The sequence below is a fragment of the Saprospiraceae bacterium genome, from assembly GCA_026129545.1.
In the GTDB taxonomy this organism is placed as follows: domain Bacteria; phylum Bacteroidota; class Bacteroidia; order Chitinophagales; family Saprospiraceae; genus M3007.
Genome location: JAHCHX010000001.1, coordinates 824,213 through 939,555, shown reverse-complemented (window position 1 = coordinate 939,555; position 115,343 = coordinate 824,213). Strand labels below are relative to the sequence as shown.

The window sequence follows — 115,343 nt, the reverse complement described above, 5'->3', positions numbered from 1 at the left end:
TTGCTCAGCGCCCTTTTCATGGGCATCCTCCTCTTCAACGCTTGCGAAAAATCAGACAATGCCAAAGTCAACGACGCGGACATCACGACTTCCGAAGACATAGCCACCCTAGAAGATTTTTCGGAAGAAATAGATTTCGCCGTTGATGTCGCCATAGAAGAACGCGGCGGAGGTGGCACTTGCCCGGTCGTGACGCTCTCCCAGCCTTGGGGAACTTGGCCGAACACCATCACCATTGACTACGGCACGGATGGTTGCGCCGGCCCCAACGGTCAGCACCTCTTGAAGGGCAAAATTGTCATCACCCAAACAGGCGACCGCTTCACCGCCGGCGCCCAACGCACCAAAACGTTTGAAAACTTCTATGTGGACGACGTGAAAGTGGAAGGCACCAAGTCATGGACCAACAACGGCAAGGATGCCAACGGCCTTTGGTCGTTCACCAAACAGGCCACCAACATGGTGCTGACTTACTCCGATGGCACCACCACCACTTGGAACCATCAGCACACCAGCACCCTCGCTCAGGGCGGCAATACCCCCACGCATTTGGACAACGTGTGGAGCACCACAGGAAGCACTTCGGGTGTCAATCGCAACGGGGTAGTCTTTTCGTCCACCATCACACAGCCGCTCATCAAAAAAGCCACTTGCCGCTGGGTGTCGGAAGGCGTTATCCAGTTTACCCGCGATGACAAGAACTCGACGCTCGACTTTGGCAACGGCACCTGCGACCGCTTCGCCACGCTCACCACTTCCAACGGCGACACCTTCACGATTCGGCTGCGCCGATAGATTGATACTGAGATAATCCGGGACGATGAAACCGCCATGTTTGAGGACAAATGTGGTGGCTTCATTTTTTTTGAAGAACACTACCTTTGATTCACAAAGAATTGCTGATTTGAGCGAATAACCACAGCTGACAACCATGCTTTCTGCCGACTTCCTCCAATTCCTCTACGACCTCTCGCAGAACAACAACCGCGACTGGTTTGAAAAAAACAAAAAACGCTACGAGGCAACGGTGAAAAAACCATTCGAGGCAACGGTGGCAGCTATCATCGAGCGTGTTTTGCCGTTTGAGCCGGGTTACGGCCCCATCGTGCCAAAGGATTGTATTTTTCGCATCTACCGCGACACCCGTTTTTCCAAAGACAAAAGCCCTTACAAGACGAATGTGGCGGCTTCATTCAATCCCAAAGGCATCAAGTCCACCGCCGATGCCATGTCGTATCCGGGATACTATATGCACATTGAGTTTGGCGCATTGTGGCTCGGTGGTGGCGCGTATTTCCTTGACAAAGAGCCGCTTCGCAAAGTGCGCACGGCTATCATGCAGGCACCGGAGACCTTTCGCACCTTGATTTTGGAGAAAAATTTCGTGGAAAAATACGGCAACATCAGGGGAGAGCGCAACAAGGTGTTGCCACCCGAATTCAAGGAGGCTGCTAAGTCTGAACCACTCTTGGCCAACAAACAATTCTACTTCATGGCGGAGCTTGCTCCCGAACACGCGCTTCAAAGCGACTTCCCCGACTTTGTGGCAGACTACTTCAAGGCGGGGAAAGCGCTCAATGATTTTTTCAGAACGGCGATTTATTAGAACCACCCCGTTTTTTTGCGGCGTGTGCTCGTGCTGCCACCCAGACCCAATACGCCGAGCAAGCCGCGTGTGAGTTCTGCGGCCACGGTGCGGCCTATCTGGCGGGCGGCGGGGCTGCCCAACACCTGCTCCACCGCCGTTTTTTCCTGTCGGCGGCTGGTGGAGGAAGAGGCTGCGGGTTGTTTGACAGGCTGATTTTTGTGCGCCTCGGCGATTTTTTCATTCAATATCTCATAAGCACTCTCGCGGTCAACGACCTGATTGTACTTGCGTGCCAATGCGGACCGAGTGATGAGGTTGTCAATCTCGACAGGGGTGAGCACATCCATGCGGCTTTCGGGCGCGCGCACAAGGGTGTGCGCCAAGGGGGTCGGGATGCCTTTTTCGTTGAGGACGCTCACGATGGCCTCCCCCGTGCCCAGATTGGTGAGCAGGTCTTCCGTCTGATAGTATTTCGTGATGGGGTAGTTCTGCGCGGCCAATTTGATGGCCTTGCGGTCTTTGGCGGTGAAAGCGCGAAGGGAGTGCTGGATTTTCAAGCCCAATTGCGCCAGCACACTATCTGGCACGTCGGCGGGGTTTTGGGTGATGAAGAAAACTCCCACGCCTTTGGAGCGGATGAGTTTGACGATGGTCTCGATTTGCTGGAGCAACACAGCAGAGGCTTCCTGAAACACAAGGTGCGCCTCGTCAATAAAGATGCATAGCTTCGGCTGGTCAGCGTCGCCTTCTTCAGGGAACGAGGAGTAGATTTCGGCCATCATCTGCAACATGAACGTGCTGAAAAGCTTGGGTCTGTCCTGAATGTCGGTCAGGCGAACGATGCTGATGATGCCACGTCCGTTCTCATCCATGCGCACGAGGTCTTGCACGTCGAAGGATAGCTCGCCGAAGAAAACTTCTGCGCCTTGTTGTTCCAGTTCCAACACTTTGCGCAGGATGGTGCCAGCCGTCACGCTACTAAACTGGCCGTACTCGGCCTCTATTTCTGCTTTGCCCTCGTTGCCAAGGTATTGAAGCACTTTTTTGAAATCTTTCAAATCAAGCAGGGGCAAATCCCGGTCGTCGGCGTATTTGAACACGAGCGACACTACCCCACCCTGTGTGTCGTTCAGCCCCAAAATGCGGCTGAACAAGACCGGGCCGAACTCGCTCACTGTCGCCCGGAGCCGTGCGCCGCGTTCGCCGGAAAGCGTGAGAAATTCCACCGTGTTGCCATGAGGATGCCAAGTGACACCGATTTTGCCCGAACGCTCGGTGATTTTGGGGTTGTCGCTGCCCGGCATAGCCACTCCCGAAAGGTCGCCCTTGATGTCCATGACCAGACTCGGCACACCGTTGGCGGCCAACTGCTCCGCCACGACTTGCAGGGTCTTGGTTTTGCCGGTACCCGTAGCGCCCGCGATGAGGCCGTGGCGGTTCATGGTGCGCAGCGGGACTTTGACCTGAAGGTTGGGGATTGCTTCGCCGTTGAGCATGGCACCTCCCAACACGATGGATGGGCCGTTGAAATGGTAGCCAGCCTGGATTTCCGAGATGAATGTTTCTTTGTTAGCCATTTGAAATAAGTGCGCTACGCAGGTGCGTCTGGTTTGTTTTTGTAAATGGGTGAATTGATTTTCGGCTCAAAAATAGCGCAGTCGCTAATTTTTTTGAGAAAAGGGGGTTTGAAAAACGAAGGGAAGTAACTTTGAACCCGAAACGAGCGCACCAAATTTCGCTCAATCCGCCGCCTATGTTAGCTCGCATTCTTGTTGCCCTGCTTGTGGTCGTCGCTTGGCTCATTGTTTTTTGCCTCGGCGCCTTCATAGACACAAACCCGCTGCGCAAAGGGCTTTCCGACAATTTCAACCTGCCTGACTTCTTTCTGATTTTGTTGGCTTGGATTCCGACCAACATCGCTTTTCTCTCCATCCTCGCGGGGCTGATGGGCGCTTTGTGTCGGGGTCTGCTGCGCAAGGTAGAGTTGGAGGCCGCCCTTGAAAAGCCCGTCAGAAAGGAGGACGAGGCACTCGGCGGCTCCATCGCAGGGTTCATGTTCTACATGGCCTTTATGGCTGGCGCGTTTGTGATGATGGACCAACCGTTCACCAATACCACGGAAGCACAGTATTACCGCATCGCGGGGAGCATTTCGTTCATCTCTTTCATCGCGGGTTTCAGACCCGATACGCTGAGGAGAATCTTGGACCGGATTCCGGGATTTTGAGGCTAATGCCTCGGCTCCACCGCACCCACCAAATACACCCGCTTCACCAAAGGGTAGCCGTCCGCGTCCGTATTTTTGAAAACGATATCAATATCCTTGGAAATTTTGCCCGACATGGCGGCTGTGTTGAGGACGATGGCGACAAATCCCCTTTGGCCATTAGGTATTTCCTCTTGTGTCCATTCCATCTCCATGCAATCGCAGGCGCTCACTATTTCTATTTCGAGCAATTGTTGGCCGACATTAGTGAACTCAAAAACGGCTTCCACCATGTCGCCTTCCATCACGTTTCCAAAGACTAATGTTTCGTGGTCGAATCTGACTTCCGTATCTGCGGGGTTGTCCCAATCTGGCATGATGGTGTCGTGCGGCACGACAAGCCGGGCCACAAAAAAAGCAGCACCAAAAGGTTGTCCGCTCCTTTCGATGCTGCTTTGTTGCGACTCGATTTTATTTAATTCCCGAAAAAAAAATCTGGGCGAACAGTTTGCTTGCCGCCGGGGGCTTGCCCTTGCGGCTTTTCGCGTTTCTCGACTTTTTCGATAATGATGCTGGTAGGGCCGGACAGGATTTTGAACTCGGTGCGGCGATTGAGTTGATGCTGCTCCTCGCTGCACTCCACGCCGTTGGAGCAGCCGTTGAGGAGTTGTTTTTCGCCGTATCCTTTTGCCACGATGCGGTCAGGGGTGATGCCTTTTGCCACAATCCAAGCCTTCGCGCTGTCGGCGCGGCGCTGAGAGAGTTGCTCGTTGTAATCATCCCGGCCACGCGAGTCGGTGTGGGAGGAGAGCTCGATTTTCATGTCCGGGTATTTTTTCATCAAGTCCGTCAGGTATTGCAAATCAGGCTCCGCATCGGGGCGAATATCCGCTTTGTCAAAATCGTACAAGATATATTCAAGGCGAATCGGCTCGTTGATGCGGATGGTGTCGTACTCGGGTTCTACGCGCAGCAGGCGCAAGAGTAGTTTTTTCTCGATGCTGGTTGTTTTTTTCACGCCTGTCGTGTTGAAATCCAGCGTGTCGGGCTTGTATCCTTCGCGGGTGGCGATGACGCGGTACGATTTGTCGGGAGCGAGGGTGAAGGGAAATTCGTTGGCGTTGGCGTTGGTTTTTTCATCCACGCGGGCAGGGTCTTTTTCCGTCACGTCATATACCTGAACGGTGGCACCGTTGAGGGGCTGGTTTTCCTTCTCGCCTTTGCGACGCAAGCGCATGGTTTTGGCCAACAGCTCGACTTTGATGCGCTCGATTTCCCAGCTATAAATGTCGTCGCAGCAGGTTTTGCTTTTTAGGTTGTTGGGGCCGGGGCGGTTACTGACCAAGTAGCCGCTCATGCCGTCGGGCATACGGGTATAAAACAGGTCGTCCACGCTGGAATTGATGCCAAGCGGCATCCATTTTGGCTCGCTCCACACGGAGCCGTTCCACTGGCTTTCGAACACATCAAGCCCGCCGATGGTGGGGCGTCCGTTGCTGCTGAACCACAGTTTGCCGTCCTGATAAAAGGGGCTGGCTTCTTCGCCTACGGTATTGACGACTTCGCCCAAGTTGACCGGAAAACCAAATTCGCCGTCTTGTTTTTTGGGCGCGTAGTATATGTCGAAACCGCCTTGCCCGCCGGGCATATTGGCCACGAAGAACAACACTTTTTCGCCGAACAGCTCGCCTTCGCAAGGATGCTTGGCGATATAGTCGCCGTTCACGCCGTTCACTTCCTTGGCCGCGCCCCAACCGTCGGAGCCTTTTAGCGAGTAGTAGATTTTGCTTTCTGCGAGTTGCTGACCATCTTCCTCAAACAGCACGCGGGTGAAATACATGGTGCGCCCGTCGGGAGAGATGCTGACGTTGCCCTGATGCCACTCTTCGCGGTTGATCTGCTGGCCGAGGGCAGTGGGTGCGCCGAACTCGTTGCCGCTTTTGGTGGCAGTGTAAATTTTCGCAAACCAATCGCCTTGCTTTCCGTCGAGCACAATCACTTCTTTTGATTGAAGCGACGAATAGTAGAGCTCGCCACCGCTGTATGAGGGCGAAGCTTCCGTTTGTGGGCTGTTGGCCTTTTTGCCGAGGTTGGCCACTATCAAATTGTCGGGCTGCTTGGCTTTTTTGCCGATTTCGCAACCTGCGATTTCGCGCTGCGCTGCTTGCACGAGTTCGGGCGTGGCCACGGGGTCTTTGATGTACTGATTGAACATTTCGATGGCCTCAGAATACTTCCCATTGTGCTTGAGGCTCATGGCGTACCAGTATTTCAACTCGCCGTACTCGTTTTTGCGGTCGCGCAGCACCAAGCGATTGAACGCGCGCTCGGCTTGCAGGTAGTCGCGCAGTTCGTACTCTAGCATGGCAATCTTGACCGAAAGAGATTTGTCTTTCAAATCGTCTTGTGCTTTTTTGTAGAGTTCGAGCGCCTCATAGGGGTTGCCGTTGGCGGCTGCCTTTTCGGCTGATTTCAAGTTGGCTTCTGGCGTGGAGCGGTTGAGCGGTTGCGCGACAAGCGCCGCCGATGTTGCAAATAAGAGGGTTATGAGGATGATTTGTTTTTTCATCATAGTGTGATTTTAAAAACGTTGTTGAGGGGCGAGGCAAGAGCCTTCCAACGGACGAAAGCCGTCAACCGCAGGCCCCTTTGACAATCTCAGCCATTAGAATCTCGGACACAACACTTTGGGCTTGATGACCGAAGGCTTGTAAATTTTCACGATGTAGTTGGCCGCTATTTCGAAGCCGCCGCGATAATTGCTTGCTGCGTTGAGGTCGGAGGTGTTGATGTCGTAGGCAAGGCCAACGCGGAGGTCTTTATACTTCATCCCCGCAAGCGCCTGAATGGCATCGCGCAGGCGGTAGCCAAGGCCAAAATTGATGGTGAGGTCTTTTTCCGGGTCGAACAAGTATCCCACCAAGCCTTGCACCTGTATCTCGTCGGCACCGCTCATGGTCATGTATTGGAAGGAGGGGCTAAGGCTCCAACGGTCGTCGAGGGCCGCGTTGAGTTGGCCATGGAATATGCTCCGACGCGGGATTCTCGCGTCTCCTGCTGTCGGGTTGGTGGGGGCTGGAGCGTTGGGGTCCGACCTGCCGGCAAGGCTGTATTTGCCTTGATTGATATGGTACATGGCAAATCCGAAATTGACATCCATGCGTTTGTTCAGTTGCGTGGAGAGGTTGATGCCTGCGTCAATATCCGTGAAATTGGCGTTGTCCACTACGTTGGCCTCTTTGCTCAGGCTTGGCACATATTGCCCTGATGGGTCGTAGCCGTCCTCATAAAAACGCTCGTCGCCCAACTTCCGCCCGCCGCGACCATATTGGCCGCCGATGGACAAAATGGTGTTGTTTTTTTTGCTCAACGCGAGGTGATAGGTGGCACCCAGTTTGGCGGCGTTGTGTCGCAGCCCGACAGAGCCGGCCTTGTCGGAGAAGAACATAAGCCCCACGCCAATCCAGTCTTGCTTGCGTATGCCGCGAATGATGGGCGCGTCCGCAAAAACAGCGGGGGTTTTGAAGCTATTCGAGCCGCCGACCACGCTGGCCCATTGGCCGCGATAGATGCCGCCGATGCGGAGCGTGCCTTCGAACTTGCCCGCCATTGAGGGGTTCATCGTCAGGGGCGACATGGCGAATTGGGTAAAGTGGATGTCTTGCGCGAGCAGGCTGTTCAAGCCGAGGAGAGCAACAAAGGAAAAGAGTAGTTTTCTAACGTACATAATCGGAATGTTTAGCGGAAAAATAGGGATGGCGTTTATTGTTTGGGCGCTGGCTTTGAAATCCGCTTTCTTGCAAAAACGACATTTAAAATCACTTGCGCAGAATTGTTCGGCGAAAAGTAGCGCAAAATTGGAAATCCAAACCTAAGCCGTGTCATGCTTTTTGTTAAAAAGGTATTTTTGGTCGTTTCTGGCAAAAGCGTGAAGGGTAGAATGAGCTATATCATCTTCAATCTATCGGATATCGCTGCCGCCGAAATATCGTTCATGCACCTGAAATGTCCTTGGGGGCAACGAGCGAACCCAATCTTGGAGCAAGGGCGACAAGCCAAGCCCGACACTTCCACAGACGTGTTCAAATCCACGCCGGTTGGGTAAAAAGGGTACATCCCGAACGCTGGAACCGTGTTGCCCCACACCGATACGATTTCCTTGCGAAACGCCGCCGCGATGTGCATGAGGCCTGTGTCGTGGGTCAGCACCTTTCCCGCTTGACGCACGACGGAGGCCGATTGGTGGAGATTGAGTTGACCGCAGAGGTTGACAACATTTGGGCCAACAATCCCATTGGCGACGCCTTGCTCGGCCTTCCCTCCAAGCAGTGCGATGGGTTGGTCTATTTGCCGACAAATTTCTGCGATTTTTTCCGTTGGCAGGCGCTTGGTGGCGTGCGTGGCACCCAGCACAAAAGCAACATAGCGCCCTTTTTTGAGCAAAGGCGACCAATCTGCCAGATGCACTTCCTCGTCGGGCGGAATGAAATAGTCGAGCCCTGCGCCGTCGTAGCGCACCCCCAGATGCGCCACCGTTTGCAGGTAGCGATGCACGATGTGCGTTCGGGGCAACCTGTCTATTTTAAAATTGACCAACAGCCACTTTTCCATGTTCAGTTTGTCGAACACGCGCGAAGGGCGCCCCAAGGCGAGTTTGGTTCGGAGGCTGCGAAGGTTGTGGTGCAAATCCACCACGAGGTCGTACCGTTCTTTTTTCAAATCACTTATCACCTCGCTCACTTCTTTTTCAAAGGCAAAAACCCGGGCAATGTGCGGGTTGGGCAGGAGTATGGGGGCAAAGGCGCGTTTGGTGCAAAAATGCACTTCCGCGTCGAGTTGCTTTTTCAAACAACGCGACACCGGGCTGGTGAGCACAATGTCGCCGATGGAAGAGAAACGCAGGAGGAGGATTTTCAAAATACAACTGACAATTGCGCGATGCGCGGGTTTCTCATCGCTTTGAAAAGTTTGAATAGTCGCCCAGATTCAACTCGTCGCGGGAGCCGATGTAGCGGCTCGAATTGCCGACCATTGAGTAGTCGAGCACGGCATTTTTGATTTGAGATTTGTTCTGGATGATGCTGTTGGTGATAACGGTGTTTTCGACCACCGAATGATGCCCGACACTGACGTATGGGCCTATCACGGCGTTTCGTATCACGGCGTGGTCGCCCACGAAACAGGGCTGCACGATGACGCTGTTTTCTATCACCGCATTGGACGACACCAAACCATTGTTGCGGTGAAACTCCAACATTCGCTCGTTGGAATGCAATATGGCTTCCTTGTTGCCGCAGTCGAGCCATTCTTCGATTTCCCCGGTGCGAAAACGCACTCCCTCGTTTTTCAAAATCTCGAGCGCCGTGGTGAGTTGAAATTCGTTTTTTTCTCGAATTTCGTTGGAGATGATGTGATGCAACGCCTTGCGCAAATTTTCGCCCTCGCGGAAATAGTAGATACCGACGATGGCCAAATCAGAGATGAAAGCGGCCGGTTTTTCGGCAAATTCGGTGACGTAGCCTTGTTCGTCCAACTTCACCACTCCGAAGGAAGAGGGGTCTTTCACGCGCTGCACCCAGATGAACCCTTCCTCGCTGGTGTCGAACTTGAAGTTGGCCTTGAAAAGCGTGTCGGCAAAAGCAATCATGCACGGGCCGTTCAGGCTCTCCCACGCACAGTAGATGGCGTGCCCTACTCCTAAGGCTTTTTCTTGCCGATAAAGTTTGCCTTTGGCACCCAGCGAATGAGCGATGCCCATCAACTCCCGCTCCACCTCCGGGCCAAAGTCGCCCACGATGAACGCGATTTCCTCAATTTTTTTGCCGTAGGCCTCGGCCAAATCCTCCACCAACCGTTGGATAATGGGCTTGCCCGCTACCGGGATGAGCGGTTTGGGGACTGTGAGGGTGTGAGGACGCAATCTGGTGCCTCGACCTGCCATGGGGATTATAATCTTCATATTCAGAAGGTTGACTGATATTACAGTGTGGCCAAGAAGGTGTGTCTATGTTTTTCCCGTGCTGCCAAACCCACCAGTACCGCGTTCGGTCTCCGTCAAGGTTTGGGTTTTGAGCCAAGTTATCTGTTCGTATCGCGCAATAACCATTTGAGCCACGCGCTCGCCGGGTTCGATGGTTTGTGGTTCGTTGGAGAGGTTGACGACGATGCACTTGATTTCGCCGCGGTAGTCGCTGTCAATCGTGCCGGGCGAGTTGAGCATCGTGAGGCCGCGTTTGGCGGCAAGCCCGCTCCGGGGTCGAATCTGAGCCTCAAATCCATTGGGCAGTTCGATAAAAAGACCCGTCGGCACCAGCGCCCTTTCGAGCGGTTGGAGCGTGATGGGTTCGACAAGATGTGCCCGCAAATCCATGCCGGCGCTGCCTGCCGTCTCGTACTGAGGCAAAGGGTGTGGCGATTGGTTGATGATTTTGACTTCCAAGGCTTGGCTGATTTTGGCGGCAAAAGTAGTGCGTGATGCTGAATTGGCGCACGATGTCTTTGTGGTGAATAAAATTCGAGCCAAAAACGGCTGGGTTATATCTTGCGGCTCAAAAAAAATGATGCGTTGTCGTTCCTTGTTCGCTCTTGTCGCGGCAACCGCAGGATTAGCGCTTGTGCTTTCATCCTGCGCCACTTCCCGCCACGCCGAGCGCCGTTTTTCCAGAAAAATCCAAAGGGAAGTTGAAAAATCGTCCGTGTTCAGCAGGGCTTTCACCGGCTTCACCTTGCTTGACCCGCAAAGCGGACAAACTTTGGCCGACGTGAACGGCGACAAGTATTTCACTCCCGCCTCGAACACGAAGATTTTCACGCTGGCGACTTGTCTGGAAGTGCTGGGGGATTCGGTGCCTGCTTTGCGCTATTCCCCTGTCCCTGAATCAAGCGACCCTGTTTGGTATCTTGGCTGGCTCATTAGCGGCACGGGGGACCCTACTTTTTTGCACCCTAAATTCGAGGCATGGCAGACACCCTTCGAGTTGCTCAAAAAAAACGGTTTTCTGGGGTTATTTTACAGACATCATAAGATAAACCGCTTCGGCCCGGGCTGGGCATGGGATGACTTCAACGAACGTTATTCCCCCGAGCTGGCCGAAATGCCCCTGTATGGCAATATGGCTCGCCTGACCAAAACCTCCTCCGATTGGGAGGTTAGCCCTCCTTTTTTCAAATCTTTTTTGAAACAACGAGATGACTACGACCAAATAGACGGCAACGCTATTTTTCGGCAAGCGTTTTCCGACACCATATCATTGCCCTATTACAGCGAGTCCAACTTCAAACCGGGCTTTTCAAAGGAGATTCCGATGTGGCAAGCCAATGCGAAAACGCTCTCTTTGTTGTTGGACACATTGCATTACCCCGCTGAATCTTTGCCTACGACAGTGCAGGTCTATAACACGGGGGATGGTTGGCCCACCCTTTACTCCACCCCCCTCGACACCGTCCTGCGCCGAATGATGCACCAAAGCGACAACTTCATCGCCGAGCAAATGCTGCTGGTGTGCGCAGGACAAAAATTCGGTGTCCTCCAACAAGACACCATAATTAGGTGGATGCTCGACAGTGTGCTCATCTCGCTTCCGCAGCGCCCGCGCTGGGTGGACGGGTCCGGGCTTTCGAGGTACAATTTGGCAAGCCCACGCGACTTCGCGCAAGTGCTGTTGAAACTCTGGAAAGAGCAGCCGCACGAGCCGTTGCGTTCGCTTTTTCCGGCAGGCGGGGTGCATGGCACAGTGGCAGGCTGGTACAAGGGCAAGGATGGCAAGCCCTACGTTTTTGCAAAGACCGGCAGCATGAGTGGGGTGCACTGCCTAAGCGGATATGTGACGACCAAGCGCGGCAAAACCCTGATTTTCAGTTTTATGCACAATCATTTTGTGGGCAGCGACGAGCCATGGAAGCAAGAGATGCAGCGGATTTTGGAGATGATTTGGGAACGGTATTGAGCCGTTGCACGACCCTACAACCGCTTTGTGAAGTGCATGCTGCTGATGAAAAAGCCCTTGTTAAGGTAAAGTTTGTGGGCATCTTGGCGATGCGTACCCACGCCGGAATCAAGCGTGACACAAGCGCAGCCGCGTTGTTTGGCAAGGTCAAAAACAAGTTCAAGCAAGCGCCCGGCGTGGCCTTTGCCCCGATGCTCTTCAAGGGTGGTGAGGTCGTCCACATAGATTTGTTTGCCGTCGAAGAGTTTTTGAAGATGACGGTAGCCGATAGCTGCGGCTGCGATGCCATTTTCTTCGATAAAGGCCAGTTCGTAGCCCCCTGACTGCATTTCTTTCACCAAAGGGATGAACCGTTCCTCCTCCAAGTGTGGGCGAAGTAGTTTCATGACTGGCCAACATTTCCGAATGTCGGCATCGGTGCGAGCGAGTTGTATTTGCATGGTGGGTAGTTGTTGGAGGGTTTGAAGGTTTGAGGAATCACAATTTTTGTCCCGTTGTAAACAGGGAATGTGAGAGTGTCCACAAAACTGTGTCATCCCAATTCGGGCAATGAGAAAACACAGAGACACGGAGTCACAGAGTTTTGGCTTTCAATAACTTGCGCTCCTTTGAGTGCAGCGTTCGCCGTGTAAAAAAACATATAGAAAGGTTTGGCACGCTTTTCTGAAAATTCCCGAATTTGCCCAGTAGTGTGGTACTCTGCGCCTCTGCGTTTTTTTATCAAATCAAACCAAATGCTTGGGAAGGTCGCTCACACGCTCGCAACAGATTTGCTCCATCACCTGCTTGAGTTGGATTTTTAAAATCGAAATGGTGTGCTGCCCGCCTTTTTCCCCCAACGCCACCACGCCGTACATGAACGCTCTGCCCAAAAACGCAAACTCCGCACCACTTGCCAAAGCCCGCGCTATGTCGGGGCCACTGCGCAATCCGCTATCCATCATGATTTTAATCCGCCCCGCATACTTGGGTGTAATGTCCGCAAGAGATTTTATGGTTGATTGTCCCGCGTCCAGTTGCCTGCCGCCGTGATTCGACACGATGATGCCGTCGAGTCCTAATTTGATGGCCATTTCGGTGTCCTGCTCGCTCGCCACGCCTTTCAAGACGAGTTTTCCTTTCCAGCGGTCGCGGATGGGGGCGATTTTTTCCTCGTTGAGTCGGCCAGAAAAAGTCTGATTCATATACAGCCCCAATTGTTTGATGTCGAGACCCTTGGGCATATATTTTTTCATGGTGGCAAAATGCGGCTGGCCGTGCAGGAGGGTTCGGATGGCCCAATGCGGTTTTCCCAATATCTGCAACACATTGCGCATAGTCATTTTGGGGGGCATAGCGAGGCCGTTTCGGATGTCGCGTGGGCGGTAGCCAAACGTGGGCACGTCGCAAAGGATGACCAGCACTTGGCAGCCAGCGGATTCGGCGCGAGCGAGGATGTCGTCGCGCATCGTGTTGTCAGCGGGGTGGTAAAGTTGGTACCAGAATTTTCCCTCCGTCAGCTCACCAATGCGCTCGATGCTCGCCGTCGTCACGGTGCTGAGAATGAACGGGATATTGTGTTCAAAAGCGGATTTCGCCAAAATTTCAGGCGCGCCCGGCCACATCAAACCTTGCAAACCGACAGGCGCGATGCCGAACGGCGCATCATACACTTGACCAAACAGTTCGGTCTTCATGTCCGTGACCCCGTGTTTGCTCAAATAAAACGGCTTCAATTCGACCGCTCGTAGTTCGGCGGTGTTTTTGTGCAGGTTCACATCCTCGTTGCAGCCGCCGTCCAGATATTCAAAAGCAAAACGCGGGATGCGCCGTCGCGCACGCTTGCGGAGGTCTTCGATGGATGGAAAATTTGAGTTGTAGGAAGTGTTCATGGTAGAGGGTAGAGGGTGGTCAATATCTTTTCAGGGCAATCAGGTTTTGCGGCGGTGGTTTTTTGTTCCAAAAACGGTGAATCGCCAGCGCCGCGCCGAGCGCCGTCGCCTGGGGCACTTCCGCCGCAAAAACTTCCATTTCGGGAAATGCCCGAGCGAGCAACGACATAAAAATCTCGTTTTTGGAAAAACCTCCGTCCACGAATATCCTTCGGGTATTTTCCGTCAAAATCAATTTTGTGGAAAAGACCTGTTTTTCAACCAATTGCCGCATAAAGGCGATATAGTTTTCCGAAAATTCTTCTTGCTCCTCTGACTTGGAAAATCGAACGCGCTCGTAAAAATCCCCGGCCACCCCGAACTGCGCGGCGATGCGTCTCACCGCCTGTTCGTGCTCGTGGCCGGCAAAAAGCCTCGATGCCTTCACGGGTTTTCCCTGAAAGGTCAGGTAGCAAAGGCAATCCAGTGCCAGTTCCTCGAACGTCAAAGGGTTGTCGTTGAACGGATTCAGCGAGATATTCCAAGTGCCAGTGGAAATCAACACAAACGGTTCCCGAAAACTGGCGAGGTAGGGAATCAGTGCCGCAGAGCTATCGTGAAGACCAACACCTACATAAAAAGCGTGGTACTCCCCGCCGACCGAAATCGGAATTGGCACCCAAGTGGCGCTGTCTGATTCTTTTTGGGGAGGAAATTTCGCATCCAAGCCTTCCCGTCTCACCCACTCGTGGTAATCGTTCTTTTGAAAATCCCAAAGCATCGTGTGGCAACCGATGCTCGTGATGTCTGAAAAATACTCGTTGGAAATCAGCGACGCGACGTATTGAGGAAGGTGCAGGGCATATTTGACTTTTTGAAAGTCATCCGGTTTTTGATGTTTCAAACGGTAGAGTTGAAGGCCGGAATTGAGACTGCCCAGCGTGGGAGAAGCCGTTTCGAGCGATATTTTTTCCTCGCCGCCGTGTTTTTCAAAAAACCGTGTTTTCAAGTTTTCGGGAAAAGGTTTCAAATAATTGTAGAGCGGCAACTCTATCCCAGTGTGACGTTCCAACGGCCCCTGTGCGGCTTTATGAGACAAATAGACGAGGCTCGCGCCATAGGTCGTGACATTCACGCCCGAAACCACGAAACGCTCGTCTTCGAGGAGAGTCAAAAACGTGTTCCAGACCCAGTCGGAGAGCAACACCACGTCCTCGCAAGGAACGCCATCCTCGTCAACTGTTTCGGGCAATTGCTCGCTCTTTTCAAAGACAATGCGATAGTCCTCGTCGAACACGAAGCATTTTTTGTTGGTCTTGCCTATGTCGAAAATAACGATGTGCATACCTCCGTCAAACTGCTTGCACCGTGCCTGCCGCCTGTACCTCCGCCACGTTTTTGCAGCCAGCCAGCCCCATAGTGAGTTCAAAATCCGAAAACCAATTGTCGAGCAACTCCTCCACGCCTGCCTGACCGTTCACCGCCAGCGCATAGCAATAAGGACGACCAATGCCCACCGCCGTCGCGCCGAGCGCCAGCGCCTTGAAAGCATCCGCACCGCCGCGTATACCGCTGTCGAACAGCACCGGCACCTTGCCACGCACGGCTTCCAATACATTGGGCAATGCCTCGATGGCCCCAATCGAGCCATCCACCTGCCGCCCGCCGTGGTTGGACACATAGATGCCATCCGCGCCATAGTCCAATGCCTTTTTGGCATCATCGGGGTGGAGGATGCCTTTTAGCACAATGGGCAGTTGAGTGTGTTCGCGCAGGAAAGGCAGGTCGCTCCAAGTGATGTTGGGGCGCGAATAAATCTGCGTGAACTTGCGCACCGCCGCCAACCCGCGCCCGCTGCGCAGGTTGTCCCAAAAACCGCCCGGATAGCGGCGAGAAGAGGCCAGCAGTGTCCGAATCGCGTCCCAAGTCACCTTCGTTTTGGGGCGCGGCGTGGGGTCAGGCTCGTCGAGCAGGCGTTGGAACACCGGGTCGGAAGTGTACTGCGCGATGCCCATGCCTTTCAAAAAAGGCAAGGTGGCCAAGTCGAGGTCGCGAGTTCGCCAACCGAGCATGGTCGTGTCGAGCGTGACCACAACGGCAGAGCAACCACAAGCCTCCGCACGACGCAAAAAACTGGCTACCAAATCATTGGAGCGGCTCCAATAAAGTTGGAAAAGATGCGGCGCATCGCCCATAGCAGCCGCGCACTGTTCCATCGACACGGAGGCTTGATTGGAAAAAATGTAAGGAACACCGAACGCGCCGGCAGCTTTCGCCACCGCCAAATCAGCCTCAGGATGAGCCATTTCGAGCACGCCTATCGGTGCGAGGAAAAACGGGGCGGGGATTTTTTTCCCAAAAAAATCAGTGGAAGCGTCGCGTTCTTCCACATTGCGCAACATCCGAGGCACGATGCGCCAACGGTCGAAGCCGCTCAAATTGGCAGCCATCGTCCGCTCCAACCCTGCGCCGCCCGCGATATAAGCAAAGGCTTCGGCGCTCATTTTCTCCTTGGCACGGAGCTCCAGCGCGGCACCATCGAACGGAATCACCTGCCGCACACCTGCCGCCCCACCGATGTACACAGCGCGTTGGCGTTCGAGCGCATTTGTTTTTTTCATAAAAAGGAAGTTGCTTTGGGCTGATTTTCAGTATGTTTGAAAAATGTCGGCATCAATTTGACAAAAAATCAAGAAGTCGGCGTTCTAACGAGCATCAACAGACAACAACGAATAACATTTTAAACTTCAGAATTATGATGCGCCAAACCTTATTTGCCATCTCCTGCCTCTGTGTCCTCGCCTTGATTGCAGCCCCTCTCCCCTCTCTCGCTCAGAAAAACAAAACCGAAATCGGGAAATGCGGCTATTACGCTGACTCATTTCAAGGGCGGCCCACTGCTAGTGGCGAAAAGTACAACAAAGACGCGCTCACCTGTTCGCACAAAACTATGGCCTTTGGCACAAAAATTCGCGTCACCCGACTCGACAACAAAAAATCCGTCGTGGTGCGCGTCAACGACCGGGGGCCATTTGTGGAAGGCTACATCGTGGATGTGTCAATGGCCGCTGCCAAAGAACTCGACATGATAAAAGCAGGCTCCGTCCGCGTGAAAATCGAGGTGGTAGAGACCGCCCAATCTGCCCTCACCAACGATGCCCAATTGGAAGCAGAAGCGTTCCGCACCCTAGAACCCAACCAAATAGCAAAAGGGGTAAATGCCAATACGGCTTCTCGCGCACAATTCGCCAACACTCAAACAAATGACACACCCGTCACTCATTCCAACTCAGTGGCGACTAAGACGAACGCCGCGCCGACCGCGAAGGTGGCACCAAGTTCCAACCTTTTCAAGGTGGACATTGCGGAGTCGCAAAAAAAGGGCTTCGGTGTCCAAATCGTATCCCTCAGCGATGCCAACGGCGTGTTGCCTTTCGTCAGAGAATTGCAAGCAAAATACCCCGGCAAGGTGTTAGTGAATGTGAAGCGCGACGAGATGAATAACCCAACCTACAAAGCCATCGTAGGGCCTTTCGCTGATAAAAAATCCGCCGATGCCGCGCAAAAAACCATCAGTCAAAAGTACAAAAAGACAATCGTGGTGGATTTGAGCTTGCTATAGAAAGCCAGCGATTTCTACCCAGATTAAAGAGGATTTGAACCTGCCCGTTGGCAAGGCAGGGGTTTCCTTGATTGATTTGTGTGATTTTCGAAGGATTGCGAGCGCCGTCCGTTCAAAACCACTTTGCGTTGACTATCAAAAGTGGTTTGGCGAGTGATGACACCCTTCGCCAAAACCAATTACCACGAGCCACTCCAAACTGCGGAGTGGCTCGTTTTTTTTATGTGCCTTCCGCCCACCCAAGCGGCGCATTCACCCTGATCGGGCAGTACTCCGCACACCCGAACTATTTTTCGGAAAATATACCTCGCGCCGTCAAGTTCTGAGCATGGCCAAAAGCGCAATCTGTTCAAAATCGGGGGCATCAATCATGGTCATCTCACAAATCCTAACAAATCAAGGGGTAATTTGTGCAATTTTATTCTCGGCTCGCATCTGACCTGAAAAATCTTCCTCTTTATGCTACACCCAATCACGATGCTACTTTTGGCGCTGCTTTCAGCAAGCCTATCCCCTGCGGACTACCGCACCCAGCCAAATCTTCCGCTCACATTATTCGCCATTTCTGACGCACAGCGCCAACCCTTCGTCTTTGGCGACTCGCTCGTTTTCAAAGACTTGAAAGCCAACCTTGAGCGCCGCCAGAAAGAAACCGCCCCCGAAAAACTCTACCTCCACCTCGACCGCACCCTGTATCAACCCGGAGAAACCATCTGGTTCGGCGCCTACATCCGCAACGCAGGCGACCTCATGCCCTCCTTGCAAAGTCAGATTCTGCACGTCGAACTGCTCGACCCACGCGGCGCCGTTTTGCAGAAAAAAACCTACCTCGCCTTCGACGGCACGACGGCAGGCGATTTTGAATTTTCAAAAGACCTGCCCGGTGGCCTCTACAAAATCAAGGCCTACACCCGTTGGATGCAAAACACGAGCGAGGTGTTCGAGCGCAGCGTCACCCTCCAAAAAGTGGTGCTGCCCAACCTAAACCTCAAACTCGAATTCGAGCGAAAAGCCTTCGGCCCCGGCGACGTGGCGATTGCCCGATTCGACGCGCACAGCCTTGACAATAAGCCACTTGCCAACCAGAAGTTGCGTTTCACCGCCGCTGTCGGCGGGCAACAATTCACCGACGGAGATGCCCTGACCGACGCGAATGGCCGTGCCTACGTCCGTTTTCAGTTGCCGTCCAACATAGAAACTGCCGACGGTTTGCTCAATATCCAAATCGAACACGGCGGCCAAACGGAGGCCATCTCACGGGCGATTCCGCTCGTGCTGAACAAAATTGACCTCCAATTTTTCCCCGAAGGCGGCGACGCCATCGCCAGCCTGCCGTGCCGCATGGCATTCAAGGCCACCAACGAATTTGGCAAACCCGCCGACGTGGAAGGCGCGGTGCTGAACAGCCGGGGCGAGCAAGTTGCCGCGTTTAGCAGTTACCACGACGGCATGGGCGCGTTCGACTTCGTGCCGCAGCCCGGCGAGCATTACGAAGCACGACTGACCAAACCTTTTTCTTCGGAAAAAACTTTTGCATTGCCCGAAATTCAAACCACGGGATACGCCCTGCGCCTTCAGGAGCGCAACGCCCAGAGCCTGACCTTTGAAGTCGCCGCCAACCAGCCCGGCAAGGTCTATTTGGTCGGCCAAAGTCAGGACAAATTGTTCTTTTTCAAAGAAATAAACCTCGCAAAGGCGACGGCTGGAAAGGTCGTCGTACCCACAAAAGACCTGCCCGTCGGCATCGCGCGTTTTACTTTGTTTGACCAAAACAAAACCGAACAAGCCGAACGCCTCGCTTTTGTGAACCGCGACCGGGGGCTGAAAATCGAACTCCGACCCGACAAGGAAAAATACCTCCCCCGCGAACAGGTAAAGATGAAAATCCGCGTGGCAGACCATGCCGGGCGACCCGTGCAGGGCAAATTCTCCCTCGCCGTCGCCGACGAAAACCAACTCACTTTCGCCAACGATAAACAGGGCCATCTGCTCGCCAGCCTCCTACTCGAACAAGACGTGAAAGGCAACATCGAGGAGCCGAATTTCTATTTCGACCCCGCCGAACCCAAGTCCGAACAGGCGCTCGATTACCTGCTGATGACACAGGGCTGGCGACGTTTTGATTGGAAGGAAATTCAGGAGGCCCAGCCCGTTGCATACCAACAGCCGGGCGAGCGCACGGTGGTAGAAGGTCAGTTGTTTCGCAAAAATGGCAAGCCGCTCGCGCAGGCAAAAATCTCCCTTTATCCCAAAGGCCCCAGCGCGACGACCGACTTGGAGGGCCGTTTTTCGTTCAAAAATGTGGACATCGAAAAACATACGCACCTGCTCTACGGGCGCGATGTGTATTATCCACTCTATGAGTACGGCTCGAATTATGCGTTGTCCGAAAAAGGTGGCCGCCACGTCGCCCCTCCCACAATACGCCATTTGCCAAACACCTCCGCGAACGCTTTTTTGCAAGGCAAAATACTGGACGACACAGGCGAACCGCTCATCGGCGCGACGGTGAAAGTATTGAAAGGCAATGAGTTGGTACGCGGCACTATCACCGACTACGACGGCAATTACCGCGTGAAACCGCTCGACCCCGGCATCTATGATGTGGAGATTTCATTCACGGGTTACGCAACAAGAAAAGCCACTGGCGTGAAAATTTTGAAAGGCACATTCACCGTGTTGGATGACGTAATGAGCAATGGCTCCCTGCTCAGCGAGGTAAATGTTGTTTCTTACAGCGTACCCCTTATAGAACAAGACAAAACCATGCCCGCCAGCGCACTCACTTCCGAGCAAATCCGAAATCTGCCCACTCAAAAAACGAACGCCATCGTCGCCACCAGCGCCGGAGCAAAGCCTAAAGCCCGCGATGACATAAAAATCAAAAGCTCGCGCTCTGATGCGACGGAGTATTACATAGACGGCGTTCGGGTGACAGGAGCGCCGCCGCCAGCATTGGATGACGAAATGAAAATCATGAGGGGCGGCACACCAGCGGACATGGCTGGGGAAGCGCCAATGAATGAAGTTACCGTCACCAACTTTAAAATCCCGCTCACCGAGCCTGACAAAACAGCAAGCGGCCAAGCCTTTAGCAGCAGCCAATTGCAACCGCGCTCCTACGCCAGCAGAAGCACATGGGCAAAAGAAGAAAAACCCAGTTCCATGGGGCGCTATCGCAATCAAACTTTCAGCCGTGCGCGTACTTTCTACGCGCCCAAATACGAATCGCAAAAACAGCCCGCACAGCGCAGCGATTTCCGTAGCACCCTTTACTGGAATCCGAATATCCAGACCGACAAAAAAGGCGAGGCCGAGGTCGAATTCTTTACCTCCGATGCCATCACGAACTTCCGCGCCACGCTGGAAGGCATCGGTGAAATGGGGCAACCCGGCCGCACGGAGCAAAAGTTTTTTGTCCAAAAACCCCTCAGCATCGCCGTGAAAGTCCCCGCCTCTGTCATCTCAGGGGATATTTTGAAATTGCAAATCGCCATTTCAAACAAGACAAATTATGCGGCAGGCGGGCATTTGAATATCGCCGTTCCCGAACATTTTTCTCCCAAAAACGAAATTCAAGCAAACGCCCAACTCGCTCCCGGCGAAACAAAAACCATCACCGCTGAGTATGTGATTGGTTTGCAAAAAACGGAAAATCAAAGTGTTAGCATAAAATTCTCTGCGGACGAAAACGTGCTGGACGCCTTCGAGACCACCGTCCGCACCCTCGACCGAGGTTTCCCGGTCAAGCAAATCGCTTCTGGCAACGCCGCCCAAAATGCTTTCAACATCCGATTGCACGAGCCAGTGGAAGGCACCGTGTCGGCCACGCTCACGGCCTATCCCAACGCCCTCGAAGACGTGCTGAAAGGTATGGAGCGGATGCTGCGCCAGCCGTCAGGATGTTTCGAGCAGGTGAGCAGCAGCAACTACCCCAACCTGCTCGTACTCGACCTCCTGCGCCAAACCGGCACCGCCAAACCCGAGGTGGAAAGCCGCGCCATGACCCTGCTCGAAGACGGCTACAAAAAACTGACGGCCTACGAGTGCAAATCCGGCGGCTTCGATTGGTATGGCCGCGACCCAGCGCACGAGGGACTGACCGCCTACGGCATTCTCGAATTCACCGACATGGCAAAGGTGTTTGCGGTGGACAAAAAGATGATAGACAGGACGGTAACTTGGCTTGCAAGTCGCCGCGACGGGAAGGGCAGTTGGCAAGTAAACCCCCAAAGCCTGCACGGCTGGAAAAAAGACGGCGTGCTGGATGCCTACATCGCTTGGGCTGTGGCCGAGGCTGGTTACGGAACACAATTCGCCGCCGAAATCGAACACGCCCGCCAGCAAACGGAAAAAAGTGGCGACCCCTACCAATTGGCTCTGCTTGCCAACGCTTTGCTCGCGGCAAAAGACAAACAGGGCAAGGTGCTTTTGACACAACTACTTGACAAACAAGCCGCCGACGGCTCTTGGGCCGGCACTTCACATTCCGTGTTCCATGCCTACGGCAATTGTTTTCAAATCGAAACGACCGCACTCGCCACGCTCGCTTTGATGAAATCCGGCGAAAAAAACACCGCCCTGCAAAAGGCGATAGACTATCTCATAAAGTCCAAAACCGAGTACGGCTACGGCAGCACCCAAAGCACGGTGCTGGCACTGAAAGCCCTCGTCGAGTATGCCAAAATCGGCAACCAGTCGGCGGCAGACGGCACCATCGTCGTGCAGGTGGATGGCCGTCGCGTGGCAGAGCAACCCTATTCGACCCGCGATGCGAAACGTCTGGAAATCAAAAACTTGGAGCAGTTTTTCACATCCAGCAATCCGCGCGTGGAAGTGTTTTTTGAAAATTCAAAAGCCGCGATTCCGTTTGATTTGGAAATAAAATACGCCTCGCGGCAGCCACGCAACGCGAAAGATTGCCCCATCTCCTTCCAAACAAATTTGGGGCAAAACATTGCCAAAATCGGCGAAACGGTGCGCCTTACTGCCTCGCTCAAAAACGAATCTGCACAACCCCAAGCCTCGCCGATGCTCGTGTTGGGCATCCCCGCCGGCCTCACGCTCCAGCCTTGGCAGTTGAAAAAAATCGTGGACGAAAAGCAGTGCGATTTCTATGAGCTGTGGGACGGCTTCGCGGTGTTCCATTTTGAAAAAATCGGCGCGAACGAAACCCGCACCCTGCACCTCGACCTCCGAGCGGATGTGGCAGGCACTTTCGAGGCGCCAGCAAGTCAGGCATTTTTGTACTACACGAACGACCAGCGGGTGTGGAGCAAGCCGGAGAGGGTGGTGGTGAACGCTCAATGATGGCATTCGGTTGATTCGATTTTCGATTGAGGGGCAACCTCAGGGCAAACGCATCAAAATACAACCGACCTCGGAGAGGTCAAATGTTGGTAGAAATGGTGTGTTTTTGTGATAATTATCACGACCTCGGAGAGGTCAAATGTCTATCGCAGCAAACAGGTCACCAACATTCGACCCCGCTGGGGTCGTAAACACCGCGGAAATGGGGCGTTTCTACCAACATTTGACCTCTCCGAGGTTTGTGCCATTTTGATGCGTTTGCCCTGAGGGGCAACCTCGGCACCGGCGCCCGCGATGGGAGCCACCACTTTTTTCATTTTGCCGAAAGACCGTTTTCTCGCAAAACCCTACCGTTCACCCTGAAAAAGGGCGTACTCACACATTTAACAAAAAATCACTGGGGACTTTGCCGACCGAACGGATAACTTTGATGCACTCCTCTTGACCTTATTGTTCACAATCTAAACACCTTTTTAAGATGCAACGATTAGTTATCTTCGCCTCTCGCCTCTCGCCTCTCGCCTATTCAGCTGTTGGTTTTATGGCTCTTGTTTCCCCCCACAACAAACTGGGGCCAATGTTACATAAAAAACGAGCAGGGACAAACTCTTATTAGAGATTCATACTGCAACATAGTAGTGGTGATGGACGATACCTACATAGATTACTTCGGCGGGAATATCCATGCCGCTAAAGCGGCCTCATCGCCAAACGTGTTTGATGCGATTAATGAACTCAATGACTTATTCAACAATTATTTTTTGTATTTCAACGTGGTTTTTTTCCCGATAAACTATGTGGCCCCCAGCTATAAAGGGAATGTCTCAAATTGGGCTAAGGACATCAACAGTGACTTCAGGAAACAATTTCCCTGCATCAATAAAGATTTGATAGTTGTACTTTCAAGGGCTTTGGGAGCAAACGGACATGGCAACAATGGCGTAGCGATTTGTTCTAGACCTATACCAACTTCGCCTCCATACATCATCGCGCATGAGATAGGTCATGTAATTGGCTTAAAACACGCGACATCTTCTTGTTACAGTTGTTCGCCCGCAACATTTATGTGCCCAAACGGTGGCAATCTTTTCCAATTCAACCCTTGCGATTACCTGACACTAGCAGATTCTAAAAATGGTGTATTCTCACAAGGCCTAGGGTGCACTTTGTGCAGATGCGCTCTGTGGGCAGACTTTGTTTCGGGAGTGCCAGAAGACTTCATTTGCCCGCCACCAGACAATGTTGAGTTCATTTTGGACTTGGACAACCCCAATCCCGTCAGAAATTGTCAAGCATTTAGTGATGAGGTAACGGTCACTGTGACGATGAGGAATAACAGTCAAGCAGATCATCGAAACATCAGGGCATTTATCAATAATTTCAGCGGTTTTTCGGAATTTGTCATAGACCCAGACTTGGATTTCAACTGCATCAAAAATTTAGACACAGGGGTTGAGCTCCGCATCGTAAATCCCTTTACCAATGATTGTGAAGACAACGAGACGTTGCACTTCTTCGAGGCAAACGAGACAAAAGAGTTTCGATTCAAAATCAGATATCTGGGAGGTGTCAATGCTTCCACTCAACTTTTTCAGTTTCGTGTTTACACGGGGAACAGCGTTGGCACCCCTGTAAGCAGCGTCACCCAAAACGTATATCCATTTATAGAAGTAAGCGACAAAAACCAATGGTCACTGACCAATCCCATGATTTTTTTGTCCGACATAGAGCTGGACGGCGAAGAAACATTTGGGAGTACCTATGATTTCGGCACCAATGAAAAGCTGCTTTTTGCCTCCGGTGTGGGTTTAACCGTTTCCAATCACAGGACAGATATGACAAATGTGGATGTCAGGGGTTGTGACAATATGTGGAAGGGCATCACCGTCGAATACAGTTCCGAACTCATATGCGACATGACCACCATCGAAGATGCCCAATCCGCCATCCTCGCCAAAAGAGGCTCCAAACTCATAGTTCAGTACAGCAACCTGCTCAACAACAACTTCGCCATCCGCACCGACCCCGCCGGCACGGGCAATTTCAACCTTACCCTCAATGGCAACCGATACGGCACCACCACCGGCCTAAAAACAGCCTACGGCGGCCAAAGCCCCGCCCCCACCGGCAAAGGCTTCACGGGCATCTACCTCGAAAACGCCGGCAACGTCTCGCTCGGCACTTCCTTTGAGCAAGCCAACGAGTTTTTCAACCTGCACTATGGCATCATCTCCAACAACACCGACCTGACCGTGCGCAACGCCTCTTTCCAAGACATCGAAAAAACCGCGCAGGCCAGCGGCTACGGCGCCTTTGCCAACGCTCCCTTCACGGGCAAAGCCATCCAAGCCGCCGGCGGCTCGCTGGATGTGCGCGGAAACGTTATTTCCGCGGGGCACCCGGTACTTTTCAACAATTGCCACACCGGTATCCAGACCACCAACACGGGGGTGCAGCTCTGGGAATGTGTCATGCTCGGGGTCGCCAACGGCATCATCGCCAACGGCGGCATTTCCAAGCCTTACTATATCGCCTGGAACAACATCACCGCTTCCGACAGGGGCATCTCCACGTTCTACCAGTCGGGGCTTTCGGGACAGTCGAACATAGAGTACAACACCGTGCGCATGATGGGCAGCGCCAAAGGCATCGGCATCGGGGTGGGCGGCCAAGAGATGTTCCCGCAGTATGAGGGCTTCCTGCTTGGCAACACCGTCACGATGGACGACGGCGGGGCGGGCATCCACGTCGGCGTGGCCAACCGCCTCCGAGCCACCCGCAACTACGTGCACCTCAACGGGGCCGCCGTCCCCTACGGCATCCGCATGGAAGGCGGCGACCGCAACACCCTCAACTGCAACATCGTCACCAACCCCGGCAGCGGCGACAACTCAGGCATCTACGCCATCCACCCCGCCCGCGCCAGCATCCTGTGCAACACTGCCGACGGCACCGCGCGCGGGCTGCATTTCGAGGGCATGCTGGCTGGAAAGGCGAAGGCCGACGTGGCCGGCAACACCATGAAAAACAACGCCGCCGCCGGGCTGCTGCTCGGCACGGATGCGGTGCTGGGGCCGCAGGCACACCGGGGGAATAAGTTTGAAGAGGTAGGGGCTATGGCAGGTGCTGGGGCAGACGACCATTCATTGTTTACCGTGGATGCCAATGAAAATCCTGATTTTTTACCGAATGTATGGTTGCCGCAGTTGTGGTTTTCAGATGTTGCCGACCCCGCCCTATCATATCAATGCCTGCCTCCGACAGCTTGCCCCCTGCCCACCATCGCGTCCGATTATGCTCTGGACATCAAAATTGTGAAGGGGGAACTTGGCGGCACGACCTATCAGGCTGCCAACCAATGGCTGGCACAGCGCAGGTTTTATGAACTGGTGTTGGAGGAGGGCAATCCCTATCCCGGTAATTCGGACGTTTCCAGCTTCCTTTCACAGGCCCAGACCAACGGTATCGCGGGCTATGCCAATGTGCAGGTCGGCATTCGCTCGCTGGGCGCGATGACGGAACTCCACCGTGCGGCGACCGCTGCGAACCTCTTGGCACTCAACGGCATTTTGGCTGATAGTGCCGTCTATCAGGCCAACGAAAAATCGGTCAACCAGATATTCTTGCAGACCCTGGCCCTTGGCAATACGGACTTTTCCGAATCACAAATCACGGTATTGCAAGGCATTGCAGAGAGCTGCCCCCTCTCCGACGGCGAAGCGGTGCTGCGGGCGCGGGCCATGCTTGAGGTGCTGCAAAATTCCGCTGTTTTCTACGATGACGTTTCAATTTGTGGGATCGGGGAGAGGACTGACAACAACAAGATGATAGTAAAAAGTGCATTGAGCGTGTATCCGAACCCGGCTAATGACCTCTTGAACATTGAATACTCGAACGCTGAAAATGCTGACATGCAATTCGTGATATTCAATGCTCAGGGCCAAATCGTGCGGGAAGTGGCACTGAGAGGAGGAGTTGGGACGGTACGGGTGTCTTTGCAGGGCATCCCCAGTGGTGTTTACTGGTATGTGGCACCCGGAGCAGGTGCCGGCAAATTCCTGATTCAACATTGATTTTCACCTTTTTATGCCAGCCCCGTGACCTGCGTTGCGGGGCTGGCATAATCATCAATATGCCGAGCATGAAGATTTTTTTACTTATCGGGTTCTGTCTGGCGCCCTTCCTGACGACAGCCCAAAAAGAGGATTATATTTGGGTGATGGGTGATGACAACCAAACTACGGACACAACCCATGGCGGCGGGCTGCTGGATTTCAACTTCAGTCCTCCCAAGGCGAGTTACCGGTACCGTGAACACAATTTACGCACCACGAATTCCAGCATTTGTGACACTGCCGGGAATCTGCTTTTTTACACGAATGGTTGTGTTATCGCAGGGGCGGATGATGAAATTATGGAAAATGGTGAGGGCATCAATCCGGGTAATGCGCACTCGTTGTGGTGTGAGCAATACGGCACTGGTTATGCGGGTGGCCCAGCAAATTCACTCATACTTCCCGTTCCTGATTCAAACGGACTTTATTACCTTTTCCACAAGCGCTTTACGCTTTATTCTAATCCAACAACTGCTATTCGTGATAAATTTTACTACACGGTCGTTGACATGAACCAGAATCTTGGTAAAGGGAAGGTGGTAGCCAAGAACGTGGAAATGATGTCCGATACCTTGGCACGAGGCGAAATAGCCGCCGTCAAACACGCCAACGGCAAGGACTGGTGGCTCGTCACGCCCCGGCGGAACAGCAACCAGTTTTACGTCTTCAAGTTTACAAGCCAAGGTATAGTGGATACTTTCCAACAGACCCTCGGCATCCTCCCGGACCCGCAGGGAGAAGGGCTTGGCCAAATGGCATTTTCGCCGGATGGCAGCAAACTGTACCGTACCTATCGCTACAATCCTGTCATGGTCTATTCCTTCGACCGAGAGGCGGGTGTATTTACGCAGTTTGACACCATCCCTTTTGATTATGGCAACCAGTTGGTCGGAGAAATTGGCTGCGCGGTCTCATCCGATAGCCGTTTCTTATACTTAGGATGTCGAAAGTTCTTATATCAATTGGATACATGGGCCAGTGATATCAGCGCGTCACAGACCACGGTGGCTGAATGGGATGGTTTTACTACTCCATTTCCAACTTTGTTTTATCAGTTACAATTGGCCCCTGATTGTAAAATATATGGTCTTGCTGGTGGTGACACCCGTTATTACCACGTCGTCCACGACCCCGACGAGCCGGGTCTGGCCTGCAACGTGGAGCAGCGCGGAGTAAAGTTTCAAACCCCAACTGGTGCTTCCATGCCTTCTTTCCCAAATTACCGGCTTGGACCGCTCGACAACCCCGGCGTGCCTTGCACGGCCACGGTGAGCGTGAACAACCCGCTGCCCGCCACCGAAAAAAACACGGTGCAGGTGTGGCCCAACCCGGCCACCGATGAGTTCACCCTCTCGTACAGCCTGCCGCAAGCAAGGGGCGAGAGCCGGCTCATCCTCACCGACCCGTACGGGCGCGTCGTCCACGAGACGCGCTTGCAGGGCGCGGCAGGGCGCGTGGCGGTGCGGACGGAGGGCTGGGCGGCGGGTGTGTATTTTTTCAGCATCGCAAGCAATGAAGTAGGCCTATCTTCGGGAAAAATAATCGTGCAACGCTAAAACATGACAGCACCGTGAACACTTTTTTTTCGCCCTACGGCTCTGCCTGCCTATCCCAAGCACAATCCAACGGCCTCGCGGGCTATGCCAATGTCCAAGTGGGCATTCGACAATTGGGGGATATGAGCGAGGAAGCCCGCCCTTCAGCCGCAGCGAGTCTTTTGTCGCAAAACAACGGCCTGACGGGGAGCGCCGCCTATCAAGCCAACGAAAAAGCCGTCAACGAGATATTTTTGCAAACAGTCGCCATTGGCAACTATGACTTCACCGCAGCCCAAATCGCGTCGCTGGAGGCAATCGCCGAACTTTGCCCCCTCTCCGACGGCGAAGCGGTGCTGCGGGCGAGGGCGATGCTGAATTTGTTAGAAAGGAACCCCAACAATTACGACGATTTCGTCAATTGCTACGGCGGGGAACGCTCTGACAACACCCGGAGAAAAACAACGCCCCCGGGCCAATCGCTGAAACTGTTTCCCAATCCCGTCCAAGATGTATTCACGGTCGAATACAACGGGTTGAGCGACTCGGGGCAGCGGTTGGCGCTGTTCAACGTCTTTGGGCAAGCCGTGATGGCAATCAATTTGCCCGAGAGCCACGGTCGCGTCTTGGTAACGACAAGCAACTTGCCGGCAGGTGTTTACTGGTATGCCGTGCCTGGCGAAAACAACTTTTCCGGCAAACTCATCATAAGCCGATAAGCCTATTGTTTCACTCGGGATAGCATACGTTTCCCATGACGTATGCTATCTCTTTTTGTTTTTTTTATGAGAACTCGTGCGATTCTATTCTTGCTGGCGCTATCCCATGTTGTGCAGTCCCAAAAACACGACTACGTATGGATAACGGGCGACGACAACCAGTCATCCGACACTACCTACGGCGGCTCGTTGCTAGACTTCAATTTCAACCCCGTTAAAGCGAAATATAATTACCGCGAGCACAATATGTACACCACCAACTCAAGCATCTGCGACAGCGCGGGCAACCTGCTCTTTTACACCAACGGTTGTGTCGTCGCCGGGGCCGACGACGAAATACTGAAAAACGGCAACGGCATCAACCCCGGAAACGCCCACGATTTGTGGTGCGTGCAATACAACGACGGATATGCTGGGGGGCCGGGCAACTCTGTCATATTGCCCGTGCCAGATTCAGCGGGGCTGTTCTATCTGTTCCACAAACGGTTTGTGTTGTATTCCAACCCAACTAATGCCATTCGTGACAAACTCTACCACACTATCGTTGACATGAACCACAACGGAGGCAAAGGCGGGGTTATTGACAAAAACGTGGTGATGATGTCCGATACCTTGGCTCGCGGCGAAATAGCCGCTGTCAAACACGCCAACGGCAAGGATTGGTGGCTCGTCACGCCCCGGCGCAACAGCAACCAGTTTTACATCTTTAGGTTCACGAGCCAGGGAATTGTGGACACCTTCCAACAGACCATCGGCATACTCCCAGACCCAGACGGAGAAGGGTTTGGTCAGATGGTTTTCTCTCCGGATGGCAGCAAACTGTATCGTACCTATCGCTACAATCCTGTCATGGTCTATTCCTTCGACCGCGAGGCAGGGGTGTTTACGCAGTTTGACACCATATCCTTTGATTATGGCAATCAATTGGTTGGAGAAATCGGGTGCGCGGTGTCGCCCAACAACCGTTTTTTATATTTAGGATGCCGAAAGTTCTTATATCAATTGGATACCTGGGCCAGTGATATCAGCGCATCACAGACAACCGTAGCTGAGTGGGACGAATTCACCACCCCATTTCCAACGTTATTTTACCAGCTACAACTTGCCCCCGATTGCAAGATATATGGTCTTGCAGGTGGAGACACCCAATACTTTCACGTTATTCACAATCCTGATGAAGAGGGGGCAGGATGCAATGTTGAGCAACGAGGCCTTTTGTTACCCGCACGAAGCGGTGCCTCCATGCCTTCTTTCCCCAACTACCGCCTCGGACCGCTCGACAACCCCGGGGTGCCGTGCACGGCCACGGTGAGCGTGAACAACCCGCTGCCCGCAACCGAAAAAAACACGGTGCAGGTGTGGCCCAACCCCGCCACCGATGGGTTCACCCTCTCGTACAGCCTGCCGCAGGCAAGGGGCGAGAGCCGGCTCTTCTTTACCGACCCGTACGGGCGCGTCGTCCACGAGACGCGCTTGCAGGGCGCGGCAGGGCGCGTGGCGGTGCGGACGGAGGGCTGGGCGGCGGGTGTGTATTTTTTCAGCATCGCAAGCAATGATGTAGGCTTATCTTCGGGAAAAATAATCGTGCAACGCTAAAACATGACAGCAAGGTGAACACATTTTTTTCGCCCTGCGGCTCTGCCTCTCGCATGGAAGGCGGCGACCGCAACACCCTCAACTGCAACACCATAACCAACCCCGGCAGCGGCGACAACGCCGCCATCTACGCCATCCACCCCGCCCGCGGCAGCATCCTGTGCAACACCGCCGACGGCACCGCGCGCGGGCTGCATTTCGAGGGCATGCTGGCGGGAAAGGCGAAGGCCGACGTGGCCGGCAACACCATGAAAAACAACGCAGCGACAGGGCTGCTGCTCGGCACGGATGCGGTGCTGGGACCTCAGGTACATCGGGGGAACAAGTTTGAAGGAACCGAGGCGTTGGCTGGGAACAACGCTGCCCAAACCTCGAAGTTCACCGTTGACGCCAATGAAAACCCTGATTTCTTGCCGAACGCTTGGCTTCCTCAATTGTGGTTTGAAGATGTTGAAGACCCTGCCTTGTCTTACCAATGTTTACCGCCATCCGCTTGCCCTTTGCCCGCTGCGGCAACGGATTTTGACTTGGACATACGCATTGTGAAAGGAGAACTGACGGGTATCGAATATCAATCCGAAAATAACTGGCTGGCGCAAAGGCGCTTTTACGAACTTGTTTTGGAAGAAGGCAACCCGTACCCCACGAATGCAGATGTTGCAGCCTTCATAACGCAGGCTCAGTCCAACGGCCTCGCGGGCTATGCCGAGGTGCAGGTGGGCATTCGACAATTGGGGGATATGAGCGAGGAAGCCCGCCCTTCAGCCGCAGCGAGTCTTTTGTCGCAAAACAACGGCCTGACGGGGAGCGCCGCCTATCAAGCCAACGAAAAAGCCGTCAACGAGATATTTTTGCAAACAGTCGCCATTGGCAACTATGACTTTACCGCAGCCCAAATCGCGTCGCTGGAGGCAATCGCCGAACTTTGCCCCCTCTCCGATGGAGAAGCGGTGCTGCGGGCGAGGGCGATGCTGAATTTGTTAGAAAGGAACCCCAACAATTACGACGATTTCGTCAATTGCTACGGCGGGGAACGCTCTGACAACACCCGGAGAAAAACAACGCCCCCGGGCCAATCGCTGAAACTGTTTCCCAATCCCGTCCAAGATGTATTCACGGTCGAATACAACGGGTTGAGCGACTCGGGGCAGCGGTTGGCGCTGTTCAACGTCTTTGGGCAAGCCGTGATGGCAATCAATTTGCCCGAGAGCCACGGTCGCGTCTTGGTAACGACAAGCAACTTGCCGGCAGGTGTTTACTGGTATGCCGTGCCTGGCGAAAACAACTTTTCCGGCAAACTCATCATAAGCCGATAAGCCTATTGTTTCACTCGGGATAGCATACGTTTCCCATGACGTATGCTATCTCTTTTTGTTTTTTTTTATGAGAACTCGTGCGATTCTATTCTTGCTGGCGCTATCCCATGTTGTGCAGTCCCAAAAACACGACTACGTATGGATAACGGGCGACGACAACCAGTCATCCGACACTACCTACGGCGGCTCGTTGCTAGACTTCAATTTCAGCCCCGTGAAGGCAACTTACAATTACCGCAAACAAAATATGTACACCACCAATTCCAGCATTTGCGATAGTGCGGGAAATTTACTTTTTTTCACAAACGGGTGTGAAATTGCCGGAGCTGACAATGAGACTTTGGAAAATGGCGAGAATATTAATCCCGGAAGCACTCACACATTGTGGTGCGTACAATACAACGACGGATATGCTGGGGGGCCACAAAATTCCGTCATTTTGCCGCAACCCGACACATCCGGCCTATACTACCTGTTTCATAAAAGGTATATTATATACTCCAACCCTGTTGATATAGTTTTCGATAAATTATATTATTCAATAGTGGACATGAATCAAAATAACGGCAAAGGAAAAGTAATTGCCAAGAACGTGGAATGTATGTCCGATACGTTATCGCAAGGAGGGATTTGCGCTATAAAACATGGGAATGGAAAAGACTGGTGGCTTATCACCGCCCGGCGGAACAGCAATGTGTTCTACATATTTAAATTTGCTAAAGAGGGAATCGTTGACACTTTCCAGCAGACTATCGGCATCATGGCTAATCCTGCCGGAGAAAGTTTAGGCCAAATTGTGGCTTCGCCAGATGGCGAAAAGATTTATAGAACAAACAGATATGACCCGGTCATGGTCTATTCCTTCGACCGCGAGGCAGGGGTGTTTACGCAGTTTGACACCATATCCTTTGATTATGGCAATCAATTGGTTGGAGAAATTGGATGCGCGGTGTCGCCCAACAATCGCTACTTATATTTATCCTGCCGCAAATTTTTATACCAGTTGGATTTATGGGCACCCGACATCAGCGCATCACAGACGACCGTGGCCGAATGGGACGGCTTTGCAGACCCCTTTCCCACCATGTTTTGGCAGTGTCAACTGGGACCTGACTGCAAGATTTATATTTGTGCTGGCGGCGACACCCGCTACTATCATGTCATCCACAAACCGGACGAGCCGGGCCTGGCCTGCAATGTGGAGCAGCGCGGGGTCAAATTCCAGACGCCAACAGGTGCCTCCATGCCTTCTTTCCCCAACTACCGCCTCGGACCGCTCGACAACCCCGGGGTGCCGTGCACGGCCACGGTGAGCGTGAACAACCCGCTGCCCGCAACCGAAAAAAACACGGTGCAGGTGTGGCCCAACCCCGCCACTGATGGGTTCACCCTCTCGTACAGCCTGCCGCAGGCAAGGGGCGAGAGCCGGCTCTTCTTTACCGACCCGTACGGGCGCGTCGTCCACGAGACGCGCCTGCAGGGCGCGGCAGGGCGCGTGGCGGTGCGGACGGAGGGCTGGGCGGCGGGTGTGTATTTTTGGGTATTACTCGCCGCTGACAGCCGACAGGTAGGCGCAGGGAGGGTCGTGAAACAGTAAATTCATTCCCCCACCTCCACCACCAATTCCACTTCCACTGCCATGCCGCGCGGCAGAGCCGACATACCCACTGCCGAGCGGGCGTGTTTGCCGCGCTCGCCGAACACCTCCACCATGAGGTCGGAAAAACCATTGACCACTTCGGGTTGGTTAGTGAAATCGGGGGTGCATTGCACCATGCCTAGCACTTTCACCACACGCCTGACCTTGCGCAGGTCGCCCAATTCGGCCTTAAGCACAGCCAATTGATTGATGGCCGTCAGACGGGCCGCTTGATATCCCTGTTCGATGCTCAAGTCGGCCCCCAGCCTGCCAGTGATGTATTGGCCATCTTTCATCGGCCCTGCGCCAGCGAGGAAAAGCAGGTTGCCCGTGCGCACACATTTGACGTAGTTCGCCACTGGCGCGGAGGGCGTGGGCAGCGTGATGCCCAAGGCGGCCAATGTTGATTCGGGAGCAACGGTGTCAGTTGGCACGCGCTCGATTTTTTCTTTGTCGGAAGGAGCAGTTTCTTTGCAGGAAAAAAACAGGACTGCGCAAAGGAGAAAAGGAAGGCGTTTCATATCGCGTTATTTTTTTGCAAACCTATGAAAAGTTCGCCTTGACTGATTCGCAAGCCTTCACATACCCATGCAACAATACATCGCCAAAACACTCGCCAACCTCGAACCCGTGCTCGCCGACGAGCTCCGCGCCCTCGGTGCCAATGGCATCAGGCCACTCAAGCGCGGAGTCGCTTTCGACGGCGACCTGCGCACGCTCTATCGCGCCAACTATGAACTCCGCACCGCTTTGCGAATTTTGGTGCCCATACACACTTTCCCGGCCTACAACGAGCGCAATTACTACGAGGCCATTCGTGAAATTGACTGGTCGGACTTCATGCGCGTGGACGACACCTTGGCCGTGGATGCCGTGACACAAGGCGAGGCGTTTCGCCATTCTCAGTACGTCGGGTTGCTCACCAAGGATGCCATTGTGGACCAGTTCAGGGACCGATACAACCGCCGCCCCAACGTGAACACCGTGGCCCCAACCTTGCGTGTCAATGTGCACATACAAGGCACCCATTGCGACATCTCGCTCGATGCCAGCGGCGACTCGCTGCACCGCCGCAACTACCGACGCGACACAGTGGAGGCTCCGCTCAACGAGGTGCTGGCAGCTGGCATGGTATTGCTCTCTGGCTGGGACGGCGTGGGGGCTTTCGTTGACCCCATGTGCGGCAGCGGCACCCTGCCCATCGAGGCGGCCATGATAGCCACCCATACCCCACCCCAGCACAAGCGCGAGGTGTTCGGCTTTTTCAAATGGCCGGATTTCAATCGGAAACTCTGGGAAACAGTCAAGAAAGAGGCCGATGGCCGCGTGCAGGCGTTTGAGTTCCCCATCTGGGCTTCCGACAAGGATGCGCGCGCCCGCAACGCAACAGCCATCAACGTCTTGTCCGCAGGGCTGGAAAGCGTGGTGCGAGTGGAAAAAACGCCATTCGAGAAATTGATGCCCCCCGAGGCGCAAGGCGCCCTTATCACCAATCCGCCTTACGACGAGCGCCTGAAGATGGAAGATGTCGCGGCTTTTTACGCAAGCATCGGCGACCGACTGAAGCGGCACTGGGCAGGCTGGAATGCGTGGTTGATTTCGTCGAACCGCGACGCGCTGAAACACGTCGGGTTGCGGCCCAGTCGCAAAATCACTTTGCTCAACGGCGCGTTGGAGTGCAGTTTTCAAAAATTTGAATTGTATGAAGGCGCCAAAAAAAATTAAAAAGTTGGAAGGCTGGGCGATTGGCGTGTTGCTCTTTTTGAGTCAGACGGGGATGAGCCAATCCTTTTTAGGCGAAAAAAACTTGTTTCCACTGCGAGAAGCAACCTACACACCAATAGTAGCATATCGCCTTAGCGTGGAAAGGCTGCCGTCGAGATATGTAAAGAGCCATCAAACCGAAGGCGTGGGGTCGCCCATATTTCTGCCGCGTTGGTCGGCTGAGCGGCTGCCGTTTTTCTGCCGCATCGAACACGACGTGGCCAAACGGGGGGCAGTCCCCTTCAAGTTTCGATTGGGGTCGGCGGAGTATGTGGATTGGTTGGAGGGCAAGGGAAGCCGGCTTGGGCGGGCCGAGTAAGGCAGTGCCTGTTTTGACAGACTATGCCGTGCCGCCGTTCACAGACAATCTGCACAATTCACTCGCATAAAATCCGTGAGCGACATTATGAGACCAACCTCTTTGAAACCTGACTTTTGGAAAAAAATGGGTTGCACAACGGGCTTCGGGGGGAGGAGTATATTTGGGCAAAAAATCTCCGGTTATGAAAAAAACAATCCTACTCTCGGTTTTTTTGTGTTGGGTATTGTGCAATCTCTTGGCGCAACAAGTCTGGCATAAAAACCTGTGGCCGGCACTACCGCTCGATATCAGTTTTTGCAGGCTGCATATAGAGGATGTCCAATATCTATTGAGCACCAACGATAGAATTTTTCAGATTGATGAGTCAGGTGTGGTCACAGGGTATATGCAAAGACCATCGGGTAGTGGCGCAGCCGTGCATTGGACATCCGTTGTCAAGAAACGCGCAGCCAACAACGGACACCCTTATTTTCTGATTAGCAGGTGCCCTTCCACCCCCTCATCCGACTATTCCATCGTCGAACACCGCCCCGGTGTTGGGGTAACAAACACCTATTCTTATACCGACACTTCCACCGCTCCCACAGGCACACGGCCCATTATGGTTCCAATGAGCGACAGCACATATCTGCTATTTGCAAACAAGTTTTATCGAAAAATAAAACATACCGAGGGGGGCGGGTTTGTCGAGGAATGGAGCAGGCCGTTGGATATGAGCGTCGTTCACGTTTTACCTTACAACGACGGCTTTCTTGTGTCAAATACCAGCCAGCAACTTGTGGCGCTCAATCTGGATGGTGAGGAGGTCTGGAGAAACAAATACGATTATAGAACACACTCGATTGCGGTGGTTTCAGGAGGGTTCATTGTTTGTGGGCAGGTGTCCGATAGCCATGCCGTTGTTGCAAAATTGGATGACAATGGAATAGAGATTTGGAAAAAAGAAACACCAGACAAAAGATTTCTTGATATAGCCGCCACCAACAATGGCGGGAGTGTTTTGACGGGCGAATCGGACAGCTCAAAAGCTGTGCTCATCCGCTTGGATGCCAACGGCGGGGAAGTGTGGAGAACAACATTCATACATGGCGTAGGCGCACAGGTATCTCGGTCAGGCGATGGGGGATTCGTGGTGGCGGTGCGCGGGTATGCGCCCAATGAATTTAGGCTCATCAAAACCGATGGGATGGGATTCACCGCTGCGACAGAGGAGCGCATACTGATTCAAGAACGCAGAATCCAGACGGACAATATTCAGGCTACTTTTCCGCCCAATGCCAGTCTGTTTTACGACCGAAGCAACCATGCCACCCTCTTGTCGTTGAAAGACAATAATACCGCGACGATATTCGCTGCATCACCTTGGATAGCGGCCTTGGATGAAAACGATTCACTGTTTGCGTCCGCAAATGATTATTTTTTCTTCCCCAACTCAGACTTTCGCCCCGGCACGACAAAGACACAGATGCGTGATTTTGAGCGTGTTTGGGCGACCAACCGTGCCGAAATCAACCGCTTGCGTCTCGACTTCGGCACCGACCAGTTTCTCAACCACCCTGTGCCATTCGATGTGCTTACTTGGCCCGCCAAGGGCAACCCGCACCTCCAATACAATCTCGATTTCACTCCCGTGACCACCCCTCCCGATTTGTTTCCCGCCCCATTCGTGGATGCCAACAGCGATGGCATCTACAACGTGTACGACGGCGATTACCCGCTCATCAAGGGCGACCAGATGGCTTGGTGGGTTTTCACCGATAGCACCAAGCACAATAGGTCCGAAAGCAAATCTATGGGATTGGATGTTTTTGCTTCTGTGCATGCTTACGATTGCACAAAGAATGAATTGATTGACAAATCATTGTTGGCGGAATTCGAATTCGTCAACCGTTTTGACAAAAACTATAAAAACGCATTTTTTGGTTTATTCATTGACTTTGACTTGGGCTGCTACCACGACGACCATTTTGGCTCCTTGCCTGAAGCAAACACCCTTTATGTCTATAACCAAAGTGCCAACGACACCCTTTGTTTTCAAGGTATTGTTGGTTTCGGAAGCAACATACCTGTTCAAACAGCGACGTTTATCAATCGCAGCATGGACTACAGTATGTGTTATTTGAGCTCAGGACTGATTAATTTCCCCCCCGTGATTGACCCTCAACTCCCAGCTCATTTCTATCATTATTTGCAAGGGAAATGGAGGGATGGCAATTTCCTCAATTTTGGTGGCATGGGATACGAACCTAATGGTGCCAACCCTACTTCGCATGTATTTCCAGACAATCCTTCAAACCCTACGGGATGGACGATGTGCTCCGCCAATTTGGCTTACGCGGATAGGCGCACCCTCATGTCGCACGGGCCTTTCACCTTCGCCGCTGGCGACGCCTTCCGCGTCTCCACCTTGTTCACGCTGCACCCCGACATCCCCCACCCCTGCCCTGATATTTTTGGCTTGGTGAAACCCAACATCGAACAACTGCAACAATGGCACGACGACGGCTCGCTCTCCGCCTCCGTTGACCTCGGACAAGTCGTCAAACTGCCGCCCGGCCAAAATATCACGCTAAATGCCACCATACCCAATGCCTCCTACATCTGGTCATCAGGCGAGACCTCGCCGACCATCAACGTCGCCCAACCCGGCACTTATAGCGTCACCATCACCCCCACCACAGGCTGCCAAATCGTGGAAACCGTGCTGGTACAACTCGGCACCTCCATCGCGCAGCCCGACCACTCGCCCGCTTGGAGCATTCGCCCCAATCCCGCCCGCGACTTCATCTGGGTGGATTGCCCCGAATGCCTGAGCGCCGAAGGGACGTGGCGCACCGTGTTGCGCAACGCGCAGGGCATTCCCGTGCTTGCCACGCAAGGTCTGCGCGTGCAGGCACGAGACTTGTCGCCGGGCTTCTACTGGCTGGAGCTGTGGCACGACGGGCGCTTTCTGGGCAGCAGGAAGGTAGTGGTGGTTCGGTGAGAGTATGCAGAGCGCATTACGATGCCCCTTTCTCCCCCCCCCTCACTCGCTTCACGAACAACCACATCACCGCCCAACCAATCAGGCCACCCAATGCCGCGCCGCACAATACGTCGCCGGGATAATGCACCCCGACATATACCTGAGAGAAAGCAATCGCGGTTGCCCAACCCAAAGCGACCGGACGCACCCAGCGCCGCACATACCCAAACACGCCAACGATAAAAACCGCCACCGCAAAATGATTGGCCGCGTGAGAGGAAGTGAAACTATAGCCCGAACCGCAGGAAACGCGCAAAACAACGCGCTCCACCATGGCCGGGTCGTTGCACGGACGCAGGCGCTGCACATTTTGCTTCACCAAACGACTGCTCGTCAGGTCAGCCAACCCAGCGGCCAGCACCATGCCCAAGATGATAGCCCATTTTTTATTTCCGCTATTGAGCCAAACAAACACCGCCAGAAAAAGATAGAGCGGTGCCCAAAACCATTTTTCCCGAAAAAAGGGCAGCACCGCGTCAAAGAGCGGATTGCTAAGACTGGCGTTCACGAACTGAAAAGCGGCAGCGTCCCAGTGTTGCAGGGTTTGAAGCATAATCAAGACATCAATGGTTTTTGTGCGATAAGAATCAGGCGCTGCGACGAGCGTGCATCAAACTCGCTCAAGTCGTACCCTCCATAAGTGCGCAGCAATTTCAAGCCAGCCTCCGCGAATAACACCTCAAAATCAGGCAACCGAAACAAGCGCACCTGCTCACGAAACCGGAACAGGCGCCCACCCGTCGCAAACTCCACCGTCTTGAAGACATACCCTCCCCGGAGGTTTCTTTTCAGCAAAAAATCAATGTTATCCACCCGTTTAGTTTCCGTCCGCACGAGATGTTGCCGCACCCAATCGGCATTGAAATAGTCGAGCAAGAACAGTCCCCCCGGCTTCAGCCCGCGCTGCACGTTTTTCAAAGTCAGCAAATGGTCGTGGTCAGTCTGAAAATAACCGAAACTGGTGAACATATTCACGATGGCATCGTAGAAGTTGATTCTGAACGGAAGCCGCATATCGTGCTGGTAAAAGGTCAGGCGTTCGTGCTCAAACTGGCGGGCGAATGTGATGCTTGAATCCGAAATATCCAAACCCGTCACGACAAAACCCTGAGCCGCCAAATAACGACTGTGACGGCCTTTGCCGCAAGCCAAGTCAAGTATCTGCGCCCCCGGTGGCAGGTCGAGTGCCTTGAGCAAATTGTCGAGAGTCTGTTGAGCCTCTTGTTCGTCGCGGCTCTTGTAGAGCATATAGTAGTAGGGAGAGTCGAACCACTCCGCGAACCATTCCTTTTTCATGGAAAGTCGATTAGTCGTGTTGCGCATTCGTCGGACGAATCAAAAGCCCCCGGTGGATAGCGCTGGCAAAAGGGTGTTTTCTCGAAAAAAACAGCCCCGTCCGAGAGGGCGAGGCTGCATTGTTTATTTTGAAATTGAACAGGTTGTTTTGTCACACGGTCACCAGTTCCTTATCCATCGCTAATTCAGTCACGCCCGTGTTTTCGCAGTATTGCAACCAGTTGTACTTGTCCGGCTCCAAGCCAGTGCGCAAGCGATTGATATATTTTTTGAGCTTGGTGCCGACGGGGCGGTGCTCGGCATCCACGGGCGGCAAATCCATCCGGCGGTCGCGCCAAGTGATGTCGCTCACATGGCTCACCACCGCAGCAGTGCCGGCACCGAAGCATTCTTGCAAGGTGCCGCGCCAGTAGGCATCCGCGATTTCAGCAATGCTGATGAGGCGGTCTTCCACTGTGTAGCCCCAATCTTTGAGCAAGGTAATGATGGTATCGCGCGTGACCCCCCGCAGGATGGTGCCCGTGGTGGCAGGTGTGATAACCTTGCCGTCCATCACAAAGAAGAGGTTCATGGTACCCACTTCTTGCACATATTTTTTCTCCACAGCATCCATCCACATCACTTGGTCGTAGCCGTTTTTCTTTGCACGTTGGGCCGGGAGCAGCGAAGCACCGTAGTTGCCTGCGCATTTGGCCTCCCCAACGCCGCCCTGTGCCGCACGGGTGAACACTTCTTCCACCCAGAGTTTGACGGGCTTCGGATAGTATGGGCCAACCGGGCCGGTGAAGATGAGGAAACGATAGGTCTCGGAAGCGTGCACACCAAAGTATTCATCGGTGGCAAACATCAACGGACGTATGTAGAGCGCGTGGTCGTCATCTTCCGGTATCCAGTCTTTGTCAAGTTCGACCAGCATTCTCAGCCCTTGCATGAAGAGGTCTTCCGGCATATTGGGCATGCACATCCGTTCGGCGGATACGTTGAGCCTGCGGGCGTGCATATCGGCTCTGAAAAGCACGGGCACGCCGTTGATTTTGGTGGCCTTCATACCTTCAAAGATGCTCTGGCCGTAGTGGAGCGCCAAGTTGGAAGGCGCGATTTCGAGATTGCGATACGGCTCGATGCGCGGGTTGACCCAGTTCTGACCATCGTAGTCAACGATGAAAACATGGTCGGAAATCACTTTTCCGAAAGGGATGTTGGAAAAATCAACCTCGTGAATCTTTGAACGGGTTGCTGGGGTCACACTGATAGGATACTTTACAGCCATAGTGGTGGGAAATTGACAAAGGTGAAAAGCATTTGATTGGACAGCACAAAGTTAAGTACCTTTGGGGCAAACAAAAAAAATTTTATTTCAAAAAAACAAAAAAAAATGGCTTTTGAAAAATTTTTATTTCCGAAAAGCAACATATTTTTGCAAAAATACTTTTTTTTCTCAAAAAACGAACACGACACCTCTCGCGTTCCCACACCAAAACGAAAGAAATGTTTGCTGAAAACGACTTGATTTTCATCGCGCCGGAGCGCCGCGCAGCAGAATTGTCGAAAGGCCAGTTCGCTTGCCGGATATGGGTGCTTGCCTTGGCCGAACCCCTACACGGCGCTGCCAACCGGGAGTTTCTTGGAAAGGTGCTGGCGGCTGCCAACCTAAATTTGGAGAAAGATACGCTGTTTGCGGAAATCCCCGTCGGCGAGCCAGTCACATTTTCGACGGACATAAAGGACAAACAACCCGAACACATTTTGGTTTTCGGTTTGTCGCCCGCGCAACTCGGCCTTACGCTGAATATGCGCCCCTATACTCCTTTTTCATTCTATGGCGCCACATGGCTTTTTGCCGATGCCTTGTCCGCGCTGGAACCCGACAAAACCCGCAAAGGCCAACTCTGGTCGGCCCTCAAACAACTATTTTTCTAAATCGTAAATCAATTTGTCATTCAATGAGAGCTTATGTTTTTCCCGGTCAGGGAGCACAATTCGAAGGTATGGGCAAGGAACTGTACGAGACCAACGCCCAAGCCAAAGACCTTTTCGAGCAAGCCAATGACCTATTGGGCTGGCGCATCACGGATGTCATGTTTCACGGCACCAAAGAGGATTTGACCCAAACCAAAGTCACCCAACCAGCTGTCTTTTTGGAGAGCATCGTGCGGGCGAAAATAGTAGGGGGCACTTTTCGTCCCGACGCGGTGGCAGGCCACTCTTTGGGCGAGTTCACGGCATTGGCGGCCTCGGGAGCCTTGTCGTTCGAGGATGCCCTGCGCTTGGTGAGCCAACGCGCATTTGCCATGCAAAAAGCCTGTGAGCTGGTGGACAGCACCATGGCAGCGGTGCTTGGCATGGAGGATGCCGAGGTGGAGCGCGTGGTCGGCACCATTCAGGGTGAAGTGGTGGTGGCAGCCAATTACAACTCGCCTGGCCAGTTGGTCATTTCTGGCTCGCGCAAAGGCATTGAGCTCGCAGTGAACAAACTCACGGAGGCGGGGGCCAAACGAGTGCTGGTACTGCCAGTAGGGGGTGCCTTTCACTCACCCCTGATGCAACCCGCGCAGGACGAACTGGAGCAGGCCATCAACGCCACCCAATTTGCCCGCCCTATATGTCCGGTCTATCAGAACGTGCACGCACGACCCGTGACCGACCCGGAGGAAATTCGCAAAAACCTCGTGGCGCAACTTACCGCACCCGTGCGGTGGACACAAACCATCGAGAATATGATAGCCAACGGCATCACGGAATTCGTGGAAGTGGGCGCTGGTGCGGTGCTGCGCGGCTTGATTCGGAAAATCAACAAAGACGTGGCCACCGACGGCCTCTGATGCGCGTGCCAAAATAATTGCGCCCCCTATTGCACCAAAGCTTTCTGCCTACTACTTTCGTCCCCGACGAACGATTAAGTAAGAGACTCCGAACATGGCAGCAAATTCATTGATTAAAAGCGGCCAAATCTTGCTGGCCGAACCCTTCATGCAAGACCCCTATTTCCGCCGCGCGGTCGTGTTGCTCTGCGAACACCACGATGAGGGCACCATAGGGTTTATTTTGAACAAAAGTATTGACATGACGATGAATGAATTGGTGAGCGATTTCCCACCCTTCGAGGCTGATATTTTTTACGGCGGCCCGGTCCAAACTGACACGCTGCACTACGTCCACAACGTCGGCGATTTGCTCGAGGAGAGCGTGAAAGTCGCCGACGGCGTGTGGTGGGGCGGCGACTTCGAAAAGCTCAAGTTTCTGATAACCAACGGTCTCATCACACCTGACAACATCCGCTTTTTTGTCGGCTATTCCGGCTGGACGGGCGGGCAACTGGGCGAGGAGATGGAGTACGGCTCATGGGTGGTGGCGCCGATGGATGCCAATTATATCTTCAAAAGCAAGCCCGGACAGTTGTGGAGCCAAGTGATGTACGACAAAGGCGACCTCTACGAAATCATAGCGGATATGCCGGATATGGTGAGTTGGAATTAGCCCCAATCAGTTCCTCCCCTCTTTTTTCATGTTTGCACATGACAAATGAGGGGAGGCTGCTCACTCAAACCTCCCCCGCACTGTCACTCCTTCCCAATCATCCGTCCGGAACGGGCAGGCCGGGAATCCTTCGGCATTGAACAAGTTGGCATCCTCCGGCGCGTCGGCCCAAGCGTAACGCACGGAGGCGGGTTTCAAACCTTTCGGGTGGCGTGCCACGACTTTATCTCCTTCTATTTCCGCTTTGGCATAGTGAAAAACGCGGTCGGGGCCAGCGATTTCAAAGCCTTTGAGGTAGCCATATTGGTCTTTCACGGTGAGGCCACTGCCGGTATGCCTAAAAGACAAAATCGCCCTGTCGTTTTCAAAACGCACGGACTCGAACATGGGGCCGCTGTGCAGCACGTTTTGCCCGTACACAAATTTCAACGCATTGGCGGCCAATCGTTTGCCCACGTCTTGCTTGTTGCGCGGGTGAATATCGTTCGGGTCGCCGATGTCGGTCGTGACGGCCATGCCCGTGTTCGGGAGGCGGAGGGTCATGGTTTGGGCTTCGCGGAGTTCGGCCCAGGGGCTGCCCTGATTGCTGTTTTGTGAGGCGCCGTAGGAGGAAAGTTGCACGAAATAAAAAGGGAAGTCTTCGCCCCAGCGTTTGCGCCAGTCTTCAATCATGAGCGGGAAGGATTTGCGGTATTCGTAGGCGCGGCCAGCGTTGGTTTCGCCTTGATACCAGAGTGCCCCGCGAATGGCGTAGGGGATGAGCGGCGCGAGCATGGCGTTGTAAATGGCCGTGCCGACGTTGTTGCTCGAACGGGCAAAGGTGTGCGGCTCGGCGAAGGAAGGCATGAGCCGCCAGTCGTCGCCAGCGAGGCTGATTTTTTGGGTGGGTGTGCTGACGTACAAATCGTTTTCAGAGCCCATGAGTCCAAGGCCGAACCACTCAGGCTCAATGGTTTTGTTCATTTTGACCATGAGGCTGTTTGAGCCGGGTTGCCAAGCATTGGCTGGGAGCAAAATCTGGCGTGTGCCTTTCAACAGTCCGGCAGCGGCGAGTTTTCCGTTGATGTAAATTTCGTTGTAACTGAACTGTTCGGCTAGCCCCAATGTGGTGATTTGGCTCGTCATCTCGGCGGGGATTTCTACCGTCCGCGCCATGAATCCGTTGCCGCGCCAAGCCCATATTCCTTTCCAGTCCCATTGCCACATGGGGCTGGCTTTGAGCCAGTGGGAAAAGTCGTAGCCGGGTTGGAGGTATTTCTTTTCGTCGTCGAGCGAGGGATTGGCATAGGGATTCCCCAATAGTTTTTTCTTGATGTTGCGTTCTAAATGCAGGTCGGCCTCTTCCCAGTTTTTTGGCAGGTTTTCACCGTAGGCTTTCAACACGTCGGAGCCGCACATGGCTTCTTTGCTGAGCCAACTTTCCACTTGCGAGCCGCCCCAAGAGGAGTTCAATAGACCAATCGGGACACCCGTTTTTTGAAAAATTTCTCTTGCGAAAAAGAAGCCGACGGCGGTGAAATAGCCGACCTTCTCCGCTGAAGCCACTTCCCAACTGCCTGATGATAAATCTTCTTCGGGCTGCAACGAGACTTCATGCGCCACCTTGAAATGGCGGATTTTCGGATAATCGGCGTTCTTTTTTTCCTCCTCATAATTGGCCGATTGCGACACGGCCCATTCCATGTTCGACTGCCCGGAGCAGAGCCACACGTCGCCGATGAGTAGGTCGGAAAGCATCAACCTGCCGGAAATCGTCTCGGCGGTGAGCGTGTGCGGCCCGCCTGCTTCGAGCGGAGCAAATTTGACCTGCCACTTGCCTGACTTGTCGGCTTTTGCCTGTTGGGTTTGACCAGCGAGAGCGACTGTTACCTGTTCGTTCGGATTGGCCCAGCCCCACACGGGTATCGGTTTTTGGCGCTGCAACACGGCGTGGTCGGTGAAGAGGCGGGCGAGGCGGAGTTGGGCGGTTGACTGGAGGGTCAGAAGGAGGAGTAGGGAGAGAAGGAGTGTTGGCTTTGTCATTGTGTGGTGTTTTAAACCTTGATTCGCTAGGATTTGTCAGATGCTCCTGATTTATATCCCTTATTTTGAGCAGATTGCGCCTTTAGCCATGTCCAAAAAATTTGGAAGCGCGGGGTTTAAGCGTTCATCAGGGCACACCACTACCTTTTCGGCTCGTTCAGTTCGATGAAATAGCCATCCGGGTCGGCGATGTAGATTTGCGAAGCGCCATCGAATCGCTTTTGGCGAAGGTATGGGTAGTTTTTCTCTTTCAAATACCCCTCCACTGGGTCGGCATCGGGTATGGTGAAGGAGAAATGAGCAAGGTTCGGGTCATTGTTCGTCACCGGGAACGTGCGCCCCGCGAGCAGGTGCAATTCCTGTCCCGGTGCGATTTTGAACCACGCCCGTATTGATTTCAAATGCTCTGGCACCTCGACCTTTTCGAGGCCAAGAAACTCACCGTAGAACTTGGCGCTTTCTTGAATATCTTTCACTGCCAACGCGACGTGGTTGTAGCCAGTGATGTTGATTTGGGCGGATAGGGTTTGGAGGGGAAGAAGAAAGAGGAGGGTGTGGAGGATTTTCATGATGTTGTCAAAGTCGTGAAAGTTGCATAGAAAACCTTTTTGCTATCGAACGCTCAACACCACCACAGAAAAAGGTGGCATTTTAAGTGTCGCCACATTCTCTTTCAATGCCGCTTGCATGAAAACCGCTGGTTTCACCTTTTCGGGATGGTCGAATGTATTGTGGTTTTGTAGGCGCTCACCGCTCAATATCCTGCCTGAGATGTCGGAAAACTTGCCACCACGCAGTTCAATTGTTACTTCTTGTGTTTTATGGGCATCTATGTTGACCAAAGAAATGTGTGTCATACCGCCTTTGTCGCGGGAAGCAGAAGCGGAAACGGCTGGTAGGCGTTCGTCGCCCAAGATGTAATCAGATGTGTGAATGCGAAGCGGCAGCAGCAGCGCCTCTTGATGTATGTTATACATTTCCATGACATGGTAGGTTGGTGTGAGCAGCATTTTTTCTCCCTCGGTCAATATGACCGCTTGCAGTACATTGATAGTCTGGGCGAGATTGGCCATGCGCACCCGGTCACAGTGGTTGTTGAAGATATTGAGGGTGACACCCGCTATCATGGCATCTCGGAGGGTGTTTTGCTGGTATAAAAAAGCACCGTTTGTGCCCGGCTCCACCTCATACCAGCCGCCCCACTCGTCCACCACGAGCGCCACTTTTTTGGCAGGGTCGTATTTGTCCATGATGGTGCTGTGTTTTTGCACCAACTCCTCCATGCGCAGGGCGCGTTTCATCGTGGTGAAATACTCCTGCTCACTAAATGTTGTCGCCGAGCTTTTTTTGCCGGGCGACCAATCAATGACCGAATAATGGTGCAGCGCCACGCCTTCGAGCATATTGTGCGGGATATCGCGCATGAGCACTTCTGTCCAGTGATAGTCGTCAGAATTGGCACCCGAGGCGATGCGCAAAATTCCTCCTTTTGACCAGCCAGCCATAAAGGTGGCGTACTGCCGATAAATGTTGGCGTACCATTCTGCTTTCATATTGCCCCCGCAGCCCCACGCTTCGTTGCCGACACCCCAGTATTTGACGTTCCAAGGTTTGTCTCGACCGTTCTGCCTGCGCCATTTTGACATAGGGCTTTCTCCCTCGAAGTTGACGTACTGCACCCATTCGGCGAGTTCCTGCACCGTGCCGCTGCCGACGTTGCCAGCGAGATAAGGTTCCGCGCCAATCAGTTCGCACATGTCGAGGAAGTCGTGGGTGCCGAAACTGTTGTCCTCCGTCACGCCGCCCCACCAAGTGTTGACGATAGTCGGGCGCTGCGCCTTATTGCCCACGCCGTCCTTCCAGTGGTAGGTGTCGGCAAAACAACCACCCGGCCAGCGCAGGTTGGGTACTTTTAGTTTTTTCAAAGCCTCTGCCACGTCTGTGCGCACACCGTGTCGGTTAGGGATTTTGGAGGTGTCACCGACATAAAACCCGCCGTAGATGCAGCGCCCCAAGTGTTCGGAAAAATGCCCATAGATGTGGCGGCTGATGGTGTCTTTGCCTAGGTCTGCATTGAGCACTATGCGTGTTTGCCCCACCAACAAGCCACAGCAAAAAAAGGCAAGGATGAAAAAGCAGAGAGTGTTTTTATGATTCATCTCCAGAAATTTAGAGCTTGAGTGAGGCACATGGTGTTACCGAATAAACTTGAGGGCGCAAAGTATGGAACAACTCTATTCAAAGCATTTTTCCCTCTATCAGCACCACCCGCTCAACGGATGCTTCTTTCAAGTGCAGATAAGATTGACGGTCGGGGTTGTTCGCAAAGTTTTTAAAATCTTCCAGTGACTCAAACGAGACGAGATGAATTTCATAAGGCCGCCCATAGCTCGTCTCGATAAAACTCGCCTTGTCAGGGCGGCAACGCAGTAGCAGTTTTCCGTTGTACCTTTCCAGCAGGGGCAAAGCGATGTCTTCAAACTGATGAAAAGTGGCCTCGTGCCCCGGTTTGATATAAATAAGTTGGGTATAAAACACCATGATTCGTCAAGATTTTTCAGATGAGCAAGATTGATGTCTTTTGAGAATTAGGGGTTGAACTTCTTTAGCGTGCGATGCTCAGGTATTTATTGAGGCGGTGATTTGAAATCGCCGCCTGAGTAGCACACGTTTTCGGCATTTTGCCGGGGACACGAGCCTTTCATTTGAACAAGGTCAAATCGCCTGACAACAGCACTCGGTCGCAAAGGCCGCTTTTTATGAAAATAAAGTAGATGTACACGCCCGGCGCACAGGGTTTGCCTTTGCTTTTCCCGTCCCAGCAGTCGGCGACATTTTCGGTGCGAAACACCAAATTGCCCCATCTGTCAAAAATACTGAGCTCGAAGGTGTCGAAGTTTGTTTCGGAGAAAAAGGGGGAAAAACAGTCATTTTCTCCGTCGTCGTTGGGGCTGAAGGCGTTGGGCACATAACTTTCGACGGGATATGTGACCGTGATGGTGTCCGTGATTTCGCAGCCTTCCGAATCCATGATTTTTGCCCAATAGTCACCCGCACTTGTGACGGTTTTGGTTTTTCCGACTGTGCCGTCGAACCAAATCGTGTGGTCAAATGGGCTTGACAATGTGACTGGTTCACCTGAGCAAGCGACCACGTTTTTGCCCAAAAAATCCTTTGGCGGGGTGTTTCTACGCTTCCCTATGGCCAGCAGCCCGGCAACAGTCGGGCAACTTCTCGTGTGCACGAGCAAGGTATTGGCACCCTCAGTCCAGCCCTTGCAAAGCGCGATGTTTTGCAAATGCAGCACACCATTATAGTTGTATGGATTCGTCGTGTTGTAGTACTGGAAATTGATGACATCGTTCACAGTAACTTGATACACGCTGTTGTCCGCGAAAAAATCCATGTTGAGGCAAAAGCTTTCTTCCACCGGCACCCCGCAGGCATTGGTGGCTGGCAAGATGATTTCCCGCTGAAAATACAGGTCGAGACATCCTTGTGAGACATGGTGGCAGTTGGAGCCAAAATCGTAGGTTATCCAGTCGGCACTAGGTGGCGAACCAACAGGCCAACTCGCATCGCATCTGCCCACCACTTTCGCCGGGACGAACGCGCTTGTCGCTTTCGCCGTGTCGCCATAAGCGACGAGCCAATTGGCATCCAACGAGCCAACCGGAGTGTTGATTCCAGTATTCAATTCCACTGGATTTGGAAACTGGGCGTTCGCCTCTTTCAAGGCTGAAAAACCAAGCGTCACAAACAAGGCAAACCCCACTCGGAATAACACCCCGACCTGAAAAAACATCCTAAAAATGACTGTTAGTGTCATGTAGCTGCCGATGTCATTGTCTCTTATACCTCGCGCCGCCAAGTTTTGGGCATAGCGGCAATCTCAATTTGCTCAAAATCAGGGGTATCAATCATATTCATCTGACAAATCCTAGCGAATCAAGGTATGCAATCAATACCGCACTACCCTACCCGATTCGAGTTTCTCTCCCACGCGCACCCGCCACACATACACGCCTGCCGAAGAGAACGCAGACGCGGGCAAGTCCAACCATTGAGCGCCATCGCTGAGCATCATTTCTTGCTGATACATCAATCTCCCCGATAGGTCGGCCAATTCCACTTGGACCAATTGAGCTTGCGACAAACGCATGGGAATGCGCACGCCTGTCGAAGTGGGGTTTGGCTGTGGCGCAAACACATGGGTTGCCGCGTTGGGGTCGTGCGTCGTTGGCGAAGAGAAGGCCAATTGCAAGGAACGAGTAGGTTGCCCGTCGGCATATCGTTCGGAGCGGAGCCGTTGTTGGGAGAGCGACACGGCCTCGCTCAGCCGACCGGGTGCCAAAGCTCGCAGCTGTATGTTAAGTATGCTCTCTCCGGGCGACAATGCTTGCGGTTGCAAATCGAACCAACTGAGGTGCAGCAAGCCATGTTCGGATTGCGCCCATGCGTGTTCGTCAAAGCTCCTCAGGATTTCGGAGGTCACGTTCTCCACCATGAGCACATCGGGAGCGAATCGCATGGCCAACTGGAAGCCCAACCACGCGACAGATTCTTCTGTGCGCAAAACGATGTCGAACGTTTCGCCGGCGCTGAAAGTACGGTCGTGCAATGTGACAAAAGTGGCCGTGCGGTCGTCGGCGGGTGCTGCGATGGCCGAAGGAATGGCAGTACCGTTCACGTCGCCCAATTTGTAGCCCAAAAAGGTGTGTTCGACAGGTGATGCGCCGTTAAAGTTGCTCACGCTGATAATGGCAGGGACTGCGGCTGCGAATGGGTTGCTCGGCACCGGAAACACGTAATCATCGGGGATGAAACGCCAAGAGGGGGCGTTGGGCAATTTGTCGTAGAGGCCCAAAATCAATTTGCGCAATTCCACCACATCGAAGGTGGTGATGGAGCCACTGTTGTTGACATCGGCGGCAAGCATTTTCCACGGCGCGTCGAAAGGCTCGAGGCCGAGTATGTGTTTGGAAATCAGTACTAAATCAAAAGTGGACACACCGTTCAAGGGCAAATGGTCCTTGGTCGCGCTCACAGTGTATGAGGAGCCGGGTTGCAAATAGCCCAAGGTCGTGACGCATCCATTCGACATGGAGTTCATCAGCAACTGCGTCGCCCCGATTGCTATGTTGAACTCGACATCCGAAATGAGGGAGTTGTCCCAAAAAGTCTTCGCGCAAACGGTCAAGGATTCGCCACAAGGACCGCAACCACCCGCGTTATCTTGCACAGTGATGTAGGTGATGCAAAAGCCTGCATTGCCTGCCTGGTCACGTGCCCACAGTTCGACACCTTGAGTGCCCAAATCACAGCAATTAAAAACAACGTGGTACTCTGGATAGCCTTGTGCGTTCAAGGGAAAACCAGTGCCATCGCCCAATTTGCGAATACCAATTTCGATGCGGTTGCTTGGAGTCACGTTATCCATCGAATAGTTGAGAAAATCCGGTGCCCACAATGTAATCAAACCCGTTGGCATGATGGCCACGCTCAATCCCATCAGACAATGCACTTCTGGCGGTTTGCAGTCGCGTATCACTATATCGCGGACGCAAGTGTCCGTAGTGCCGCCCGATTCGATGAGCCATACGACGCGGTGTTTCCCAATGGGCAAGTCGGGCACAAGAAAGGTATTAGGCTTGTCCTCCGTAAGCCATCGAATGTCGGCAGTCAACGTGTCGCCTTGCAGGGTTTGCCGCAAAGCGAATTGGTACTTTTCTTCGGGTGCCACCGGACGCACGTCGAAGACGCGCGATGTGCCGCCCGTGTATCCCGGGCTGCCCGCATTGTTGAATTGGACGGTGGACGCGGGTGGCGGGTTGTCGCTGTCTATCACTGTTTCCAAAGACCCGTTGCCGTCGAGGTCGAGGAAAAGCAAATAGCGAACGAATGCCCCCCCGCAAGTGTCCAACACCTGAAGGCGCAAATCCGCAGGGCCTTCCGCAAGGTTGTTGGTTTGGTGCACGGGGTCCCACCATTGCGGACCGGACCAGAGTTGAGGGTTGTTGTCCGAGAGGATACAGATGGTGTCGGTGTTTGTGGGGCAACCCAACACGACGGGGCATTGCGCGGCAAGATGTTGGGAGAAAAAAAGAAAAGCGGCGAGTAGGCGAGTAAAATTGCTCATGAGATTGTAGGATGTATTAGACTTGTTGCGGTGGAGGGATTTGAGTGAAGGGGATTGTCATTTTTTCGACTGGCAAACAGTCGAAATCGGGCATATTTGGCGAAAAATTTAACGAAGCCAATCGGAAAAAGGCTTTCCCTTCGCCAAAGGCCTCCACCGCCACAAGTCTATTCGGTTTGAGAATATCGGCATGGCTACAATGAGCAATCGAAACAGGTCTGATCCCCTTCCACTCGCTCGTCGCAACCATGCCGTCGAGAATGGTGCCGCAATATAGATTCTTGCTCAATACTTGACAAGTCTGCCCGCTCGGTAATTTTCGCCAAACCCGACACGCCACCAATAAATACCCTCCGATGGTAAGGAATTTGCCGGAATATCCAGCCAATGAGCGCCGCTTTCGAGCATGGTCTCCTGCCGGAAGACGGTTTGGCCAGCCGCATCAGTTAGAGACAGATAGACCCGTTCAGGTCGTTGCAAGCGCAAGCCAATCGAGGCCCCACCACGAGTTGGGTTGGGCTGTGGCAACAAGATGGCATCACCCTGCTCCGGCGCAGTATTTTCTTTTTCAAAAAACAATTCTATCCGGCGCGGCGCGTCGGCGGCATGATATGCCTCGGCGCTCAATTTTTCTTGCTGGAGCGTGATATGCTCGCTCAAACGCGCTGTTCGCAAAGCCGTCAGTCGAAGCACCAGCACATCGTCGTCGGGAAACACAGGCTGCGGCGTTGGGCTGAACCAACTGCAACGCAAAGTCCCCGGAGAGGGCTGGGCAAAGGCATCTTCATCCAAACCAGTCAACCATCCCGGAACCACCTGCTCCACGAGGAAGGCATCAGGAGCACAAAACAACCCAAACTGGAACCCAGACAACGTGTGCAGCCCCGACAATCGGATAGAGACATCGCGGGTTTCCCCTGCCTCCAATACCCAGTCGGGCAACACCAAACGCGCAGGCTCGTCGCGTGCTTCGGCCAGCCCCGCGGAAGACACGGCATCAGGACTGGCGGAGCCATTCACGTCGCCGGTTTTCACGGCATTGAACGCCAGTTCGGCAGGCAAATCCAAGATGGACAGCGCGTTGTAAGAGTATTGAGGCAAGCACAGCGTGGCGAAGGGATTGGGCGGGAAGTCGCAGTCCGCCGGAAAAAATCGCCAAGAGGTATTGTTCGGCAATTTATCGTAAATGCCGAGAATGAGCTTCCGCAATTCCACCACGTCGAAGGTGGTGACGGAGCCGCTCTTGTTCGCATCGGCAGCCAACCATTGCCAAGGATAAGAGAAGGGTTGAATGCCCAAGATATGCCGCGATATCAGCAACAAATCGAAGGTGCTGAGACCATTGAGCGGATTGGTGTCACATTCGGCGACCAGCGAAAACGCGGTGGCTGGCGGCACAAATGTCAGTACACCACAGCTTGACGAGTTTTGAGGCAATATGTGCGTGACAAGATGTTGCGAGGTATCCACCCACAACATTTTATATTGGACAGGCCACACCATATCGTTTCCCCAAAAGGTGCGCGCGCACAACACGGGTGGAATATCGCACACGCCGCTGGGGTCAGCCACTGTGACGAGGGTTTGGCATTGCGATATATTGGCGAGGCGGTCTCTCACCCACACTTCCACCGACTGTTCGCCTCGCTCCGCGCAGTTGTATGTCAGACTGATGACGCGCTGGCCCGCAGAGTCCAATGGGAATCCCGCACCGTCGCCCGCTTTTCGCATGGATGGCTCCAGCATGAAAGACGGCGTGAGATTGTCTTCCGCGCTTAGCAGCACCTCATCCAAAGAGACAATTTGTTTCCCGGAGGCATCCAGCTCTAAGGTGAGCGCCGCCATGCACTCAATGTCTGGCGGCTGGCAATCTTTTATGCGGAAACTGTGCTCGCAGTATTTCACGATGCCATTCTGCTCCACGCGCCAGAGAAGATGGTGACGGCCTTCCGGCAGTCGGGGCGACACAAAAATATCCCCCGTTTTCATGCGCAAATGAGCAATCAGCGTATCCCACGAGTAGGTGATTTCCAATGCAAACCGAAACTTGAGCGAATCAGGCAGGTTGCGCTTGTCGAACTGGAGCAAGTTGCCGCCAGTGTAGTTGGGATTGAATGCGTTGTCAAAATACACTACGCCCGGCGGGGGGAAATTGTCGCTCGTCACAGCAGTCTCGCGCAGATTGTCGTTGTCGAGGTCGAGCAGCAGCAGGTATGAGACACTCACGTTGCCGCCGCCCGGGCAGGGCCGGACTTTGAGGGCAAAATCAGCGGCACCTTCATACAAATCCGCCGTTTGGAGCGCTGTGCTCCAGGTGTAAGGCGCGTCGTTCCAGAGCGTGGATTCGTTGTTCGACTGGTCGCAAACGATGGGGCTTCCTTGCGGACAATTAAGAACAAACGGACACTGGGCAGGGGCCTCTGCAATTGGCCATGCAGTAAGCAAAAAGGGAATCAATTTTCTCATGAGTAGGTACGTTTTGAACCATCGGGAAATGATTTAACTGATTAAAAAAGAGGAGTTTGCACTCGAAATGACATCTAAGCAACATTGGAATGAGGGTATAAAAATACTTTGTTGGCAGATTTTGCCCCGATAAATGTTTTTTGGGCGGCAACGTCGCACTTTGGCCAACCAATTTTCAGCGACATGACGCATCTTTGCACCAAGCCCTGATTTTAGCCGTTAAAAAGTTGCCGCGACACGCAAGTTCGGCAACTCTTAGACGTTCCAAAGCCGTCGGCATCTCCATGAAAATTTATCGAACAGTGTCAAAAAAACCAAAATTGCCCTGCCCTCATCAATGGAGGCAAGGGCACTCTGCTCAATGAATCAACCCTGCATTTCGGTAAATGCTCTGAAAAAGAATTTTTTAAAAGTTTAGAGGATGAAACACTCATACTACTCCGCCTTACTTCGCACCATCGTTGTTCTCGCCATTGGCCTCGGGCTTGCGCTCCCCAGCACCCTGCTGGCCCAAACACCGGCTGCATCCAAATTCCCGGAAAACCCCAATGAATTCGTGGACAAATTGGGCCAATTCATGACTGCCTCCAAGCGTCCCGACATGGAAGAGGCTTTTTCGGTTTTCAAGAAAAAATTCAAGGCCAACGTGTTCAGCGAGCAGGACATGAGGCGCGTCGTCGCCATGTCGAACCTGTTGGTCGATGGTTTCAAGCTCACTCCTTTCCCCTATTTCAAAAACTATGTGAACGCCGTGTCAGCTGCAAAGAGCGACCCGGACACCACCTTGTTCAATCGTTGGCACACCCTCGCCGAAGAAGCCATCGGAGGCGTGGAAAAAGGACGTACCAAGCCCATCAGCCAGTTCCTCGAATTTTCGGTGGACTTCCTTGAGCAACGCGCCCTCAAAAGTGGCGAGGGCGGCTCCGTGACTTGGAAAATCAGGGGGGGCAAGTTTCATTTTGAATACAACGACAAGCAGCCACAGATGCGCTGCGAAAACGTGGACCTCATTGGGGTGCGCAAACAGGACTCCATCATCATTTTCAACACGTCGGGCAGTTATTCGCCTTTTGAAAACCTGTGGCGCGGAAGCGGGGGAAAGGTCACTTGGGCAGAAGCCGGACTGGACTCGAGCGTGTTCGTGAAACTGACCGAATACAAGGTGGAATCTATCAAGCCCTTGTTCCAATGCGACAGCGCCATGATGTACTACCCGCTGTATTTTCCGGGAGGCAGCATTGCCGGCAAATTTGAGCACAACATCGTGGTGGGCAACAAGGCTGGTGCCACGCAGTTTCCACGTTTTGAGTCTTTTGATAAAAAATTGAAAATCACAAAAATAGGCGAGGGTGTGGAGTACTTCGGGGGTTTCCGCCTGCATGGCAGCTCGCTTTATGGGTATGGTTCGGGCAACGAGCCTGCCCAAGTGACGGTGTATGACAAGAAACGGAAGAAAGTGTTCTTTGGCACCGGGCCGCTATTCATCATCAAGCGCGAGCAGAACATCGTGGCAGAGGGCGTAAACGCCAAACTGTACATGGACGAGGACAGCCTTTTCCACCCTGCCGTGGACTTGCGCTATGACATCCCGGCGCAGGTCATCAGCTTGACTCGCGGCAACAAAGGCTCGGAACGCAACCCGTTCTTTTCCTCCTTCTACAACATGAACCTGAACACCGACCGCATCGCTTGGTATCTCAACCGCGATTCGCTCGAAATCGGTGCTCGTGCCGGCACGGGCAAAGGGGTGGAACAAAAAATCTCCTTCGAGAGCAGCAACCACTTCGACATGGCGGACTACAACAAAATGCAGCACATCGCCAGTCAAAACCCCATCTCGACGCTCTACATCACTTGGCTTGAAAGCGACCAAGACAAGGAGGACAACGGGCGGCTCGTGTCGGACGACGAGTATGCGCGCCGCATCAATCCCAAATTCGACTACTCCAGCATCCAGACCCTATTGGCCGAGCTGGTGCGCGAGGGCTTCATCAACTATTACTTCGACCGGCACCAGATAGAGCTCCGCGACAAACTCATTCACTACGCCCTCGCCAGCCAAGGCAAGCGCGACTACGACGGCATCAACATCGAGTCCACCAGTGCCAACGCCAACGCCCGCCTCGACCTGAAGACAAAAGAAACCCATGTGCGCGACGTGAAAAAAATCGAACTCAGCAACCGGCAAAAAGTGGCGCTCATTCCTTACAACAACGAATTTACCCTGCTGAAAGACAGAGACATGCGTTTTGGCGGGCGACTGTACGCGGGCATGGTGCTCTTCGAAGGGTCGGATATGGAATTCAAATACCAGCAATTCCAAATCAACTTCGACTCGGTGCGCCACATGGACTTCTACCTGCCCACCGGTGATTTGGACAAAAACGGCCAGCCAATTGCCAACGCGATGAACTCAACTGTGGAGCTGGTGTCGGGCGTGCTGCTAGTGGACGCGCCCAACAACAAGTCCGGCAAAGAAGACCTCGCCATGTTCCCTTCCTTGCAGGCTAAAAAGCACTCGTTCGTGTTTTACGACAACCCTCAAATCCAGAAGGGCGTTTACACCCGCGACTCTTTTTATTTCAAGCTCGACCCCTTCTCTTTCAATGGGTTGGATAGCTACACCAAAGAGCAGTTGAAGTTCAAAGGCGAGATGTTTCCGGCCACCATTTTTCCCTCATTTAAAGAAACCATCGTGGTGCGCGACGAGGACAAATCGTTCGGCTTTGTCCACAAAACGCCCCCCACAGGCTACCCCACCTATTCCAAAAAAGGGAATTACACAGGCGAGTTGGACCTCAGCAACAAAGGCTTTTTGGGTCGGGGCAAGCTGGAATACCTCACCGCCAACATCGAATCGGAAGACTTGATTTTTCGCCCAAAACAGACGACCGGCACCGCCAGGAAATTCTTCATGGAGGAAGACCGCGCGGGAGCGGTGAAGGTGCCACAAGCGCAAGGCGAAAACGTGTCGGTGAACTGGCTGCCATTCAAAGACTCCATGTATGTGGAGAGCAAGGCCAAGGACTTCGAGTTGTTCAAAAAACCCAATTATTTCCACAAAGGCACCCTTATCCTCACGCCTTCTGGTCTGAAAGGCACGGGTGTATTCGAGTGGTCGGAAGGTATCCTTACCTCCAAGCTCATTTCTTACGGGCCTTTCCAAGCCAGTGCCGACACAGCCGACCTCCAAATCAAATCGCTGGATGGCGCGGGCTTTGCCTTCGACTCGCGCAACATTGACGGCGAATTGGATTTCGACAAACAAATCGGTCACTTCAAGGCCAACACCGAAAACGCCACCACTACCCTGCCGCTCGACCAGTATCGTACCTCGATGAACGAGTTCACTTGGGATATGCGGCAAAAAACCATCGAATTCAAAGCAGACCCGAAAAAACCGGGTAGTTTCGTCTCGATTGACCCTGACCAAGACACGCTTTCATTTACGGGAAAAACAGCCTTCTACGACCTGAAAACCAACTACTTGACCATAGGCGGCAACGAGGTCATCAAATCCGCCGATGCATACATCTATCCCGATTCGGCGGACATCATCATCGAGCCGGGTGGCAAGATGAAACAGCTCACCAACGCACGCATCGTGGCCGACACGGTGAACCAATATCACACCATCAACCGCGCCACGGTGGACATCCTTGGCAAAAAACTCTACAAGGCATCCGGCTACTACGAATACAACATCTTCGGCTACAACCAAGAAGTGTTCTTCAACGACATCGTGGGCGAACGCCGCGGCCCCGGCAGCAACGCTACCAAAAACGTGCTTACTTCTGCCAGCGGCAACGTGACGGCAGAGGACAGTTTCCGCATGGATGTCAAAACCTTGTTCAAAGGCGAGATTATCCTCAAGGCCAACCAGCGCAACCTGCGCTTCAATGGTTTCGCCAAAATGGAAGCCGACAAGCTGCCGGGCAGAAACTGGTTCAGCATCAATGCGCAGGTGGACCGCACCAACCCCATCATCCGTATCGTGGGCGCAAAGGACGAAGAAGGCAACCCATTGGTGACAGGCTTCTATCTGTCGCGCAACCAAGGCGAGCTATACCCACGCATTTTGCTTCCCGCCTACAACCGCGTTGACCGCGCCATACTCAACTGCACGGGCGTGCTGAAATACGACGCCAAAAACGACCGCTTCACCTACGGCGACTCTGCCAAAGTGGCTGAGACAACCCTCCGCGGGGCCAAGATGATTTTTGACAACCGCACGGGCATCGTGCAGGGCGAAGGACGACTCAGCATCGGCTCCGAGTTGAAATACATGAAACTGACCACTTCCGGGCGCCTCAAGTCGGATTTCAACAAGCCCGATTCCGTGTTCCACACCGTGACTGGAGAATTTATGACAGGCGTGGAAATAACCATCCCGAAGGCGCTGATGGAAATAATGGTCAACGACATCAAGGCCTCCAGCTTCGATGCCCCGGCCGCGATATACAACACGAACCCAACCTTCTACCAGCCTGCGGTGAGCGAATTCATCAGCGACGACAAGGAGCTGCCGGAAATGCTCGCCAACCTGACCAACAACCTCATCATCTTGCCCAAAAAAGACAACAAGTACGCATTTGTGTTGGGACGCCACCCGGTCATTTGGAACGACGAGTACCAATCGTTTCTCAGCCTCGAAGACCGCATACCGCTCGTGGCGCTCAACGGTGAGTTGTTCGGCAAAGTGCTGAACATCTTCGTGGAATACAAAATGCCCGGCGGTTTTGTGATGCCTTCGCCCAGCAGCACCCCCGACGAGGAAGAGGAAGAAACGGAAGGTGAAGAGGAATCCGGCAAAAGCGACAAAAAGGAAAAGAAAACAAAAGAGGAAGAACGCGCCGCCACTGCTGCCGCTCCCTCAAGCAGCAAAGACGACCGTTTCTATCTTTACATCAAGGCCTCTTCCGACTTGTGGTATTTCTTTGGCTACCAAGCGGGTGCGCTCAACGTGGTGTCGAGCAGCACACGCTTCAACGATGCCTTGCTCGGCCTGAAAGCCAAAGAGACCCAAATCAAAATGCCCGATGGGGAAATTTACGAGATAGTGCCCGCCAACCCCTCATTGGCCGATGCGTTCGTCAATCGTGTGAGGGCGGGAAGGAAGAAGGAGTAAAGGGGCGTAGGGGTTGAAAGGCCTGCCCGGCCAAGCGAAGCGGCCAAGTAGGCCTTTCAACCCCTACGCCGCATTGCGGGCCGCATTGATAATGCCAAACATGGCGCGCAGCACTAATTTTCTGTAAGTCTCGGCCTCTTCCATTCCCAGCGCGTCATCCTGCAATTTTTGTAATGCGAACTGTTGAATGGCGATGAGCGGCAACACAATTTCCTCGCGGGCCAGCACGCTGTTGCGCGATTGGGGGTTGTTGGCAAGCAAATGTTTCTGGCCGGAAAGTGCTTGAAGCACTTCGCAGGTCAGCACATATTCAGCTTGCAGCATTTTCCAAAACTCGCCAAATCGCGGGTGGTCTTGCAAATGCCGGGTCACGTTGAAGTTTGATTTCAACAGTGCCTGCATCGAGTTCTCCAACAGCGTTCGGAAAAAGAGGGAGCGTTGATAGAGCTGATGCACCTCGTCTTTTTTCGATTCCATAAGCTGCCGAATAGCAGCCCCCACCCCGTGGTAGCCCGGCACGTTTTGCTTCATTTGCGCCCAAGCGCCCACAAACGGAATGGCTCGCAAATCCTCCAACTTCAAATGCCCTTCTTCCTTTCGCTTGGTGGGGCGACTGGCAATGTTGGTATCGCCGTACCATTTCAGCGGGGTCATATTTTCCAAATAGGCGACAAACTCCGGGTGTTTTTTCAGTTTTAGATAAGCCTTGTAAGCTTCGTCGGCAAGTTCGTCGAGCAGCTGGCGAGCGTCTTCGTCAAGGACTCGCTCCGCATTGGGGAAGAGATGATTTTCCAACCCAGCCGTCAGTAGTCGCTCGATGTTGTAGGCTGCCGATGCCCGCGTACCATAAGTGCTGCTGACCGTTTGGCCCTGTATCGTCACATGGATGGCTTGGTTCTCAATATCGGTGCCTTGCGCGGCATAGTAGCTGGCGTTGTTGCCTCCGCCGCGTCCCGGTGGCCCCCCGCGTCCATCAAAAAATATGGCGGTGATGCCAAACTCCCGGCTTACCTGTGTGAGCGATTTCTTGGCGCGATAGATACTCCAATTGGCTCGAAGGTATCCCCCATCTTTGGTGCCGTCCGAGAAGCCGAGCATGATATGTTGGATGTTGCCCCGCGCCGCCAAATGGCTGGCGTAGTGCTGGTTGCTGTAAAGCGTGCGCATGATTTCGTCACAAACTTTCAGGTCGTCTATCGTCTCGAAAAGCGGGACGACATCGAGGGGAACAGGGTCGTGGACGTGTGGGCGAAGGATGAGTTTGGCCAGAGCAAGCACCTCAATCACGTTCAGGGCACTTTGACAGTTGCTGATGATGTAACGATGGCAGCCTAGCTCGCCATTTCTTGCCTGTATGGTTCCTATGACGCGGAACGAGCGGATTGTTTCCTTCACAAACGAATCTGCAAAATCGTTTTCGTCGAGATGATATTGAGCCGTCAGCAGTCGGTTAATCTTCGTTGGCTCATCACCGCTTTGATATTCGTCGGCATCTCGCGTGTTTTTGGTTTTCATAATCGTATGCCACACTTCGCCGTGTTTGCGGCTATCTTGCCGAATATCGAGACTGGCAAAATGAAAGCCGAACACTCTCACTTTGAGCGTGAAACGGTCGAGGCGGTCTTTGAAATCGCCGAGCTTGTCGCTATCGGGGTCATTCTCCAGCGCCGCGCTAGCTTGAGCCAGCTCGCTCAAAAGCGCATCGCAATTGGGATAAAATGCCCCCTCCTCTGAATTGGGTTTGTAAAGCGTGTTATAGATTTTTCTTTCTGCGGTGGTGATGAAATCCTCCACGCTGCGGAAAGTCAATCGTCGGCGAAGCTGCCGGATGTCGCGGTAGTAGCAGCGGAGCGTGCCCTCTCGCAGGCGTTGAGCCACCAAGTCGGTAATGTCGGCAGTGACGTAGGGGTTGCCATCGCGGTCGCCGCCCGGCCAGAAGCCAAGTGCCAGCAGTTGCGGGTTTTCGAACGTGAGCACATCCTGCCCCAGCCCTTTCAAGAGCCTGAACAAGACATCGGGCAGGGTGCTGTAAAGCACATTTTCGAGGTACCAGCCGAGGCTGATGGCCTCATCGTAGGGGGTGGGTTTTTCGCGATTGAGAAAAGAGGTTTTCCCCAGCTGAATGAGCATCAGGCGGATACGTTCCAAATCCTGGCTTTGTATCTCTTTGCCCAAGTCATTGATGATGCCCAGCACCTTGCCGGGATAAAACTGTGTGGGGTGAGCGGTCAAAACGAATCGAAGGCTGTAGCTGCGAATTTTGTCGAGCAGTTTTTGTTTTGAGTGCACCGAATCCAAGCGCGTGAACAGATGCTTCAACGACCCCACGCCTCCCATGTCGTGTGTTTGAGCAAACAGCGCATCCTCCACGGAGTCGAACAGCACGACTTGGCGTTCGGCGTATTGCACAAAGGAAAGCAGGAGCGCCATCAACCCATTTTCAGCCGACGCCTCTTTGGGGAAACTTTCCCAAAACGACTCCACGATGACGACGGGGCTTTCCCCTGCTTCAAACTTTTCTTTGCAGTGTGCCGCAAAGAGCGCGAGGTGTGTGCCCGTTTGTTGGATGCCTTTGAAGGGTAGGCTCAAGAATAGGCTGTTGTAAGTGTGAAAAAGCAGCCCGGAGGGAGTGTCAACGTTCATAACCTCAAAGTTTGTGCGTCAGGAAATTCAGAACAGGCCGTGCAGCTCGGCTTGCACCATTTCCAATACGTTGGCCGCGTGGGCTTGATTGTTGGAAAAGTCAAATTGGTCCACATTGATGACCAACAAGCGGCCTTCGTGGTAGTTGCCAATCCAGTTGTCGTAGCGTTCGTTGAGGCGTTTGAGGTATTCGATGCTGATGCTGCCTTCGTAGTCGCGGCCCCGGCTTTGAATATGCTCCACCAGTGTGGGAATGCTGGCCTTGAGGTAGATAAGCAGGTCGGGCGCTTTGATTTGCGAGATGATGGATTGAAACAGTGTGGTATAATTTTCAAAATCGCGGCGCTCCATCAGCCCCATGTCGGCGAGATTGGGCGCAAAAATGTAGGCATCCTCATAAATCGTGCGGTCTTGCACCACCGTTCGGTTGCCTTGCTGGATGCGCAGCATTTGTTGGTAGCGGCTGGAGAGGAAGAACACCTGAAGATTGAACGACCAGCGTTTCATGTCCAGATAAAAATCGGAGAGGTAGGGGTTGTTCTCTGTGTCTTCGTAGTGTACATCCCATCCAAAATGACGAGCTAGGATTTCGCAGAGCGTTGTTTTGCCAGCGCCAATGTTACCAGCTAGCGCGACGTGTTTGATAAGTGTTTTGTCAGAGGGCAAACCTGAATTCATCTTTGTACTTTTGTGCGCAGCGAAGGTAAGATGACGGGTTTCGTTGTTTGTCCAACATTGCCCGTTTTTTACCAACATTTTCTTTCAAAAATCAAAAACCAGCGCACAGCGCAATTTCCTTTCAACGAGCCATGCCCCCCTTTCAACGAACAACAAGCAACAAACTTCTATCCTTTTTCCATGCATATTGACGATGCGCTTATTTCGAGGCTCGAAAAACTGGCCCGCTTGCGACTGGATGCCACCGAGCGCCGAAAGCTGACGGGCGACCTCCAGCGCATCCTCGACATGGTGGACACTTTGCGCGCGTTGGATACCGATACGGTGGAGCCGTTGATTTATCTGAACGCCGAAACAACCCGGCTCAGAGAGGACGAAATCGCTCATCAACTGCCCCAAAGCGAATGTTTGCAAAATGCGCCTAAGCACGATGGGGCTTACTTCAGGGTGCCAAAAATGATTGATTCACACGACTAAAACTCTTTTGCGTTATGGCATCTTCAACAGGTAAAGGGCTTTTTTTCTGGTTGGCCATTCTACTCGCAGTCGCGGTAGCAGTGGCTATCATTGTCAAATTTTTGTTTCCCCAATTGGTCACGGAACTCACGGGCATGATAGTAGGCGCTTGCGCCGTGGTGGCAGGCTTGATTTTTAGAAAGAAAAAATAGGCCGCCCAAGCAGACAGGAATTTGCCTACGGCCCACGCTCTCCGTGCCCTATCATCGTTCAAAAAAGCTATCAAACAATTACGCAAATGCTTATTTCAATAAAAGACCTCAACAAAACCTACATCATGGGTGCCGAAAAAGTGGAGGCGCTCAAATCCGTGACCCTCGAAATCGAGAAGAACGAATACGTCGCGCTCATGGGGCCTTCCGGCAGCGGCAAGTCCACGCTGATGAACTTGGTGGGTTGCCTCGACTCTCCCACGGGAGGCGAGTATTGGCTCAACGGCATTGAGGTCAGCACCATGGACGACGGCGAATTGGCCGAAGTGCGAAACAAACAAATCGGCTTCGTTTTTCAAACCTTCAACCTTCTGCCCCGGCTCTCTGCCTTGGAAAATGTGGCGCTTCCGCTTGTGTATGCAGGCTTTGGAAAAGAAGAGCGCCTCGAGAAGGCCCGAAAGACCCTCGAAGCAGTCGGCCTTGGCGACCGCGTGATGCACAAGCCCAACGAATTGTCGGGGGGGCAGCGGCAGCGCGTGGCGGTCGCTCGCGCGTTGGTGAACGACCCGGCTATCATTTTGGCCGACGAGCCGACGGGCAACCTCGACACCAAGACCTCTTACGAAATCATGGGGCTGTTCGAGCAGATTCACAAAGCAGGCAATACGATAATTCTCGTCACACACGAACAAGACATCGCCATGCACGCCCACCGCATCGTGCGCCTTCGCGACGGATTGATTGAAAGCGACCAGCTTAACGAACAGATTGTGAGCATGGCCGATATGCCTTCCGTTTCTGCGGGGTAAAAACGGTTCGGCGCGAGGCATAACAACACTTTCGCTGCTCAATTTCCCTCTACCCAACATCTTTGCCGTTGGTTCAATAAAAAAACACAGGCCATCCCATGATTCGGGATGGCCTGTTTTGCATTGTGTCAATCTGTGCGTAAGGGCGCTACAAGAGCTTAGTTGAAGATGTAGCGGAGGCCCAACTGCATTTGCCAGCGAGAGGTGAGACCCGTGTCCGTCACGAAGGACTGCCGGATGTTCGGGTTGAACGTGAAACGAGGCTTATCGGTGCCCGTCTCGTAGCCTGCGAACTGAATTGGGTTAGCCGTGCGGAGGGTTTTCAACACGCCCCACTCAGGGTTGAGCATATTGCCAAAGTTCAGGATGTCGCAAGTGAACTGCAATTTGTTTTGTTTGCCGCCCACGTTGGTGAACAGGTCAACAGCGCCACGGATGTCCAGTTTGTTGAACCACGGGAACACGCCGCCGTTGCGTTCCATTACTCGACCGCGATTGGCCGACAGGTATTCGTCCTGCTCAATAAAGGCATTGAGGGCAGTCCATTGCTCGTCAGGCGTGAAAGTGACACCGCCTGTGGTGAGGCTCACCAAGTTGATGTCGTTTCTGTCGCGCGGGATGTAAATCAAGTCGTTGCCCTGTATCCCATCGCCATTGAGGTCGCCGCCGTAGGTGAACGAATAACGAGTGTTGGGGGGGCTGATGGCCGCTGCATCAGAGAAGAGCGAGCCGCCGCGCTGAGCGTTCCAGAAGGCAGCCAAAGTGACACCGATGTGGTTGAACAATTCAAAACGATAGGATGCGGAGGCCAAGACACGATGACGAAGGTCATAGTTTGACCAGCTCAACACAGGCTCGTTCGGGCTGTTCGGAATCTGGTTCGTAGTCCAAGATGTCGCTGCGATGGCGCTAAGATTGGAAGTCAAATCCTTTGACTCGCCGTATGTGTATGCAGCGGATGCGAAGAATCCGCGACCGAATTCCTTCTGCAACTGCACAGTAGTGAAGTAGGAATAGCCCTGGTTTGTGTTCGTCAGTTCGATGGCGTTGGTGATGTTGGAATTGATGCGGTTGGCTGCGGCGCTACCGTTGAAAATATCGCGCTTGTCGCCGGGTGAGTCCAACTGGCCTTTTTTAGGCCTGAAGTTCAGGTCGCGGTGATAAATCGCGTTCACGTCTTTGGTATACATACCTTCCACAGTCAGGATATAGCCGCTTTTCAACACGTTCCAGTCAACCGCCAAGTTGGAGCGCCACACTTGTGGGAATTTGAAGTTCGGGTCAGTCGAGTTGATGAGCACGGTAGCGGGCACAGATGCCTGCTGCGGGATATAGGCGGTCACATCAGGGCTGAATGGGAAGTCAACAAAGGGGTTGTTGGCATTGCCCGTTGCCAAACGCGAGCCAAAGAGCAAGCCGTTGTTGCTGGCTTGGTTCGAGAGCCACACGAACGGAATACGACCCGTGAAAACGCCTGTACCACCGCGAATTTGCAGCACGTCGTTGCCCAGCACGTTGTAGTTGAAGCCAAGACGAGGCGACCACAGTGGAGTAGCTTTCGCAAACTTGGATACGTCAATTGTTCTGCCTTCAGCAAAAACCAAAGTATCCAGACGCGGATTGCGTGCCAAATCTTTAGGATAATAAGGCACATCCACGCGAAGACCAGCCGTGAGCTTGAAACGCCGGGTTATTTGGAACTCGTCCTGCAAATAGGCACCAATCTGCCCCACTTCCAATTCGGCCAATGGCACTGCCACGCCTTCCACTGCCGAATAGGTCAGCTCGTAGCGAACAGGACGGCCAGCGCCAGTGCTTTCCCCAATAGGAGTGGCGGTGCCAGCCGGCAGGCTATTGTAAAAATCAGCAAAAGAAGCAAAGCGGAAATCGCCGTAAAAGCGCGGCGTGAAACCGTTGGAGAACTTGAAATACTCGAAGTTGCCGCCCACCGTGACCGTGTGTTTGCCCAAGTACATCGAGAAGTTGTTGGTCAATTGATACACATCTTGGTCGAGTTGGTTATTCGGTGTAAACGGCTCATAGCCAAAAGTGGTGCGCGTGGTGCCGCCTGGGGAGCCGCTCAGAATATCCACCAATGGGAACACACCGCCACCGCTTTCGCGGAAGTCGCGGAAACTGTTCCAACCTGCGATGAAAGTGTTGGAAAACTTCGAACCAAAAATGCTGTTCAACTCCAAGCTGTAGGAGTTGAGGTTGTTGTTCTGAATATAGCTGGCGTTTTTGAAAGGCAAACGGTCGGAGTTGGGCTGACGACCACCAACCGCACCGCTATTACTAATCGGAATTTCGCGGAGCGACCTCAGACGATTGTAACGGAGGCCCAACTTGTGTTGCTCACTCAGGTTGAAGTCGAGCTTAGCCAGTATCTTGTCGCTCTCCGTTTTGAAATTGTATCCCTCATAAGGGCCAGTCTCATAATTGAAATTGCGGCGCAAGAAGTCGCTAAGCTGGTCGAGCGAGTCAGCTGACACGGCAGAGATGTTGTCGCCCGGAGTGCCGCGATTGGCGAAGAATGTGGAGCCGGGGTCAGTACGACGGTCCAATTCAGCGTTGACAAAGAAGAAAATCTTGTCTTTGACAATCGGGCCGCCTAGTCGGAAGCCGAACTGCTTCTGGTCCAAATCAAGATTTTTCACCGTAGTCGTGTCCACTTTCGAGCCAATCATGGCATCCGAACGCAGAAAGCCAAACACCGAGCCTCTGAACTCGTTGTCGCCCGAGCGCGTCACAGCGTTGATGCCGCCGCCCGTGAAACCCGCCTCACGCACATCGTAGGGGGCAAGGCTGACTTGAATTTCAGCCACCGCATCGAGGCTGATAGGCTGAGAGTTCGTCTGTCCGCCGACAGTGCCAGCCAAGCCGAAGCTGTTGTTGAACAGCGAACCGTCAATAGAGATGTTGTTGTAAAGATTGTTGCGACCAGCCAAGTTGTTGCCGTTGCTTTGAGGAGTCAAGCGAGTAAAATCCTGAATGCTACGGCTGATGGTAGGCAATGACTCAAGAACACCCTTTTTGATGTTGGTGCCAGCCCCCGTGCGGTCGAAACTGAATACATCGGAACGGCTGCCCGTAATAGTCACTTCTCCCAATTCAGCACTCGACTCGCGCATGACCAAGTCAACGCTCACGGCAGTGCCAAGCGTGGTGAACACACCCTCACGGCTGACTGGCTCAAAGCCCGTGTAGGATACAGTGACAGTGAACGGCCCACCCACCCGCACAGCAGGAAGCGTGTAGCGACCCAATGCGTTGGTGGCAGTACCATATCGAGTGCCAGAAGGAACGTGCGTCGCCACCACAGTAGCGCCGATAAGCCCTTCGCCATTGCCATCGGTCACAAGACCGACAATGGTCGAGGTGGTCACCTGAGCAAAAGACGTCAGACCGCAAAGAAGCAATGCCAATAGCATCACCGCCTTACCCGAAAACGCCGTCAGGTTACGGAAGGTAAAATGATTCATACAAGTAACGGATTTAGTGAAAAAGAGTAAAAATTCGACGGCGAAAGTACACACGCCATGTTAACTTCCAGCTAAGTTTTCTCCATTTTCAGCAAGTGCAAACACGCTTGAAGCGCATTTGAACAACACCCAAGAGCCGTTTTTCTAAAACAAAATCAGAGGGGATGACGAGTTGGAAAAATTTTGATGGACTAAGCCGCTACAACAGCCAAACGAGAATCGCCGCTCTTCGCCCGCCAACACTCCCGTCATCTGCCTACCTTTGGGGCAAATTTTTTTTCAAAACAACTTAAACATGAAAAAAGCAATCCTGACTTTTGTTTGCTCCGTCTCCTTCCTAATGGCATCCCAAGCCCAAATCGTCATCACCGAAATAATGTACAACCCGCCTGAAAGCGGCACCGATTCGCTGGAGTTTATTGAACTGTACAACAACAGCAACAATCCAGTCAACATGGAAAACTGGTCGCTTTTTGGGGTCAACTTTACATTCCCAGCCATTACTCTGGCACCCAACCAGTACATCGTTACGGCCGTAAACGCTGCTGCATTGCAAAATCAACTTGGCGTGTCGGCCCTTCAATGGGAAGGCGGTGGCCTCAACAACAACGGAGAGACCATTCGCCTCCTCGACGCAAATGCCAATGTGGTGGACGAAGTGACTTACTCAAGCTCGGCACCTTGGCCCACTGGCGCAGCTGGCAACGGCCCTTCCATCGTGCTTTGCGACCCCAACTCCGACAATAGCATCGCTACCAATTGGCAGGCGGCTACCACACCAACCGGAGTCATCATCAACGGAAACCAAATTTTTGCAAACCCGGGCGCCCCTTCCAACTGTGCGACCGTGTTGAAGGTCAACCCCGACAACTTCACGGCACTCCAGTACCAGACCACCAACCTGAATGTCTTGGCCAATGATGCCATTCCCAACCCAGCCAACATCACCGTCAGCATCACGCAAGCCCCTTCGTCGGGTACCGCCACCGTCAATCCCAACAACTCCATCGCATACACACCCAACCTTGATTTTTGCGGAAATGATGTCTTTCGCTACCGAGTGTGCGACGGTAGCGCCTGCGACTCAGCCTTAGTGTCGCTCAAAATACCCTGCTACCCGAACTACACCATCGAACAAGTCACAACCGAGAATGCCAACGGCGTGGCCGACTCCGCGGGCGTGTTCTGCGAACTTACAGGAATCGTATATGGTGTCAACACAAGAGCCAGCGTCACCGGCTCTCAATTCACCATAATTGACGGCACCAACTCCGCAGGCATCAATGTATTCAGTGCTGCGAGCACATTGGGCTACACCGTCAAAGAGGGCGACCAAATCCGAGTAAGAGGATTCATAGAGCAATTCAATGGTTTGACGGAGATAATCCCCCAACAAATCACGCTCCTTTCCTCCAACAACACACTTTCGCCGCCTCTTGTGGTTACTGTGCACACAGAAGACACCGAATCGCGGCTTATCAAAATTCTCAACCTGCGTCTGGTGGACGCAGTCCAATGGGCTACAGGTCAAGGAACAGGTTTTAGCGCACAGGCAGTATCTGACGACAACCCACTCGATACCATCACCGTGCGCATTGACAATGACGTTGAATTGTTCAACCAGCCAGCCCCGCCCCAACCTTTCGACCTCACAGGCATCGGCGGTCAGTTTGACCCAACCGCTCCATACACCTCTGGCTATCAAATAGCGCCCCGCTACAACAATGATGTCAGCACCTTGGTGGCCACCAAAGAAGCAGACTTTAGCCGCAACGTCCAACTCATGCCCAACCCAGTAGGCAACAGACTTTTGGTCATGACAGACATCCCATTCGAGCGCGTACGCATATTTTCAGCAACAGGAAGTATGGCGCTCAATGTAGAAAATCCTTCGATGAGGCAAGAAATTCAAGTAAGCCACCTCCCCAATGGCGTTTACATGATTCAGTTTGAAAAAGACAATTCCGTTTGGACGACTCGCTTTGTGAAACAATAGGTTGAAAAACACGATTCATCGGAAAAGCCCGAGGCACCCACAATACGCCTTGGGCTTTTTCATGTCAGACCTGTGACATTTGATAAAAACCGCCCTCGCTTCGCGTTTTTTTGGCTTGACAGTTGCTAACATGGCGCGTTTCCAAAGCAATATCCACACTAACATCACCGCTATGAAATCAAGCGTACATTTTCTGCTCTTGTTGGTCGCGTTCACACTACCCGCTTCGCTCATCTCTCAACAAAGCAAGATTGCCCGCCGCACCGCCTTACCCGAAGCCCTCAAAGAAGTATCAGGCATGGTGCGCACCCCCACAGGCGACCTCTGGATGCTCAACGACAGTAAAAACCCACCCGAACTCTTTCGCTTCGACCCCTTTACAAAAAAATTGATTGAGACCCGCCGACTGCCCATCCCCAATCGCGATTGGGAAGACCTCGCCGCCGACGACCAAGGCAATCTTTATATCGGCGACTTTGGCAACAATCGCAATGCCCGTCGAGACCTCTGCATTTTTCGATACAACCCAAGCACGCACGCGCTCGATAGCATACAGTTCAAATATCCTGACCAGACGGAATTCGCGCCGACCGATGAGAAAAACTGGAACTTCAACTGTGAGGCAATGGTCTTCTTCCGCGACAGCCTACATCTTTTTTCCAAGAACAACTTCAAGGGAAATTTTTACACCAAACACTATGTATTGCCTGCCACGCCCGGCAACTATGTCGCGGAACTGCGAGACAGCATTTGCATAAAAAACCGCGTCGTCACGGGAGCCGCCCTGAGCCGCGACGGCAAAACATTGGCGCTAACAGGTTATATCATCGGCAAAAAATGGGGCCTTCTCCCCTATACCAAGGCCAATGTTTTCTTCTTTAGCGATTTTGAAGGAAGTGATTTTTTGCATGGTCAGCAAAAACGCAAACGCTTGCCCAAGTTCCTGATAGCCCGACAATACGAATCCGTCACCCAATGGGAAGACGACTGTTGGATGGTAGCAAACGAGGGACGCAAACCACAGTTTCAGGCCGTTTGGCGAGTCAAAAAAAGCCGCATGGAACAGGAAAAAAATCTCGAATCCAAAACCAGTTTGTCGTCAGTACGATAGTCACAACACGCCAATCTCCTTACAACATAAAAAAGGGCATACCGCGTAGGGTATGCCCTTTTTTCATGAATGGCTTAAAAAAAACAGCCCTCCGCCCTTTCTCATTTGAAAGGACCGGAGGGCCCCCGCCTTCGGTTGTCTTTGCTCTTGCGAGCTTTATTTTTTTCGGGCACACATTGTTGAGATGAATGCCTCCTACTTGTCAAAGAGATTTATTGGGGTCTGGTTATGTTTTCTCGTAGTAGTTGCTCAAATGGTTTTTAGCAAGTTTATATGGAGCAAATCTTTTTGTTTTCAAATCTACTGTTCGATTGAAATGAACATCGAACAACTTTCTTTTCAAGATACCGGGAAAAACTTGTTGTGCGCGAGTAAGTATTTTTCGGTCGGGTCATATTTGTCGTCAGGTGAGCAACAAATCGTGATGCAAATATGAACGAAAAAATCCATTCAGAGATACATGCCCTAGGGGAAACGAGCGAAAAATCGCCGATTTTTCATTTTCAATGTGATAAAATGAACCTGCATTCTTTGAAAACCTGTCAACGAAATCGCATTGTTGGATGAAAATAAATTGATATTTCTTAGCGTGGAATGCAAAGTCTGGAAAAATGATTTTTCCCTAATTTTTTTTGCAAAAACCGCCGTTCCCTTGCGAAAAACCGCCGCTTACCCAGAAAACAGACCGTTTACTTGACAGGGAAGCGCCCTATGCCAATGCTTTCCGCACAGCGAAAATGCCCCAATGGGCAGCCGCTTCGGCCATGCAAGCCGCATGGGCGGCAGTCGAGATTTTCCGTTGTCTCAATTACGAAACTCTCGTCGGACAAGGGCGTGAAACCAAATCTCGGTACTGTGGAACAGAATACCTCAACAATAGGCGCATTCACCGCTGAAGCAATATGTATAGGTGCCGAATCATTGGCATAGTTCATGGAAGCCCCTTGCATCAATGCCGCAGATTCGAGAAAAGTGAGTTTGCCGGCCAGATTAACCACCCCTGAATGTTCAGACATTTGAAGAATTTGCTCGCATGGCTCCACATCCTCCTTGCCCCCCAATAGGAATACAACATCCCCGTCAGGGATTTTCTTAATCAACTCCACCCATTTGTGTGCGGGGAACTGCTTGGTGAACCAAACAGAAGTCGGGGCGATGCAGACATATCTTCGCTCAGGGCAAAGTTGTTTTGTCTTCTGGCAATCCACCTCCGATGGATATAATCGAGGCCTTTCAAACGAGTTATCTGTCAGGTGCTCAATCAAATCAAGATTACGCTGCACCTCATGAACTGGCTTTTGTGCAGTGCCAAATTGATGCTTCAATCGCCTAGAGAACAAAAAAGAAAATGGGTTTTTATCAAAACCCGCTGTGTTTTTAGCCCCCGACAAGATAGTCATCAGCCCAGAAACAGCAAATCGTTGGCAATTGACAACCCAATCATATTGCTCTCGGCGCATGAATCGAACCAATCGGCAAGCGTCTTTGTACTTACCCCTTTTTTTGTCCCAAATCAACACCCTTCTAAGATGTGGGTGCCCAGTCAAAAGTCGTTCATTGCCCTTGCGCAACAAAAAATCAATCTCTGCATCGGGAAAAAAACGTCGCAATTTTTCCACCAACGGCGTAGCCAACACCACATCCCCGATGAAGGCGGTTTGAATAATGAGAAACTTCATTGCAAAAAATTGAGGCCGCAAAGAAAAAGGACTTGCGCGAAAAGAAAACGATAGTACCTTTGCCGCCGCTCCTGCGGGAATGGCGGAACTGGTAGACGCATACGTTTCAGGGGCGTACGCCAGTAATGGTGTGCGGGTTCGACTCCCGCTTCCCGCACAAGGCGGCCCAAAAGGGTCGCCTTTTTTTGCCCATTCGGTCGCCGCACTGTCCCGGCATGGTTCCAAAATGTTGTTAAAGCGACTCAAATCCTAAAAATGGCCTCCCAAGCCATGCTACATTTGCCTGTCAAAAAATTCATTAGCGACCATGAAAGCTTTGGTTCAAATCAGCCTTGGACTATTCTTTTGGCTCTCTTTTAGTCAAATAACAGCCCAATCCATCGAAAAAACCACCGTCAGATGGGAGCCAGACACCCTATTTTTCGACGACATACATGAAGGTTACATCCTGTTGGACTCTTTCAAAGTGACCAACACGGGAGAGCACCCCTATGTGATACGGGAGGTGAAAACCAGCTGCGACTGCACTGTGCTGCGATACCCTAAGAACCCGCTCATGCCCGGCCAATCGGCTACGATTCGCGTAGAATTCGATAGTGGTGGGAAAGCAGGGTTTGCCCTGCCCGGAATCGTGATATACGATAACTCGCGTCCAAATGCCCGCAGCATTCTATACTTGAACGGCTATATTAGGTCGAGTAAAATCCCCAAGAGCTCTTCTGGAGGGAATTGAAAGCGCAAAGAGAAAGCCCCACGTTGTACCTTGATTCGCTAGGATTTTTCAGATGACCATGATTGCCCTCCTTGATTTTGGGCAGATCGCGCTTTTAGCCGTGCCCAAAACCTACCGGCACGAAGTTATAGAGACATAGAGCCATCTCGTCGGCTTGCGAGTCGAGATGGCTCTTTTTTTCGGGAAACACAGCTGCGGCAGGCAGGCATATGGAGAAGCAGAATCAAAGAAAAAGCCCGGCAGCTGTGAGTATCTCGATACCTGCGCTCTCAATTGGTTCTTCCCTTCATGCACAGGGTATTGCAAAGACCAGCCTGCCGGGCGGTGTTAGGCACGCAAGAGGTGCAAAAGTATCGTTTATTTTGGGAAATATAATTTTGTTTTTCACAAACTTTCACCCCCGTTTCCAAATGATTGCAAAAACTTCATCTATTGTTAACAAATTTCGGTTCAGCATCCGCTTTTTTCCCGTTTTGGAAAAACTTACCTTTGCGCCTCTTTTGAACAAGGGGTACATCTCACTATCATGAACATTCGCAACATCGCCATTATCGCCCACGTTGACCACGGCAAGACTACGCTCGTGGACAAAATGATTCACGCCGCCAAGGTTTTTAAAGACCATGAAGTGACTGGCGAACTCATTTTGGACAACAACGACCAAGAGCGTGAACGAGGCATCACCATTTTTGCCAAAAATGTCGCCATCAACTACAAGGGCATAAAAATCAACGTCATAGACACCCCGGGACACGCCGATTTTGGCGGCGAGGTAGAGCGAGTGCTCAACATGGCTGATGGTGTCTTGCTACTGGTTGACGCATTTGAAGGGCCAATGCCCCAAACCCGTTTTGTGCTTCAAAAAGCACTGCAAATGGGCAAAAAACCTGTGGTGGTCATCAACAAAGTGGACAAGCCCAACTGTAATCCTGACTGGGCGCACGAGCAAGTCTTCGACCTCATGTTTGCATTGGATGCCACGGAAGACCAACTGGATTTTCCAGTTGTGTTCGGCTCTGCAAAACAAGGCTGGATGAGCCACGACTGGAAAAAGCAAACCGAAGACATCACGGTTTTGCTCGACGACATCATAAAATACATCCCGGAGCCGAAAGTGTCTGATGGCACAACACAAATGCTCGTCACCTCGCTCGATTTTTCCAACTACATCGGGCGTATCGCTGTGGGGCGTCTCTCACGCGGCAAATTGTCGGCCAACCAACCCGTTTCGTTGGTAAAGAAAGATGGCGCCATTCAAAAGCATCGCATAAAGCAACTGTTTGTGTTTGATGGGCTTGCCAAAAAAGAGGTGTCCACGGTGGAGGCAGGCGATATATGTGCCGTGGTGGGCGTGGACGGGTTTGAAATTGGCGACACCATCGCCGACTATGAAAATCCAGAGGCACTCGATCCGATTTCGATTGACGAGCCAACTATGAGCATGTTGTTCACCATCAATGACTCCCCGTTTTTCGGCAAAGAGGGCAAATTTGTCACAAGCCGTCACGTTCGTGAGCGCCTAGAAAAAGAACTAGAGAAAAATCTCGCCATGCGCATGGAGGAAACTGGCAGCGCCGACTCATTCATGGTGTTCGGGCGTGGTGTGTTGCACCTTTCTATTCTTATAGAAACCATGCGCAGAGAAGGCTACGAATTGCAGATTGGGCAGCCCCAAGTCATCATCAAGGAAATCAATGGCGTGAAATGCGAACCAGTGGAAGAGCTCACCATTGATGTGCCCGAAGAAACCAGCGGGAAATGCATCGAGTTTGTCACCCGGCGCAAAGGCGTGATGAAAAGCATGGAGCCTAAAGGCGACCGTTTTCTGTTGCGATTCGACATCCCCTCGCGCGGCATCATAGGGCTGCGTTCCAACATCCTCACCGCCACACAAGGAGAAGCCATTATGACCCACCGTTTTGAGGGCTACGAGCCGTGGAAAGGCGAAATCGCGGGCCGTCAGAACGGCTCCCTCATCGTCATGGAGACTGGCACAGCCATTGCATACTCGCTTGATAACCTACAAGATAGAGGCATATTCTTTGTTGAACCCGGAGAAGAAGTGTACGAAGGGCAGGTCATTGGTGAAAACAATCGCCCCAACGACCTTGTGGTGAACGTGACCAAAACAAAAAAATTGACCAATATGCGAGCTTCGGGAGCCGACGACAAAGCTTCCCTGCCGCCTCCACGCCGATTCACGCTCGAAGAGGCGCTCGAATACATTCAAGAAGACGAATACGTGGAGGTGACACCCAAGAGCATACGCCTGCGCAAGGTACACCTGAACGAAAACGACCGGAAGAAGGCCGAAAAGGCTATGGCTATGGCATGATTTGGCGACAGGTTGGCTGAAGGTAGGTTAATTGTAGCACGACAAAACACGAATCACCCCGCCTCCAGCCAACCAATTGTCAAATCAAACCTTTTTAAAAAAATTTCGTTTGCCAAAAAAATTTACTTTTGCAGCCATTTTTTGGAAAAACTACTGAAAATGGGTGCAAACGCAACGTAAAAAGCCTGCTCTCCGTCTTTTCTGGAAAACATTGGCGAACCGTTTGCACGCACTCGCGTCTAAACAATCAGTAACCAACAGCCAATAAACCTGTTCCCACATTTCACGATGCGCACCAAACTTTCTCAGTTCAATTTCAACCTTCCCAAGGAACTCATTGCTCAATACCCCATCGAAGAGCGCGACCAAAGCCGCCTTATGGTGGTCAATCGCAACACGGGCAAAATTGAGCACAAAATTTTCAAAGACCTCCTCAATTACTTCGGCGATGGGGATGTAATGATATTCAACAACACCAAGGTCTTCCCGGCCCGGCTTTTTGGCCAAAAAGAAAAAACCGGAGCCAAAATCGAGGTTTTTTTGCTTCGGGAACTCAACCACGACGCCCGCCTTTGGGACGTGTTGGTGGACCCCGCCCGCAAGATTCGCGTGGGCAACAAGCTCTATTTTGAAGACGAAAACGGCAACGATGCCCTCGTGGCCGAGGTGGTGGACAACACCACATCCCGCGGCCGCACGATACGTTTTCTTTTCGATGGAAGCGAGGATGATTTCCAGCGGGAACTCTCCAAGCTCGGCAACACCCCTCTCCCCAAATACATCGAGCGCGAGCCGGAAGCCATTGACCGCGAACGCTATCAAACCATTTTTGCCAAAGAAATGGGCGCTGTGGCGGCCCCAACCGCAGGCCTGCACTTTAGCCGCGAACTGATGAAACGCCTCGAACTTAAAGGGGTGAATTTCGCAGAGCTAACGCTGCACATCGGCCTCGGCACTTTCCGCACCATAGATGTCGAAGACCTCTCCAAACACAAAATGGAGGCCGAATACTTCCATATCCCACAGAAAGCCGTAGAGACCGTCAACAAAGGAATTCTTGCCGAAAAAAAAGTTTGCGCGGTAGGCACCACGGTCATGCGTTCCATTGAGACCGCCGTCTCTGCCGAAAAACTGCTCAAGCCTGTAGAAGGTTGGACCAACAAATTCATCTACCCGCCCTACGAGTTCAGCATCGCTAACAGCATGATAACCAACTTTCACTTGCCCAAGTCAAGCCTGCTCATCATGATTTGTGCCTTCGGCGGCTTCGAACTCATCATGGAAGCTTACAATCAGGCCGTGAAAGAAGAATATCGCTTTTACAGCTATGGCGATGCCATGTTGATTCTTTAAAAAAATCACCTCGACAAGCAACCGCCGCCCGGCAAGTCTGTTCTTAGAAGCCTCTGAACTTTTAAAAAACAACATTACCTATGTATTGGACACTTGAACTGGCCTCGTATCTCGAAGAAGCTCCTTGGCCGGCTACCAAAGACGAACTCATTGACTACGCCATTCGCTCTGGCGCACCGAGCGAAGTGATTGATAACTTGGATGAATTGGAAGACGACGGCGAGATGTATGAAGGCATTGAAGACATCTGGCCCGACTACCCACGCCACGACGACTTCTTTTTCAACGAGGATGAGTATTGACGAAGTCACCGATTTTTGGCTTTGTTTACGCATCTCTCAAAGGAGCTATCCCCGACTTTCGGAGGTAGCTCCTTGACTTTTCCAAAACTGACAAACAGACGACACTCCCGATTTTTTTTCGCAATGGTGTGAAAAGATATGTTCCTTTGTGAAACAAATTTTTCAATCCACATTGCCATGAACCGATACCTACAGCTCGCGCTATTCCTGTGCCTTGCCTCATACAGCGCATCCCACGCACAAGATTACGAGTCATCCATCCAAGTCATCAGCGCCTCTGGCAAAACAGGCACTCAAAACGGCCTTACTTTCAGCTACACCGTCGGAGAGCCTTTCATCACCACCCTTTCGGGCAACAGTCGCAAACTAACGCAGGGATTCCACCAACCGGAACTTTCCACCTCCGTCTCCGTCAACAACCCCGACATGGCAGATTGGAATATCGAGGTGTTTCCCAACCCGACCACAGATGTGCTGACCATACGTTTTTCAGACACAAAAGACTCCGCGCTTCGTGCCACTGTCGTCAACCTACTCGGACAGGTCATGATGGCCAACCAACCCTTGACCCAACCCGACGGCTCTCGACTTGATTGCACGGCTTGGCAGCCGGGCATCTACATCTTGCATCTTCAGGACCCTTCCACCCTCGGAATGACATCCGTGCGATTCATAAGGCTTTGATTCCTCAAAGCAGCTTTTGCCTTGTCAATCCCATTTCCTGTCCCTTTCTTCGGTTGTCGTTCCCTCTGACCAGAAGACAATCCTGCTTCACACTGACGATTCTTTTTTTTCCTAAACTGATTTTCCCATGAGAAGTCGTTTGTTCTTTTTCCTATTGGCATTGTGCCTCGCACTTCCACTTGCAGCACAATTTACCCCACAAGGTTTTAATTATCAAAGCATTGTAAGAAACGTGAACGGCGCACCGCTCACCAATCAGACAGTAGTGCTACTTTTTTCCATTCGCAGCGGCGCTCCCAATGGGCCAGTAGCCTACTCCGAAAAACAGACCATCTCGACCAATGAGTTTGGCCTTGTCAATTTGGTCATTGGGCAAGGTGGCACACCGCTCCAAGGCAGCTTTTCCACCATTAACTGGGGGGGGGGCGCCAAATTCCTCACTGTGGCGTTGGAGACCTCTCCCAACGTCTTCGACGAATTAGGCTCCTCCGAACTCATGAGCGTGCCTTATGCACTCTATGCCCAAAGCACAGCCACTGGTGGGGGCGGGGGCGACAACTGGGGCTCGCAAACAGTAGTGACTGGACCTGCCCTGAGCGGCAATGGCACTGCCGCCAACCCGCTCTCCATCGCACAACAAGGTGCCACGACGGGGCAAGTGTTGAAATGGGACGGAACAAAATGGATACCTCAAGACGACATTGTTGGCTCCGGCTCTGGCGGCGGCACCGTGACTCAAATCAACACAGGAGCGGGACTCACAGGAGGGCCTATCACAACTTCTGGCACCATTAGTCTGAACAATACAGGGGTCGCACCCGGCATTTACGGTAGCGCCACCGAAATCCCCGTTATCACGGTAGATGCCCAAGGCCGCGTGACCGATGTGTTCAAGACAGTCGTTCAGCCCGGCACAGTGGGCATCACCGGAGCAGCTGGCATCAATGTGCAGCAAAATGGCTCCAACTTTGTCATCACCAATACTGGCGACGTGGACCCGACCGACGACATAACCAATTCCAGCATCGCAGACGGCGACGTTAGCGGGCCTTTCAGCAATTTGCAAATCAAGGCAAACGCAGTGGGCACCAACGAAATAGCCAATGGAGCCGTGACGGGCGCAAAACTCAACAACATGAGCGCCACGAACGGACAAGTCCTCAAATGGAACGGCACCACTTGGGCTCCCGCAGCAGATGCTGGTATCACCACGGTCGGCATAACCGCTGGAACAGGCATCTCCGTGACTGGCAACTCGCCAAACTTCACCATCACAAACACGGGCGACACCAACCCCAATGACGACATAACCATCGTAAGCATCGCTGACGGCGAAATCACCGGCAATTTCACCAATTTGCAAATCAAAGCAAACGCGGTGACGAGCAACAAAATAGCCAATGGAGCCGTCACCAGCGCAAAACTAAACGATATGGGAGCCTCTAATGGCCAAGTGCTCAAATGGAATGGCACGGCATGGATTCCATCAGCCGATGCAGTCGGCAACACCACCGTGCTGCCGGGGCCGGGCATCTCAATCGTTGCGGCGGGCAATTCCTACACCGTCATCAACAACGGCGACCTCGACCCCTTCGACGACATTACCACCAACTCGCAGGCTGGCGGCGACCTCTCTGGCCCATTCTCCAACCTCCAACTGAAACCCGCCGTCGTCACCAACTTGGAACTGGCCAACAACTCCGTTGGCACCACCAATATCATCAACGGTTCCATCACCGGAAACAAACTCAACAACATGAGCGCAGGTGTGGGTCAAGTACTCAAATGGAACGGAACGACATGGGCGCCTGCCAATGATAACTCGGGCGGCGACAACTGGGGCACGCAGGTCGCGCAAACCGATGCCACACTCACTGGCGATGGCACACTCATTTCCCCGCTAAAGATTGCGCAGCAAGGCGCGACAAGCGGCCAAATACTGAAATGGAATGGTTCCACATGGTTTCCAGGCAATGAAACTGGCGACAATTGGGGCGCACAGACCGCCGTCGTCGCAACCGCACTCACTGGCAACGGCACCGCAGGCAGCCCATTGAATCTGGCCCAACAAGGCGCCACCAATGGCCAAGTACTAAAATGGAGCGGCTCTGCTTGGACTCCGGCAGCCGATGCTGGCGACGACTGGGGCGCTCAAACCGTGGCGGTCGCACCCGCACTCACAGGCAATGGCACCGCAGGCAGCCCGCTCAACCTCTCTCAGCAAGGAGCCACCGCTGGCCAAGTGCTGCACTGGAGCGGCTCCGCATGGGTACCCGCCACATTCACTGGCGACAATTGGGGCACTCAAACCGTGGAAACTGGCACAAGCCTTGTCGGCGATGGCACCGCCAGCAATCCGCTTGAAATAGCCCCACAAGGAGCAGTGGCCGGGCAAGTGCTAAAATTCGATGGCACCAACTGGCTTCCCGGCAACGACGCGGTGGGAGGCACAGGCGATATTTACAACGCTGGCACAGGCATCAGCATCAGCGGCTTATCGCCCAATTTTGTCATCAACAACACGGGTGATTTGGACCCAACCAATGAACTACAAACACTCAGCCTCAACGGCAACAACCTGTCGCTCTCCAACGGCGGCGGCACCGTCACCCTACCTGCCGGCAACAATTACAATGCTGGCACAGGCATCAGTATCACGGGCAACGCCCCCAACTTCACCATCAACAACACGGGCGATACCGACAACGACCCCGCCAACGAGCTGCAAACATTGAGCATCTTGGGCAATCAACTGACCCTTTCCAACGGCGGAGGCTCCGTCACGCTGCCCGATGGCGACAACTATACCGCTGGCGTAGGCATCAGCATCACCGGCAACGCTCCAAATTTCGTCATCAACAACACAGGGGACGACGACGACGACCCGACCAACGAGCTGCAAACCCTCAGCCTCAACGGCAACATACTCGAAATATCTGGCTCTGGCAGTACAGTGGACCTCAGCACAATTGGCGGCGGCACAGGCGACCCCAACTGGAAATTGAACAATAACAACATCTACAATACCAATACTGAAAACGTGCTGATTGGCACTATGACCAGCACGACCGGCAAATTGCAAGTAGTCAACAATGACAATGGCGAAGGTGTATATGCCCAAAACAGCAACAGCTCGGCAGCCATCATTGGCCAAAACAACGGCGTAGGCCCCGGAGGCGTATTCACCTCGGCAGGCGGCGCGGCATTGTTGACCAAAGAGGGCAATGTAGGCATCAATGTCGCATCGCCCGCCTTCCGCTTGGACGTGGACGGCGACGCGCGCATCAAAAGCTCGGTTTCCACACCTCAACTTACCGTAGAGCAGGCAAGCGCCGATTTCTCGCGCGTTTTGCTGAAAAACAGCGGAGCTGGAGGCTGGACTTTGGCCGGACGCGGTGGAGCCACATCTTTGTTCACCATTGATGGAGGCACTGGCACAAGCCTAGGCCTCAACCCTGCTTTTGCAGCCAACGGCACGGGCAACGTCGGGCTGAACGGCATCAACAACGGCCCATCTTCCGTCAAAGTTTTCCAGCGCGATAAAGACGCTGCCTTGTCGCTCGAAAATCAATTGGGCCGACGCTGGGATTTTGAGGTGAACGCGCTCGGCAACTTGGTACTCTACAACGACCAAATCGGCGCTGGTGTGCCCGCTGGCACTTTCAACGCCTTGACGGGGCTTTATTTGCCCTCCGACAGACGTTTGAAAAAAGAAATTGCTGCCATTCCAATGGGCATTTTGAACAAAATCATGCAGCTCCAGCCAGTCTCATACTACTACACGGCTGAGCAAGACATGAAAAAACGCTCGCTCGGATTTATTGCCCAAGAGGTGGAATCCTTGTTCCCAGAGCTCGTTGGTGAAAGTCAAGGCCGCGACGGCCAGACCAACTACCTTTCGCTCAACTACGCTGGTTTTGGCATCCTCGCTATCAAAGCCATTCAGGAACAGCAACAACAAATTGACTCATTGAAATCCGAAAACGAGGCGCTTCGCAAACAAATGGAGAAATTTGAGGCGCGATTGCAGCAATTGGAGCAAACAAGAAAATAATGCCTTTTGGCGAAAATCACCTTGTTTCGAAAAACGGCTAAGCAGAAGCCACAGAGTCGAAGGGGGATTCTGTGGCTTCCTTCTTTCAAACTAAACGGAGAAAACTACCATGCCTCGAAGCGCAATCACTTGGCTAATGGCAACCTTTATCGCCGCCGCGACCCCCTACGGGGCAGTCGCAGCGCAGGTCGCCATCGCAGACACCTCCTATTTCGATTATCGAGACACTTTTTGCTCCAACCAGACCTTGCTGATTGGCAACCAAATTTTCGATGCGTCCAACCCGAGCGGCACCGTTTTTTTGCCCGGAGCGGCGAGCGGCGGCAACGATAGCGTCATTTTTGTCAATTTGGTTTTTTTCCAACCCCCCATCACCATATTAACCCAAAGCCTTTGCGGTGGCGACACCGTGTGGGTGAACGGAAGGGCTTACCATTCCAAATTTTTTCTCGGGGAGGAAATCGTGGACGACGGAGCGGCCAATGGCTGCGACAGCATCATCCGGGTGAACCTGAGTTTTTACCCAAATGAACTTGACTACGAAGCAACCATCTGTGAGGGCGACACGATTTTTTTCAATGGAAAAGCATATCACGCTTTCAACACATCGGGTGAGGAGAGGATAAGCGGCGCTGGCGCAGCAGGATGCGACAGTATCATAAGAATCAATCTGAATGTCTTGGTGCCCCCGTTTAGCATTATCGCCGACACATTGTGCGCCGATGATTTTTTAATCGTCAATGGCCATCGGTACGACCGTGAGAATCGCGCTGGTCTCGAAATTTTGCCGGGTGCGGGCACTAACGGCTGCGACTCGTTGGTGTACCTCAGCCTCGACTTCCGCGAAGGCTGGGTCTATTTGGGCGAGGACAGGGAAGTATCGCGGGGCGACACAGTGTGCATCACGCCACTGTTTGGCCTTGTGCCGCAAAGCCTTGAATGGCAACCTGCCCCACCCTGCCAAGACTCGCTTTGCGTCATGCCCTGCATTGAATTGAGCAGCACTGCCTATTATCGCCTCATCGCTACCGACACCAATGGCTGCACGGCCAGCGATGAAATCCGAATTTTTGTTGCCAATGAAGACAGGGTGTATGCGCCCAACGTGTTCAACCCAGATGCGCCTTCTCCAAACAACCGTTTTTTCATAAGCACCGACAACGACGTGGCCATCGTCCGCCGAATGTTGATTGCCGACCGATGGGGTGGCATTTTGTTCGACAAAAACGACCTCATCCCTGATGACCCAATGCAGGGCTGGGACGGCACTTGGCGTGGGAAAACCGTGCAGGTAGGGGTCTACACCTATTGGATGGAGTTGGAACGCATGGACGGAACGCGGTTTGAGAAGGCTGGCACGATAAGCGTGGTTCGCTGACGCGCCGCATCAAGCCAATTCCACGATGGTCACGCCTTCGCCGCCCCCCTCTTGTTGCGGATGGTAAATGTTGGAGATGTTGCCGCCATACTCGCGCAATTTTTGTCGAACCACCTTGCGCAGCACGCCGTCGCCTTTGCCGTGCAGGATACGCAGGTTGCTGGCGTTGGCCAGCAGTGCGTTGTCCACGAATCTTTCCAGCACCTGCAAAGCCTCCTCTTTGCTCATGCCTCGCAGGTCAATTTTTGCATCGAAAGCTGCCGACTGCTGCAAGTCCGTAGCTGTGATGTGGGCTGTTTGTTGTATCGGCTCGGCAGCAGGAAGCAAGTCACGCAAGTGAGCCGTGACACGAATGCCTCCCATAGCGAGGCTCGCTTTTTGTCCTTTTATTTCCTCAACGCGACCAATGGCTCCCCCAGCCCTCAATCGCACAAAATCGCCCACCGCCAAGGGCTTGCTCGATGCGGAAGGCACCGCTTTTTCTTCCAGCCGAATCACCTCTGCATTCACCTCATCCACCTGACGAGCCTTGTCGCTGCGCTCTTGCCGAAGCTTGGCCGACACCTCCAAAGCCCGTTCGAGATTTTTTTCCTCTTTTAGTTGCTTGATGAGCTTGTCCACCTCGCGGTTGATATTGGCACTGACGCGCAGCTCGTGTTCTTTTTGATTCAGCTTAAGCTGCTTGCGTTTCACCTCCAAATCGTGGTGCATGGAGTCGTAAGTCTTGACGAGACGTTCGAGCGATTGTTCTTTCTCAGTGACTGATTGCAGCTTTTCTTCCAATTCCTGCTTCTCGCGCTGCAGCTCAATCAAGATGTCGTCCACTGCGGTCTCGGAGCCAGTACGGTTGCGAGCGTATCCGATGATGTCGCGCGGCAGGCCGCTTTTTTCGGCAATCTCAAAAGCGTAGGAGCTGCCGGGGCGTCCCACCTTCAACTCATAGGTCGGTGAAAGGGTGTCTTTGTCGAAGTGCATGTTCCCGTTCAGGATGCCGGGATTGCGAAAGGCAAACACTTTCAAATTGGAATAGTGGGTGGTGATGACAGCATATACCCCCTTGCGGTGCAATTGGCGCAAGATGGCTTCCGCGATAGCGCCGCCGGGTTTGGGGTCGGTGCCGCTGCCCATTTCATCAATCAACACCAATGTGTGAGGATTTGCTTTTTCGAGAAAAACACGGGCGTTTTGCAGGCGCGAGGAGTAGGTGGAAAGGTCGTCATCGAGGCTTTGCTGGTCGCCGATATCGGCAAATATTTGCTTGAAAATGCCAAACTCGCTCAATTCGTGCACTGGCACAAGAAGGCCGCTCTGCACCATGAGTTGCAACAGCCCGACCGATTTCATGGCCACCGACTTGCCGCCCGCGTTAGGACCGGAAAGGATAAGAATGTGATTTTCGGGGTTCAATCGCAAATCGAAAGGCACGGTCTTTCTACCCAAAGGTTTGTTTTTGAGAAACAACAAAGGGTGATAGCCTTTCCGAATGGCGATGATTGGTTTTTCTTTCAAAACAGGCATCCCTGCGCGAAGGGAAAGGCCGAGCTTGGCTTTGGCCTGTATTTCGTCGAACCGCACCAGCGTCTCCAGATAACCCCGAATCATCGGGCTGTAAGGGCGAATCGTCTCGCTCAGGTCACGCAGGATGCGGAATACCTCCCGGCGCTCGTCGTGCTCGAGGTCGAAGAGGTCGTTGTTGATTTCGATGACGGCCTCCGGCTCGATGAACGCCGTGCGCCCCGTGTCGGACTCGTCGTGGATGATGCCCCTGATTTTGCGCTTGTGCTCGCTGGGCACGGAGAGCACGCGGCGACCATTGCGGAAAGATTCGGGCGAGTCGGACAGCCAACCTTTGGCACGACATTCTTGGATAATCTGACGAAAACGGGCATCCAACTCCCTCACTTTTTGCTGCATCTCGCGGCGAATACGCATGAGCTCGGGCGAGGCATCGGGGCGAATCTCTCCCTTCTCGTCGAATACCGCATGGATAGATTTTATCAAGCCCTCATCGAACGAAAGCGGTCGGGTGATGTCGTAAAGTTTTGGATAAATCTCTTTTTTAGGCCCAGCGGAGAAAAACTTGAACACGTCGCGCATCAGTTGCAAGATGCGCAAAATGCCCTGAAACGACTCTGCCTGCAACGTATAGCCTTCAATTTCGAGCATCTTCAAATCCGGTCGGATATCGGGAAACGACTCCAACGGGAATCGGTCGTTTTTTTCCAAGGCAAGTTTGAACTCGCGCGTCTCGCGCAAGGCAAGGTCTATTTCCGAAAAATTTGTCTTTGGAAAAGTCTGTCGCAACGCTTCCGCCGCCATGGGCGTAAGTGCCTCCCTTTCAAGCAAATCAAGGATTTTATCAAACTCGAGTTTACGAAAAACGTCTTTCGGTTCAAAAGTCATATCAGATTCACGGTTTACGGCACACGGTGAACGGTCGGCCACAAAATTACCGCCCTTCAAACAAAATCCTGACATGGAAGTTCCTCAGAGCCATCCGATGAAAACCCAGCAGATGCTAAAATTGGCTGTTCAAGATATTTTAGTCTAAAATCCGTTGCAGGCGACAGCCTATAATTACATTTGCTGCTCGTTTTTCAAAATTTTAAACTACTGCCTTATGTTGAAAAAACTACTTTTTTTCGTCGTTGCGTTTGCTTTTGCACTGCCTATCGTCGCGCAACATCAACGCCGAGTGCTCATTGAAGAATTCACCAACGCTTCTTGTGGGCCTTGCGCCGCTCAAAACCCTGCCTTTAACGCCACCGTCAAAGCCAATGAGCAGTATCTCACGCCCATCAAATATCAGACGAGCTGGCCCGGTTTCGACCCGATGAACCAGCAAACTCAACCTGAAGTGTTGCCTCGCGTACAATACTATGGTGTGACAGGCGTGCCCAACGGACGGCAAAACGGCATCTTGGAGATATTTCCCATGACCTCCTACAATGCCGCCACCATTCAGGCCGCATACAACACCCTCACACCAGTCACGATTGAGTTGAGCCACGAAATCAACGCTACCTACGACACTATCCACATCACGGTCGCCGTGAAATCCGATGAAGAGTTGACAGGCAACCTGCGGCTGCGCGTGGCGGTGCTAGAAGAAGAGATTCTTTTTGAAACAGCACCCGGCTCCAACGGAGAAAAAGATTTCTTCCAAATCATGCGCAAGATGTTGCCCAACTCGGCTGGCACCGAAACGGGTGCCTTTGAGGCCGAAGAAGTGAAAGAATACTCGTTCTCTTGGGCTTTGAGAAACATCTACGACCTGAACCAACTGTGCGTGGCTGCATGGCTGCAAAATGATGCCACCAAGGAAGTGTATCAGTCCGAGCGCACTTTCCCCAAAGGCGACATCCCCGGTTTGGGCATCAAGATTCCTTCCGCCAGCGGCTTCGCTTGCGAGTCGGGTGTCTCGCCTTCTTTCACCATGACCAACACCAGCACGGAGCCGCTCACTTCGGCTGAGATGCGCTGGCGTGTGGGCACCGGCGCTTGGAACAACTATTCTTGGACGGGCGACCTCGGCCCCGGCGAGTCGGAGGTCATCACACTTACCGAAGTGACTATCACTCAATCTGGCCTTGTCAACGTCTCGGTGGAGCCGCTTGCGTCCAACAACGGCATCCAGACGAACATGGTGAACCCCGTCTCTACCCTCCAAATCAGGGCGCTCTTGGGCGCTCCTTCTTCCACGCCGTTTGAGCAAGGTTTCCAAATGGTGGCATTCCCTCCGGCTGGTTGGTCGTCGGAAAGTGTCACAGTGGGCACTGCCACCCATGGCTGGAAATTGTTTACGGGCGGTGGTGCCAGCAGCACTCGCTCGGCACGTTGCAACTTCTTTGACTATGCAACAGGCCTTGCCACGCTCACAACCCCCAAATTGGACCTGAGCCAAGCAGACGGCGTGACCACACTCACTTTTGACCACGCTTACGCATACTACAGCAGCACATTTTTCGACAGCTTGCGCGTGCAGATTTCAAACGACTGCGGTGCCACTTGGCAGACGCTTTTCCACGACGGCAAAGACGGCTTGTCCACAGCGCCTCCCCAGACGGGCGCCTTCACCCCAACTGCCAGCCAGTGGGCGAACAACTCTTTTGACATCAGCCAATTCAATGGTAGCGACCAAGTGTTGATTCGTTTTGTCGGCGAGACCGGATATGGCAACCACCTTTATATTGACAATGTGAACGTGACCGCACTCGTCAGCGTCAAAGAGCTGGCGCTCAACACGTTCAGCATCCGTCCCAATCCCACTCGCGACGCTACACAGGTTTTCTTTGGTCTCGAAAAACCCGAGAGCATCCAACTTTCCGTGTTCAATGCTCAAGGCACCTTGATGCAAACAAAGCATCTGGGCGACTTGCCTTCGGGTGAGCACACCGTGCGCCTCGATGCCAACAATCTGCCTGCCGGGAGCTATCGCGTGGTGCTGCAAGGCAAGGAAGGAGTGGCAACCGCCCTTTGGATGATTGTCAAATGACGATTTAAGACCCGCGCTCAGTACTTGCGAAATTTTACCAGCGGCGACCGTTTTGTGCGGTCGTCGCTTTTGTTTTTTTGTTTTGTCAATCACCTCGCGCTGTCAAGTTTTCAGCATGGATGAAGTCTTGGTTCATTCAAAATCAGGGAGAGCAATCACGAACATCTAACAAATCTTGACGAATCAAGGCATACTTTTGCCGTTGCCGCTTTGTCGGAATACGTCCGCCATTGGTGCGTTCTTGCAGAATGGGCTGATTCCGACAGGATGGCAAAAAATTGAGGAGAAATGAAACTCTACATCATCGCGGGCGAAGCCTCTGGCGACTTGCACGGTTCCAATTTGATTAAGGCTTTGAAGGCGCAAAAACCTGATGTCCAATGCCGCGTGTGGGGAGGCGACCTGATGCGGGCAGCTGGCGGCGAACTGGTCAAACACTACCGCGACCTTGCCTTCATGGGCTTTCTCGAAGTGGCGAAAAACCTGCGCACCATCCTACGCAATATTGATTTCTGCAAAAAAGACATCCTTGCCGAACAGCCCGACGCACTGGTGCTGATAGATTACCCCGGCTTCAATCTCCGCATCGCAAAATGGGCCAAACAGCAGGGGCTAAAAGTCATCTACTACATTTCCCCCCAAATCTGGGCTTGGCACTCTTCGCGGGTGCACGATATTCGCCGCGACGTGGACAAGATGCTGGTCATCCTGCCTTTCGAGGTTGATTTTTACAAAAAATACGGTGTCGAGGTCGAGTTCGTCGGTCATCCCTTGCTCGATGCAATAGATAGCGAAGGGGTGACTTCAAATCACTCCCTCCCTAAGAACAACTTAGTGACCCTCCTTCCCGGCAGCCGCCGCCAAGAGGTACAGCGGATTTTGCCGCGAATGTTGGAAAGCACGGTTGACTTTCCCGAACACGAATTTGCCATCGCGGGCGCTTCATCATTGGAAGCTGAATTTTATCAACCTTTTTTAGAAAAATATCCAAACGTGCGGCTCGTGCAAGGAGACACCTACAACTTGTTGCGGCAGTCGAAAGCAGCGTTGGTGAAATCGGGCACTTCCACACTGGAAGCGGCGCTGCTCGGCGTGCCAGAGGTGGTGTGTTACGCTGGAAGCCCGGTTTCTTTTTTTATTGCAAAAAGATTGGTCAATGTCCAGTATATCTCGCTGGTCAATTTGATTATGGACAGACCGCTTGTGCGAGAGCTGATTCAGGATGAATTGGATAGGGAGAATATAAAAACCAGTCTCGCCGAAATTTTGAACCCTGAAAAAGCGGCGGAATTGCAGGCGGGCTATGCCGAATTGCGCGAGCGATTGGGTCAGGGGGGGGCTTCGGAAAGAGCGGCGCAGGCGATTTTGAAGCACTTGAACAGGCAGACCGAAATCTTGCCCAATAACCGCTAAACAGGCACGGGCCACCCCATATCAAAGTGGGATGACCCGCGCCTGAAAATAAAATCGTGAGTAGAGATGGTTTATCTCTGCACCATAAACTTCAATGTGCGCGAGCCTTCTTTTGTAGCAATACGCGCCAAGTAAATGCCCGCCGCCAATCCGTTGAGGTTGAATTTCCGAATTTCGTTTGTGACCCCTTGGCGGTCTTCGATATTGACAACCCGACCGCTCAATTCGGCAATTGTGATGGTGACATCTGTCGGCCGGTCAAAATTGAGGTCAAGATTGAGGATATCACTTGCAGGGTTGGGGAATACTTTGAACGCGGACTCCGGCAGCGGCTTGTCGTCAGTGGTGGAGAGCAGGCTGATGTACATACGCACCACAGCACTAAAATCATCGCCAAAACCACCCAAAAACCATTGGCTGGTGTAGATGACCGTGCTGATGGTGTTGTAGTACTTGATTTTGCGGTTGAAAGCATGGTTGGTCTGCTTAGCCTCTTCGGGATAGCCAACCATGAGGAAGTAACGCCCCCCCGTCTCCAGCGGAACACCCGGCAAACCAGATTCAAAATCAATGATTTCCACTTGTTGAAGTTGTCCGGGTGTAATGGTTGGTGGCGCTGAGTAATCGGCAAAACCCAGCCATTCCAAACTATTCCCGGGAAAAGAATTCACTTCAAAATTGGAAAAATCAGGCGCTATGTCGTCGTTTACCTTGAACAAGTAAACTGCAGCTTTTACGTCTGTAAGTAGCAACTCAGCAGGGTCGGTCGAAAATGCAAAAACGGCGTTGGTTGCTTGATATTTGTCGTTGGTGCCACTGCCCATGAGGTAATAGTTGCCAACGTTCCAAGCAATATCCTGAGCGGTGCGAGTATATGATTGTGGTTCGTCCTCCTTTGCAAAGTATTCATCAGTCACGATGAATGGGCTGCCGCCCACATTGTCGTCAGGCCGCAAGTCAATGGAATCTGCATAAACCTCATATCGAATGAGATATTCCCCTTTCGGCAGCTCCGGCGCATACAAGGTTGAAAAATCGATGGCGCTATCAACCACGCCGGGATTAAGAACAGCCACCACCACACTGTCCTCAAACAAAACTTGTTGGGTCAGGGTATTTTCCACCGCCGCTTTTACGACGATATTGGTCATTGGCTCCAATCCTTTGTTCGACAAGGTGACGAAGAAGCCAAATGTGTCGGTCGCAATTTGCGAGGCAGGTGTAGCATAGCTGGAAGCAGGATAGAAAAAGTTGGTCATGGAAATATTGAACCGCGCCGTAGGGTTCACATCGTAAATTTCCACGTCGTCAAGATTCCAGAAATACTCCCAGTTGCCCGTCCACTGCCACTGAACATAAACCGTGGGCTTGTCTGCAGCCACAGACGATATATCCACGACGATTTCTTCTGGGTTTTTTGACCAACGCACACCTGTGGTCAGACCGGGAAAAATAACATACTCGGTCCAGTTAGTGCCATCCGAGCTGACACGCAGCACGGCACCAGATTCGGCAGAAACCGTATAAACACCGATATGTGCCTGAAAGGTGATGAATACTTGGTCTTTACCCGAGCAGTCAATAGCGGAAGTAGTGAGACGAGATATGTGATTTTGGGGTAGCGCAAGTGGTTCGTCCGAGTCCAAAGTCATGAATCCGGTGGAGCTGGTTGTCGCTTTGAAAGGCTCTTGCAGATTGATGCCATCGTTGAAAATGGGCGAGCAGCCAGCGTTTGAGTTCCCAAGCAAGGGGTCTGGGCACCATGTCCAGAGAATGTTTTGGCCAGATGCGTCGGTGGTCGTCCAACCCGCAGGGAATCCATTGGTAAAATCCTCACTCCAGAAAGGAGTGGGGGCTTGACTTTGAGATGTTAATGCAAAAAGCATTAAGAAAGCCGCAGAAAAAAGCAATTTTGATTGGTTTAGCATATCGTAGAAAGTTTAGTGTCCCCAAAGAGAAAGCAAGTCGAAGATGCAGCTCTTATGGCATTTCGGCGTAGAAATAGTCGGTTTAGACTAAAAATAGCGCATAATGGATTCCCTTTGCGCAACGACTTCGTTCGTCAGTTGGCCTTCTTCATCTCCTTCGCCCAAGCGTCTTTCAGCGTAACCGTGCGGTTGAACACAGGCTTTCCCGGCGTCGAATCAGGGTCAACGCAGAAATAGCCCAATCGCGTGAACTGAAATTTTTCGCCTGCCTTCGCTTCTGCCAACGCAGGCTCAATCAGCGCATTATCAATGATTTGCAGTGAATTTGGGTTGAGCGTGGATTTGAAATCCTCTTCGGCTGCCGGGTCTTCCACTTGAAAAAGGCGGTCGTAGAGCCGCACTTCGGCGGTCTTGGCCGTAGCCGCTGAAAGCCAGTGAATCACCCCCTTCACTTTGAGGCCGGAGGTGTCGTTGCCGGAGCGGCTTTCCGGGATGTAGGAACAATGTAGGGCCGTGATGTTGCCGTTCGCATCTTTCAATACTTCGTCGCAATGAATGATGTAGGCCGATTTGAGCCGCACCATGCCGCCGGGCGAGAGGCGGAAATACTTGGGCGGCGGATTTTCCATGAAGTCGTCGTGTTCGATGAAAATTTCTCTGGAAAAGGCGATAGGCCGACCGCCCGCGTCCGGGTCTTCGGGGTTGTTTTCTGTCTCGAGATGCTCCACTTGGCCTTCCGGGTAGTTGGTAATCACTACTTTGAGCGGAGCGAGTACGGCGAAGCGACGCAGCGCGATTTTGTTCAGGTGCTCGCGGATGCAAAATTCGAGCAGCGACATATCGGCCACCATCTCGCGTTTGCCCACGCCGATGCGGTCGCAAAATTCGCGGATGCTCTCGGGTGTGTAGCCGCGCCGGCGGAAGCCCGAAATGGTGGGCATACGCGGGTCGTCCCAACCCCGCACATGACCTTCCTCCACGAGTTGCTTGAGTTTGCGTTTGCTCGTGACGGCGTAGGAAAGATTGCGGCGTGCGAATTCGTATTGTTTGGAGGGGAAAATGCCGAGTTGTTCGATGCACCAGTCATAGAGTTCGCGGTGCGGCACGAATTCCAAGGTGCAGATACTGTGCGTGATATGCTCGATGCTGTCGCTTTGGCCGTGCGCCCAGTCGTACATCGGGTAGATGCACCAGTCGTTGCCCGTGCGGTGGTGGTGCGCGTGTTTGATGCGGTAGAGCAGTGGGTCGCGCATAATCATGTTGGGCGAGGCCATGTCAATTTTGGCGCGGAGCACGCAATGGCCGTCAGGGAATTCGCCCGATTTCATTTTTTCAAACAAGGCGAGGTTTTCTTCGGGCGAAGTGTTGCGATAAGGGCTGTCTTTGCCCGGCTCGGTCGGTGTGCCTTTCAGCGCAGCGATTTCTTCGGCAGTGGAAAAATCGACGTAGGCTTTTCCTTTCCGAATCAAGACTTTAGCCCACTCGTAGAGTTGTTGAAAATAGTCGGAGGCGTAGAAGATATTGGCGGGCTGGAAGCCCAGCCAGCGCACGTCGGCGATGATGCTGTCCACATACTCGGTGTCTTCGGTGACGGGGTTTGTGTCGTCGAAGCGAAGGTTGGTTTTGCCGCCGTATTTCAGCGCGAGGTTGAAATTGAGGCAGATGCTCGTGGCATGGCCGATGTGCAGGTAGCCGTTGGGTTCGGGGGGGAAGCGGGTGAGGATGTTTTTTTTCTTTTTCTTTTTATCTGTCTTCAAGTATTCGACGACTATTTCCTCCAAGAAATTTTCGGGCGTAGGCAATTCAGCCAAGTCTTCGGCAGCGTTTACCCGCACAATTTTTTCCCAATCAATCTGGCCCGTGGAAGTGCAAAATTCTGATAAAAATTCTCTGGTAAAAGTGTTGATTTTTGCGGCATAGGCAGTATCAAAAGCCTCGTTCCTTTCTTTCGCTTTGTTGCCTATGGGTTCGATAATGTCGAGGTAAAGTCTTTTATCACCAGAGATGAACTCCCAGAATCTTTGTCCGCAGTATTTGAAATAATCGCCCTTGTCAGGCTTGTTGTCACGTCCATAGCAGCAGCCATTGACCGCCACTACGTTCAGGTTTGAATTGCTTGTTCGAAGTGTCTTTTTCGCGTTTTTGAAATCTTGTTTCAGTTTTTCCAATTGGCGGCTGTTTCCCCAATTTGGGCCAGACTTGATAGAAACGATGTATCGAACATTGTCTTTGTCAACTTCCAAATCAATCCCCGGGATGCCGGATTTTCGCCCGTCATACACTTTTTGATTGACGAAAATGGCAAGGCCCTCCAGCCAGTCGCCAAAGATGGTTTCTTCGTGTGATGACAAATGGGCATCCACGATGTTGCGGACTATCTGTTCGGCGGTAGCGACATTTTTTGCCCTAAATAGGTATGGGTTTTTTCTTTTCAGAACATCGGTAAGTTTTAAACTGATAAGACTGTCGAGCCTTTTTTCGTGGAAAACAGGAATGTTCTTTTCAACGTACTCAACTACGTCACTTAGATGGAGTGGATTCATATACCGATTCAGGTTCAAAGAGATAAAGATTGACGGGTTCGATTTGTCGCTGCATCATTTGGAAGTATTCGGGAACGATTTCGATGCCGATACTATGCCGGCGCATTTGCTGTGCCACTTCGAGGGTCGTGCCAGAGCCGGCAAAGGGGTCAAGCACCGTGTCGCCTTCTTTCGTGAAAAGTTTGATAAACCATTCGGGCAGTTCCCTTGGGAAGGCTGCGCTGTGATTCTTGTTGCTGCATTCGGTGGCGAGATGGAGCACGTTGGTGGGATATACCAACTCCCTGCCGACCCAATTGGAGACGTTTTTGCCAAATCCGCTGCCGTTTTTGGCGTTGTCGCGACGTTGGTCGGTCGCGCTCAAATTGCGCAGACGCCCTTTTGCCCAATCGCCGACCGGAACACGCACTTCGTCCTGATACATATTGAACTTCCGGTTTTTGTTGAATTGCAAGAGTCTTTCCCAACTGTCGCGAAAGCGATTCGACCATTTTCCGGGGTAACTGTTTTTTTTATGCCAGATGAATTCTTCTGTCCAGAGCCAACCTTGTTTGCGCATCTCTAAAATCAACTCCAAAACATAAGTGCTTCGCTCGCCCTCTGACACTTTTTCTTTGATGTTCAGGATGAAAGTGCCGTCGGGTTTCAACACGCGCAGCAGCTCTTCTCCAATCGGCAAAAACCAATTGACGTACTCTTCTGGGGTGATGCCGCCATAAGTGGATTTGCGTTGGTCGGCATAGGGAGGAGAAGTGAAAATCAGGTCTACGGAGTTATCGTTTAGTTTTTTCAACTCCTTGGCCGAGTCTCCGAGTATCAATCTTGTGTTGATTTGCATTTCAAACTTTTTCGCAAAACTCTTGAAATTGTCTGGCCTTTAAAACTTTTTATTGTGTTTACTTTCGATAGGCTTCGGATTTTGCGTGAAAGCCAAGCGCTTCCTCAAAACAACCCCATCACCTTCCCATGCTCGTCAATGTCAATTTTCTCGGACGAAGGCACCTTCGGCAGCCCCGGCATGGTCATGATGTCGCCACAAATCATCACGACAAACTCGGCGCCTGCGGCCAGCCGCACTTCGCGGATTTTGACCACATGGCCGCTTGGGGCGCCCCGCAGTTTCGGGTCGGTGGAAAATGAGTACTGGGTTTTGGCGACACAGATGGGCAAATTTTTGTAGCCCTGCGCTTCTATTTTTTTGATTTTCGACAACACATCCGGGTCTGCGATAATGTCGGAGGCGCCGTAGAGTTTTGTGGCGATGGTTTTCATTTTTTCCCAAAGGGGCATTTCGTCGGGATAGAGAAAGCGGAAATCGCTGGGGGTGTTTTCGACGGTTTCCACCACGCGGCGAGCCAGTTCTTCCGCTCCTTTGCCTCCCTCCGCCCAATGTCGGCCCAACACGGCGGGGGTGTTTCGCGCTGCCAAGCGTTCCAGCAGCAAATTGATTTCTGCCTCCGTATCGTGCAAAAAGTGATTTATTGCCACCACGCACGGAAGGCCGAAGTGGTCTTGGATGTTGGAGAGATGGCGTTCGAGGTTGGCGAAGCCTTTGCCCAACGCGACGAAGTCTTCCCGGTTGAGGTTCTCGGCATCGGCGCCACCGTGATATTTGAGCGCCCGAACAGTGGCGACAATCACGACCGCGTGCGGGCGCAGGCCGCTTTTTCGGCACTTGATGTCTATGAATTTTTCGGCGCCCAAATCAGCGCCAAAGCCAGCTTCCGTCACCACATAGTCGGCGAGTTTGAGGGCGTTTTTGGTGGCCAGCACGGAGTTGCAGCCATGCGCGATGTTGGCGAATGGGCCGCCGTGCAGCAAAGCGGGCGTGTGTTCGAGGGTTTGCACCAGGTTCGGTTGCAGCGCGTCTTTGAGCAAGACTGCCATGGCGCCGTGCGCGTTCAGGTCGCGTGCCCGCACTGGTTGTTGGTCGCGGGTGTAAGCCACGACGATGTTGCCGAGGCGTTCCTTCAAATCCTGCAACGAAGTGGCCAGGCAAAAAATAGCCATGACTTCGGATGCCACCACGATGTCGAAACCGTCTTCGCGTGGAAAGCCGTTGCCCGTGCCGCCGAGACTCACCACCATGCGGCGCAGGGCGCGGTCGTTCATGTCCATCACCCTTTTCCATGTGATGCGGCGCACGTCAATGCCGAGCGCGTTGCCGTGGTGGATGTGATTGTCTATCAAGGCCGCGAGCAGGTTGTTGGCCAGTGCGATGGCGTTGAAATCGCCCGTGAAATGAAGATTAATATCCTCCATCGGCACCACCTGTGAATAGCCACCGCCTGCCGCGCCGCCTTTCATGCCGAATACGGGGCCGAGGCTTGGCTCGCGCAGGCAGATGACGGTTTGTTTGCCAATGCGGTTGAGCGCGTCGCCCAAACCAATGCAGGTGAGTGTCTTGCCCTCGCCGGCAGGCGTTGGGTTGATGGCTGAAATAAGAATCAATTTGCTGTCGGGGCGCGGAGGAAGAGCGGCGAGATAATCGAGGGAAATTTTTGCTTTGTAGCGACCATAAGGTTCGAGGGCTGTTTCAGGGATTCCCAATTTTTCTTCTGCGAGCTGTGTGATTTTCTGCAAAGTTGCTTTTTGAGCAATCTCGATATCTGAGTACATGGCGGAACGGAGGCAGTGCCGCAGGCACTGTATTGTGGTGTGATAGATTTATTTGGCAAAAAAGCAGAGTGGATTGGAGTGGGAGACACATTCGTTTGAATCCGCTTCCCGAAATGTTGTTCAACAATGGCACTCAAGCAAACAGCGTTTACTTTTGCGGCGCAAATTCCGGCAATTATGAAAAAATACAACCTCCTTTTTCCGCTTTTTTGTGGTTTCATTCTTTTAGCGTCTTTCAACACCCTGCACGCGCAAAACGTCGGGGTTGGCTTTCAGGCTGGCGACCCCACCGGGCTTAATCTTCACTTTCGCGGCACCAAGCCGATGCGACTCGACTTTCTTTTCGCTTGGGATTTCAGTGACCGCGACCGCAATTTTTTTTTCGTGAACGTGCATGGTTTGTTTTTCAAACCGCTGAGCACCAGCCCTAAATTCAACTTTTACTACGGGCCGGGAGGCTATGTGGGTGTGCGCGAGCGCAACCGCCGGGATAAGGACGACGAAACGGTGGTGGGCTTGAGCGGCAATTTTGGCCTGAACGTGGAGATTGACCGCTTCGATATTTTTATTCAACTCACGCCACGGCTCGACCTCGTACCGGACACCAATTTCGATATGGGTGGAGGTATCGGGGCGCGGTTTTTCTTTTGATTTTTTCGCGGAAGCGTGGAGAAGCCCCCCTTGGCAGATGTTCCCAAAAAAATACGCGTCTTTGCGCTTTTGCGAGGAGTTTCTTTTACATCCGCTCCGGCATCTCCACCCCCAGCAAGCCCATTCCTGATTTCAACACTTGCCCCACCGAACGGCTCAAGGTCAGGCGAAACGCCTTTGCCTCTGCCGTGTCAGCATTGAAAATCGAAAGGTCGTGCCAAAAGCGGTGGTATTTCTTCGCCAAGTCGTAGCAGAAGTTGGCGACGAGCGAGGGGTCGTACCCTTCGGCGGCTTTCAGCACCACGTTCGGGTAGTCGTGCAGAGCCACAAGCAGTTCCTTTTCCTGCGGCTGAATATCGCCGTAGGCGCTAGTCTTCGACAAGTCAACTTTCTCTTTTTCAACCCGTTGCATGAGGCCGTTGATGCGGACGTAACTGTACTGGATGTAAGGCCCCGTCTGTCCTTGCAAATCCACCGACTCTTCGGGGTTGAATATCATCTTTTTGTGCGGATGGACTTTCACGATGAAAAATTTGAGCGCCCCCATGCCCACGCGGCGCAGGTTTTCCTGCCGCTCTGCTGGCGAAACGCCCTCTATCTCGCCACGCTCCGAAGCCTGCTCGTTGGCCAAGCGTATGACCTCGGCGATGAGGTCGTCGGCATCCACCACCGTGCCTTCGCGGGTTTTCATGCGGCCTGTCGGCAGCTCCACGAGGCCGTAGGAAAGGTGGTGCAGCCCTTCGGCGTAAGGCTCGCCAAGGCGTTTTAGAATCTCGAACAAGACTTGGAAATGGTAATTCTGCTCATCGGCCACGACATAGACGTAGCGTTCGCAGCCCAGTTCCGCGTGGCGCATTTGCGCCGTGCCGAGGTCTTGCGTGATATAGACAGAGGTGCCGTCGGAGCGCAGGACGAGTTTTTGGTCGTGGCCGGCATCGGTCAGGTCAACCCACACCGAGCCGTCGTCTTTTTTGAAAAAAACGCCTTTCGACAGGCCCTCTTCCACGATGTCTTTGCCGAGGAGATAAGTGTCGCTCTCGTAATAGAGCTTGTCGAACGAGACGCCCAAGTCGTTGTAGGTCTGTTCAAAACCCTCATACACCCAGCCATTCATTTTTTTCCAAAGCGCGAGGGTGTCGGGAGCGTGGGCTTCCCATTTTAGGAGCATCTCGCGCACTTCTGCCCCAAGCGTGGAGTGGTCGTTGAACCACTTGTTTTTGTATTCCTTGAAAAATTCTTTTTCTCCTTGGTTGGGCTTTTTCTTTGTTTCAAAAATGCGTTTTGCCTCTTCGGTTTGTTGCCATGCGTCGTACTCGGCTTTGGTTTTTTGCTCGAAAAGGACGTACCAATCGCCTACGAAATGGTCAGGTTTGATGCCTGTGTTTTCGGGTGTTTTACCGGCTCCCCATTTTTGCCAAGAGAGCATACTTTTGCAGATTGCCACGCCACGGTCGTTGACGATTTGGGTTTTAATGACCTCATAACCAACGGCTTCCAATATCCGCGAACAGGACCAGCCGAGCAGGATGTTGCGAATGTGGCCGAGATGCAGGGGCTTGTTCGTGTTGGGAGAGGAGAACTCGACCATCACCTTGCGTCCGTTGCGCGGTTGGCGGCCAAAGTCGGCGTTCGCGGAAATGGATTGCAGGAATTGCTGCCAGTAAGTGTCGCTGATTTCGAGGTTCAAAAAGCCTTTGACGACGTTGAAGGATTTTACCTCCGCTACATTTTTTTGCAAATACTCGCCAATCTCGACCGCCGTCGCGTCGGGCGCTTTTTTGGCAATTTTCACAAAAGGGAAAACAACGACCGAATAATCGCCCGTGAAATCGGGCGGGGTGTTGTTCACCTGCACTTTTGAGGGTTCGGTGGCTTCGCCATAGAGTTTTTCAACGGCCTGAGCGACGGTGTTTTGAAGGGTATGAATTATGCTTGACATGGTGCTTGCATGAAAAATGAGGGGGCAAAAGTAGCGGTTAGGCCATTTCCACCGCGCATTCTTTTTCGGTGAGCTCGGCGAGATTGTGCTCCACCATCATGTCGAGCATTTTGTTTTCGAGCAAATCCGCAAAGGCTTCGAAGTAGTCAACCGCGTCTTTGCGGCTGTTGCGTCGCAGCCACCTGAATCCGCCGGGGAGGTGCCGCAACACCGCTCGGTCGTCGAGATATTCGAGATGGTGAATATCGGTGGGCGTAAGGCCAAGTTCCATCAGTTTTTGTACTATCAAATCAACAGGTGCCCCGGTTATTTGACAGTGATTTTCGGCGATTTCTGTCCATTCGCCGGCGCTGGCAAGTGCAAAGGCCTGAATTTCTTCCGCAGAAAAAGCGGTGGCGACTTGTGCGAGGTTGCCACAATTGCACTGCCCGTGATGTCCCCAAGCGTACGGCGCTCCGTCGCGGAGGCGTTGTGCGGTTTCACGGAGGGCATGGATAAGGGTATGATTTGCGTGAGCCATTGTGTTGTGTTCGTTTTGTGGCGAAACAGATGACGGAGTGAGTGGTTTTGAAAATAACAAACTTATGCCAGCGAGGGCATTTCTCTGACGGGTGTGCCGTGTTCCAGCACTTTCAACTCTTTCATGGCCTTGTAGTTCGTCAGGTCGTGCATGGAAGGCACCACCGAGATGAATCCGTTTTGCAAGGCCCAGATATCGGTGTCGTCGGCATTGTCTTCGTTCACGAACTCGCCTGTGAGCCAGTAGTATGGCTGGCCGCTGGGGTCGCGTCCTTCCATGAATTTTTCCACCCAACGCGCATCTGCCTGACGGCACACCCGCAGGCCGCGAATTTGTTCGGCAGGCAGTTTGGGAATGTTGACATTCAGCAAGTTGCCATGTTTGAAGGGATGTTGGAGGGCGTGCTCCATTACTTTCCTGACCCAGGGTTTGGAGGGGCTGAAGTCTGCGTCGAAACTAAAATCGTCGAGTGAAAACCCAATGCTCTTGATGCCTTCAAGTGAGGCCTCCATGGCAGCTGAGAGCGTGCCGGAGTAGATGATGTTGATGGAGGCGTTGCTGCCGTGGTTGATGCCTGACACGCATAGGTCAATACTGCGGCCTTTGAGCACGACGTGCTTGGCCAATTTTACGCAGTCCACGGGAGTGCCCGAACATTCCCACGCTTCCACGTCGGGCGGGAAAAGATTGACTTTTTTCAGGCGCAGGGGGTCGTGGATGGTGATGGCATGTCCCTGTCCGCTTTGGGGCGAGTCAGGGGCTACCACTACCACATCGCCGAGGGCGGATGCGATTTCGACCAAGACTCGGATGCCGGGGGCGACGATGCCGTCGTCGTTCGTGACTAGGATGAGAGGTCTTTTATTCATGGCGCAAAGTTATACCCAGATTAAAGAAGATTTGAACCTGCCAATTGGCAAGGCAGGGATTCCCTTGATTGATTTGTGTGATTTTCAAAGGATTGCGAGCGTCGTTGGTTCAAAAAAACCTTGCGTTGACGATATTGGCTGGGATGTTCCTGATTGGTTCGCATGGCTGACAAAATCATGGGGCTGTTTTATGCAAAATTGCTTGGCCTTGACGGTCTGCCGTGTGATGTTGTCGCACCGAGTGACGGATTTGTTGAAAAAAAATAAAAACTTGGCGTGTCAACTCCTCCCGGCGGGGAGGGGTTGACACGCCAAGTTTTTACGAAAAAAAAATCGTTCGAGGGTGAATTTTTTTATGAATTTTATTATTGTACTGATTTTCAGCCTCTTGTTTGAAAATTTTGGCCTAATCTTGCACAGCGTTTCAGAATTTCCATTTTTTGAAAAAATAGCGAATTTTGGGAAAAATCAAAATCACTTCAAACCGTTTTAGCCCTGAAAAAAATTATCGTATGAGGCGAACCACCTTTACTTTCCTAACCTTTTTTTTGGTGTTGTCGGCGCTGAATGCCCAATCACCGCTCTACATCCAGTTTAACCCCGAATGTACCAACCAGTTGGAATATCAATACACCTACACGGAGCAGAACCTGCTGATGTACTCGATTCCGAAAGGGGCGAGCGAGTTGTATTTTTTTGTCATTAGCAACAAGGACCCGCTCAAGACGACCTACTTGCCCGCAGGTGCCGTGATGTGTCAGCACGACGAGATTAACGCTACGCTGATTGACAACATTAACGCGGGTGGGCGTTTGGCTTATGTGGTGTTCAAGGTGCAAAACGGATTTCACTCCTATCCTGTCGAGTCCGCTGGTTACATCGCGCGCTCGGGCACCTATTTCGCCTTCCGCTCTCCCAACTATGATTTTGTCATGGACACAGCGAGCATCAACTACGCCCGCAACCTGTCGCGCCCCGGTGTGGCATCGCCCGTGTATCTGACGGGGCGACGCGGACAGGACTGCCAGCAGCTATACGCTTTCCGATTGGAGCCTACCCGCCCCGATGCGCCGCGAGCAGATGTGGAAGTAATTCCGAGCATTGGCATCATCAGCGACCGAACGGGGCGCAATGGCAGTGAAATGGAGCAAAACATCTATCGCCTACTGCGCGTCAACGGCATGAACTTGGACGATTACATTTACGCGACATGCCACACACCCGCAAACAATGAAGACGGAACCGCCACCTTCATCACCCGTTTGCCCACCGACGCTACCAACCCAAACGACCCAAACGGCAAGCCTTACAACCCATTTGCCGAGCCTGACAAAGAGACTTTTCACACAAAACCTACTGAGACGAGTGGCAACGTGCCTTTGGTCAACTGCCCTACCCCACCCGGCTATGGCTACCATGTGGTGCAGCCGGGCGATTCGCTTGCCTCAATTGCCCGCGCTTACAACGTGGACCGCAAATTGCTCTTGTTGTGGAACAAGCTGCAAGACCCCGCGCAAATAAAAGTGTGCGACAAAATTTGGGTGACTGCGCCGCCCGAACCAACCACCCCCGCCACGACAGGGCCGCGATACCATGAAGTGCAGAAAGGCGAGACGTTGTTTGGCATCGCTCGCAAATACAACGTGACGGTAGCCAACATCAAACACTGGAACAAGCTTCAAGGCGACGACATTCAAGCCGGGCAACAACTTGCCTTGGGGCCACTGCCTGCGCAGACAACAACAGGAATACCAGCCAACCACACGATTACCCCACCAGCCACCTCCGCCCCTCCCAACCCTGCAATCCTTCCACCGGGCAGGCTGATGCACAAGACGCTTGCGGGAGAAACCCTCAACGACATCGCATGGAAGTATGGCTACGCCACTCCTTACTTGCGCCACATCAACCGAACCAACAAAAACCTGCCTCCCGGCAACGACGATAGATTGCAGGAAGGAACACTCTTGGTCGTGTCGGACGGAAGGGGCGAACGCGAGGATTTGTTGACCTACTCCCCACCAGTACAGCACAGCCAAGCCCCCACGGCGCCAAGCGTAAAAGCTTCTAGCATGACGCAAGGAGCAAACAACACTCCTTTTTCGCCTCCAGCCATCAGACAACCGTCCAATTTTGAGTATGTGGGCGAGTACATCGTCCAATCGGGCGACACATTGGCCTCCATCGCGCAGCGATATGGCATTTCGCCAGAAAAGCTAGCTGCTGCCAACAATTTGGCAGCCAACCAAGAGCCCACGCCACGCAGCATTTTGAAAATACCGAAGTAATCTGCTCAAAACCCAGCAACTCTAACAACCTCTTTTTCAAAAACAGAATGTCATGAAAAATCTCCTTCTCACAGTCATTGCGCTTTGCTCGCTTGTTTCTTCGGCAACAGCGCAAGTAGCTCCTGCGTATGTGTTGTTCGGCACAAATTGCATGAAGCAATTGGAGTACCGATACACCCGAACGGGAGCGCCACTCTACGCCTATTCGGTACAGACGAACCCCGACGAACAATTCATTTTTTGGTCGGGTGGCAGCGGCTTGCCAACAGGCGAACTGCCCGTCGGCACTTTTGATTGCAGCAACCTACGCCTGAACGACGAGGTAGTGAAAATCATCAACGACCAGCCCAACACTCGCCAGCTGTATGTCATCCTCCAACAACCCAGCAGCGGCTATGTGATGATGCCGATTTATTCGGCCACCCAGATAAAACGCTACGGACAATGGTACCTCGTGGTAGGACAGAAATACACTTTCGCCATTGACACGACCAAACTCAGCTATCAAGACAACCTTCAAAGCGATGCCTCGCAGACCGTCATCCGTTTCGCGGGGTCTCAATTGGCCAATTGCCGCTATCAATGGCGCTTCAACGGCGAACCAGCACGCGGGTTTACGGAAAGAACCAATTTTGATTTCATCTACGGCATTGGCATCGTGAATAGCCGCATCGGTGCCACCGCCGCTGATTTGGAACAAAACGAAATACGGCTCAACAGTGTCAACGGAGTGGGAATTGACCAATATCTTGCCTCGATATGCCCCTACTCGGATGTCATCAACAGCAACACCACCCCCTCTTGGACAACAACGCCCGGCTACAACACCGGCAAGGAACCCGACAAGGAAAACGCGAATGTGGGCGGAAACAACCAGATAACTGGCCCAACCGCTAACACTGGCGGCACCGCAGCAAACGCTTACAATCCATATAACTGCCCCACCCCACCCGGCAAAGGCTACCACATCGTACAGCGCGGCGAGTCGCTTAAAGCTATTTCTCGCACCTACAACGTTGATTTGAAGTCGCTTATCAACTGGAACGGCATCAAAAACCCCGACCACATCGAGGTATGCCAACAAATATGGGTGCAAAAACCACCTGCCAGCGCCAAGCCACCCGCCACTTCCACCACCTCCAAAGGGAACACGGCTCCGGCATCAACAGGGCCTACCGTGCAAAACCAGTCTATCTATTGGGGTGGCAACTATCAGGGCACACAACAGACCTTTAATCAGCAGCAGCCCCCCAACACGACAGCCCCCACCTCGGGCACACGCATCCACGTCGTGCAAAAAGGCGAAACCCTCTATGGCATATCCAAGCGATACGTCTGCCCCGAGGAATGTGTGCGACGCGCCAACAATTTCGCCTTAGAAGGCAGTGTGGCACTACAAGCCGGTCAGCAAATCGTGATACCTGATTGCACTTGCCAATTGCCCTCCAGCTCTTCCACTACGCCAAGAACCCCAGCCACTTATGGCCCCCCACCGACCGTTTCAAACGTCTTGACCCCCGCCAACACCCCACCACAGGGCAATCAGCCGGACATATCGCCTAGCTATGGCGGTTTCTCGAACCCCGCAGCCACACCAGCTGCGGCTACCAATTTGCCGAGCGGAGGCGTCACCGATGCCAGCCCGACTGCTCCCGGCACACCGGGCGAGCTGCCGCCGACACAGGAGTACATCGTGCGCCAAGGCGAAACGATGAATTCCATCGCCATCAAGTTCAAGATGAACGTGGCCGAGCTCGCAGCTTTGAACAGCGTGCAACAGGATGAAAAACTGACGCCGGGCAGGAGAATCGTTGTTCGGAAGTATTGAACTGCAACAAGTTCAGAAACGACATGAGGCATCCCGAACCTTTCGGTGATGCCTCATGTCGTTTTGTTTCCCTACCTGCTACCATCGCACCCGCACCGTCAGCATCCAATGTCGCCCCGCTTGCGGGAAAAATCCAGTCAGGTTATAGATTCCATTGCCTTCCAGACGGCTGTAAGGGTCGTCGGCGCGGGGGTCGTAGCCCTCAGAAACAAAGCGGTAAGCCCAACCGTTGGGAGAGTATTTTTTGTCAAAAAGATTGTTCGCCGAAACAATTAGGCTCAGTTTTTCTCCCACGACTTTCTGCAAATCCCAGTTCAGCCGAAGGTCGGAAAAGAAAAAACCGGGCAGCACTGTGTTCTCGTTCGAAGTGTTGTCCAAAAACTGTTGGCCGACGTATTTGCCTGAAAGCGATGCCGAAAGCAAATTTTTAGATCCTTTCAGGATGACAACAAAGGCTTCACCCCGCGCTGTTACGCTCGGCGAAAAAGCCAAATCCGTGTTGCTGTACTTGAAAACTTCTTGTTCGCCTGTGTCCCAGTTGTCGCGGTATTCGGTGAACTCCTTGACTTTGTTCTGACTAAAAGCCGCGTTGCCCGTCAGCGTAAGCCGAGAACCAATATTGCCGGAGGCTTCCAACTCCACCCCGGCGCGGTAACTGTCGGGCACGTTCGTGCGGATGTAAGCGCCCACGTCGTTCAGCCGCCCGTCGAGCACCAATTGGTCGCGATATTGCATCCAGAAAAAATTGGCTGTGGCGTTCCAAGTTTTGCCGCCAGTTTTCAATCCCCATTCGAGGTCGTAAAGCCGTTCCGGGCGCGGGCGACTGTTCGGGGTGGACTGGGTGTAGTCGTCGCGGTTCGGCTCGCGGTTGCCAATGCCGAAAAATCCGTAGGCCGTCCATTTTTTTGAAAATGAATACGTTGCACCGATTTTTGGGTTAAAAAAAGTCAGGTTGGCCGTTTGCGTCACATTGTTCAAGTCATTGTCGAAACCCAAAAATGCGTACCGAACCCCGCGCACCTGCATATCCAAAAAAGTGGACCCCCCCCTTGCCAGCTCCGTTTCCATTTTCAGAAAAACATTGGCATCGCGCTTGTCGGCATTGTTGTCGTAGTAGCGAAAATCCTTGGGCGCGGTAGCTATACCCGCCCAAATCACCTCGCCAAAATGCGCCCCCTCATACCGGCTTGCCGCCCCGCCCAAAGTAATCGCTGGAGCGCCCGACATCCAAGCCATGTTGATAGGCGGCTGCCACCGCAAAGCATAAGTGACACCGTAAAAGTCGTTGTCGAGCCAACGTCTGCGCACCAAATCCGTCGAGGTAAGCGTCACATCACCAGTCACAAAATCGGGCATTCCATATCGGGCAAATGTTTGATTGGCCTTGTATTGCTCATAAAACCCGAAGCCACGCGTGTAGTGGCCGTTGAGTTGGAGGCTCAGCCCCAAAGGAAACATCCGTTTGAAATGCAGCAGCAAGTGTCGTTGCGTGTAGTCGTCCACTTCATCCTCGTAGGGTGCGCCGGGGCGTTCCGTGCCGGCGGTATTGTATGTTCTAAGGTGCTCGTCGTGCACATACTGGGCGGGCACCCCATTCCAAGCCTGATAGGTAAGCGTATGGCCCGACAAAAAATGCACCTGAAGCGATTGGCGCTCATCTATGTATGCCCCCGTCAAGTGCAACGAGTTCAGGTCGGCACTTGCCCGGTCTATGAAGCCCTCCGAATCTATCTTGGACACGCGACCGCCAAACGCCACATTTCCCGGCAATAAGCCCGTGCCGAACTGCGCCGAAGTTTTGAGCGTGCCGAAAGCACCCAATGTGCCCGTCAGCACCGCAAACGGCCCCGGCTCTACTTTCGACAAATCGAGATTCACCGTCGCACCAAACGCGCCCGCGCCATTGGTGCTGGTGCCGACCCCTCGCTGCACCTGAATTTCTGCTGCGGAGGCTGCCAAATCCGGCAAATCCACCCAAAAAACCCCCTGGCTTTCCGCGTCATTGAGCGGCACCCCATTGATGGTCACGTTCACCCGCGTCGGGTCGCTCCCGCGAATCCGAAGCCCCGTGTAGCCAATGCCAGTGCCCGCATCCGATGTTTCCACCAGCGATGGCACACCCGTCAACAGCATCGGCACGTCCTGCGCATGATACGACTGCGCGATTTTTTCCGCCGAAAGATTGGTGTGCGGCACCGGGCTTTTTGCATCAGCGCGAGTAGCCTGTATCACGACCGTTTGCAGCGCAAGCGAGTCGGGCATTTTTTTTTGGGCAGCAAGTGCAAGTGGGAAAAAAACGAGAAAAATTGGAAGAAACATTCCCCAACGCGTCCAGCATTTAGAGGAATCTCGAAGCGATGCGCAAGTAGTTCTACTCGACACCGTGTGGTGAATAAACATTTAAGAAGAACAATTTGAGTGAAACATCCGCCGATGAAGGGGCTTCGCCGACGTAGTGATGCCACTACCCGTCTCAGTTCCTTACCCGGAATTACCCGGGCAAGTTCGATGGGTCTAATCTCAGCCGCGACACAGCGCGGCACCCCAATGAGAATTGAATGCAAAGGTCAGAAAAGTTTGCGGATTGCCGACAGCGCAATTTGCAGACGCATTTCGTGCCCGCCCGTCAGCGTGATAAAATTGGCTTGACGGCCATGCAACAGTTCTTCGTATAAATCAAACAATGCGTCGCGTTCGTCGGGGTGTTCACGAAGCGGGTCTGGCTGCCACGGAAAATCGGGCGCACACAACAAATAGAGGTCGGCAAGATGGGCAGGGCCGTACCCTTTTTGCCATTCGGGAGCGTCGTCGGGTCGGAACCGGTATTCTTCCCAAACATGAAGCACCGTCCAATCCGTGTCGCAAACAAGCAGGTTTGCATAGCTGTCTTCGGCAAATTTAAGCGCGTACCATTGCTCCCAAACGCTCTGACCCAAGCCAATCGCCTTCAAATCCTCGCGGCGATAGGGGCGTCCCAAATGTGCCACATAATATCGCGCAAACTCTGGAACCCAAGCCACGCCGAGCCGTTGAGCCAACGCCTCCGCCAGGGCTGTTTTCCCAGTGGATTCAGGGCCTGTGACCACGACTTTCAAAAAATTTTTCTTTTCCACGACTTCCTTTTTTTGGCTGAATAAAAGCGTGCAAACATCCTAATTTTGCGGCAGGGAAATGCGCCTGAACCCAAAACCTGCAACCTGCTAATTTTTTCAATCCATGCACGACATCGAACCGCATTTTCGCTGGCGAGACCTCTACATAGCGTCGGAAGATGCCCAGTCGCCATTTTACGGGCGCAAGTACAGCGAGTTTCACTACACGCATCGGCTGTACAATTTTTACCTGCACCCCCAATGGGATGCGTTTGGCTCCTCCACGCTTTACGGAAAAATCCTTTTCGCGGACTACGCCGAAGGATATGCCTTTATCGAGCTCATCGGCGAATGGAACGACGCGCTCCACAACGACATCATGTTTTTGAAGCGCAACGTGGTGGAGCCGCTCGAGCGAAAAGGCATCACAAAGTTCGTCCTTTTCTGCGAGCATGTCCTCAATTTCCATGCCTCCACCGACGACGACTACTACGCCGAATGGGCAGAAGACGTACACGAAGAAGGCGGCTGGGTGGCTATTCTGAACACGCGCCAACACGTCGCCGAAGAGATGCACGAAGCCCGCCTGCAACATTACGTCCACTTCGGCGACGACTACAACGACATCAACTGGCGCACACAAAAACCCCAAGTGGTTTTTCAAATCATTGATGCCATGGTAGCCGGGCGCATCCGGCGACTGGCATGGTGAGCGCATCGAAATGAACTGGACACATGGATTCACAGCCCGAGCACACAAACTATAAATCCGGCTTTGTCAACATCATAGGCCGACCCAACGCGGGCAAATCCACGCTGATGAACGCATTGGTGGGCGAACGCATGAGCATCATCACCCACAAACCCCAAACCACCCGTCACCGTATCATTGGTATTCTGACTGGCGACCACTTCCAAATCGTTTTTTCGGACACGCCCGGCTACGTCAAAAAACCATCCTACAAAATGCACCAAGCCATGAACCGATTTGTGGAGGGCACTGTGGAAGATGCTGACTTGATGCTGTTTGTCTTTGACATGACCGAGGAGCTGGAAGATGACAACCCCGTCATAGAAGTGCTAAAAAAAACCGAAGCACCCATTCTCTTGGTCCTGAACAAAAAAGACCTCGTGGCACCACAACGCGCACAAGATGTGGCAGGCTGGTGGAAAAAACGAGTTCCTTTTGCCGACGCAATCGCTATTTCAGCCTTAAAAGGTGACGAGACCCAATCTTTGCTGGAAAAAATACTGCATTACCTGCCAGAAGGAGCGCCATACTATCCCCCCGACCAACTCACCGACCGGCCAGAACGCTTTTTTGTGGGCGAAATAATTCGAGAAAAAATCTTTCTCAACTATGCCGACGAAATCCCCTATTCCTGTGAGGTAAGCGTGGATGCTTTTAAAGATGCCGAAACCAAGGCAGGCGAGCCAATCGCCCGCATCGCGGCCACCATCTATGTGATGCGCGAAACACAAAAAGCCATCATTCTGGGAAAAAACGGAAACGCCATCAAGAAACTTGGCTCCGATGCTCGCATGGAAATCGAGCGTTTTTTGCAATCAAAGGTTTTTCTCGAACTCACCGTGAAAGTGCGCGACAATTGGCGCGACGACGAACGCGCCCTACAACGCTTTGGCTACTAAAATAAAAAGACGGCAGGATGTTAACATCCCACCGTCAGAAATATAACCCCAAAAAACCTATGACAAAGGTAATCGGGCTTGCTAGTATTTGACAAGCAATCCAGAAGTTTTTTTTAAAAAAAAATTGGCACGGAAAATTAACGCCCAGCAAACAGGCGAAAGTGCTGACAAACAGATAGTTGGAAACAAAAAAGGGGATAAAAAAATCCCCCTCCGAGCTTTCTCGGAGAAGGACATCATCAAAACACGCTTCATTTATCTTTGTCGCCTATTTGGTGAGTGAAGGCGAAATGTTTGCTTCTCAATTGATGTCACAAATATATGATGCTGGCATCCTCATTTTCAAAATTTTTTGCAAAAAAATTATTGAATTTTTTTTATCGCAATTTGAACCCCTTTGGTTTTCAGGCAATGAGAGCCTTCCCGTTATTGTTTTGTTAGGATGTGGCATGGGCATGTCCAAAAGATGCGCTTCATTCACCCATTTATTCTGATTCTTCAAGTAAAATTGTCCTGCTTTGTACTTTAGCGCCATCAGATTTTCCGACATGCCAACCATACTCATCCGAAACGGCCGTTTGGTGAATCGCGGCACCATCCGCGAGGCCGACATCCTTATAAAGAATGGTCGCATAGACCACATTGCACCCGCCATCGCAGCAGATGCCGACATCGAATTGGATGCAGCGGGCAACTATGTGCTGCCCGGCATCATTGACGACCAAGTGCATTTCAGGGAACCGGGGCTGACGCACAAGGCCACCATCGCCACGGAAAGCCGCGCAGCTGTGGCTGGCGGCACCACGTCGTTCATGGAGATGCCCAACGTGAACCCGCCCAGCGTGACGCAAGCATTGTTGGAGGACAAATACCAAATAGCGGCAAGCAACTCGTTGGCAAATTATTCCTTCTTCATGGGCACCACCAACGACAACTACGACGAGGTGATGCGAACAGACCCCCAAAAAATATGCGGCATCAAGATTTTCATGGGCAGCAGCACCGGGAATATGTTGGTGGACCATCCACAAACGCTGGAACGCTTGTTTGCCAACGCCCCGACGCTCATCGCCACGCATTGTGAGGACGAAGCCACCATCCGGCGCAATCTCGAACACTACAAGACTGCCTACGGCGATGAACTGACTGCCGATTTTCACCCACTTATCCGCAATGCCGAAGGCTGCCTGCGCTCCTCCTCCATGGCCGTTGACTTGGCCAAAAAACATGGAACGCGACTCCACATTCTGCACATCAGCACAAAAGATGAGCTGGCCTTGTTTGACAATACCCCCCCCCTGAGAAACAAGAAAATAACGGCAGAGGTGTGTGTGCATCATCTGTGGTTCAGCGCGGACGACTACGCTGCTTTGGGCAACCAAATCAAATGCAACCCTGCCATAAAAGCCCCCGAACATCGCGCCGCGCTGCTGCCCGCGTTGCTCGACGACCGCCTCGACGTGGTGGCTACCGACCATGCACCGCATACCTGGGATGAGAAATCACAATCGTACTTGCAGGCTCCTTCGGGACTGCCATTGGTGCAACATTCGCTCAACGTCATGCTCGAATTCTACCATCGAGGCGAAATCTCGTTGGAAAAAATAGTGGAAAAAATGTGCCACGCGCCTGCTGTCGCCTTTCAAATAGCAGAAAGAGGCTTTCTCGACGAGGGCTGCTGGGCTGACCTGTCCATCGTGGATGTGCACCATGCTTGGACGGTAAGCCGCGACAATGTCTTCTACAAATGTGGCTGGTCGCCCTTTGAGGGACACACATTCAGAAGCAACGTGCTTTCCACCATCGTCAGTGGTCATTTGGCGTGGCACGAAGGGCGTTTTTTTGAGCAAAAAATGGGCGAGCGGCTGTTGTTCGAGCGTTAAATCGCACGAGGGAGGATGTCTCACAAGTTGGTGATTTGTTTGTGCGGCGATTTGGTCAGCTATGCTCGGTTTTCAAGAGGTGTCATCTTTTGAGAAACGAAAAAGGTGACATCTCGCCTGTTCTGAGGTGTCACCCTTCATTCTTCCGGGATGACACCTCAGAACCCGACAAAGCGAGAATCGAGGCGATTTGGTTATTTAAAAACGTCTCCGGTTAGGGTGCATTTCAAATTGTCGCTTCTGTACGCCGGAACGCTGTTCCAGCGTATATCGGAACAGTGTTCCGATTTACTTGTGACAATTGGAAATGCGCCCTCCGGTCATGCACGGTGTAACGCAATAACCAAATCCACGATTAAACGAATAAACGGACTTGGGAGATAGGCTGGTTTATTTTTGTGTTTTTTTTCAAAATCCTGAAAATCAATGCCGATAATTGCCCCGCGTTTTTTCCACATCAAAAACCACGAGCAACAATGAATTCAAAAGCACTCGTTTTTGTCCTATTTGCCGCTTGGAGCGGCCTCTGTTCTTGGTGGTACGTCTGCGGCATCAAAAAAGCCTGTGGCCAACAAGACGTGGGCGGCCCCGTCATCACGACCCCAGCCATCGAACCCGAAACGATGCCATCGGCGACCGACGAGCAAGCCACGAACAGCGCCGGAAACGATGGGCAATCATCCAACCTTCCCCCTGCAGCCAGCGGCAACACCGCCATTGACGAACGTGGCATTGACAAGGTGCAACTGACTGACTTGGCAGACCGCGTGGTCATCAACTTTCCTTACGGCTCCTCGCGCAAAGCAGAGGATGCCGCCATGGACGATTATCTCTCGCGTCTGGCCGTGTATCTTAAAAATAGCGGAGCGACGGTCACGATAACCGGACACACCGACTTTGTGGGCGAGGCCAAAGCCAACATCACCATGGGGCTGCAACGCGCCAACAGCATCCGCGACATTCTGGTGCGAAAAGGGGTGAACAAGTCACAAATCAAGTGCAAATCCTTTGGAGAGAGCAAACCCGTGGCGACCAACGACTCCGCCTTGGGGCGCTATAAAAATCGGCGCGTCGAAATCCAAATCAACTAGTAACGCTTATCTTCTTCCAAACCAAAGACTTAGAAACCGCCATGTTCGAACAACAAGTCAACCTCGGCCCCGGTACGGGCACTACCACCCAACACACCTTCGAAATCCTCATCATGTTGCTCGGCGCTTTCCTGCTCGGGCTTTGGCTCGGCTGGATGCTTTGGAACAAATACAAGCAAGAAGCAGAGAAGCTGCGCTTCGAAGTGCAGAGCCTGACGGTCACCACCGATGCGCTCAACAAGGAAATGATCGACCTCAAATCCAAACTCTCCGCTTCCGAGGCCAACAACTTTGGCCTTATCGCCAAAATTGATAAACTCTCTGAGGAAAACCGCCTTTTTCAAGAGCAACTCTCCCAAGAACGGGAAGACTTGGTGGAGACCGAACTCCGCAACCGCCAATTGGAAACGGAACTCGGCTTGTCCTTTGCGCCGCCTACCGCCACGCCAGAGACCATCCCGCTCGAAATCACCGAACAGCCAGCGCCACCCGCTGACTCGTCCGCCTTCTTGCCTTCGGAAGAGCCACCCACCGTAGCCGACGACGCACCCACCACCCATATCGAAATCATCGAGACCGTTATCGTTAGTGAGGAAACTACTGATGATGCAACACCCGAAGCGCCTGCCGAACAGGAGGAGCCAACACCAGTGGTGGCAGAAAAGATGGAGCCTGCCTCCGAACCCGCCCCACCCGTGGCAGCTGCAGCGGCAAATGAAAAAGATGACCTGACCGTAATAGAGGGTATCGGCCCGAAAATTCAGGAATTGCTGCACCAATACGGCATCCGCACCTACAAACAACTAGCCGATGCCGAGGTGACGCGCTTGAAGGAGATACTCGCTGCCGCCGGCCCTCAACTAGCCATGCACGACCCCGGCACTTGGCCCTCGCAAGCCAATCTCGCCGCCAATGACCAATGGGAACAACTCAAATCCATTCAAGGATTTTTGAAAGGCGGAAAAACGCCTCATTAGCAAGACATTCTTACAAAACGTGTTCTCGAAGATATTTGACCTAACAGGTGTGGCGCTTGACTAATTGATTCCCTGCCACTCTCGGTTCACAAGAGGTGGCATCTTTTGCGAAACGAAAAAGGTGACACCTCGGCCTGTCCTTGAGATGTCACCCCTCCATGCTCCCGGGATGGCACCTCAGAACCCAACAAAGCGAGCATCGCTGACTGATTCCCGGTTTTTATCAACTTTTCACCTCTTTGAGGTGCTAAAATGACTTTATGGAAATCAAACGTTTGCGATATTTGAATTTTTTTGACCACTCTGGCAGGGGCAGCGCCCCGAAAAATCGGTAGCAGATGCTCGATATTGTTTGATGGAGGGGCAGCGCCCTGGAATGTGTTTCAGGGCACCGTCCCTATATTTTCAAAAGTGTTAACTCCGAACGCACGTTTGCAAACTATTTCTTTGCCACCGGCTCCCCGCTGCGAAGCACCTGCAAGGCTTTTTCCACCGCGGGGTCGTCGTCGTTGAGCACCGAATAAAGCCCTTCTTCATGGAAAAGTATTTTGGCGATGCGGGCTTTGAGCTGGAGTTGGAGTTCGGCTCGGCACCTTCTCAGGGCCGCGTCGTTGCGTGCGACACCTTGTTTTTCCGCATAATCCACCAAATCCGATAACATATCATCCGACACCACAAAAGAACGCATGAAGGCTGACAGGCTCGAGGGCAAAGCGCCGCGTGGGTGTCCTTCCATCCAGCGCGACGCAAACTGGGGCACATGCTGGCGTACCTCGTAGAAATAATCATTTGAAAACGAGGTGTCTATCGGGATAAAGATGTCGGGCGTGATGCCGCCACCGCCATACACCACGCGCCCCATCCCGGTGTAGTACTTGGTGCTGTCGGCAAATCGGATTTTGGACGAATCGGCCAACTCGCCGTTTTCGTAGCGGCGTTCGGCCTCAAAATCGTAGTCCAGCGTATGCTTGTAATCACGCTGGATGCAACGCCCGCTGGGGGTGAAATACCGCGCCACCGTGAGCCGCAACGCGCCGCCGTCGCCCAGCGAGTATTGTTCCTGCACCAATCCCTTGCCGAAAGAGCGCCTGCCGACGACCCATCCCCTGTCCCAATCCTGCACGGCGCCCGCCACGATTTCGCTGGCAGAGGCCGAACCCTCATCAATCAGCACAGCCACATGAACGATGTTGAATTTCGTGCGCCCCTTGCTCTTGTATTCTCGCCGTTTTTCGGCGCGTCCTTCGGTATAAACCAGCAATCTGCCATCGGGAAAAAACTGACTCAGCAAATCAGTGGCCTCTTCCAGATAGCCTCCCGGGTTACCGCGCAGGTCGAGCACGAGGTTTTGCATCCCTTTTTCCGAAAGAGGCATCAACGCCTCCGTGAACTCTTGATTGGTGCGGGCGCTAAATCGGTTGATTTTCACATAGCCCGTTTTATCGTCGAGCATATAGGCAATGTCCACGCTTTTCACCGGAATCACATCGCGGACAATGGTGAAAGCCCGCAGCGACTGCTCTCGCCCGCGCAGGATGCCCAGCCGAACGGAGGAGCCTTTCGGCCCGCGCAACTTCTTGTAAATTTTTCCATTGTCAATTTTAACCCCGGCCACCACGGTGTCGTTGATGGTCACGATTTTGTCGCCGGGTAGGATACCCGCCGTTTCCGAAGGCCCGCCCGAAAGCGGCGTCACCACCTGAATCGTGTCGTCCACCATGAGAAACTCGATGCCCACCCCCTCGAAGCCGCCGCTCATATCGTCTTCCACCGCCGACAACTCATCGGGCGTGATGTAAACGGAGTGAGGGTCGAGTTGCTCAAGCAGGTGTTCGATGGCGCCCACCTTCAGTTCGTCGGCACCCACCGTGTCCACATAACGTGCTTCTATATAGCGGAGGATTTCGTCGAGCGTGCCGGCCACAGGCCCCGTCTGGCCGCTGGGCACATAGCGGATGTTGGTGCCATAGCGTGGCAACTGTTGGCCTATGAACAAACCGACCGCCAACGTGAGGGCCAGAATCAAGGGTAGCCGGGTTTGAAATTTGGAAAGGGGCGCTTGTGGTTCGGTCATGCGTTTTTGTGTTGGCTGCGAACAGAAGGGCGCTCGCAGGTCTTTTGTTCAATTTTTTTCGCAAAAAATTATTGCTGTTTCAAAAAGGTTATACTTTTGTTTGAAATTTTTCATCACTAATCCAGTTTTTACCCGCACTCATGAAAATCTGGTGCCTCGGCATCACAAAAAACTTCGGTTATGATAGAACATCCAGAAATTGACCAACTCGACAAACAAATTCTCGCCAAACTGGTGGAAGACGGCAAAATGCCCTACACCGATATCGCCAAACTGCTTTTTGTCTCGAGCGGCACCATTCACGTCCGAATGAAAAAAATGGAGCAAATGGGCATCGTGCGCGGCTCCAGCGTGCTGCTCGACTACCACAGGCTCGGCTACGACGTGACGGCTTTTCTCGGCATTTATCTGGACAAAAGCTCGCTCTACGACGAGGTGGTAGAACACCTTAGAAACATACCCGAGGTGGTGGAAGCCAACTACACGACGGGCGCATA

The 115,343-nt window shown here is 52.8% G+C and carries 79 protein-coding genes, 1 tRNA gene and 1 riboswitch (2 of these 81 running past the window's edge); of the genes, 43 read left to right on the top strand and 37 right to left on the bottom strand.

Annotated features, from left to right (window positions below):
* Both KIS77_03345 and KIS77_03340 read left to right on the top strand, forming a co-directional pair.
* A protein-coding gene (locus KIS77_03345) for a hypothetical protein (GenBank protein ID MCW5921352.1) crosses the window boundary here: on the top strand, positions 1–795 show its 3' portion. Its footprint begins 18 nt before the window's first position; 795 of the gene's 813 nt are visible here — the last part of the coding sequence; its start codon lies off the left edge, out of view; the stop codon is at positions 793–795.
* A 136-nt stretch (positions 796–931) separates the two neighbouring features.
* Complete coding sequence (locus tag KIS77_03340) at positions 932–1,606, top strand: DUF2461 domain-containing protein (protein ID MCW5921351.1); 675 nt, start codon at positions 932–934, stop codon at positions 1,604–1,606.
* On the opposite strand, the gene KIS77_03335 is transcribed toward KIS77_03340, so the two are convergent.
* Positions 1,603–3,165, bottom strand: a complete 1,563-nt coding sequence (locus KIS77_03335) for a DUF853 family protein (GenBank protein MCW5921350.1) — start codon at positions 3,163–3,165, stop codon at positions 1,603–1,605. The genes KIS77_03340 and KIS77_03335 overlap by 4 nt on opposite strands.
* 176 nt (positions 3,166–3,341) lie before the next feature.
* Here KIS77_03335 and KIS77_03330 point away from each other — a divergent pair, with 176 nt between their 5' ends.
* On the top strand, positions 3,342–3,815 hold the full coding sequence (locus KIS77_03330; protein MCW5921349.1) for a hypothetical protein: 474 nt from the start codon (positions 3,342–3,344) through the stop codon (positions 3,813–3,815).
* A gap of 2 nt (positions 3,816–3,817) precedes the next feature.
* Here the strand turns inward: KIS77_03330 and KIS77_03325 are convergent, their stop codons facing one another.
* The 6 genes from KIS77_03325 to dut all read right to left on the bottom strand — a co-directional run bounded on the left by KIS77_03325 (position 3,818) and on the right by dut (position 10,233).
* Positions 3,818–4,171, bottom strand: coding sequence for a DUF1573 domain-containing protein (locus tag KIS77_03325; protein ID MCW5921348.1), 354 nt, complete (start codon positions 4,169–4,171; stop codon positions 3,818–3,820).
* Positions 4,172–4,269: 98 nt separating this feature from the next.
* Positions 4,270–6,366: an OmpA family protein gene (locus KIS77_03320; protein MCW5921347.1), complete on the bottom strand. Its 2,097-nt coding sequence runs from the start codon at positions 6,364–6,366 to the stop codon at positions 4,270–4,272.
* Positions 6,367–6,459: 93 nt separating this feature from the next.
* Positions 6,460–7,521 carry a PorP/SprF family type IX secretion system membrane protein gene (locus KIS77_03315; GenBank protein MCW5921346.1) on the bottom strand — a complete coding sequence of 354 codons (1,062 nt, stop codon included), beginning with the start codon at positions 7,519–7,521 and terminating at the stop codon, positions 6,460–6,462.
* 218 nt (positions 7,522–7,739) lie between these two features.
* A complete protein-coding gene (locus KIS77_03310; protein MCW5921345.1) occupies positions 7,740–8,714 on the bottom strand; it encodes a glycosyltransferase family 9 protein in 975 nt (324 codons plus the stop codon).
* Between the two features lie 31 nt (positions 8,715–8,745).
* Entirely contained in the window at positions 8,746–9,735 is a 990-nt protein-coding gene (locus KIS77_03305) for an NTP transferase domain-containing protein (protein ID MCW5921344.1), read from the bottom strand.
* A 63-nt stretch (positions 9,736–9,798) separates the two neighbouring features.
* Entirely contained in the window at positions 9,799–10,233 is a 435-nt protein-coding gene (gene dut, locus KIS77_03300; protein MCW5921343.1) for a dUTP diphosphatase, read from the bottom strand.
* Positions 10,234–10,351: 118 nt separating this feature from the next.
* Between dut and KIS77_03295 the strand changes: the two genes are divergently transcribed.
* Positions 10,352–11,740, top strand: a complete 1,389-nt coding sequence (locus KIS77_03295) for a D-alanyl-D-alanine carboxypeptidase (protein MCW5921342.1) — start codon at positions 10,352–10,354, stop codon at positions 11,738–11,740.
* 14 nt (positions 11,741–11,754) lie between these two features.
* On the opposite strand, the gene KIS77_03290 is transcribed toward KIS77_03295, so the two are convergent.
* The 4 genes from KIS77_03290 to KIS77_03275 all read right to left on the bottom strand — a co-directional run bounded on the left by KIS77_03290 (position 11,755) and on the right by KIS77_03275 (position 16,211).
* Positions 11,755–12,180, bottom strand: coding sequence for a GNAT family N-acetyltransferase (locus tag KIS77_03290; GenBank protein MCW5921341.1), 426 nt, complete (start codon positions 12,178–12,180; stop codon positions 11,755–11,757).
* A gap of 285 nt (positions 12,181–12,465) precedes the next feature.
* Positions 12,466–13,611 carry an alpha-hydroxy-acid oxidizing protein gene (locus tag KIS77_03285; GenBank protein MCW5921340.1) on the bottom strand — a complete coding sequence of 382 codons (1,146 nt, stop codon included), beginning with the start codon at positions 13,609–13,611 and terminating at the stop codon, positions 12,466–12,468.
* Positions 13,612–13,630: 19 nt separating this feature from the next.
* Positions 13,631–14,935, bottom strand: a complete 1,305-nt coding sequence (locus tag KIS77_03280; GenBank protein ID MCW5921339.1) for a hypothetical protein — start codon at positions 14,933–14,935, stop codon at positions 13,631–13,633.
* Between the two features lie 7 nt (positions 14,936–14,942).
* Positions 14,943–16,211: a lactate 2-monooxygenase gene (locus tag KIS77_03275; GenBank protein MCW5921338.1), complete on the bottom strand. Its 1,269-nt coding sequence runs from the start codon at positions 16,209–16,211 to the stop codon at positions 14,943–14,945.
* Between the two features lie 134 nt (positions 16,212–16,345).
* Between KIS77_03275 and KIS77_03270 the strand changes: the two genes are divergently transcribed.
* The 8 genes from KIS77_03270 (at position 16,346) to KIS77_03235 (ending at position 33,400) form a co-directional block, all read left to right on the top strand.
* Entirely contained in the window at positions 16,346–17,212 is an 867-nt protein-coding gene (locus KIS77_03270) for a septal ring lytic transglycosylase RlpA family protein (GenBank protein ID MCW5921337.1), read from the top strand.
* Between the two features lie 459 nt (positions 17,213–17,671).
* A complete protein-coding gene (locus tag KIS77_03265) occupies positions 17,672–22,522 on the top strand; it encodes a carboxypeptidase regulatory-like domain-containing protein (GenBank protein MCW5921336.1) in 4,851 nt (1,616 codons plus the stop codon).
* A gap of 644 nt (positions 22,523–23,166) precedes the next feature.
* On the top strand, positions 23,167–26,595 hold the full coding sequence (locus KIS77_03260) for a zinc-dependent metalloprotease (GenBank protein ID MCW5921335.1): 3,429 nt from the start codon (positions 23,167–23,169) through the stop codon (positions 26,593–26,595).
* Between the two features lie 551 nt (positions 26,596–27,146).
* On the top strand, positions 27,147–28,193 hold the full coding sequence (locus KIS77_03255) for a T9SS type A sorting domain-containing protein (GenBank protein ID MCW5921334.1): 1,047 nt from the start codon (positions 27,147–27,149) through the stop codon (positions 28,191–28,193).
* 14 nt (positions 28,194–28,207) lie between these two features.
* Positions 28,208–28,891: a T9SS type A sorting domain-containing protein gene (locus tag KIS77_03250; GenBank protein MCW5921333.1), complete on the top strand. Its 684-nt coding sequence runs from the start codon at positions 28,208–28,210 to the stop codon at positions 28,889–28,891.
* 66 nt (positions 28,892–28,957) lie between these two features.
* On the top strand, positions 28,958–30,487 hold the full coding sequence (locus tag KIS77_03245; GenBank protein MCW5921332.1) for a hypothetical protein: 1,530 nt from the start codon (positions 28,958–28,960) through the stop codon (positions 30,485–30,487).
* 14 nt (positions 30,488–30,501) lie between these two features.
* Entirely contained in the window at positions 30,502–31,803 is a 1,302-nt protein-coding gene (locus KIS77_03240; GenBank protein ID MCW5921331.1) for a T9SS type A sorting domain-containing protein, read from the top strand.
* Positions 31,804–32,353: 550 nt separating this feature from the next.
* A complete protein-coding gene (locus tag KIS77_03235; GenBank protein ID MCW5921330.1) occupies positions 32,354–33,400 on the top strand; it encodes a hypothetical protein in 1,047 nt (348 codons plus the stop codon).
* Between the two features lie 2 nt (positions 33,401–33,402).
* Here the strand turns inward: KIS77_03235 and KIS77_03230 are convergent, their stop codons facing one another.
* Positions 33,403–33,963 (bottom strand): RidA family protein, encoded by a 561-nt coding sequence (locus KIS77_03230; protein ID MCW5921329.1) that lies wholly within the window; start codon positions 33,961–33,963, stop codon positions 33,403–33,405.
* 67 nt (positions 33,964–34,030) lie between these two features.
* Here KIS77_03230 and KIS77_03225 point away from each other — a divergent pair, with 67 nt between their 5' ends.
* The 3 genes from KIS77_03225 to KIS77_03215 all read left to right on the top strand — a co-directional run bounded on the left by KIS77_03225 (position 34,031) and on the right by KIS77_03215 (position 38,511).
* Positions 34,031–35,167 (top strand): class I SAM-dependent RNA methyltransferase, encoded by a 1,137-nt coding sequence (locus KIS77_03225; GenBank protein ID MCW5921328.1) that lies wholly within the window; start codon positions 34,031–34,033, stop codon positions 35,165–35,167.
* The gene (locus tag KIS77_03220; protein ID MCW5921327.1) at positions 35,145–35,525 is read left to right on the top strand and encodes a hypothetical protein; all 381 of its coding nucleotides are present in this window, start codon (positions 35,145–35,147) and stop codon (positions 35,523–35,525) included. Before KIS77_03225 ends, KIS77_03220 begins: the two co-directional genes overlap by 23 nt.
* 184 nt (positions 35,526–35,709) lie before the next feature.
* Positions 35,710–38,511 (top strand): PQQ-binding-like beta-propeller repeat protein, encoded by a 2,802-nt coding sequence (locus tag KIS77_03215; GenBank protein MCW5921326.1) that lies wholly within the window; start codon positions 35,710–35,712, stop codon positions 38,509–38,511.
* Between the two features lie 16 nt (positions 38,512–38,527).
* On the opposite strand, the gene KIS77_03210 is transcribed toward KIS77_03215, so the two are convergent.
* From KIS77_03210 to KIS77_03200, 3 genes are all read right to left on the bottom strand, one after another.
* Positions 38,528–39,112, bottom strand: coding sequence for a phosphatase PAP2 family protein (locus KIS77_03210; GenBank protein ID MCW5921325.1), 585 nt, complete (start codon positions 39,110–39,112; stop codon positions 38,528–38,530).
* Positions 39,109–39,849 (bottom strand): methyltransferase domain-containing protein, encoded by a 741-nt coding sequence (locus KIS77_03205; GenBank protein MCW5921324.1) that lies wholly within the window; start codon positions 39,847–39,849, stop codon positions 39,109–39,111. The genes KIS77_03210 and KIS77_03205 overlap by 4 nt, the downstream gene beginning before the upstream one ends.
* Before the next feature lie 151 nt (positions 39,850–40,000).
* Complete coding sequence (locus KIS77_03200; protein MCW5921323.1) at positions 40,001–41,119, bottom strand: branched-chain amino acid aminotransferase; 1,119 nt, start codon at positions 41,117–41,119, stop codon at positions 40,001–40,003.
* A 218-nt stretch (positions 41,120–41,337) separates the two neighbouring features.
* Here KIS77_03200 and KIS77_03195 point away from each other — a divergent pair, with 218 nt between their 5' ends.
* The 3 genes from KIS77_03195 (at position 41,338) to KIS77_03185 (ending at position 43,326) form a co-directional block, all read left to right on the top strand.
* On the top strand, positions 41,338–41,769 hold the full coding sequence (locus tag KIS77_03195; GenBank protein MCW5921322.1) for a hypothetical protein: 432 nt from the start codon (positions 41,338–41,340) through the stop codon (positions 41,767–41,769).
* 23 nt (positions 41,770–41,792) lie between these two features.
* On the top strand, positions 41,793–42,671 hold the full coding sequence (fabD, locus tag KIS77_03190; GenBank protein MCW5921321.1) for an ACP S-malonyltransferase: 879 nt from the start codon (positions 41,793–41,795) through the stop codon (positions 42,669–42,671).
* A 94-nt stretch (positions 42,672–42,765) separates the two neighbouring features.
* Positions 42,766–43,326: a YqgE/AlgH family protein gene (locus KIS77_03185; protein ID MCW5921320.1), complete on the top strand. Its 561-nt coding sequence runs from the start codon at positions 42,766–42,768 to the stop codon at positions 43,324–43,326.
* Between the two features lie 60 nt (positions 43,327–43,386).
* Here KIS77_03185 and KIS77_03180 read toward each other — a convergent pair whose 3' ends face one another.
* From KIS77_03180 to KIS77_03150, 7 genes are all read right to left on the bottom strand, one after another.
* A complete protein-coding gene (locus KIS77_03180) occupies positions 43,387–45,348 on the bottom strand; it encodes a hypothetical protein (protein MCW5921319.1) in 1,962 nt (653 codons plus the stop codon).
* A 140-nt stretch (positions 45,349–45,488) separates the two neighbouring features.
* Positions 45,489–45,917: a VOC family protein gene (locus KIS77_03175; GenBank protein ID MCW5921318.1), complete on the bottom strand. Its 429-nt coding sequence runs from the start codon at positions 45,915–45,917 to the stop codon at positions 45,489–45,491.
* 42 nt (positions 45,918–45,959) lie between these two features.
* The gene (locus KIS77_03170) at positions 45,960–47,447 is read right to left on the bottom strand and encodes an alpha-N-arabinofuranosidase (protein MCW5921317.1); all 1,488 of its coding nucleotides are present in this window, start codon (positions 47,445–47,447) and stop codon (positions 45,960–45,962) included.
* A 139-nt stretch (positions 47,448–47,586) separates the two neighbouring features.
* On the bottom strand, positions 47,587–47,889 hold the full coding sequence (locus tag KIS77_03165; protein MCW5921316.1) for a DUF1330 domain-containing protein: 303 nt from the start codon (positions 47,887–47,889) through the stop codon (positions 47,587–47,589).
* A gap of 160 nt (positions 47,890–48,049) precedes the next feature.
* Positions 48,050–49,177 carry a gliding motility-associated C-terminal domain-containing protein gene (locus KIS77_03160; GenBank protein ID MCW5921315.1) on the bottom strand — a complete coding sequence of 376 codons (1,128 nt, stop codon included), beginning with the start codon at positions 49,175–49,177 and terminating at the stop codon, positions 48,050–48,052.
* 132 nt (positions 49,178–49,309) lie between these two features.
* On the bottom strand, positions 49,310–51,487 hold the full coding sequence (locus KIS77_03155; protein ID MCW5921314.1) for a hypothetical protein: 2,178 nt from the start codon (positions 51,485–51,487) through the stop codon (positions 49,310–49,312).
* 285 nt (positions 51,488–51,772) lie between these two features.
* Complete coding sequence (locus KIS77_03150) at positions 51,773–53,953, bottom strand: hypothetical protein (protein MCW5921313.1); 2,181 nt, start codon at positions 53,951–53,953, stop codon at positions 51,773–51,775.
* Between the two features lie 421 nt (positions 53,954–54,374).
* Between KIS77_03150 and KIS77_03145 the strand changes: the two genes are divergently transcribed.
* Complete coding sequence (locus KIS77_03145; GenBank protein ID MCW5921312.1) at positions 54,375–59,081, top strand: hypothetical protein; 4,707 nt, start codon at positions 54,375–54,377, stop codon at positions 59,079–59,081.
* Positions 59,082–59,144: 63 nt separating this feature from the next.
* Here KIS77_03145 and KIS77_03140 read toward each other — a convergent pair whose 3' ends face one another.
* Positions 59,145–61,724, bottom strand: coding sequence for a phosphoenolpyruvate carboxylase (locus KIS77_03140; GenBank protein ID MCW5921311.1), 2,580 nt, complete (start codon positions 61,722–61,724; stop codon positions 59,145–59,147).
* A gap of 27 nt (positions 61,725–61,751) precedes the next feature.
* Positions 61,752–62,402: a deoxynucleoside kinase gene (locus KIS77_03135; GenBank protein MCW5921310.1), complete on the bottom strand. Its 651-nt coding sequence runs from the start codon at positions 62,400–62,402 to the stop codon at positions 61,752–61,754.
* A gap of 180 nt (positions 62,403–62,582) precedes the next feature.
* Between KIS77_03135 and gatC the strand changes: the two genes are divergently transcribed.
* The 3 genes from gatC to KIS77_03120 all read left to right on the top strand — a co-directional run bounded on the left by gatC (position 62,583) and on the right by KIS77_03120 (position 63,879).
* A complete protein-coding gene (gatC, locus tag KIS77_03130) occupies positions 62,583–62,879 on the top strand; it encodes an Asp-tRNA(Asn)/Glu-tRNA(Gln) amidotransferase subunit GatC (protein MCW5921309.1) in 297 nt (98 codons plus the stop codon).
* Positions 62,880–62,893: 14 nt separating this feature from the next.
* Positions 62,894–63,070, top strand: coding sequence for a hypothetical protein (locus KIS77_03125; GenBank protein ID MCW5921308.1), 177 nt, complete (start codon positions 62,894–62,896; stop codon positions 63,068–63,070).
* Between the two features lie 86 nt (positions 63,071–63,156).
* Positions 63,157–63,879 (top strand): ABC transporter ATP-binding protein, encoded by a 723-nt coding sequence (locus KIS77_03120; protein MCW5921307.1) that lies wholly within the window; start codon positions 63,157–63,159, stop codon positions 63,877–63,879.
* A 158-nt stretch (positions 63,880–64,037) separates the two neighbouring features.
* Here KIS77_03120 and KIS77_03115 read toward each other — a convergent pair whose 3' ends face one another.
* Positions 64,038–67,361, bottom strand: a complete 3,324-nt coding sequence (locus tag KIS77_03115; GenBank protein MCW5921306.1) for a TonB-dependent receptor — start codon at positions 67,359–67,361, stop codon at positions 64,038–64,040.
* Between the two features lie 295 nt (positions 67,362–67,656).
* Here KIS77_03115 and KIS77_03110 point away from each other — a divergent pair, with 295 nt between their 5' ends.
* The gene (locus KIS77_03110; protein MCW5921305.1) at positions 67,657–69,357 is read left to right on the top strand and encodes a lamin tail domain-containing protein; all 1,701 of its coding nucleotides are present in this window, start codon (positions 67,657–67,659) and stop codon (positions 69,355–69,357) included.
* Between the two features lie 172 nt (positions 69,358–69,529).
* On the top strand, positions 69,530–70,468 hold the full coding sequence (locus tag KIS77_03105) for a hypothetical protein (GenBank protein MCW5921304.1): 939 nt from the start codon (positions 69,530–69,532) through the stop codon (positions 70,466–70,468).
* Between the two features lie 689 nt (positions 70,469–71,157).
* On the opposite strand, the gene KIS77_03100 is transcribed toward KIS77_03105, so the two are convergent.
* The gene (locus KIS77_03100) at positions 71,158–71,928 is read right to left on the bottom strand and encodes a glycosyltransferase family 9 protein (protein ID MCW5921303.1); all 771 of its coding nucleotides are present in this window, start codon (positions 71,926–71,928) and stop codon (positions 71,158–71,160) included.
* Positions 71,929–72,220: 292 nt separating this feature from the next.
* Here KIS77_03100 and KIS77_03095 point away from each other — a divergent pair.
* From KIS77_03095 to KIS77_03060, 8 genes are all read left to right on the top strand, one after another.
* Positions 72,221–72,304 (top strand) — tRNA-Leu (locus KIS77_03095).
* A gap of 150 nt (positions 72,305–72,454) precedes the next feature.
* Positions 72,455–72,880 (top strand): DUF1573 domain-containing protein, encoded by a 426-nt coding sequence (locus KIS77_03090; protein MCW5921302.1) that lies wholly within the window; start codon positions 72,455–72,457, stop codon positions 72,878–72,880.
* A gap of 526 nt (positions 72,881–73,406) precedes the next feature.
* Positions 73,407–75,215, top strand: a complete 1,809-nt coding sequence (gene typA, locus KIS77_03085) for a translational GTPase TypA (GenBank protein MCW5921301.1) — start codon at positions 73,407–73,409, stop codon at positions 75,213–75,215.
* Between the two features lie 288 nt (positions 75,216–75,503).
* Positions 75,504–76,568: a tRNA preQ1(34) S-adenosylmethionine ribosyltransferase-isomerase QueA gene (queA, locus tag KIS77_03080; GenBank protein MCW5921300.1), complete on the top strand. Its 1,065-nt coding sequence runs from the start codon at positions 75,504–75,506 to the stop codon at positions 76,566–76,568.
* An 80-nt stretch (positions 76,569–76,648) separates the two neighbouring features.
* Entirely contained in the window at positions 76,649–76,870 is a 222-nt protein-coding gene (locus KIS77_03075; protein ID MCW5921299.1) for a DUF2795 domain-containing protein, read from the top strand.
* A 177-nt stretch (positions 76,871–77,047) separates the two neighbouring features.
* The gene (locus KIS77_03070) at positions 77,048–77,554 is read left to right on the top strand and encodes a T9SS type A sorting domain-containing protein (GenBank protein ID MCW5921298.1); all 507 of its coding nucleotides are present in this window, start codon (positions 77,048–77,050) and stop codon (positions 77,552–77,554) included.
* 127 nt (positions 77,555–77,681) lie between these two features.
* The gene (locus KIS77_03065) at positions 77,682–81,608 is read left to right on the top strand and encodes a tail fiber domain-containing protein (protein ID MCW5921297.1); all 3,927 of its coding nucleotides are present in this window, start codon (positions 77,682–77,684) and stop codon (positions 81,606–81,608) included.
* A 136-nt stretch (positions 81,609–81,744) separates the two neighbouring features.
* Positions 81,745–82,986, top strand: coding sequence for a gliding motility-associated C-terminal domain-containing protein (locus tag KIS77_03060; GenBank protein ID MCW5921296.1), 1,242 nt, complete (start codon positions 81,745–81,747; stop codon positions 82,984–82,986).
* A 9-nt stretch (positions 82,987–82,995) separates the two neighbouring features.
* Here KIS77_03060 and KIS77_03055 read toward each other — a convergent pair whose 3' ends face one another.
* Entirely contained in the window at positions 82,996–85,389 is a 2,394-nt protein-coding gene (locus tag KIS77_03055; GenBank protein ID MCW5921295.1) for a Smr/MutS family protein, read from the bottom strand.
* Between the two features lie 217 nt (positions 85,390–85,606).
* On the opposite strand from KIS77_03055, the gene KIS77_03050 reads away from it, so the two are divergent.
* Positions 85,607–87,481 (top strand): Omp28-related outer membrane protein, encoded by a 1,875-nt coding sequence (locus KIS77_03050; protein ID MCW5921294.1) that lies wholly within the window; start codon positions 85,607–85,609, stop codon positions 87,479–87,481.
* 288 nt (positions 87,482–87,769) lie between these two features.
* Positions 87,770–88,894, top strand: coding sequence for a lipid-A-disaccharide synthase (gene lpxB, locus KIS77_03045; GenBank protein ID MCW5921293.1), 1,125 nt, complete (start codon positions 87,770–87,772; stop codon positions 88,892–88,894).
* A gap of 71 nt (positions 88,895–88,965) precedes the next feature.
* Here the strand turns inward: lpxB and KIS77_03040 are convergent, their stop codons facing one another.
* The 4 genes from KIS77_03040 to KIS77_03025 all read right to left on the bottom strand — a co-directional run bounded on the left by KIS77_03040 (position 88,966) and on the right by KIS77_03025 (position 95,984).
* Complete coding sequence (locus KIS77_03040; GenBank protein ID MCW5921292.1) at positions 88,966–90,822, bottom strand: T9SS type A sorting domain-containing protein; 1,857 nt, start codon at positions 90,820–90,822, stop codon at positions 88,966–88,968.
* A gap of 134 nt (positions 90,823–90,956) precedes the next feature.
* On the bottom strand, positions 90,957–93,365 hold the full coding sequence (locus KIS77_03035) for a glutamine--tRNA ligase/YqeY domain fusion protein (GenBank protein MCW5921291.1): 2,409 nt from the start codon (positions 93,363–93,365) through the stop codon (positions 90,957–90,959).
* Complete coding sequence (locus KIS77_03030; protein MCW5921290.1) at positions 93,343–94,203, bottom strand: site-specific DNA-methyltransferase; 861 nt, start codon at positions 94,201–94,203, stop codon at positions 93,343–93,345. The genes KIS77_03035 and KIS77_03030 overlap by 23 nt, the downstream gene beginning before the upstream one ends.
* A gap of 104 nt (positions 94,204–94,307) precedes the next feature.
* Positions 94,308–95,984 (bottom strand): formate--tetrahydrofolate ligase, encoded by a 1,677-nt coding sequence (locus tag KIS77_03025; protein ID MCW5921289.1) that lies wholly within the window; start codon positions 95,982–95,984, stop codon positions 94,308–94,310.
* Positions 95,985–96,161: 177 nt separating this feature from the next.
* Between KIS77_03025 and KIS77_03020 the strand changes: the two genes are divergently transcribed.
* Positions 96,162–96,635, top strand: coding sequence for a hypothetical protein (locus KIS77_03020; protein ID MCW5921288.1), 474 nt, complete (start codon positions 96,162–96,164; stop codon positions 96,633–96,635).
* Positions 96,636–96,720: 85 nt separating this feature from the next.
* On the opposite strand, the gene KIS77_03015 is transcribed toward KIS77_03020, so the two are convergent.
* The 3 genes from KIS77_03015 to surE form a co-directional block, all read right to left on the bottom strand.
* Positions 96,721–98,574 (bottom strand): arginine--tRNA ligase, encoded by a 1,854-nt coding sequence (locus KIS77_03015; GenBank protein MCW5921287.1) that lies wholly within the window; start codon positions 98,572–98,574, stop codon positions 96,721–96,723.
* 37 nt (positions 98,575–98,611) lie between these two features.
* Positions 98,612–99,094, bottom strand: a complete 483-nt coding sequence (locus tag KIS77_03010) for a hypothetical protein (GenBank protein MCW5921286.1) — start codon at positions 99,092–99,094, stop codon at positions 98,612–98,614.
* Between the two features lie 62 nt (positions 99,095–99,156).
* Complete coding sequence (surE, locus tag KIS77_03005) at positions 99,157–99,963, bottom strand: 5'/3'-nucleotidase SurE (GenBank protein MCW5921285.1); 807 nt, start codon at positions 99,961–99,963, stop codon at positions 99,157–99,159.
* 512 nt (positions 99,964–100,475) lie between these two features.
* On the opposite strand from surE, the gene KIS77_03000 reads away from it, so the two are divergent.
* Positions 100,476–102,251, top strand: coding sequence for a LysM peptidoglycan-binding domain-containing protein (locus tag KIS77_03000; GenBank protein MCW5921284.1), 1,776 nt, complete (start codon positions 100,476–100,478; stop codon positions 102,249–102,251).
* 52 nt (positions 102,252–102,303) lie between these two features.
* Positions 102,304–104,079, top strand: a complete 1,776-nt coding sequence (locus KIS77_02995) for a LysM peptidoglycan-binding domain-containing protein (protein ID MCW5921283.1) — start codon at positions 102,304–102,306, stop codon at positions 104,077–104,079.
* A 78-nt stretch (positions 104,080–104,157) separates the two neighbouring features.
* Here KIS77_02995 and KIS77_02990 read toward each other — a convergent pair whose 3' ends face one another.
* Both KIS77_02990 and KIS77_02985 read right to left on the bottom strand, forming a co-directional pair.
* Positions 104,158–106,341 carry a TonB-dependent receptor gene (locus KIS77_02990; GenBank protein MCW5921282.1) on the bottom strand — a complete coding sequence of 728 codons (2,184 nt, stop codon included), beginning with the start codon at positions 106,339–106,341 and terminating at the stop codon, positions 104,158–104,160.
* A gap of 198 nt (positions 106,342–106,539) precedes the next feature.
* A riboswitch (TPP riboswitch) is annotated at positions 106,540–106,636 on the bottom strand.
* A gap of 10 nt (positions 106,637–106,646) precedes the next feature.
* On the bottom strand, positions 106,647–107,192 hold the full coding sequence (locus KIS77_02985; GenBank protein ID MCW5921281.1) for an ATP-binding protein: 546 nt from the start codon (positions 107,190–107,192) through the stop codon (positions 106,647–106,649).
* Positions 107,193–107,295: 103 nt separating this feature from the next.
* On the opposite strand from KIS77_02985, the gene KIS77_02980 reads away from it, so the two are divergent.
* The 5 genes from KIS77_02980 (at position 107,296) to KIS77_02960 (ending at position 112,772) form a co-directional block, all read left to right on the top strand.
* Positions 107,296–107,883: a hypothetical protein gene (locus KIS77_02980; GenBank protein ID MCW5921280.1), complete on the top strand. Its 588-nt coding sequence runs from the start codon at positions 107,296–107,298 to the stop codon at positions 107,881–107,883.
* 23 nt (positions 107,884–107,906) lie between these two features.
* Positions 107,907–108,821, top strand: coding sequence for a GTPase Era (gene era / locus KIS77_02975; GenBank protein MCW5921279.1), 915 nt, complete (start codon positions 107,907–107,909; stop codon positions 108,819–108,821).
* A 548-nt stretch (positions 108,822–109,369) separates the two neighbouring features.
* Positions 109,370–110,704, top strand: coding sequence for a dihydroorotase (locus tag KIS77_02970; protein ID MCW5921278.1), 1,335 nt, complete (start codon positions 109,370–109,372; stop codon positions 110,702–110,704).
* A 476-nt stretch (positions 110,705–111,180) separates the two neighbouring features.
* Positions 111,181–111,795: an OmpA family protein gene (locus KIS77_02965; GenBank protein MCW5921277.1), complete on the top strand. Its 615-nt coding sequence runs from the start codon at positions 111,181–111,183 to the stop codon at positions 111,793–111,795.
* Between the two features lie 41 nt (positions 111,796–111,836).
* Positions 111,837–112,772 (top strand): hypothetical protein, encoded by a 936-nt coding sequence (locus tag KIS77_02960; GenBank protein ID MCW5921276.1) that lies wholly within the window; start codon positions 111,837–111,839, stop codon positions 112,770–112,772.
* Positions 112,773–113,211: 439 nt separating this feature from the next.
* Here KIS77_02960 and KIS77_02955 read toward each other — a convergent pair whose 3' ends face one another.
* A complete protein-coding gene (locus tag KIS77_02955; GenBank protein ID MCW5921275.1) occupies positions 113,212–114,846 on the bottom strand; it encodes a S41 family peptidase in 1,635 nt (544 codons plus the stop codon).
* A gap of 180 nt (positions 114,847–115,026) precedes the next feature.
* On the opposite strand from KIS77_02955, the gene KIS77_02950 reads away from it, so the two are divergent.
* On the top strand, positions 115,027–115,343 hold the 5' portion of the coding sequence (locus tag KIS77_02950) for an Lrp/AsnC ligand binding domain-containing protein (protein MCW5921274.1). 157 nt of this gene lie beyond the right edge of the window; only the first 317 of its 474 coding nucleotides appear in the window; the start codon lies at positions 115,027–115,029; its stop codon lies off the right edge, out of view.

What these genes read in the sequence shown, in the direction of transcription:
- KIS77_03340 (MCW5921351.1), top strand. Translation starts at nt 932, where the DNA reads ATGCTTTCTGCCGACTTCCTCCAATTCCTCTACGACCTCTCGCAGAAC.
- KIS77_03335 (MCW5921350.1), bottom strand. Translation starts at nt 3,165, where the DNA reads ATGGCTAACAAAGAAACATTCATCTCGGAAATCCAGGCTGGCTACCAT.
- KIS77_03330 (MCW5921349.1), top strand. Translation starts at nt 3,342, where the DNA reads ATGTTAGCTCGCATTCTTGTTGCCCTGCTTGTGGTCGTCGCTTGGCTC.
- KIS77_03325 (MCW5921348.1), bottom strand. Translation starts at nt 4,171, where the DNA reads ATGCCAGATTGGGACAACCCCGCAGATACGGAAGTCAGATTCGACCAC.
- KIS77_03320 (MCW5921347.1), bottom strand. Translation starts at nt 6,366, where the DNA reads ATGATGAAAAAACAAATCATCCTCATAACCCTCTTATTTGCAACATCG.
- KIS77_03315 (MCW5921346.1), bottom strand. Translation starts at nt 7,521, where the DNA reads ATGTACGTTAGAAAACTACTCTTTTCCTTTGTTGCTCTCCTCGGCTTG.
- KIS77_03305 (MCW5921344.1), bottom strand. Translation starts at nt 9,735, where the DNA reads ATGGCAGGTCGAGGCACCAGATTGCGTCCTCACACCCTCACAGTCCCC.
- KIS77_03295 (MCW5921342.1), top strand. Translation starts at nt 10,352, where the DNA reads ATGATGCGTTGTCGTTCCTTGTTCGCTCTTGTCGCGGCAACCGCAGGA.
- KIS77_03290 (MCW5921341.1), bottom strand. Translation starts at nt 12,180, where the DNA reads ATGCAAATACAACTCGCTCGCACCGATGCCGACATTCGGAAATGTTGG.
- KIS77_03285 (MCW5921340.1), bottom strand. Translation starts at nt 13,611, where the DNA reads ATGAACACTTCCTACAACTCAAATTTTCCATCCATCGAAGACCTCCGC.
- KIS77_03280 (MCW5921339.1), bottom strand. Translation starts at nt 14,935, where the DNA reads ATGCACATCGTTATTTTCGACATAGGCAAGACCAACAAAAAATGCTTC.
- KIS77_03275 (MCW5921338.1), bottom strand. Translation starts at nt 16,211, where the DNA reads ATGAAAAAAACAAATGCGCTCGAACGCCAACGCGCTGTGTACATCGGT.
- KIS77_03270 (MCW5921337.1), top strand. Translation starts at nt 16,346, where the DNA reads ATGATGCGCCAAACCTTATTTGCCATCTCCTGCCTCTGTGTCCTCGCC.
- KIS77_03265 (MCW5921336.1), top strand. Translation starts at nt 17,672, where the DNA reads ATGCTACACCCAATCACGATGCTACTTTTGGCGCTGCTTTCAGCAAGC.
- KIS77_03260 (MCW5921335.1), top strand. Translation starts at nt 23,167, where the DNA reads ATGGACGATACCTACATAGATTACTTCGGCGGGAATATCCATGCCGCT.
- KIS77_03255 (MCW5921334.1), top strand. Translation starts at nt 27,147, where the DNA reads ATGAACCAGAATCTTGGTAAAGGGAAGGTGGTAGCCAAGAACGTGGAA.
- KIS77_03245 (MCW5921332.1), top strand. Translation starts at nt 28,958, where the DNA reads ATGAGAACTCGTGCGATTCTATTCTTGCTGGCGCTATCCCATGTTGTG.
- KIS77_03235 (MCW5921330.1), top strand. Translation starts at nt 32,354, where the DNA reads ATGAATCAAAATAACGGCAAAGGAAAAGTAATTGCCAAGAACGTGGAA.
- KIS77_03230 (MCW5921329.1), bottom strand. Translation starts at nt 33,963, where the DNA reads ATGAAACGCCTTCCTTTTCTCCTTTGCGCAGTCCTGTTTTTTTCCTGC.
- KIS77_03225 (MCW5921328.1), top strand. Translation starts at nt 34,031, where the DNA reads ATGCAACAATACATCGCCAAAACACTCGCCAACCTCGAACCCGTGCTC.
- KIS77_03220 (MCW5921327.1), top strand. Translation starts at nt 35,145, where the DNA reads ATGAAGGCGCCAAAAAAAATTAAAAAGTTGGAAGGCTGGGCGATTGGC.
- KIS77_03215 (MCW5921326.1), top strand. Translation starts at nt 35,710, where the DNA reads ATGAAAAAAACAATCCTACTCTCGGTTTTTTTGTGTTGGGTATTGTGC.
- KIS77_03205 (MCW5921324.1), bottom strand. Translation starts at nt 39,849, where the DNA reads ATGAAAAAGGAATGGTTCGCGGAGTGGTTCGACTCTCCCTACTACTAT.
- KIS77_03200 (MCW5921323.1), bottom strand. Translation starts at nt 41,119, where the DNA reads ATGGCTGTAAAGTATCCTATCAGTGTGACCCCAGCAACCCGTTCAAAG.
- KIS77_03195 (MCW5921322.1), top strand. Translation starts at nt 41,338, where the DNA reads ATGTTTGCTGAAAACGACTTGATTTTCATCGCGCCGGAGCGCCGCGCA.
- fabD (MCW5921321.1), top strand. Translation starts at nt 41,793, where the DNA reads ATGAGAGCTTATGTTTTTCCCGGTCAGGGAGCACAATTCGAAGGTATG.
- KIS77_03185 (MCW5921320.1), top strand. Translation starts at nt 42,766, where the DNA reads ATGGCAGCAAATTCATTGATTAAAAGCGGCCAAATCTTGCTGGCCGAA.
- KIS77_03180 (MCW5921319.1), bottom strand. Translation starts at nt 45,348, where the DNA reads ATGACAAAGCCAACACTCCTTCTCTCCCTACTCCTCCTTCTGACCCTC.
- KIS77_03175 (MCW5921318.1), bottom strand. Translation starts at nt 45,917, where the DNA reads ATGAAAATCCTCCACACCCTCCTCTTTCTTCTTCCCCTCCAAACCCTA.
- KIS77_03165 (MCW5921316.1), bottom strand. Translation starts at nt 47,889, where the DNA reads ATGGTGTTTTATACCCAACTTATTTATATCAAACCGGGGCACGAGGCC.
- KIS77_03160 (MCW5921315.1), bottom strand. Translation starts at nt 49,177, where the DNA reads ATGACACTAACAGTCATTTTTAGGATGTTTTTTCAGGTCGGGGTGTTA.
- KIS77_03155 (MCW5921314.1), bottom strand. Translation starts at nt 51,487, where the DNA reads ATGAGCAATTTTACTCGCCTACTCGCCGCTTTTCTTTTTTTCTCCCAA.
- KIS77_03150 (MCW5921313.1), bottom strand. Translation starts at nt 53,953, where the DNA reads ATGAGAAAATTGATTCCCTTTTTGCTTACTGCATGGCCAATTGCAGAG.
- KIS77_03145 (MCW5921312.1), top strand. Translation starts at nt 54,375, where the DNA reads ATGAAACACTCATACTACTCCGCCTTACTTCGCACCATCGTTGTTCTC.
- KIS77_03140 (MCW5921311.1), bottom strand. Translation starts at nt 61,724, where the DNA reads ATGAACGTTGACACTCCCTCCGGGCTGCTTTTTCACACTTACAACAGC.
- KIS77_03135 (MCW5921310.1), bottom strand. Translation starts at nt 62,402, where the DNA reads ATGAATTCAGGTTTGCCCTCTGACAAAACACTTATCAAACACGTCGCG.
- gatC (MCW5921309.1), top strand. Translation starts at nt 62,583, where the DNA reads ATGCATATTGACGATGCGCTTATTTCGAGGCTCGAAAAACTGGCCCGC.
- KIS77_03125 (MCW5921308.1), top strand. Translation starts at nt 62,894, where the DNA reads ATGGCATCTTCAACAGGTAAAGGGCTTTTTTTCTGGTTGGCCATTCTA.
- KIS77_03120 (MCW5921307.1), top strand. Translation starts at nt 63,157, where the DNA reads ATGCTTATTTCAATAAAAGACCTCAACAAAACCTACATCATGGGTGCC.
- KIS77_03115 (MCW5921306.1), bottom strand. Translation starts at nt 67,361, where the DNA reads ATGAATCATTTTACCTTCCGTAACCTGACGGCGTTTTCGGGTAAGGCG.
- KIS77_03110 (MCW5921305.1), top strand. Translation starts at nt 67,657, where the DNA reads ATGAAAAAAGCAATCCTGACTTTTGTTTGCTCCGTCTCCTTCCTAATG.
- KIS77_03105 (MCW5921304.1), top strand. Translation starts at nt 69,530, where the DNA reads ATGAAATCAAGCGTACATTTTCTGCTCTTGTTGGTCGCGTTCACACTA.
- KIS77_03100 (MCW5921303.1), bottom strand. Translation starts at nt 71,928, where the DNA reads ATGCGCCGAGAGCAATATGATTGGGTTGTCAATTGCCAACGATTTGCT.
- KIS77_03090 (MCW5921302.1), top strand. Translation starts at nt 72,455, where the DNA reads ATGAAAGCTTTGGTTCAAATCAGCCTTGGACTATTCTTTTGGCTCTCT.
- typA (MCW5921301.1), top strand. Translation starts at nt 73,407, where the DNA reads ATGAACATTCGCAACATCGCCATTATCGCCCACGTTGACCACGGCAAG.
- queA (MCW5921300.1), top strand. Translation starts at nt 75,504, where the DNA reads ATGCGCACCAAACTTTCTCAGTTCAATTTCAACCTTCCCAAGGAACTC.
- KIS77_03075 (MCW5921299.1), top strand. Translation starts at nt 76,649, where the DNA reads ATGTATTGGACACTTGAACTGGCCTCGTATCTCGAAGAAGCTCCTTGG.
- KIS77_03070 (MCW5921298.1), top strand. Translation starts at nt 77,048, where the DNA reads ATGAACCGATACCTACAGCTCGCGCTATTCCTGTGCCTTGCCTCATAC.
- KIS77_03065 (MCW5921297.1), top strand. Translation starts at nt 77,682, where the DNA reads ATGAGAAGTCGTTTGTTCTTTTTCCTATTGGCATTGTGCCTCGCACTT.
- KIS77_03060 (MCW5921296.1), top strand. Translation starts at nt 81,745, where the DNA reads ATGGCAACCTTTATCGCCGCCGCGACCCCCTACGGGGCAGTCGCAGCG.
- KIS77_03055 (MCW5921295.1), bottom strand. Translation starts at nt 85,389, where the DNA reads ATGACTTTTGAACCGAAAGACGTTTTTCGTAAACTCGAGTTTGATAAA.
- KIS77_03050 (MCW5921294.1), top strand. Translation starts at nt 85,607, where the DNA reads ATGTTGAAAAAACTACTTTTTTTCGTCGTTGCGTTTGCTTTTGCACTG.
- lpxB (MCW5921293.1), top strand. Translation starts at nt 87,770, where the DNA reads ATGAAACTCTACATCATCGCGGGCGAAGCCTCTGGCGACTTGCACGGT.
- KIS77_03040 (MCW5921292.1), bottom strand. Translation starts at nt 90,822, where the DNA reads ATGCTAAACCAATCAAAATTGCTTTTTTCTGCGGCTTTCTTAATGCTT.
- KIS77_03035 (MCW5921291.1), bottom strand. Translation starts at nt 93,365, where the DNA reads ATGAATCCACTCCATCTAAGTGACGTAGTTGAGTACGTTGAAAAGAAC.
- KIS77_03030 (MCW5921290.1), bottom strand. Translation starts at nt 94,203, where the DNA reads ATGCAAATCAACACAAGATTGATACTCGGAGACTCGGCCAAGGAGTTG.
- KIS77_03025 (MCW5921289.1), bottom strand. Translation starts at nt 95,984, where the DNA reads ATGTACTCAGATATCGAGATTGCTCAAAAAGCAACTTTGCAGAAAATC.
- KIS77_03020 (MCW5921288.1), top strand. Translation starts at nt 96,162, where the DNA reads ATGAAAAAATACAACCTCCTTTTTCCGCTTTTTTGTGGTTTCATTCTT.
- KIS77_03015 (MCW5921287.1), bottom strand. Translation starts at nt 98,574, where the DNA reads ATGTCAAGCATAATTCATACCCTTCAAAACACCGTCGCTCAGGCCGTT.
- KIS77_03010 (MCW5921286.1), bottom strand. Translation starts at nt 99,094, where the DNA reads ATGGCTCACGCAAATCATACCCTTATCCATGCCCTCCGTGAAACCGCA.
- surE (MCW5921285.1), bottom strand. Translation starts at nt 99,963, where the DNA reads ATGAATAAAAGACCTCTCATCCTAGTCACGAACGACGACGGCATCGTC.
- KIS77_03000 (MCW5921284.1), top strand. Translation starts at nt 100,476, where the DNA reads ATGAGGCGAACCACCTTTACTTTCCTAACCTTTTTTTTGGTGTTGTCG.
- KIS77_02995 (MCW5921283.1), top strand. Translation starts at nt 102,304, where the DNA reads ATGAAAAATCTCCTTCTCACAGTCATTGCGCTTTGCTCGCTTGTTTCT.
- KIS77_02990 (MCW5921282.1), bottom strand. Translation starts at nt 106,341, where the DNA reads ATGCCCGACTCGCTTGCGCTGCAAACGGTCGTGATACAGGCTACTCGC.
- KIS77_02980 (MCW5921280.1), top strand. Translation starts at nt 107,296, where the DNA reads ATGCACGACATCGAACCGCATTTTCGCTGGCGAGACCTCTACATAGCG.
- era (MCW5921279.1), top strand. Translation starts at nt 107,907, where the DNA reads ATGGATTCACAGCCCGAGCACACAAACTATAAATCCGGCTTTGTCAAC.
- KIS77_02970 (MCW5921278.1), top strand. Translation starts at nt 109,370, where the DNA reads ATGCCAACCATACTCATCCGAAACGGCCGTTTGGTGAATCGCGGCACC.
- KIS77_02965 (MCW5921277.1), top strand. Translation starts at nt 111,181, where the DNA reads ATGAATTCAAAAGCACTCGTTTTTGTCCTATTTGCCGCTTGGAGCGGC.
- KIS77_02960 (MCW5921276.1), top strand. Translation starts at nt 111,837, where the DNA reads ATGTTCGAACAACAAGTCAACCTCGGCCCCGGTACGGGCACTACCACC.
- KIS77_02955 (MCW5921275.1), bottom strand. Translation starts at nt 114,846, where the DNA reads ATGACCGAACCACAAGCGCCCCTTTCCAAATTTCAAACCCGGCTACCC.